We start from the raw sequence: 104,010 nt of genomic DNA on the forward strand, positions 1-104,010 counted from the left end.
GTGTGGATCCTGATCGAGCGCTCCAGCGACGCCAAGCCGACCCTGGCGCTGAAGGCGGCCGACCTGGTGCGCTGGCTGCTCGAGCACGACGAGACCGACAAGCTGATCGACAAGGAGGGGCGCTTCGACCTGCTGGAGATTCCCGGCCAGCGCCTCGACCTGGCGCCGATACACCTGCAGGCGACGCTCTCCGAGGCCTTCTCGCGGCTCAACACCAAGCACGCCGACGCGCTCTACGTCGAGCACGGTCATCGGCCGAAGCAGAAGCGGATTTCCGGTATCATCACCCGCGACGCCATCGAGCGTTACTATCGCTACAGCGATGCATCCCCCGGCTAGGAGTCGACATGTACCTCTGGATCAAGGCCCTGCACCTGGTGGCCGTGGTGACCTGGTTCGCCGCCCTGTTCTATCTGCCGCGCCTCTACGTCTATCACGCCATGGCCCGGGACCGCGGCGAGTCGCAGGCCATCGAGTACTTCAAGACCATGGAGCGCAAGCTGTATCGCGGCATCATGACGCCCTCGATGATCGCCGTGCTGGTGTTCGGCGGGTGGCTGTTGGCGCTGAATCCCGGCTGGCTGTCCCAGGGCTGGATGCACGCCAAGCTGACCCTGGTGGCGGCGCTGGTGGCCTATCACCATGTGTGCCTGATCTATCTCAAGCAGTTCGCCGACGACCGCTGCACCCGCAGCCACCGCTACTTCCGCATCTTCAACGAGCTGCCGGTGATCGCCCTGCTGCTGATCGTGCTGCTCGCCGTGTTGAAGCCGTTCTGATGGCGCCGAATCCCGAGACCCACCCTCACCTGCCCGCGGTGCTGGTGCTGGCCGGCCACGATCCCACCGGCGGCGCCGGGCTGGTGGCCGATAGCGAGGCGGTGGCCGCCTGCGGTGGCTGGGCGCTGACCGTGCCCACGGCGCTGACGGTGCAGAACTGTCGGGACGTGAGCGCCGTGCAACCGGTGGATGCGGCGCTGATCCGCGAGGCCGCCGCGGCGCTGGAGGACATCGAGATCGCCGCCATCAAGGTCGGCCTGCTGGCCTCAGAGGCGGCGCTCGACGCGGTGGTGGACATCATCCGGCGCCGGCCGGGCGTGCCGGTGGTGGTCGATCCGGTGCTCAGGGCCGGCGGCGGACATGAGTTGTCCACACCCGCCCTGGTCGAGGCCTTTCGCCGGCGGCTGCTGCCCCTTGTGGATATCCTGACGCCCAATCGCCGCGAGCTGGCCCGGCTGGCCGGCCCCGACTGCCGCGACGACACCGAGCGCGTCGTCGCGCTGATGCACCTGGGCTGCCAGGCGGTGCTGGTCACCGGCACCGACGATCCCGAGGCGCGTGCACCGGCGGATCGGGTGGTGCACACGCTGCACATGCCGGACGGCGATCGCCAGTGGCGCTGGCCGCGGCTGGCCGGCACCTTCCACGGCTCCGGCTGCACCCTGGCGTCGGCGCTGGCCTCCCGGCTGGCTCAGGGCGAAACGCTGGTGGCGGCCTGCGAGCAGGCCCAGGACTACACCTGGCAGGCGCTGGCCCATGGCTGGCGGCCGGGGGATGAGAACGTTGCCGATGACGCCGCCGGCCAGTGGCTGCCAAGGCGGCTGTGGCGGCTGCCGGGCGCCTGTGCCGAGCGAGGCATCTAGGCGTCGGGCTGGTCATCCACGGCCGCAGCATCGAGAATGAGGCCATGACGGCGACATCTTCGCGGGGATTGGGCGACGTTCACCGGGGAATCACCGCTCACTCAGAGATTGTCCATAGATTTATCCACAGGCCGAAGGCCGTGACCGCGCGGCTTCGGCGTGATACGACGATAAACTTTCAACAGTAAACGAGGTTGACATGACCACATCCGCCCAGCTCTTTGAACGGGCCTGCCGCCACATCCCCGGAGGCGTGAATTCACCGGTGCGTGCCTTCAAGGGCCTGGAGCGTTCGCCGGTGTTCATGGAGCGGGCGCAGGGCGCCTATCTGTTCGACGTCGAAGGCAAGCGCTATGTGGACTATGTCGGCTCCTGGGGGCCGATGATCACCGGCCACGCCGACCCGGACGTGCTCGGCGCGGTGCGCGAGCGCCTCGACAACGGCCTCTCCTTCGGCACGCCCACGGCCATCGAGACCACCATGGCCGACCTGATCTGCGAGATGATCCCCAGCATCGAGATGGTGCGCATGGTCAACTCCGGCACCGAGGCCACCATGTCGGCGATCCGCCTGGCGCGCGGCTATACCGGGCGCGACAAGATCGTGAAGTTCGAGGGCAACTATCACGGCCACTCGGACTCGCTGCTGGTCAAGGCCGGCTCCGGCGCCCTGACCCACGGCGAGCCCAGTTCGCCGGGCGTGCCGGCCTCGCTGGCCGAGCATACCGTGACCCTGCCCTACAACGATCCTGACGCGGTCGAGCAGTGCTTCGAGGAGATCGGCGACCAGGTGGCCTGCATCATCGTCGAGCCGGTGGCCGGCAACATGAACTGCATCCCGCCACAGCCCGGCTTCCTCGAGACCCTGCGTCGGGTCTGCGATCGTCACGAGAGCGTGCTGATCTTCGACGAGGTGATGACCGGCTTCCGCGTGGCCATGGGTGGCGCCCAGGCGCATTACGGCATCCAGCCCGACCTGACCTGCCTGGGCAAGATCGTCGGCGGCGGCATGCCGGTGGGCGCCTTCGGCGGTCGCCGCGGCATCATGGAGAACATCTCGCCGCTGGGTCCCGTCTATCAGGCCGGCACCCTGGCCGGCAATCCGCTGGCCATGGCGGCGGGCATCGCCCTGCTGACCAAGGTGCGCGAGCCGGGCTTCCACGATGCCCTCGCCCAGCGCGTCGAGACCCTGTGCCACGGGCTGCAGGAGCGCGCCGATGCCGCCGGCATCGACATGATCACCCAGCGCGCCGGCGGCATGTTCGGCATTTTCTTCACCGGCCAGAGCCGGGTCGACAACTTCGCCCAGGCCACCGCCTGCGATGGCGACGCCTTCCGCCGCTTCTTCGCCGCCATGCTCGAGCAGGGCGTCTACATGGCCCCTTCCGCCTTCGAGGCCGGCTTCATGTCCAGCGCCCACGCGCCCGAGGACATCCAGTCGACCCTGGATGCGGCCGAAGCGGCCTTCGCCGCCATGCACCAGGCCTGACGGCACCCGAAACGACCGCGTGAACGGAGAAGAACGATGAACCAGCGACACGCCCCCGAAAGCCCGGCCCGTGATTTCACCCTCGAGACGCTGGTCGAGAGCCTGAGTGCCTGGCATGCCGATCACGCCGTCGAAGATGACGCCGAAGGCCTGCAGGTGGCCGTGCGCCGTCGAGTGGCCGTCGAGACGCAGGCCCTGGCATCGCTGATGATGGCCGATGAGGACCGGCAACGGCTGAGCGCCCTGAGTCGCTGGCTCGAGGAGAACCTTGCCCGCCTGGCATCGGTGCTGGAGGAGCGGGAAACGCAGCGGCTGCCGCGCAGCTGGGCCTGCGACCATCGTGGCGGGCGTCTGCTCGATGACGGGCGGGTGGTGATGGTCAACGCCATCGACCGCGACCTGCTGGGGCACGGCGCCGAGATCGTTCAGGATCCGGTGGCGGACCTCGCCTCCCTGCTGGTGGGCCTCGAGGTGCGCGACGAGGCCCGCCTGGCCAACCAGGCGCTGGATGCCTATCTGCGACATAGCGGAGACTACCGTGCGGCCCGCCTGCTGTCGCTGTTCCGGGTGCTGGAGTGCCTGGCCGGTGCTCGCCGGGCCCTGCGTCGCCTCGAGGCGGCCGAGGGCGACGATGAACGTCCGGCGCTGCGAGCGGAAACCATGGGCGCCTGCCGGCGCTATCTGGAGCTGGCGGAGCGTCACGCCGAGTTCCGCTTTCCGCCGCTGGTGATCGGCGTGGGCGTCTCGGGCAGCGGCAAGAGCCGCTTCACCCGCAGTCTGGTGGCCCGGTTGGGCGCCGTGCGCGTCAGCTCCTACGCCGAGCGTCGCCGCCTGCATGGACTTTCTCCACAGGGTGAGCCGGGCGAGGAGGCTGTGGATATCTTCAGTGTCGATGCCACCGAACGCACCTATCAGCGGCTGGCCCGGTGTGCCGGCAGCCTGCTCGATGCCGGCCTGCCGGCCTGCATCGACGCGACCTGCCTGGCGCAGGCGCAGCGTGACTGGCTGCGACATCAGGCCGAGAGCCGCGGGCTGCCGGTGCTGCTGGTCAGCTTCGAGGCGGACCAGGCGACCCTGACGCGGCGGATCACCAAGCGAGCCGGACGGTATGGCGCGACTGCCGAGGACGGCCTGACGGTGCTGTCGCATCAGCAGGAGCGCTTCGAGTCCTTCTCCGACGAGGAGCGCTACCACCTCGTGCGTCTGGATACCACCGCGGACAACGCCGGCGAGACCCTGGCCGGCATGATCCAGGAGCATATGCACTGGAGCTGAGAGACGTGCCGAGGCCGGCCCACGTGCCGGCCTGATCCCCCTGCCCTTCCCGACCGAGTGTCACGCCAGCTTGTCAGGCTGTGACAAGTCCGTAGATGTCCATCCCTTCTTCAAGTCGATGAAACCGAAGTGCTTTTCTTGAGACGTGACAACAGTGTCAAGACTGCAACAGCTTTGTTCTTCTATTGTTTCACCATGTTAACCTTCTGTTTTAAAAGTTTTTAATCCCGCCTTCCCGTGGAGATTCCACGGTATCTGTTTCATCCGCCTGACACTCCTTTCACGATATCGGCCGCTGCGCCTCTCCGACCGCCTGCTTTCCCGCGCTGCGCTCGAAAGCTTTGCTCAAGGCGTCAACCGCTTACCGAAAACTGGCACGGTGCGTGCTCTGTATTGGTCGCCTGCGAGCGGGATCATCAATGATGTGTGATCGACTTCCGCCCGGGCGGGCAGAGAGCACCGATGCCGGCCGCGATCCATTGGATCGCCCGGTCTGATGCAAGGGATTCAGTCGAATCGAACGGGAGTGTGATCATGAAAGCTTATGCAATCGCGGGTACGTCCCTGCTGGCGCTGGTCATGGCGATTTCCACCGCCCAGGCCGATGACGCCGTGGCCGTAGGTGGTGCCAGCGGCAGCGCCAATGGCGGCAGCGGGTTTGGCATGGGGTTTGGCGCCGGCGGCAGCTCCGGCGGCGGTGACAGCAGCAGCTTCCTGACCGAAGACAACGAAAGCAATGACGGTGGTGACAGCTACGCCGGCAGCGGTGCCGGCACCGGGCTCGGCACCGGCGGCAATGGTGGCTCGACCGGCCGGGGCGGCGATGCCTGGGCGATGAGCAACTCCTACAACACCACCAACATCACCACGGACATCTCCAACGTCCATGTGATGTCGCATCAGAGCATGAGCTCCAGTGTGTCGGGCGCAGGGATTCATGTCACCGGCGGCCATGGCGCCGTTGGGGCTGGCGGCGCCGCCGGTGGTGGCGCTCTGGCGATCAGTGCCGGCATGGGCATCGGTGGCGATGGCGGTAGCGGTCACGGCGATGGCGGCGGCGATGCCGATGCGATGGGCTTCGGTGCAGGCCATGGCGGCGAGGGGGTCGGCTTCGGTGCCGGCCATGGTGCCGGGTATGGCCTGGGCGGTGGCGCCAATGCCGGCAGCAGCTCGGGGAGCGGCGCCTCGGCCAGCAATGAGGATGCTGAGGGTGGCCTGTTCGGCGGTGGCAGCCAGGATGCCGGCGCCGGGTCGAGCGCCGGATCCAGCGCGACGGCCGGCACCGGCGGTGCCGGAACGGGCTCTGGCAGTGGCACCGGCGCAGGTTCTGGCACCGGTGGCAATGGCAGCGGTAGCGGCTGGGCCAGCGCGGTGGCCGGTAACGGCGGCAGCGGTTACGGCGGCGGCGGCGGCGGCGGCCAAGGCGTTGGCGGCGATGCCTATGCCGCCGCGGGCGCCGGTGGTGCGGGAGGCAACGGCGGCAACGGTGGTGCGGCAGTGCTTCGCACCGGTGCGGCCAGCATCTCCGTGGCGGCCGGTGGCGTTTATGGTGGCGTGTCCAACATGAACAACTCCAGCGGCTTCTACAACTCGCAGCTGTCCGGCACCAGCATCGCGGCGCATAGCGGCGTGAGCATCGGCAACTGAGGGATCGGGCCTCGCCGAGGCCCGCTGAGCAAACCAGGAAACCAGGAACTGGCGGGGCGAGGCTCCGCCGGTTCCTTCACTGCCAGGCTGGCTACTGGAGGCAATGGCGATGAAAAGGTCGGTACGGATGATGGGCGCTGCCGCGGGGGGCGCAATGCTCTTCGCACTGGCCACCGCCCAGGCAGCAGAGATGTCGACGCAGGATGACGCGGGATTCGGAGCGCGGGAAAGCATGTCGGCGGAAACCCTGGCGCAGACGCGCGGCCGGGATGGCGTCAATGTCCACCTGGAGCAGGTTCAGGTGCAGAGCGTTCAGGACATGAAGGCGGTCTCCTCCGGTTCGAGCTTTCAAGTCATCAATGGTGACATGGCGACCGGCAATATCACCTTCGAGAGCGGTTCCATGGGGCACTACAGCGGCACCGGAATCTTCAACAGCGTGACGGGCAACGCCAACGCGATCAACAACGCCATCGGTATCAGCGTCTATATCGCCAACCCATGAGCGAGGCCGGATGCGATGACGGGCATCCGCCCTTTGCCGAGGTCGTGCCAATGCGTAAGCAGCTGCAAGGCGTCCTGCTCATCGCCGCGCTGATGTTCGCGGCGGGAAAGAGCACGATGCCGCCCGCCGAAGCGGGAACCGTGCGTATTTCCAATCCCTTCGGCCACTTCGAGGTCGAGGCCAAGAGCCTGGCAGAGATCAGCTGGGAGGGCGTGGTGCGACAGCAGTACGACTTCAGCTGCGGCTCGGCCGCCGTCGCGACCTTGATGACCTATCACTATGGTCGTCCGACCACCGAGGCGGACGTCTTCGAAACAATGATCCGGCACGGCGATCGCGAGCAGATCCAGACCTACGGCTTTTCCATGCTGGACATGAAGCGCTTCCTCGATGCCCGCGGCCTCGACGCCGATGGCTTCGAGATCACTCTGGACGACTTTATCCACATCGGGGTGCCGGCGATCACGCTGGTCAACACCGGGGGCTACAAGCATTTCGTGGTGGTCAAGGGCGTGGACAAGGAGAACGTTCTGGTGGGCGATCCCGCGGCGGGAACCGTGGTGGTGCCGAGAGAAATCTTCCAGACGATGTGGAGCAACAAGGTGCTCGGGGTGCGTAACGATGTGGAAGTGGCCCGAGCGAACTTCAATAGCGAGCGGGACTGGCGGGTGCGCCCTGCCTCACCCATTGAATCAGGGGTTCAGCGCACCAGTGTGGGGTCGTATCTGCTGACGTTGCCGGGTGCCAACGAGCTGGGCAGATGACGATGCTGCAGGAGTGACCGATCATGAATAGGCAGATGATTTTCGAGTCGGGATCGACCGGGCGTCACAAGAGGCATGCCTGGTGGGGAGCGCCCCTGCTGGTAGGAAGCCTGATCCTGGCGACCAACGCCGCGGCGGCCACGGCGACGTCCGGGATCCTGTCCGCAGGGACACACGATATCTATTATCGTGGCGAGATGCTGTCCGAGGGCGGCATGTCGGAGCTGCGAGGGGGATTTCGGATGGCCGGCATGGAGCTCAATTTCGGCGCCAAGCTGACCTCCGACATCAACGACCGCGTGCGTTACATCACCCAGGTGGCTTTCGATAATGCCGGCGCCAGGGTGCTGTCGCGAACGCTGGAACAATCGGCAACGACTGGCATCGATGTGACACCGGTGAGCCCTAATCCGGGAAGCGCTTCTGCTGCGGGGAATGCTGTCGAGAGTGCCGTGAAGGGCGGTATCAACGCTGCCGATATCGCTGGCGCACTCAATCTGGATGGGCTGTCTGACTTTTCCGGCGTCCTGGTGAGTGACCCTGCAGGCGGGGGCATGACGGCCGCCCTGCATAACATCACGCGCAATGCCATCATCAGCAGTCTGTCGACGACCGCCAGTGGCCAGAGCATCAGCAATAAAATCGATGTCAGCGTGAATGTCCTGAATTTCAGGGAAATACGCGCTTCCCGCCAGCGTGCCATGATTCTCAACTCCTTGCAGGGCATTCCTCGATGAAGAGTGCCTCGTGACATAGGAGAAAAGGCTGCCGTTCTGGCAGCCTTTTCTCTTCATCAGCTTTTCTGGTCCCCATCGAAGTGGGCGCATAGATTGGAAAATAGTGGCCTAGAAGGCATTCAGGCCGAAGGGAGCGCGCAGAGTGAGCGTGGTATCCGGCGCGTCCTCTGTGACACCGAACTCCAGACCGAGATTGAGCACCGAGTCATCGGACATCTGGTACGACCAGCCAAGCAGCATGGAGCCCACGTTCAGGCTACGGTTGCTGGTCGTCACGCTGTTTCCGGTATCGGGGTCAACGTAGGTGGTGTCCGTTTCCTGGATAAAGTCATTCTTGTAGCCCAGGGTGAACGATGATCTGGGGTTGATCGAGTAGGCCATGCCGAGGCTCATGCGTACGGCATCACCTGGATCAACCTCCTTGACATGAACGCCGCCAATCGTCTCATCGACGTCGTCCTTGAGGTTGAACAGATACCCAAGGTTGGCGAAATAGACTGCCGGAGCGGAGGGCATCAGCATCGTCAGGCTGGGTTCGATGGAATGAAATCCCGAACCGGTTGCCAGTTCGGTGGCGACGCCATTTTCATCGTAGTCAATATCGAACGGTCCATCACCGGTCGTGGACTTGTAGCGCAGGTTGCCGACGAAGAAAGGACCACCGTTTCTGCCGCTGTTGATTTGATAATGCGCGGCAATTTCGACATCGCCCAGTCCGCCATTGGACTGGCTGCGCTCGAGATCGAAATCAGCTTCTGCCACACCAACGTTGGCGGTGTCGTCACGATAAAGGTAGGGTACCCGAAGCTCCAGCTCGAGACGGTTGGTAACGCCGAGCCGACCTGTGACGGCCGCGGTGTAGGTATCTCGATCGATATCCTCGGCGGTCAGCTCGCCGATCTGCAGGGTGCTGAGGATCTCGACGCCACGAAAGGTGAGACGGTTTACGCTGGCATGGGAGTACTGAAACTCGGGCTCGATGACCAGGCGCCCCTTGGGAGTCAGTACGCCACCGATGTCCGGTATTGCCTGAATTTCTGGTGCTTGTTCGACTGGCGGCGGACGCTGTCCGACCGGCTGAATGGCCTCTTCACCGTCTGTCTGCGCCCAGCCTTGACCGACCATGGCAAGCGGCACAAGGCCACATGCCCAGGTCAACCTTCTATCCATCCGCTTCATGAGATTTTCCCCTTTTTCCCCTGAATCGATGCCTCGCTTAAGGACCTTGCTGTTCTCTCTATCGCCTCATTTTCCTCCAAAAATGGCTTCATGATCGATAGTGGTAAGTCGTTCAAGCGTTAGCTTTCCGCCTTGCCTTTGGATAGTCCGGTAAATGCCAGAATTTTCCCCTGACTTTCTATCTTAGGATTTTCCTTGTCGTCCTCTCCCTTGCTATCGCACTTTCGCTGTATCTGATGCTTTTCCATCAAGCGATATAGCGTAACCCTGGAAATACCAAGCTCGCGGGCGGCATTCTGTATATTGAAGGTGTTGCGCGTCAGAGATGCCATGACAACGCTGCGTTCGGCCTGATCTCTCGCTTCTTCCAGGCTCGAGGCATAGCGTGATGTCGAATGTCGTCTTTCAAGGCCAAGGTCGGCGGGGCGAATCAGAGGATGTTCGCTCATGACCATGGCTCGCCTCACTCGATTGATCAGCTCACGTATATTGCCCGGCCATTCGTAAAGCAGCATGACCGATAAGCTCTCCTTGCTGAAGCCGTTGACGATGAGTGGCTTCTCCCCGGAAAATTTCTTGAAGAAGTAGTGCGCCAGTGTCGTGATATCCTCTCCGCGATCTCTCAAGGAAGGCACCTGAATTTGAAGCACATTGAGGCGATGATAGAGGTCTTCCCTGAACCTCCCCTCTTCCACCGCTTTTTCCAAATCAATGTGAGTGGCCGCCAGCACTCTTAGATCAACCTGGATTTCCTTGAGCCCGCCCACCCTCTGGATCGTGCTGTTTTCGAGGAAACGCAACAGATTGACCTGCATATCGAGGGGAAGATCTCCTATCTCGTCCAGAAAAAGGGTGCCGCCATCGCTGTGCTCGATGATGCCGATTTTCCTCTGGGTGGCGCCGGTGAACGATCCTTTCTCGTGACCGAAGAGTTCCGACTGGATCAGGTTGGCAGGCAAGGCCCCGCAGTTGATGGCATTGAAAGGGGCATCGTTGCGTGAAGACTGCCCGTGAATAGCCTTGGCTGCCAGCTCCTTCCCGGTGCCGGATTCGCCTTGTATCAGTACCGGGGCATCGACGGCGGCAACCTTGTGGATGGCCTTGAAAAGAGCTTTCATCACACGGCTATTCCCTACCATCTCGCCTTCAATCCGGCTCGGATGAAGCACCGATTCCTGGAGAGACTGCTCCATGTGAATGATGGAAAGCAGGTTCTCCAGAGAGTAATGAAGCCTGTCGATATCGACGGGACGTAGATGAAATCCAAAAAAGAGGCGCGCGATACTCTGATGTCGTTTGATATCTTTCAATACCGTCTCATCGACTACGGCTATGAGCCTGACGTCTATTCCATTCGTGATGTTTTCGAATATTGAAGCATCTTCAAGATAGGGCATTGTCAGGAATATTACGCCGATATCATGATGCTTAGGTAATCGCTTTCCTTTAATATTTCTTATATTTGATATACTCGTGATGCCCCAGCCACGTTCTTTCAGTTCATCCATGATAGTGTTCTCCTCTTCTGTATCCTTGCCGATGAAGAGGAGGTTTTCTTCAGCTTTCATCGCGTGTCCTTGGCGTAGATCGTTCCATTCTTTTGAGACAACGATTGACATGGTAGACAGCCAGAAAGCTAGCAGTTGTTTAAAGAATGATATTCATGGTTTTTCTAGTAGTAATGCACTAGCAACTGCTGGGGGTGCGCTTTGGTATGGGAGGCGGTGCGCCGAGGTTCTGTCTGGCCCAGTTGACGGCCTGAAGACGATTATGGACATCGATTTTCTTGAAGATATTATATAAGTGCGACTTCACTGTATGTTCACTAACGAATAGTCGATCCGCGATTTCCATGTTTGAGGCTCCCGATCCCAGCAGGCCAATGATCTCGAGCTCCCTCTGCGTCAAGCCACAGGCGGGGCGATAAGCATTGATCTGATGGCGTCGGTAGAAACCCAGCATTCTTCCCATCAACGAACGCGACATCCATAGCTGCCCTTCCTTCAGTATGCTGAGCCCCTTGCAGATATTGGGCAGGCTGTCGTCCCGGTAGAAAATGCCCTGGAGATGCATGCACGACAATAGCTCAACGGCATGATCCTCATTGCGCAGGTTGAACGCCGCCAGGGATGCATCGGGATGTTCGGCCGCGTGGGACTGCCAGGCCTGCATGGTGGCATCATCCATATGATCAGCATCCAGAAGAATGAGCGTTTCAGCCGTCTCCCTGGGTTTCCACGCAGCGGAAGGTGACAGTATGGTGACCTGGCACTTGAGCTGCTGACGTAGATAGTCGGCAAATAGCTGGGATTGAGGATTACTCTCGGTGACCAGCTGTATTAGATACTGATCCTGTAACATGGAGAAACCTCGTCGAAGGTCAGGCAGATTCCAATGGAATCCGCCAGGGGCATCTGGTGTGTCACAGCCTTAGCCAGTGTTGGTCTTTTTGTAATATCGTGTAACTAACCTTTTGTTATAAAGAAAGGCTTTTTTAGCTTGATTGTTGAAGTCATGTTTTTACATCTTCCTTATCAATGAGTTGGTCTTTGTTTAGCCTGCTTCATGAACTTTCATTCAACTCCAAGATGAGAAAAAACAGACTCGGCATTAAGATTTCTCCTGTTTACTTGGTGGTATCTTCGTACATGCCTGATAAACATCATTCATATGATAACTGGGTGCTTTCCACGTCATCGGCTCGGGCTTAGAATGCCGCAGAATGAATCGTGAACAGCCGAGATGATGAGATGACGACAACGGTGGTGCTGGCTAGCGGCAATGCCGGCAAACTGCGCGAATTCGGTCAGCTGCTGGCCCCTCTGGGGATGGAGGTGCGGCCACAGGCCGATTTCGCCGTACAGGAGGTCGAGGAGACCGGACTGACTTTCGTCGAGAACGCCCTGCTCAAGGCGCGAGAGGCGAGCCGCGTCAGCGGTTTGCCCGCCCTGGCCGATGATTCGGGATTGGCCGTGGATGCCCTGCAGGGACGGCCCGGCATCTATTCCGCGCGCTTTTCAGGAGAGCCCAAGGACGACGCTCGCAACAACGCCTGCCTGCTCGAGTCCCTGGTCGACGTCCCGTCGCCACAGCGGACGGCCCGCTACTGGTGCGTGCTGGTACTGCTGCGCCACGCTGAGGATCCGGTGCCGTTGATCGTTCAGCAGAGCTGGGAAGGTGAGATCCTGACCGAGCCTAGGGGGGCCGGCGGTTTCGGCTACGACCCGCTGTTCTGGGTGCCGGAGTGCGGCAAGACGGCCGCCGCGCTCTCGGCAGACGAGAAGAACCGTCTGAGTCATCGCGGACGCGCCCTGCAGGCCCTGTTGGCTCAGCTCGACGGCGAGTCTCTCCGTCCATGAGTCTGCCGCTTCCCCCCCTGGCGCTCTACGTCCACGTGCCCTGGTGCGTGCGCAAGTGCCCCTACTGTGACTTCAACTCCCACGGCGTCGGGTCCGGGGCGAGTCTGCCCGAAGAGGCCTATCTGATGGCGCTGATCGCCGATCTGGACGCCGATCTTCCGCTCGCCGCGGGGCGGGGGCTGGTCAGCATCTTCATCGGCGGCGGCACGCCCAGCCTGATGTCGGCCGGCTTCTATCGCCGCCTGCTCGATGCCATCTCGGCCCGGATTCCGTTCGCCGATGACATCGAGATCACGCTGGAGGCCAATCCGGGCACGGTGGAAAGGGGGCGCTTCGCCGGCTACCGCGCCGCGGGCATCAATCGCCTGTCGGTCGGCGTGCAGAGCTTCCAGGATGCGCAGCTGTCCGCGCTGGGTCGCATTCACAGCGGTGACGAGGCCCGCCTGGCTGTCGCCGAGGCCCGCGAAGCGGGGTTCGACAATCTGAACCTGGACCTGATGCACGGCCTGCCGGGCCAGACGCCATCGTTGGCTCTCGACGATCTCGACCAGGCCCTGGCCCTCGCACCGGAGCATCTCTCCTGGTATCAGCTGACCCTCGAGCCCAACACCGAGTTTCACTCGCGACCGCCCGTGCTGCCCGAGGAAGAGGCCCTGTGGAACATCCAGGAGCTCGGCCACGAGCGGCTGGAAGCCGCCGGCTTCTCGCGCTACGAGATTTCCGCCTATGCCCGCCCCAGGCGAGCGGCGCGCCACAATCTCAACTACTGGCGGTTCGGCGACTATCTGGGCATCGGTGCCGGTGCCCACGGCAAGCTGAGCGCCCCGGACGATGACGGACTGCATATCGAGCGCCGCTGGAAGACCCGCCAGCCCGAGGCCTATCTGCGGCGGCATGATGATCCGCGCGGCTTCGTGGCCGGCCGCGAGCCGATCCCGCCCGCGGAACTGCCGCTCGAGTTCGCGATGAACGCGCTGCGTCTCGTCGAGGGCGTGCCGCTGTCCACCTGGTCGGCCCACACCGGTCGTCCGCTCGACCGTCTCGAGGCAAGTCTCGACGCGGCGAGGAAAAAAGGACTTCTGGTGGAAGATGGCGAAAGGCTTCAAGCCTCCCCCCAGGGTCTATTATTCTTGAACGAGCTGCTGGCCCTGATCGACGCCTGAGTGAAGACTCGGGTGCCTACCTTGGTAAAGAGAAGGGCCGGCCGGTATGCCATTCGTCAACATGGAGTCGACGACGCTATGACCAAGACCGTTCGCATGATCGCGCCGCTCGCGGCCGCCGCCCTGCTGGTGGGCTGCACCACCACCGATCCCTATTCCGGTGAGACCCAGCGCAGCCAGACCGGCACCGGTGCCGCCATCGGCGCGGTGGTCGGCGCCGCCGCCGGCGCCCTCAGCGGCGACGGCAGCACCAGTCGACGCGACCGCGCGCTGATCGGCGCCGCCGTGGGAGCCGCCGCCGGTGGCGGCATCGGCGCCTACATGGACAAGCAGGAAGAGGAGCTGCGCCAGAGCATGGAAGGCACCGGCATCGGTGTCGAACGTCAGGGCAACGACATCATCCTCAACATGCCTAGCAGCGTGACCTTCGGCTTCGATTCCAGCGATCTGACCATGCAGGCGCGCAACGCCCTGAACGATGTCTCCTCGGTACTGACCCAGTACCCCGAGACGCGCGTCAACATCGCCGGTCACACCGACAGCACCGGGGATGCGGCCTACAACCAGCGCCTTTCGGAGCAGCGCGCCCAGGCGGTCGGCAACTACCTCTCGCAGAGCGGCGTCGCCTCCAACCGTCTCTACATGAACGGCTACGGCGAGAACCAGCCGGTGGCCAGCAACGAGACCGAGGCCGGGCGTGCTCAGAACCGCCGGGTGGAGATCACCCTGACGCCGACCTCCCAAGGCTGATCGGACTCCCACTCCTGCTCGCCGGGCCCGCTCCTGCAAAGGGGCGGGCCCTTTTCTTTTCCATCACGCGATCACTGCCATGCTCTCCTATCAACATGCCTATCATGCGGGCAATTTCGCCGACGTTCACAAGCATCTGACGCTTTACGCCGTCATCGATCATTTGTTACGTAAAAAATCATCAATTACGTATATAGATACTCACGCCGGTCGAGGGCTCTATCCGCTGGCCGCGGCCGAGACGGCGCGGCTGCAGGAATACCAGGAAGGCGTGGCCAGGCTGTGGGCGGAAAGGGCGCGCCTGGCACAGGCCTCGCCGCTGCTGGGCGACTGGCTGACGGCGGTGGGGAAGGTCCAGCGCGGCGGCGGGCTCGATCACTATCCCGGCTCGCCCTGGTGGCTGTCGCAGCGGATGCGGGAGGGGGATAGACTGCGGTTGTTCGAGCTGCACCCGGGCGAACACGGCCACCTGGCCGATCAGACTTTTTCTGAATCGGTGAAGCGCATCCAGGGCGATGGCCTGGCCGGGCTGCTGAAGACGCTGCCGGCGAAGACGCCGCGGATCTGCGTGCTGATCGATCCCAGCTACGAGCGCAAGGCGGAATACGAGGAGGTGGCCGATACCGTGCTCGCCGCCATGCGCAAGGCGCGCCACGCCGTGGTCATGATATGGTATCCGATGCTGCCCGCCGGTCGTCATCAGGCGCTGCTGGACGGCCTGCGCGACGGCGGGCTGCGCAAGATCTGGCGCAGCGAACTGACGCTGGGCGACCCCGGTGAGGGCCATGGCATGTACGGCAGCGGCATGCTGGTCGTGAACCCGCCCTGGGGCCTCGATGAGCGCATCCATGAGGCCATGGCGGCGATGCGGCCGCTGTGGGGCTCCACCGCCCACCATCGCAGCGACTGGTGGGTCGGCGAGTAGAAAAAGCACCTCTGCGGCCGTGAGCCCCGGCGCCAGGCGCCGATGGCTGCCTCTATTTCCCGATGCAGAAGCTGCCGAAGATCTCGCCCGGCGGAGTGATGGATAGCCGGCGCGGGCGCCGACTGCTGCGTCCTATTTACCGATACAGAAGCTACCGAAGATCTCGCCCAGCAGATCGTCGGCGCTGAACTCGCCGGTGATCTCGCCCAGTGCCTGCTGGGCGTCGCGCAGGTCCTCGGCGAGCAGCTCGCCGGCGCCATGCCCGGCCAGCTGGGCCTCGCCGTTGCCAAGCGCCCGCTCGGCGCGATCCAGGGCGTCCAGGTGGCGCCGCCGGGCCGAGAAGCGGCCCTCGGTGGTGGCCGAGAAGCCCATCACCGCCTTGAGATGCTCCTTGAGGTTATCCACACCCTCGCCGGTCTTCGCCGACAGCCGCACGACCGGAGTGGCTGTGGACAAGTCGAGTCCCGGCGTTTCCTGGCTGGTGTCGACCTTGTTGCGCACCAGGGTCAGCCGCGACGGATCGGCCAGCCGCTCGACGAATTCCGGCCAGATCGCCATCGGATCGAGGGCATCGGTGGTGGCGGCATCGACCATCAGCAGCACTCGGTCGGCCTTCTCGATCTCGCTCCAGGCTCGGGCCACGCCGATCTGCTCCACCGCATCCGGGGTGTCGCGCAGGCCGGCGGTGTCGATCACGTGCAGCGGCATTCCGTCCAGGTGGATGTGCTCGCGCAGCACGTCCCGGGTGGTGCCCTCGATGTCGGTGACGATGGCGGTCTCCTGCTCGGTGAGGGCGTTGAGCAGGCTGGACTTGCCGGCGTTGGGGCGCCCGGCGATCACCACGCTCATGCCCTCGCGCATCAGCGCGCCCTGGGCCGCCGCCGCTCGCACCTCACCGAGTTCGCCGCGGACCTCGGCCAGCTTGGCGGCCACGTGGCCATCGGCCAGGAAGTCGATCTCTTCCTCGGGAAAGTCGATGGCCGCCTCGACGTACATGCGCAGTTCGATCAGGCGCTGCACCAGCGTCTCGACCCGCCGCGAGAACTCGCCCTGAAGAGAACGCAGGGCGTTCTCGGCCGCCCCCCGAGAGCTGGCCTCGATCAGATCGGCGATGGCCTCTGCCTGGGCCAGGTCGAGCTTGTCGTTGAGGAAGGCGCGCTCGGAGAACTCGCCGGGGCGCGCCAGGCGGGCGCCCAGCTGCACGCAGCGTTCCAGCAGCAGATCCATGATCACTGGCCCGCCGTGGCCCTGAAGCTCGAGCACGTCTTCGCCGGTGAAGGAGTTCGGACCCTCGAAGAACAGCGCGATACCTTCATCGATCATGCCCTGGTCGCCCCTGAACGGCTCATAGAGGGCGTAGCGCGGTGCGGGGCAGTGTCCCAGCAGGCTGCCGGCGATCGACCGGCAGGCGGGCCCTGAGACGCGAATGATGCCGACGCCGCCGCGCCCCGGCGGAGTGGCCAGGGCGGCGATGGTGTCCTGGGAATAGAGGCTTTCGGCCATCGTTGGCTCCTCGGTGAGACGTGGCTATTGTCCGGTGCCGACTGCCCAAACGCCAGACCCCCGCCGAAGCGGGGGTCTGGTGCGGGAGGGAAGACGCGGTAGCGGGGCGGCCGCTACTTCGTCTTCATGCCCTTGCCGACGTTGGGGTCGGCCTCGATCCGGCGTGTGATGAAGTATTGCTGGGTGATCGAGGTGATGTTGTTCACCACCCAATAGATCACCAGACCGGCCGGGAACCACAGGAAGAAGAAGGTGAAGACCACCGGCAGCAGCTTCATGATCTTCGCCTGGGTCGGGTCCGGCGGCGTCGGGTTGAGCAGCTGCTGCACGAACATCGACAGGCCCATCATGATCGGCAGCACGAAGTACGGATCTTTCACCGACAGATCCTGGATCCAGAACATGAAGGGCGCGTGGCGCAGCTCCACGGATTCCAGCAGCATCCAGTACAGGGCGATGAAGACCGGCATCTGCACCACGATCGGCAGACAGCCGCCCAGAGGATTGATCTTCTCCTTCTGGTAGAACTTCATCATCTCCTGGGACATCTTCTGGCGGTCGTCGCCGTATTGCTCCTTGAGCCGCTGCATCTCCGGGCCGAGCTTGCGCATGCGGGCCATGGACTTGTAGGCCTTGGCGGAGAGCGGCAGCAGGGCGGTCTTGACCAGCAGGGTCAGGATGACGATCGACCAGCCCCAGTTGCCGATGATGTTCTGGATGTGATCCAGCAGCCAGAACAACGGGTTGGCGATGAACCACAGCCAGCCGAAGTCGACGGTCAGCTCCAGGTGCGGGGCCACGGCCTCGAGGCGATCCTGCACCTTGGGCCCCATGTAGAGGGTCGCGCCCAGGCTGGCGTCGCTGCCCGGTGCCACGCTCTGGGTGGCGCCGGCGAAGGCGGCCACGTTGCGGCCCTGGGAGTCGGTGGTGGCGTAGTAGAGATTCTTCTGGTCCTGGGGCGGCGCCCAGGCGGACGTGAAGTAGTGCTGAATCATGGCGACCCAGCCGCCCTCGACGTCGCGGTTGTCGAAGTTGCCCTTCTTGATGTCCTCGAAGTCGACCTTCAGATAGTTGTCTTCCGGCGTGGAGTAGGCCGCGCCCAGGTAGGAGCGCATGCCCATTTTCGGGCCGGTCGACGGATCGGGGCTGTCATCGCGCACCAGCTGGCCGACGAAGCGGGCGGTCACCGGCGTCTGGCTCTGGTTGTCGAGCAGATAGTCGACCTTCACCGCATAGCTGTCGCGATCGAAGGTGAAGCGCTTGATGACGTCGACGCCGTTGACGCTGGCCGCGAGATCGACCTGTAGCTCGTTCTCGCCGTCGGCGAGGCGATACTCGGTCTTCTTCGGCGAGAAGGTCAGGCGGCCCTGATGGCCTTCCAGCTGCAGGCCGGAGCGGGCCACGTAGCTCATCGTCTGGTCGTTGGACAGCAGCACGAAGGGCTGGCCGGAGTCGAGCGCGTACTGGTGCTGGGGCAGGGCGGCGTAGACGATGTCGCCGCCCTGGGGATCGATGCGCACGTCAAGCACGTCGGTGGAGACGGCGACCAGATCACGGCTGTTGCCGCTGGGGGCCTGGCCGGGGATGTCGCCGGAGACGTCATTCGAGGACTGTCCCTGGGCGGGTACCGAAAGATCGTCTCCCTCGGCGGCCGAAGCGGCATTGGCTTCAGTGTTCTCGCTCGAGATGGTCGGGGCCTGGGGGGCGGTGGCCACCTGACCGTAATCCTGATTCCACTGCACGACGATCAGGTAGGCGAGGACCGCCAGGGGAATCAGCAGTAGTAGTCGTTTTACATCCATGAGGGGTCTGCTCGATGGGTGGTGAACAATCCGGTGGCGCGATGCCGCTCGCCGGCCCGACATACGCGAAAGCCTGCCGGGGGCAGGCTAGCGTTGGCTCGCCGAGCGTCCCTTGGGAACGCGACGACGTCAAGCGGGAAGGCGTCTGGCGTGATCATGCGCGTGAAGGCTCCAGGCGGTGCCAACAGCGACGGGCGGGGCGCGTCATCGGCGGTCTGCCGTTGGGGCGTCGCTCTTGGGCGCCTTGTTCGCTTCGCGTTCCAGTCGCTTCCACATGCCGTGCAGCTGGCGATGGACGGTGGCGTTGTCCAGCTCGTGAACCCCGCGCCTGGCGAGCAGCACGATATCCACAGGGGGAAGCCGATGTTGGCGAAGACGAATGGAGTCGCGCGCGAGGCGCTTGAGACGGTTGCGATCGACGGCCCGACGCACGTTCTTCTTGCTGAAGATCAGCCCGAGGCGGGGATGCCCCAGATCATTGGGGGAGGCCAGGGCCATCAATCCCTTGCCATGGACCTTGAAGGCAGCGCTGTCGAAGACGCGTCGGTAGTCCCCGGCAGTCAGCAGTCGCAGCTGCCGGGGAAAGCCCTGACTGGACACGCGAGGTCCGCGATCAGGCGCTCAGGCGCTTGCGGCCCTTGGCGCGACGACGCGCCAGGACGGCACGACCGTTCTTGGTGGCCATGCGAGCACGGAAGCCATGCGCGCGCTTGCGCTTGAGAACGCTGGGTTGAAAGGTGCGTTTCATAACTCGTTATTCCCACGTGGTTTTTGGAACAAATTGGCGATTAGAGGCGCCCGGGTTCCGGTGGGGAATCCGGGTAGATTCGGCTCAGGACCGGAAATTGTAGTGATCTCGGGGCCTGGGCGCAATTTTTCCTTGCGACTTTTCGTCGATGCGTTCTCTCACCGTCAGCCGTGAATCCACTACCATTACTAGTATTGGTTTTCTATTACACCCTGTGATTATTGGTGGGGAAAAGATTTGTGGATAACCAGCATCTTTTCTTCAGTATCAATAAGCTGTGGATATCATAATCGTGTGGACAGGCCCTTGATCAAGGGCCGACAAGCGGTGGATGGAGGGTGGATGAATCGGCCATTCATCCACAGGGCTCGGATCGTGCCCAGATTGGCCGCAGGTTATGCCGTCTTCCCCGGGCACGTTGTCCACAGTGCTGTCCTCAGCGCCCATCCATGTGGATAACCCTTCGGCGGCACGATACAATGTCCGGTCGTTCTTCAACCGAATGGTGAGGTCGCGTGTCGCTCGCTCTCTGGCAACAGTGTCTGGATACCCTGCAGGACGAACTGAGTTCTCAGCAGTTCAATACCTGGATTCGTCCCCTGCAGGCGGAAGAAGGGGAGGCCAATCAGCTCCGGCTGCTGGCCCCCAATCGCTTCGTGCGCGACTGGGTCAGCGACAAGTTTGCCAAGCGGATCAGCGAGCTCATGCGCGAGCTGTCGCCGGCCAAGCCGCCCAAGGTCGTGTTGACCGTGGGCAGCCGGCGGGCCGTGTCACCGGCGCCGCAGACCCGAGAGCTGGGCGATCCGGTCTCGGCGGCGCCCCGTGCGCCGGCGGTGCAGACGCCGCCGCGCGGCGACGTGGCCGACGAGAGCGAGATCGACAAGCTGCGCGATGAAGGGGGCGAGGCGCCCCGCCGGCCGGGCAGCGAGCGCCAGGTGCAGGTGGAGGGCAGTCTCAAGCACAACAGCGGCCTCAATCCCTCCTTTACCTTCGAGACCTTCGTCGAGGGCAAGTCAAACCAGCTGGCCCGGGCGGCGTCCCGCCAGGTGTCGGAGAATCCCGGCGGCGCCTACAACCCGCTGTTCCTGTATGGCGGCGTCGGCCTCGGCAAGACCCACCTGATGCACGCCGTCGGCAACGCCCTGGCCGGGCGGCGCGAGAACGCTCGGGTCGTCTACCTGCACTCCGAGCGCTTCGTCGCCGACATGGTCAAGGCGCTGCAGCTCAATGCGATCAACGACTTCAAGCGCTTCTACCGCAGCGTCGATGCGCTGCTGATCGATGACATCCAGTTCTTCGCCGGCAAGGAGCGCTCCCAGGAAGAGTTCTTCCACACCTTCAACGCCCTGCTCGAGGGCGGCCAGCAGATGATCCTGACCTCGGATCGCTATCCGAAAGAGATCAGCGGGGTGGAGGAGCGCCTCAAGTCGCGCTTCGGCTGGGGGCTGACGGTGGCCATCGAGCCGCCGGAGCTCGAGACCCGGGTGGCGATCCTGATGAAGAAGGCCGACCAGTCCAAGGTCGACCTGCCTCACGACGCCGCCTTCTTCATCGCCCAGAAGATCCGCTCCAACGTTCGCGAGCTGGAGGGCGCGCTGAAGAAGGTCATTGCCGACTCCCACTTCATGGGCCGGCCGATCACCCAGGACTTTATCCGTGAATCGCTCAAGGACTTGCTGGCCCTCCAGGACAAGCAGGTCGGGGTCGACAACATCCAGCGCACGGTGGCCGAGTACTACAAGATCAAGCTCGCCGACCTGCTCTCCAAGCGGCGCTCGCGTTCGGTGGCGCGCCCCCGCCAGGTCGCCATGGCGCTGGCCAAGGAGCTGACCAACCACAGCCTGCCGGAGATCGGCGACGCCTTCGGCGGACGCGATCACACCACCGTGCTGCATGCCTGCCGCAAGGTGCAGGCACTGCAGGAAGAGAGCGCGGATATCCGCGAGGACTACAAGAATCTGCTGCGTCTGCTGACCAGCTGATTTCCCGAATGCGAAGGGCCGGTCGGGCCGCCGGCCTCAATTCCTCCAGGACAAGAGAAGTGGAGTCGACATGAAATTTTCCATCTCCCGCGAAGCGCTGCTGCGCCCGCTGGCACTGGTCGCCGGCGTGGTGGAGCGACGCCAGACCTTGCCGGTGCTGTCGAACGTGCTGATCCAGGTCGAGCAGGACCAGGTCTCGCTGACCGGCACCGACCTCGAGGTCGAGTTGATCGGACGCACCGTGGCCAGCCAGGTCGACCAGCCTGGCGGCATCACCGTGCCGGCGCGCAAGCTGATGGACATCTGCAAGTCGCTACCCGACCAGTCGGAGATTCAGCTGTCGCTGGAAGAGGGGCGGGCGGTGCTGCGCAGCGGTCGCTCGCGCTTCACGCTCTCGACCCTGCCGGTGGCCGAATTCCCGAGCATCGAGGACGGCCAGAGCAGCGTCGAGCTGAGCCTGCCCCGTGGCACGCTCAAGCACCTGATCGATTCCACCTCCTTCGCCATGGCGCAGCAGGACGTGCGCTACTACCTCAACGGCATGCTGCTGGAGTTCGCCAGCAACCTGGTGCGCGCGGTGTCCACCGACGGTCACCGCCTGGCGGTCTGCTCGCGCCCGGCCGAGATTCAGGTCGAGCCGTCGCAGAAGCTGATCGTGCCGCGCAAGGGCATCCTCGAGCTGGTGCGCCTGCTCGACGACAGCGACGAGCCGGTCAGCCTGACCCTCGGGGCGACCCATATCCGCGCCCACACCGGCGATTTCACCTTCACCTCCAAGCTGGTGGACGGCAAGTTCCCGGACTATGAGCGGGTCGTGCCGCGCAACGGCGACAAGGTGTTCATCGCCGATCGTGCCGAGCTGCGTCAGGTGCTGTCGCGCACCGCCATTCTCTCCAACGAGAAGTACCGCGGCGTGCGCCTCAATCTGGAGGAGGGCAACCTGCGGGTCATGGCCAACAACCCCGAGCAGGAAGAGGCCGAGGAAAACGTCGCCATCGAATACGCCGGGGCGGCCATGGAGATTGGCTTCAACGTCGGCTACCTGGTGGACGTGCTCAACGTGCTCGACCAGGACCGTGTGCAGATGACCCTGGCCGATCCCAACAGCAGCGCGCTGATGGAAGAGCCGGGCGGCGGCGACGCCCTCTACGTCGTCATGCCCATGCGTCTCTGACGCTCGCATGCCCCTCGATCGTCTCGCCTTTCAGGGCCTGCGCAATCTGCAGGCCCTCGAGTTCTCGCCCGGACCGGGCATCAATCTCTTCGTGGGTGCCAACGGCAGCGGCAAGACCAGCCTGCTGGAAGGCATTCACGTGCTCGGCATGGGGCGCTCCTTCCGCACCCGGCGCCTGCGCCATGCCATCGCCCACGATGTCGATCACCTGACCCTCCACGGCCGCCTGAAGGGCGACCCGCCGCTGCCGATCGGCGTGCGCCGCCGTCGCGAGGCCGAGGAGCTCGAGCTGCGCCTGGGCGGCGAGCGCCTGGAACGCCTCTCGGGGCTGGTCGAGGTGCTGCCGCTCCAGCTGATCAATCCGGACGCCTTCCGCCTGCTCGAGGGCTCGCCGGCCGGTCGCCGCGAGTTTCTCGACTGGGGTGTGTTTCACGTGAAACACGACTTTCTCGACGCCTGGCGCCGCTATCGTCGCGCCCTCAAGCATCGGAATGCCCTGCTCAGGCATGGTAGAATGCACGATGCTTCACTGGATGCCTGGGAGCAAGAGCTAGTGCTGTGGGGCGAGCGACTGGACGCCCTGCGCCAGGACTGGATGGCGGACTTTCAGCCGGTGTTCAGCGAGACCCTGGCCGGGTTGATCGAGCTGCCGGGCTTGACCCTGCGCTATTCGCGGGGCTGGGACCGCAAGCGCTCCCTGGCCGAGGTGCTCCAGCAGGGCAGGGAAACCGATCGGCAGATGGGCTTCACGCAGCAGGGCCCCCAGCGGGCCGACCTCGGCATTCGCCTCGATCGGCGGCCGGCGGTGGAAGTGCTGTCGCGGGGGCAGCAGAAGCTGGTGGTCAGCGCACTGAAGCTGGCCCAAGGGCGGCTGCTGGAACAGGCCACGGGCCAGTCCTGCGTCTACCTGATCGATGATCTTCCCGCCGAGCTGGACGATGCGCACCGCCGGGTCTTCTGTACCTGGTTGGAGAAAATGCGCTGCCAGGCATTCATCACCAGTGTCGACCCGGAGGCTCTGAGCGGCTCGTGGAGCTCGCAGACGCCGGTAGCGATGTTTCACGTGAAACGCACCGAATCGGGGCAGGGGCAGCTGCTGCCAACGGATAGACAGACTTCATGACGGAGTAGTCAATGAGCGAACAGGCTTACGACTCATCGAGCATCAAGGTCCTCAAGGGCCTGGATGCGGTACGCAAGCGGCCCGGCATGTACATCGGCGACACCGACGATGGCACAGGCCTGCACCATATGGTGTTCGAGCTGGTGGACAACTCCATCGATGAGGCCCTGGCCGGCTATTGCAGCGAGATTCGGGTGATCATCCATCCGGACGAGTCGATCACCGTCAGCGACAACGGTCGCGGCATCCCGACCGACCTCCACGAGGAGGAGGGCGTGTCGGCGGCCGAGGTGATCATGACCGTGCTGCACGCGGGCGGCAAGTTCGACGACAACTCCTACAAGGTCTCCGGCGGCCTGCACGGCGTCGGGGTTTCGGTGGTCAACGCGCTCTCGGAGGAGCTCAAGCTGACCATCTGGCGCAACGAGCAGGTGCACGAGCAGGTCTATCGTCACGGTGTGCCCGTGGCGCCGCTGTCCGTCGTCGGCAAGACCGAGCAGAGCGGCAGTCGGGTGCACTTCAAGCCGTCTCCCGAGACCTTCCACAACATCGAGTTCCACTACGATGTGCTGGCCAAGCGCCTGCGCGAGCTCTCCTTCCTCAACTCCGGCGTGGCGATCCGTCTGACCGACGAGCGCACCGGCAAGGAGGAGCTGTTTCACTACGAGGGCGGCCTCAAGGCCTTCGTCGACCATCTGAACACCAACAAGACGGTGCTCAACCCGGTGTTCCACTTCAACGTCGAGCGCGAAGACGGCGTCGGCGTCGAGGTGGCCATGCAGTGGAACGATACCTTCGCCGAGAACATCTTCTGCTACACCAACAACATCCCCCAGCGGGATGGCGGCACCCACCTGGCCGGTTTCCGCGCCTCGCTGACGCGGACGCTAAACCACTACATCGAGGCCGAGGGACTGCTCAAGAAGTCCAAGGTCAGCACCTCCGGGGACGATGCCCGCGAGGGCCTGACCGCGATCATCTCGGTCAAGGTGCCGGACCCGAAGTTCTCCTCCCAGACCAAGGACAAGCTGGTTTCCTCCGAGGTGAAGACCGCCGTGGAGCAGGAGATGGGCCGGCAGTTCGCCGAGTTCCTGGTCGAGAAGCCCAACGAGGCCAAGTCCATCGTCAACAAGATGCTGGACGCGGCCCGCGCCCGCGAGGCGGCGCGCAAGGCCCGCGACATGACCCGTCGCAAGGGCGCGCTGGACATTGCCGGCCTGCCCGGCAAGCTGGCCGACTGCCAGGAGAAGGACCCGGGCCTCTCAGAGCTGTTCCTGGTTGAGGGTGACTCGGCCGGCGGCAGCGCCAAGCAGGGCCGCGACCGTCGTACCCAGGCGATCCTGCCGCTCAAGGGCAAGATCCTCAACGTCGAGAAGGCGCGCTTCGACAAGATGCTGTCCTCGGCCGAGGTCGGCACCCTGATCACCGCGCTGGGCTGTGGCATCGGGCGCGAAGAGTTCAATCCCGACAAGCTGCGCTACCACTCCATCATCATCATGACCGATGCGGACGTGGACGGCTCGCACATCCGGACCCTGCTGCTGACCTTCTTCTTCCGTCAGATGTCGCAGCTGATCGAGCGCGGTCACGTGTTCATCGCCCAGCCGCCGCTCTACAAGATCAAGCGCGGCAAGCAGGAGAGCTACCTCAAGGACGAACAGGCGCTCACCGATTACCTGACCACCACCGCCCTGGACGGCGCACGCCTGCACGTGAGTGCCGATGCCCCGGGCATCGGCGGCGAGCACCTGCAGTCGCTGGTGGATCAGTATCGCGACGTGATGCGCCGCATCGAGCGCCTGTCGCGGGTCTATCCGGACGTGGTGCTGCGCAAGATCGTGCATGCCGCTCGCGTCGAGGGTGAGGAGAGCCTGCGTGACCGTGACGCCATGCAGGGTTGGATCGACTATCTGCAGCGCGAGATGGACGCCCTGGTCGACTACGAGGGTGGCCCGCGCTACAGCTTCCGCCTGGAGGAAGACAGCGAGCGCGGCTTCTACCTGCCGGCGGTGACGCTGCTCGCCCACGGCGTCACCTCCGACTTTGTGTGGGGCGTCGACTTCTTTACCAGCTCCGATTACCGCGCCATCGCCGGGCTCGGCGAGACGCTGGACGGCCTGGTCGAGGAGGGCGCCTTCGTGGCACGCGGCGAGCGCCAGCAGCCCATCGCCAGCTTCTACGACGCCCTCGAGTGGCTGATGAACGAGGCCCAGCGCGGCCTGTCCATCCAGCGCTACAAGGGCCTGGGCGAGATGAACCCCGACCAGCTGTGGGAAACCACCATGGACCCGGACACTCGCCGCCTGCTGCGTGTCTCCATCGAGGACGCCGTGGCCGCCGACATGATGTTCAACACCCTGATGGGCGACGAGGTGGAGCCGCGCCGCGACTTCATCGAACGCAATGCCCTGGTGGCTAATCTGGATGTCTAACGCCTGGCGATGTTCCACGTGAAACATTGCTAGCGCCGAGCTACAAGAAAACCCCGAAGGTTAAGCCTTCGGGGTTTTCTTTTTGCTCTGGGCGATTCCGGGCTGTCGACTTGCAGCTTACGGTTGTCGTCCGAGCAGCCAGTCGACGAATCCTGCCAGGTCGTCGAACACCCGTGTCCGGCCGTCGTTGGCCCGCTCGGGATGCTTGGCCAGGGTCCGTTCGCCCTTGCCGGTGCGCACCAGCACCGGGCGGCAGCCGACCGCTTCGCCGGCCTCCAGATCGCGCAGGCTGTCGCCGACCATCCAGCTGCCCGCCAGGTCGTCGATACCCAGCGCCGTGCCCACTTGCGTCAGCAGCCCCGGCAGCGGCTTGCGGCAGTCGCAGCCGTCGCCCGGGCTGTGGGGGCAGTGCACGATATGAGCGATCTCACCGCCGGCCTCGGCGACGAGGGCGTTCAGGCGCTCGTGCATTACGGCCAGCGTCGCCTCGTCATAGTAGCCCCGGGCGATGCCGGACTGGTTGGTGGCGATCGCCACCGTCCAGCCGGACTGCGAGAGGCGGGCGATGGCCTCGATGGCCTGGGGGTAGGGCAGGAACTCCTCGAGCGACTTTACGTAGTCGTCGGAATCCTGATTGATCACGCCATCCCGGTCGAGGATGACTAACTGGGCGGCAGGCTTCTCGGCTCGCGGCATGACGGCTCCGGGCAGGTTGGATCGGAAGCGGAAGTGTTTCACGTGGAACATTTTCTGCCAACCGTCAGGATATTGGTGGGCGAGGGGCGAGGGGCGAGGGGCGAGGGGCGAGGGGCGAGGGGCGAGGGGCGAGGAGAATGCTGTCTTACCCCTTACCCCTTACCCCTTACCCGATGTTCCACGTGAAACATCGGCGAAACAAAAAGGGCCGGCGAGGCGACTCGCCGGCCCTTCCGCGTCGCTCGCTCAGCTTAGTGCTGAAGCTCGGCGATGTCCGCGACTTCGAGGAACAGTGCCTGCAGGCTGGCCAGCAGGGCAAGGCGGTTGCGCTTCACCGCCTCGTCGTCGGCCATCACCATGACGTCATCGAAGAAGCGATCGACCGGCTTGCGCAGGGTCGCCAGCACGTCCAGGGCATCGCTGTAGCGCGCCTCGGCGAACAGCGGCGCGACCTTCTCATGGCAGTCGTTCAGCGCCTCGGCCAGGGCCTTCTCGGCGTCTTCCTGCAACAGCCCGGCGTCGATCTCGACGGAGACGTCGCCGCCCTGCTTGGCGAGGATGTTGGAGACGCGCTTGTTGGCGGCGGCCAGGGCGCCGGCTTCCTCGCGGCGGGCGAAGGCGCTCACCGCCTGCAGGCGGCGGGCGAAGTCCAGCGGCTTGGTGACCGGGCGTGCGCGCACGGCCAGGTAGACCTCGGCGCCGATGCCTTCGTCCTGGGCCCAGGCGCGGAAGCGGTCGAGCATGTAGGCCAGCACCTCGTCGACCAGGCCGTCGGCGTAGGGCAGTTCCTGATGCTGGGCGGCGGCCAGCTCGAGCAGCTCGCGCAGGTCCAGGTCCAGCTCGCCCTGGATCAGGATGTTGAGCACCCCGATGGACGCGCGACGCAGGGCGAACGGGTCCTTGGTGCCGCTGGGACGCTGACCGATGCCGAAGATGCCGGTCAGGGTGTCGAGCCGGTCGGCCAGGGCCAGGGCCTGGCCGGCGCGGGTCTGCGGGATGGCGTCGCCGGCGAAGCGCGGCAGGTACTGCTCCTCGATCGCCTGAGCGACCTCGGCGTCCTCGCCGTCATGGGTGGCGTAGTAGCGGCCCATGATGCCCTGCAGCTCGGGGAACTCCAGCACCATCTCGGTGACCAGGTCGCACTTGGCCAGCTCGGCGGCGCGACGGGCCTGGTGCACGTCGCCGTCGAGCTGGCCGGCGATGAAGGCGGCCACGGCGGCGTTGCGATGGGACTTGTCGCCCAGCGAGCCGAGCTTCTGCTGGAAGACCACGCTGGAAAGGCCGTCGAGGCGAGCGGCCAGCGGCTGCTGGCGGTCGGTCTCGTAGAAGAAGGCGGCATCGGCCAGGCGCGGGTGGATCACCTTCTCGTTGCCGCGGATCACCTGCTCCGGCTCGGCGCTGTCGATGTTGGAGATGGTGATGAAGCCGGGCTTGAGCCTGCCCTCGGCGTCCAGCAGGTGGAAGTACTTCTGGTTGGCCTTCATCGAGGAGATCAGGCACTCGGCCGGCACCTCGAGGAAGCGCTCGTCGAAGCCGCCGGCCAGGGCGACCGGCCATTCCACCAGACCGCTGACCTCGATCAGCAGCTCTTCGTCGATCACCGCCTGGGCCTCCTGCACCTCGGCCTCGGCCAGCACCTGCTCGCGGATGCGCTCGCGGCGCTTGTCGCGGTCGGCCAGCACCCAGGCCTGTTCCAGCGCCTCGAGGTAGTCGTCGGCGTGGGCGAGTTCGATCGGCTCGGGGGCATGGAAGCGATGGCCGCGGGTGGTGCGGCCGGAGGTCAGGCCCAGGGCGCCGGCCTCGACGACCTCGCGGCCGTAGAGCATCACCAGCCAGTGGGCGGGGCGCGAGAACTCCACGCGGGAGGCGCCCCAGCGCATGTTCTTCGGCACCGGCAGGCCGGCGATGGCCTTCTCGACGATGGCCGGCAGCAGGGCGGTGGTGGCCTCGCCTTGCTGCTGCTCGCGATAGCCGAGCCAGGTGCCCTTGTCGGTCTCGAGATGGATCAGTTGATCGACCTCGACGCCGCAGGAGCGGGCGAAGCCCTGGGCGGCCTTGGTCGGTTCGCCGTCCTTGAAGGCGGCGGCCAGCGCCGGGCCGCGGCGCTCGACCTCACGATCCGGCTGCTTGTCGGCAAGCGCCTCGACGCGCACGGCCAGACGGCGCGGGGAACCGTAGGCGGTCACCTCGCCGTGGGCGATATCGGCGTCGGCCAGGCCGCGGCTCACGCCCTCGGCCAGGGCATCGGAGAGTTTGTCGATCGCGCCCGGCGGCAGTTCCTCGACGCCCAGTTCGACCAGAAAGCTATCGGCTGCCATCTCAAGCGTCTCCTTCGGCAAGCAGTTCGCGGCGCAGGGCTTCGGGGGCCAGCGGAAAGCCGGCGGCCTTGCGCGATTCGTAGTAGGCGTGGGCCACGTCACGGGCCATGGTGCGCACGCGCAGGATGTAGCGCTGGCGTTCGGTCACCGAGATGGCGTGACGGGCGTCGAGCAGGTTGAAGGTGTGCGAGGCCTTGAGCACCTGCTCGTAGGCGGGCAGCGGCAGGCCGGCCTCGATCAGCTTGGTGCATTCGCCTTCCTGATGGTCGAAGGCGGCGAACAGCGCCGGCACGTCGGCGTGCTCGAAGTTGTAGGTCGACTGCTCGCGCTCGTTCTGCAGGAAGACGTCGCCGTAGGTGACCTTGGTGCCGTCGGGAGCGACGGTCCACACCAGGTCGTAGACGCTGTCGACGTCCTGGACGTACATGGCGATGCGCTCGATGCCGTAGGTCAGCTCGCCGGTGACCGGGTAGCACTCCAGGCCGCCGGCCTGCTGGAAGTAGGTGAACTGGGTCACCTCCATGCCGTTGAGCCACACTTCCCAGCCCAGGCCCCAGGCGCCGAGGGTCGGAGATTCCCAGTTGTCTTCGACGAAACGGATGTCGTGAACCAGCGGGTCGAGGCCGAGACGCTTGAGCGAGCCCAGGTAGAGCTCCTGGAGATTGGCCGGGGACGGCTTCATCACCACCTGGAACTGGTAGTAGTGCTGCAGGCGGTTGGGGTTTTCCCCATAGCGGCCGTCGGTGGGGCGGCGGGAAGGCTGCACGTAGGCGGCATTCCAGGTCTCGGGACCGATAGAGCGCAGGAAGGTCGCCGGGTGGAAGGTCCCGGCGCCGACTTCCATGTCCAGGGGCTGGAGGACCACGCAGCCCTGTTCGGCCCAGTACTGCTGCAGGGCCAGGATCAGGCCCTGGAAGGTTGTCACGTCTGGCGTCGACTGTGTCATTGCGGAAGCACCGTTGGCCATGAATTCACGAGCGGTCAAGTATACAATCACGGGCAGATCGGTTATAGGCGCAGCCCGGAATACCTGGGGCCATCGTCGTCGGGCGAGGGCTCGGGGCTGATCCGTCGACGGAGCTGCGAGAGGGCGCTGTGACCCCTCCCTGGGCGCTACCGACGCCATCCATGGCGTAGGACCCTCTCTTCGCTCCGTCCCCGGCGCCCCTCATCATCGGCCCAACCGCGGTGGCTCCAACCGCATAGAGAGGAATCCCCATGATCGTAGTGACAGGCGGAGCCGGCTTCATCGGCTCGAATCTGGTCAAGGCACTCAACGAGCGCGGCCGCGACGACGTGCTGGTGGTCGACGACCTGAGCGACGGCACCAAGTTCGTCAATCTGGCCGACTGCACCCTCGGCGACTACCTGGACAAGGACGACTTCCTGGCCCGGGTGAAGGCCGCCCTCAACGGCGAGACCTCGCATCTGCCGCCCATCGAGGCGATCTTCCACGAGGGCGCCTGCTCCGACACCACGGAGTGGGATGGTCGCTTCATGCTCGAGAACAACTTCGAGTACTCCAAGGAGCTGCTGCACTTCTGCCAGCTCAAGGGCATTCCCTTCATCTACGCCTCCTCGGCCGCCACCTACGGCGGCAGCGAGGTGTTCCGCGAGGAGCCCGAGCACGAGAAGCCGCTCAACGTTTACGGCTACTCCAAGCTGCTGTTCGACCAGTACGTGCGCGCCCGCCACGACGAGTTCGAGAGCCAGGTGGTCGGCTTCCGCTACTTCAACGTCTACGGCCCCCGCGAGCAGCACAAGGGCAAGATGGCCAGCGTCGCCTACCACCACCACACCCAGATCAGCGGCGGCCAGGACCTCAAGCTGTTCGGTGCCTGGGACGGCTATGAGGCCGGCATGCAGAGCCGCGACTTCATCTACGTCGGCGACGTGGTCGACGTGAACCTGTGGTTCCTTGACCACCCCGAGGCCTCTGGCATCTTCAACCTCGGCACCGGCCGCGCCGAGCCGTTCAAGGCCATCGGCGAGGCGGTGGTCGACTACTACGGCAAGGGCAAGATCGAGTACATCGACTTCCCCGACGAGCTCAAGGGTCGCTACCAGAGCTACACCCGCGCCGACATCGCACGGCTGCGCGAGGCCGGCTACGACGGCGAGTTCCGCACCGTCGCCGAGGGCGTGAAGGCCTATCTGGAGTGGCTGAATGCCTGACCCGGGCGAGCGCATCCTGGTCGTCGGCCCGTCCTGGGTCGGCGACATGGTCATGGCCCAGAGCCTGTTCAAGACGCTCAAGGCCCGCGACCCGGCGGCGACCATCGGCGTGGTGGCGCCGGCCTGGTCGCGGCCGATCCTCGAGCGCATGGAGGAGGTCGACGAGGTGGCCGCGCTGGAAGTCGGCCACGGCGAGTTCGGCTGGGCCGCACGGCGCAAGCTGGCGGCATCGCTGCGCGGGCGCTTCGATCGTGCCATCGTGCTGCCGCGCTCCTGGAAGTCGGCGCTGGTGCCCTTCCTGGCGCGCATCCCGCGGCGCGTCGGCTTCCATGGCGAGCAGCGCTATGCGCTGCTCAACGAGCGTCGCCGCCTCGACAAGACGGTGCTGGACCAGACCGTTAAGCGCTTCGTGTCGCTGGGCCTGCCGGCCGACGAGGCGGCGCGGGGCGACTTCCCGATCCCGCGCCCGGCGCTGCGGCGCGACGACGCCAATCTGGCATCGCTGCACGCCACGCTCGGTATCGGGACCCGCCCGGCCATCGCCATGATGCCCGGCGCCGAGTACGGCCCCGCCAAGCAGTGGCCGCTGGCCCATTTCCGCAGCCTGGCCGAGGCGCTGATCGCCGAGGGCTTCGAGGTGCGGGTGATGGGCGGGCCCAAGGACGAACCCGCCGGCGAGACCATCGCCGGCGGTCTCGAGCATGTGCACAACCTGTGCGGCAAGACCCGGCTGGCCGACGCGGTGGACCTGCTCGCCGACTGCCGCCAGGCGGTGACCAACGACTCGGGGCTGATGCACGTGGCCGCCGCCGCGGGCACCCGCATCCAGGCGATCTACGGTTCCTCGTCGCCGGCTTATACGCCGCCGCTCACCGAGAACGCCGCGATTCACTACCTGGCGCTGGACTGCTCGCCCTGCTTCGAACGGACCTGCCCGCTGGGACACACCAACTGCCTCAAGCAGCAGCCGCCGGAGAGGATCCTGTCGGCCATCCTGGCCGGCTAGGCAATGCTGAAAAGTGTCTGCGCTCGGCTATACGGCGTTAAAACTCAACTCGTGCGCGAGCCCGGTCAAAGTCCTCATTTACAGCTCGTAAACTCCGGCTTTTGACTCGTGACATCCTGTCACTCGCTCTTCGAGCAGCAGAGCTGCCCAAATCGGCAATCCCTGCCGATTTGTCGTTGATTTTTGCCTTGTCTAACTTTCGCTCGCCGACTTTTCAGTCAATGCCCGCGGCTCTTCGCCCGAATGCTCCGCCCGGACCGACGCCGGCTCCGGGCGGGGCAGATCCAGCCCCTTCCACAGTCGGCGCTGCAGGGCGGTCTCCTCCTGCATCCGGGCGTTGATCGCCTCCAGGCCGTGGCGCTCGACCAGCGTCGGTGCCCGCGAAAGCAGCGAGACGCCGAGCCCCGCGCGGTGGTTCTCGACGCGAAAGCCCATGGCCTCGAGCACGGTGGGCAGCACGTCGAGGGTCGAGCCCTCGCGGTCGAGGCGGCGCGGTATCAGGTCGTTGCGCAGCAGCATCAGGGTGTTGGCCCGGGGGCCGGCGATCAGCTCGTCCCAGGCCGAGACGCGCATGGTCAGGTGATCGCTGGCGAGCACCACCAGGGTGTTGTCCAGCAGCCCCTCGGCCTCCAGGCGCGTCACCAGCCGCTTGGCCAGCCAGGCCGAGCATTCCACCGCGTAGAGGATGTCCTCGCCGTCGTGCTCGCCCTGGCGCGCCTCGCAGGCCCGGGCCGGGAAACCGGCGGGCGGATGGGTGCCGAGGCTCAGCGCGATCACGCCCCAGGGGGCGCCCTCGGCCTCGCGGTGGCGGATCTCCTCCCGGGTGAAGTCGAAGAGGCTGTCGTCGTACAGCCCCCAGCTGTTGAGGTAGTCCGGATCCTCGAGCCGCGGGGCCAGGGTCTCGCGGCCGCGCACCCGCGTGACGCCGTGGCCGGTGTAGAAGCGCCCCTTGCCGGCGAAGCGGGTGCTGGCGCCGCCGAGGTAGCTGAGGGCATAGCCCTGTTCCTGCAGCAGGTCGCCCAGGCAGTCGACGCCCGGCACGACCCGCTCCAGCGGCTCGAACTGGCTGTCGTGGAGCAGGCCGGCGGGCATCAGTGGCGTGCCGCACTGGCTGGCGATCATGCCGGCCATGGTCCAGCCGGTGTTGTCGAGCTGGCGGATTCCCTCGAGGACCACACCGCGTTCGCCGAGCTCGGCGAGCGGCGCATAGGCGTCGCCGAAGCGCTCGCGGTCGGCGTAGGTGCGTTCCAGGCTCTCCAGGTAGAGCACCAGCAGATTAGGCGGGTCCGCCGGCGCCTCCTGGATCACCGGCGGCACGTAGCGGCGATCGAGCCAGGCGCCGTCCTCGGTGATGAAGGCCATGCCGCGCTGGCCGAGTCCCAGCAGCATCGGGTTGCCGAGCAGCAGCACCGCGGCCAGCAGGCGTTCATGGCGGGCCCAGCGATCGTCGCGTCGTACCAGCCAGGTGAAGGCTGCCAGCACCGCCAGCATGGCCAGGGTATAGAGTGCGGCGGCGACCAGCCGCTCGCCGCCGCCGTGATCGCTGATGCCGGCCTGCAGATGGAAGAACACCGCGCCGATGTCGACGTCGCCGAAGCTGTCGGCCAGATAGACGTAGATACCCCACAGGATCAGCGGCAGCAGCAACCAGGGCCAGCGGCGTTGCGGCGGGGAGTCGGCTTCGGCGCCCCAGCGCCGGGCGTGGGCCAGCCACAGCCAGCCGGCGGCGATCGGCCACAGCGCAAGCGCCGGCAGCCGGGTCACGGTGACGGCGGCGAAGCCCAGGGCCAGGCCGAGAGTCAGCAGGGCCCAGCCGCGCGGATGCCTGAATCGAATGGGCAGGGCGCGCTCAGCGTTCGTCCTGATCCGCACGTTCGTTCTCGTAGAGCTCGTTGAGCTTGGCGTACTTCATGTAGGCGTGGAACGCGGTGGTCATGGCCACGGTGAAGCCGTCTGCGCCCTGGAAGAGCCCGCCCTTGAGGATCAGCTTGCGGAAGGTGGCGGTGGCCGCATGCAGCGCCGGCCGCACCGCCGAGGGCCGCTTGCCGCGCTCCTTCATCGCCCAGGCGTCGCGGCTGGAGAGCGCATCGATGCGGCTGATCCAGTGCGACAGATCGCGGTAGGTGAAGTGGCGAATGTGGGCGTCCAGGTCGACCACCGAGGGTGCCTGCACCGAGGAGTGCGCCTTCTTGGGCAGATAGCCCGAGGTGGTGCGGTTGTAGAGCCGGGTGACCGGGTCGGGGTAGAAGCCCGCGGCGCGGATCCAGTGACGGCCGGCGAAGTTGCGCCGCTTGAAGCGATAGGCCTGGTTCGGGTCGTCCAGCGCCAGGCCCTGGATGGCCGCGATGGCGTCGTCGTCGAGGCGCTCGTCGGCGTCCAGCGCCAGGATCCAGTCGTGGGCGGCCTGGGGTACGGCGAAGGCCTTCTGCGGGCCGTCGCCGAGATAGGGCTGATGAATCACCCGGGCGCCGGCGGCCTCGGCGAGCGCCACGGTGTCGTCCTGGCTGCCGGAGTCGACGACGATCACCTCGTCGCAGACCCGTTGCAGGGAGACGACGCAGTCGGTGACGTTGTCGGCCTCGTTGAGCGTGATGATGATGCCGGAGATGGGCGTCATGGGCGGGCCTCGCGGATCGAAGGAGAGGTCAGGTGCGCGGCGATGGCCTCGGCAGCGGCGGCGAGATCGATGGATGCCATGTCCGACTCATGGGCGCCCTCGGGCGGGCAGAAGGCCAGGCGCCGGTCCTCGTTGTTGCAGGTCTGCCAGCGCAGCGGCGTGGCCGAGCGTCGCGAAGGATAGAAGCCGGCGGTGGGCCGGTCCAGGCAGGCGGCGACATGCAGCGGCCCGGTGGAGCCGGCGATGAACAGGTCGGTGGCCGCCAGGCTTCGGGCGAAGGCCTCGAGCCCCGGGCTCGGCGGCAGGCGGCGGGCTTCCAGGCCCGACGCGACCAGCGTCTCGCACAGGGCGTCGGCGTTGTCGGTCTCGCCCGGTCCGGCGGTGATCACCCAGGCCGGCGCCGTGTCCGCCTCGCGCAGCCGGGCGTCGACGTCGGCGGCCAGCCGCGCATAAGCCTCGGGCGTGAGGTTGACCGCCGAGCCGCCGCTGCCGGGGTGCAGGAACAGCCACGGGCGGTCGTCGTCGAGTCCGGTGGCCTCGGCCACGAGCGCTCGCTGGCGGGCGCGCTCGTCGTCCTCCAGCGGCCAGTAGGGCGGCGTCGGGCGCGTCGAGGCCTCGATACCCAGCGCCTCGAGCAGCGCCTCGGCCAGCTCCAGGTTGTAGACGTACTCGGGTTTCGCCGAGCGCGACCTGCGCTGGGTGACGCGGTGGTTGTAGAATAGCTGCGCCCACTTGGTGGCCGGCGCCAGGCGCAGCGGAATGCCGGCGCGCCAGCCCAGCCAGCCGACGCGCGGCGTGGAGAACAGCGTCAGCAGCGCATCGAAGTGCCCGGCCTTCAGCTTGGCCAGCAGCGCGCGGCGGCCCTCGCGGCCGGCGTCGTCGCCCGGGTCGAGGATCACCTCGTCGATCCACGGGCAGGCGCGGGCCAGCGGGGCGGTGTAGCCTGGCACCAGCACGCTGACGTGGGGGCGCGGCGAGGCGGCCTTGAGGGCGGCCAGGGCCGGCCAGGCCAGCATGAAGTCGCCGAGCTTGTCGTTGCGAACCACCAGCAGGCGCGGCGGCCGTTGATCGGAGAAACTCGTCATGGGGCTCCCGAGCCCCGACACCGAATGGAGGATGCCTTGAGACCCAAGGTCATGCAGCTCTGCCTCTCGAACGGCTGGGGCGGACTGGAAATGTATCCTGCGCGGATTATACCCGAGCTGGCCCGCCAGGGGTGGGAGGCCCACGGCCTGGCACTGGATGGCTCCCGGGTGGCGGCGAGCCTCGAGGCCGCGGGCGTCACGCCGCTGACGGTGGCCTCCCGCGGCCAGGCGCTGTGGCGGGTCGGGCGGATTCTTGCCTACCTCAAGGCCCACGGCATCGAGGTCATCCACTGCCACAAGTCCAGCGACCTGCGTCTGGGCGCGCTGCTGGCCACCCTGCGCCCGGGGCTCAGGCTGTTCTTCACCGATCATATGGGCGTCACCCGGCCCAAGCGTGATCCCTACCACCGCTGGGCCTACGGCCGGGTCACCCGGCTGTTCTCGATCAGCGAGGCGACCCGCGCCCGCAATCTCCAGGCCTTCCCGCTGCCGGCCGAGCGCATCAGCCGGCTCTATCTGGGCATCGAGCCGGCACCTTACGTGGCCGACCTGGCCGATGACGAGCGCGACAGGCTGCGCACCGAGCTGGGCGTGCCCGAGGGCGCGTTGGCGATCGGCCTGCCGGGGCGCATCACCCCGGGCAAGGGGCAGCGGGTATGGATCGAGGCGTTGGCGGCGCTTGCGGAATGCCGGCCCGACATGGCCTGGCACGGCGTGGTGATCGGCGGGCTGACGGCCAACGAAGGCAGCAACGCGGCCTTCGTCGAGGCGCTGCGCGAGCGCGTCGAGGCGCTGGGGCTCGGCGCGCGTGTCACCTTCGCCGGCTTCCGCGCCGACCTGCCGCGCTGCCTGCAGGCGCTGGACGTGGTCTGCACGCCATCGCGCAACGAGGCCTTCGGGCTGACGGTGATCGAGGCCATGGCCGCCGGCCGGCCGGTGGTGGGCGCGTCGAGCGGGGCGATTCCCGAACTGGTGAGCCCCGACACCGGACGGCTGGCCGATCCCGAAGCGCCGGAAGAATGGGCCGCGGCGCTGGCCGAGCTGGTCGACGACGGCGCGCTGCGCGAGCGGCTCGGCGCGGCGGGCCGGGCGCGGGTGCTGGAGGACTTCACCCTGGCGCGCCACGTCGAGGCGCTGGTGGCAGAGTACGCCGCATAGCCGATCGGCGTCGGTGAGCGTCGGGGCCGAGGCGGAGCGAGGATTTTTTGCCAAGGAAGGCAAAAGTAGCTTACAGGGAAGTATTTACAGCGCCCTCGCGATGGTCCGGCACCCCGGGCTTGGGTGCCGGTAAAGCTCATCGCTGATCTTGAACAGAGCCATAGCCGCGACGGATGGCGTCCATGGCGGGCGTGGCGTCGAACTTGGTCAGCGAGCGGGCCAGCCGCTCGAGGTTGGCCTCCTGCCACTGGCCGGGCGGGCGCAGCCGGCAGCGGTCGAAGTCGATCAGCCACACGCTGTCGTCGTCATCGACCAGCAGATTGCGGGCGTTGAGGTCCACGTGGTCGAGGCCGGCGTCGTGGAAGCGGCGCACCGTGGCGCCGACCCGCGCCAGCAGTGCGTCGTCGGCGTCAGGGAGCCGCTCGGCCAGGGCGCGGGCGCCGTTCAGGCGCACGGTGATCAGGGCGGCCTCGTAGCTGGGGCCGTGGCGGGTCGTCATCGCCGCCACCGGGCGGGGCACCGGCAGGCCGAGCGAGAACAGGTGGGCGGTCAGGCGCAGCTCGCGGAAGGAACGGCTGCGTTCGGCGCCGGTCCACAGGTAGCGCGATTCGCTGACCCGGGCCACCAGGCCGCCGCGGCGATAGGGGCGCAGCACCCACTCGGCGTCGCCGGCGTCGAGGAACAGGCTGGCGCCGCGGCCGGGCGCCTCGCCGGTGACGCGGCCCTGTCGGCGCCAGTGGTCGGGATCGAAGGTCGACGGGCCGATTTGTGGCGCCCCATCGGCGTCACATAAACTGTCCGCATCATATAAAATGTAAACCTTTCCCGTTTGAAGCGTTGCCAATCGCATGAAGCATCCTCTGCCCGCCAGCCCCGCCCATATCGGCGTGCTGCGCCTCTCCGCCCTGGGCGATGTCTGTAACCTGGTTCCGACGATCCGCGCGCTGCAGCGTCAGTGGCCCGATGCGCGTATCACCTGGATCATCGGCAAGGGCGAGCACAGTCTACTGGCCGGCATGTCGGGGGTCGAGTTCGTCGTCTACGACAAGACCACGGGCCTCGCGGGGATGCGCGAGCTGTGGCGGCAGCTTTCGGACACCCGCTTCGACGTGCTGCTGCACATGCAGCAGGCGCTGCGTGCCAGCGTGCTCTCGCTGGGTCTCAAGGCCGACCTGCGCGTCGGCTACGACAAGGCCCGCGCCAAGGATGCCCAGCACTGGTTCACCCATCGCCAGCTGGCGCCGCATCCCCGTGCCCACGTGCTCGAGTCGTTCCTCGACTTCGCCCGGCTGCTGGGCGTCGAGGACCTCTCGCTGGAGTGGGACATGCCGATCCCCGACGCCGCCCGCGACGAGGCCGCAAGGCTGACCGGCGACGCGCCCTATATCCTGATGAGCCCCTGTGCCAATCCGCGGCTGCGCAACTTCCGCAACTGGTCGGCGGAGGGCTATGCCAGCGTGGTCGAGCATGCCTGGGTCCAGCACGGACTGAAGACGGTGCTGACCGGCGGCGGCAGCACCCAGGAGCGCGAGATGGGCAGCCGCATCCAGTCGCTGTCCCAGCCCGGCGCGGTCATCGACGCCATCGGCGGCTCCTCGCTGAAGGGCCTGCTGGCGCTGATCGACGGCGCTCGGGCGGTGGTAGCGCCGGACTCCGGCCCGGTGCACATGGCCAACGCGCTGAATACCCCGGTGGTCGGCCTGTTCGCCACCACCAACCCGGACCGGGCCGCGCCCTACTGCTGGCGCGAGCACGTGGTGAACCGCTACTCGGACGCGGTGCGCCAGTTCCTGCACAAGGACCCCGAGACGCTGCCCTGGGGGCAGCGGGTCCGCCATCCCGACGCCATGTCGCTGATCCAGGCCGACGACGTCATTCACCATCTCGAGGCGGTGCTGGCCATCGCCGCGTCCCGTCAGGAAAGGGAGTCTTCCGATGAAGCTTGATCTGACCGCCCTGGAGCACTCGCGTCTGCTGGTGGTGGGCGACGTGATGCTCGACCGCTATTTCCACGGTGGCACCTCGCGCATCTCGCCCGAGGCCCCGGTGCCGGTGGTGCGGGTCGAGGAGGCCGAGGACCGCCCCGGCGGCGCCGCCAACGTGGCGCTCAACATCGCCTCGCTGGGCGCCCGGGCGGCGCTGGCCGGGCTGGTCGGCGACGACGATAATGCCGACCTGCTGAGCCGCCGGCTCGAGGACGCCGGTGTGAGCACTCATTTCGCGCGCAGCGCCGATATTCCGACCATCACCAAGCTGCGGGTGATGAGCCGCAACCAGCAGCTGATCCGCCTCGACTTCGAGCAGAGCCTCGGCGACGTGGACACCGGCCCGCTGGCGGAGAAGGTCGAGACGGCCCTGGACGACGCCGACCTGGTGATCCTCTCCGACTACGGCAAGGGCACTCTGGCCGACGTCCAGGGGCTGATCGGCCGCGTCCGTGCCGCCGGCAAGCGGGTGCTGGTCGACCCCAAGGGCAGCGACTTCCGCAAGTACCGAGGCGCCAGCGTGATCACCCCCAACCTGGCCGAGTTCGAGGCCGTCGCCGGCCCCTGCCCGGACGACGCCACTCTGTTCGAGCGCGGCGAGGCGCTGCGCGCCGAGCTGGAGCTCGAGGCGCTGTTGATCACCCGCAGCGAGAAGGGCATGACGCTGATCCGCGAGGGCCACGAGCCGCTGCACCTGCCGACCCGTGCTCGGGAGGTGTTCGACGTCACCGGCGCCGGCGACACCGTGATCGGCGTGCTGGGCCTGGCGCTGGCCGCCGGCCATGGCTTCCCCGAGGCCATGACCCTGGCCAATCTGGCCGCCGGCCTGGTGGTCGCCAAGCCCGGCACCGCCACGCTGTCCGTCGCCGAGCTCTACACCGCCCTGCACGGCGACAAGCTGGCCGAGTTCGGGGTGATCGGCGAGGCGCCGCTGATCGAGGCGGTGCGCGCCGCTCAGGCCCGTGGCGAGCGGGTGGTGATGACCAACGGCTGCTTCGACATCCTCCACGCCGGCCATGTGGCCTACCTGGAACACGCCCGCCGGCTCGGCGACCGCCTGATCGTGGCGGTCAACGACGACGCCTCCATCGCCCGGCTCAAGGGCCCCAAGCGGCCGATCAATCCGCTGGCCCGCCGCATGCAGGTGCTGGCCGGGCTGGGCGCGGTGGACTGGGTGGTGCCCTTCGCCGAGGACACCCCGCAGCGGCTGATCGAGGCGGTGCTGCCCGACGTGCTGGTCAAGGGCGGCGACTACCGGCCCGAGGACATCGCCGGCGGCGAGGCCGTGCGCGAGGCCGGCGGCGAGGTGCGCGTGCTGGGCTTCGAGGACGGCGTCTCCACCACGGCCATGATCTCCACCATTCTCGACCGCGAGGCCTGATGGCCGGCCATCCCTGGGTGCGGCGCGGCTACTCCGCCGCGCTGCTGACGCTCTCGCCGCTGGTCTGGCGGCGGGTGTGGAAGGAGAGCCTGCCCGGGCGCTCCCGTACCGAGCGGCTGGGGCGCATCGCCGCCTCGCCCGAGGGCGCGCACAGCCTGTGGCTGCACTGCGCCTCGGTGGGCGAGGTGCAGGCCGCCCGCCCGCTGATCGAGGCCCTGGCGCGTCGTCACCCCGACAGCCGCCTGGTGATCACCACCATGACCGCCACCGGCGCCGAGCGCGCCCATGCCGTTGCCGAACGCCTGCAGGGCGAGGGCGATGTGGCCGAAGTGAGTCATCACTTCGTGCCGCTGGACTTCCCCGGCGCCGCGCGGCGTTTCCTCGAGCGCCTGCGCCCCGATCTCGCCATCTTCTTCGAGACCGAACTGTGGCCCAACCTGCTGGCCGGCTGCGAGCGGCGGGGCATTCCGGTGGCGGTGGTCAACGGCCGGCTCTCGCCGCGGGCCTTCCAGGGCTACCGTCGACTCGGGCGGCTGATGGCCGAGGCGCTGTCCCACGTCAGCTGGCTGGGGGCCAAGTCCGAGGCCGATGCCGAGCGCTTCCGGGCGCTGGGCATGGCGGCGGAGAAGACGGAGGTGACCGGTTCGCTGAAGTTCGATCTGGCCCGTGATGACAAGGCCTTCGAGGTGAGTGAGCGCTTGCGCGCCGGGGTCGGCAAGCGCCCGGTCTGGGTGGCGGGGTCGACCCACGAGGGCGAGGACGAGGCGCTGCTCGAGGCCCATGCGCGGCTGCGCGAGCGCTATCCCGAGGCGCTGCTGATCCTGGTGCCGCGCCATCCCCGGCGCTTCGAGGCGGCGGCCGAACTGTGCCGGGCCGAGGGCATGATGGTGGCCCGGCGCTCGCGGGACGAGGCGGTGAGCGGCGAGACTGCGGTCTACCTGGGCGACACCATGGGCGAGCTGTCGGCGCTCTACGGCGCCGGCGACGCGGCCTTCGTCGGCGGCAGCCTGGTGCCGATCGGCGGCCACAACCTGCTGGAGCCGGCCGCCATGGGCGTACCGGTGCTGACCGGCCCCGAGCTCGCCAACTTCAGCGACGTGGCCGAGGCGCTGCGCGAGCGGGACGCGCTGGTGGAGGTCGGCGACGCCGCCACGCTCGCCGAGGCGCTCGTGCGCCTGCTCGGCGACGCGGCGGAGCGTGAACGCCTCGCCGCGGCCGGGCGGGCGGTGGTCGAGGCCAACCGCGGCGCCCTGAAGCGCACGCTGGAAGGCCTCGAACGCCTTCTTCAGACGAAGTAAGCGCTCACTCCTTTCACGCTTCCGGCGTCAGGCGCTGGACGCCCTGGTCGGTGCCCAGCAGCAGCACGTCGGCGCCGCGGGCGGCGAACAGGCCGTTGGTGACCACGCCGACGATGGCGTTGAGCTTCGCTTCCATGGCCACCGGGTCGTCGATCATGAACTCATAGCAGTCGAGGATCTGGTTGCCGTTGTCGGTGACCACGCCCTGGCGGTAGACCGGGTCGGCGCCCAGCTTGACCAGCTCCCGGGCCACGTAGGAGCGCGCCATGGGAATCACCTCCACCGGCAGCGGGAAGTCGCCCAGCCGCTCCACCTTCTTGGAGCCGTCGGCGATGCACACGAAGCGCTGTGCACAGGCGGCAACGATCTTCTCCCGCGTCAGGGCCGCTCCGCCGCCCTTTATCATCTGCAAGTGAGCGTTCACTTCGTCCGCGCCGTCGACATAGACGGGGACGGTGCCCACCTCGTTGAGCTCGAAGACATCGATGCCGTGGCTGCGCAGGCGCTCGGCGCTGGCCTCGGAACTGGCAACGGCGCCGCGGAAGTCGTCGCGTACGGCGGCCAGCTTGTCGATGAACCGATTGGCGGTGGAGCCGGTGCCGACGCCGATCACCACGTCACGCCCGAGATGGGGGCGGATCTCGTCGAGGGCGGCGGCCGCCACGGCGTCCTTGAGTTCGTCCTGGGTCATGGGGGGACTCGTCTGGCTGGAGGGTGGAAATGCCGCGCCATTATAGGCCATGGCGCCTCGCCGTGCTGGACGCCGTGCCGGCGCGAATGCTACCAATAGAGGTTCCCCTCGCGCCGCGTCATGCGGCCCCTCGCGCTACTTATCGGAATGTCAGGATGCTCGAAGATACCGTCAAGAAGATTCTCCAGGCCCGGGTCTATGAAGCCGCCCGGGAAACGCCGATCTCATCGGCCCCCTTCCTGTCCCGCCGATTCGACAACCAGATTCTGATCAAGCGCGAGGATCTTCAGCCGGTCTACTCCTTCAAGATTCGCGGCGCCTACAACAAGATGGCGCAGCTCAGCGACGAGCAGAAGGCCAAGGGCGTGATCGCCGCCTCGGCGGGCAATCACGCCCAGGGGCTGGCCATGGCCGCGAAGCAGATGGGGGTGAAGGCGGTGATCGTGATGCCGCGCATCACCCCGGAGATCAAGGTCGCCGCGGTGCGCGCGCGGGGTGCCAGGGTGGTGCTCAAGGGCGACGCCTTCGCCGAGGCCGCGGCCCACGCCCAGGAGCTGATCGCCGAGCACGGCTATACCTATATCCCGCCGTTCGACGACATCGACGTGATCGCCGGCCAGGGCACCGTGGCGGTGGAGATCCTGCGCCAGAACCCCGGTCGCCTCGACGCCATCTTCGTGCCGGTGGGCGGCGGCGGGCTGATCGCCGGTGTGGCCGCCTACGTGAAGTACCTGCGCCCGGAGATCAAGGTGATCGGCGTCGAGTCCGAGGACAGCGCCAGCCTCAAGGCGGCCCTGGACAGCGGTGAGCGCGTGGTGCTGGACCAGGTCGGCGTGTTCGCCGAGGGCGTGGCCGTGGCCCAGGTCGGCGAGGCGCCCTTCGCGGTGATGCGCGACCTGGTGGACGATGTCATCACCGTCAACACCGACGAGATGTGCGCCGCGGTGAAGGACATCTTCGAGGACACCCGCGCGGTCTCCGAGACCTCCGGCGCCCTGTCGCTGGCCGGCCTCAAGAAGTACATCCAGCAGACCGGCGCCAGCGGCGAGACCCTGGTGTGCATCAACTCCGGCGCCAACACCAACTTCGATCGCCTGCAGCACATCGCCGAGCGCACCGAGCTGGGCGAGCAGCGCGAGGCGATCCTGGCGGTGACCATTCCCGAGCGGCCGGGCAGCTTCAAGAAGTTCTGCCGCACCATCGGCAAGCGCATGGTCACCGAGTTCAGCTATCGCTACGCCGATCCCGAGCAGGCGCACATCTTCGTCGGCGTGCAGGTCAAGCCGGGCGGCGAGGACCGCCAGGCGGTGATCGACCGGCTGCGCGAGGCCGACTATCCGGTGGAGGACCTCACCGACAACGAGCTGGCCAAGCTGCACCTGCGCCATCTGGGCGGCGGTCGTCCCCAGGAGCGCTTCGACGAGGAGGTCTATCGCTTCGAGTTCCCGGAGCGCCCCGGAGCGCTGATGAACTTCCTCACCCACCTGCCCCATGACTGGAACATCTCACTGTTCCACTACCGCAATCACGGCGCCGCCTACGGTCGGGTGCTGGTCGGCATGCAGCTGCCGGAAGGCGATCGCGGCCACGTCGAGGAGCACTTCGACGAGATCGGCTATCGCTACTGGAAGGAGTCGGACAACCCCGCCTATCGCCTGTTCATGGCGTGACGTTCTCCGGTCGGCGTGAGTAAGCGGTCGCTTGCGCGCTAGGCTCTGCCATATCGACATTGTTTTCCTTCATTCTCCGGGTATGACGGTTGTCATGCCCGGGGGCTTCCGCTAGGCTGTGGCCTCGCTCGAGGCGCCCACTTCCTCATCGATGCGAAAGCCGTGAACAAACGGCGTTCGAGGAGGTAAATGCGCCTTTTGCAGCGATCTCGACGTCGTATAGTCAATAGCCGTCAACGTCAGCCGATGTCCCGGGAGATCCCCCGGACGCGGCGCCGCCACATCCAAGGGAGTCGACGATGAAGCGCAAGCCCGACCTGGTCATGATCCTGGTACTGATCTTCGGGATCGGTGTCGTGGCCACCGGCTACGCCCAGGCGCTGGTCGGCCAGTAGGCGCCGAGCGGAGCGATTCCCGAAAAAAAGCGGTCGATGCCACCAGGCATCGACCGCTTTTTCGTGGGCCGCGTTCCGGCCGGGCGTCAGGGGCGCACCACGCGCCGGTCGCTGACGATGGCATCGAGCGGTACGTCCCAGGGCGCCACCGGCAGGCGCTCGACGCGCTGGCAGTCGTGGGCCAGGCCGATCAGCCGCGGACGCGGCCCGCGGCCGCGGGTGAAGGCCAGGGTGCGGTCGTAGAAGCCGCCGCCCATGCCGATGCGCTGTCCGTCGTCGTCGAAGCCGACCAGCGGCATCAGGATCAGGTCCAGTGCCCAGGCCGGGGTGCGGCGGGCGCGATGGGCGCCGTGCCGGGTGCAGGGCTCGGGGATGCCGAAGCGGTTGGTCACCATCGGCGTACCGGTGTGGTAGTGCACGAACCACAGGGCGTTGTGGGAAAGCGGGCGCAGCACGGGCAGATGGACGCGGGCGCCGCGGCCGTTCAGCCAGGGCATCAGTCGGGTCGGGTCGATTTCGCCGTCATTGGGCAGGTAGAGGGCCACGCGTCGGGCGCGCTGCACTTCGGGAAGGCGCCGTAGCTGGTGGCATAGCCGCCGGGCGGCCTGGTCCTGCTCTTGCGCGCTCAGCCGGCGTCGGCGACGGCGAAGCTCGCGACGCAGGGCGCGTCGTTCGTCGTCACGCACGGGGCAGGCGGCGGTGTCGTGAAGATCGGTCATGCAGAAAGGAGTTCCCCAGAGTGCCGCTGTCATTCTGGCCCTTGAACCCTGTGGTTCAAGGTGGGTGGCCGCAGCCGGACCGTCAGGCTTTCCGTCGCACGGACATGCACACGGGTCCGGACTAGCTGTTGGCCCCCTGGGTACTGCGCATAGGCTCGAGGGACTTAACGACTGGCGAACACCCCAGGGAACGCTTCTATCCTAGCAGAGCCAGGCCTGCGTCCAAAGGGAAGAATCCTCAGCGCGAGGGCGCGTCGGCCAGCGCCTTCTCCAGGCGCGCGCTGAGCTCGCCGAGGCTCTTCTCGCCGGCGCGGCGCTCCTCGAGGGTCTCGAGCAGCTCGTGGGTGATGTTCAGGGCCGCCATGATGGCGACTTTCTCCCGGTCGACCACCTTGCCCTGGGCGTGGATGCCCTGCATGGCGCGGTCCAGGTAGCGGGCGGCGCGCTCCAGCTTGTCCTGCTCGTCCGGCGGACAGGCGATGACGTACTGGCGCTCCAGCAGGGTGATCTCGGTGGTGGGCCGCGAGGCGTCGGTCATGGGGGGCTCCGGCGGGCCCGGAGCGCGCGGGGTGCGGCGCCATGGGGGCCCGATGCGTTAACATCGTGGGGTATACGTACGTCAAGTCACTATAAGAGAGCCGTTTGCGGCCGGTCAACGCGCCGCGCGGCCCTCGCACCGGATGGTCCCATGTCTCTGATCAACGAACGTCAGGATTTCTCCGACATCGCCGACACCTTCCTGCTGCACGGCAGCATGCAGTCGCCGGCCTTTCTCGACGGGCGCCTGTGCGCCTCGCTGGCGCTGCACGATCTCAGCGCCGAGGGATGGCTGGAGATCGTGTGCCAGAACCTGGGCGTCGAGCAGCCCCGCGACGAGCCGTCCGCCGAGCGCCTGCTGGGCTGGCGCCGCCAGACCGTGGAAGCGCTGTCGGCCAGCGAGATGAACTACGAGCCGCTGCTGCCCGACGACCTGTTCTCCCTGGCCGAGCGGGCCGAAGGCCTCAAGGACTGGACCCTGGGCTTCCTCGAGGTGATCGAGGACGCCGGCGACGCGCCGCGCAAGCAGTGGTCCGAGCCGCTGCGCGAGGCGGTCGACGATCTCAAGGGCCTGACCAACATCGAGACCGACCTCGATGACGACCCGGAGAACGAGAACGACCTCTTCGCCCTCACCGAGCACGCCCGCATGGCCGCCATGATGCTCTACACCGAGCAGCACCCCGGCCAGCCGCAGGTCGAGAAGGTCGACGACCCCGAGTCCTACACCAAGCACTGAGCCGGTCCGGGCCGCCGGCCCGGCACCGTGTGATGTCCGGCCCCGCCGCGTGGCGGGGCTCCCGCCTGCCCGAGGAGCTGCCATGCCGCCCGAGATCCTGCCCCGCCCTGCCGCCATCGGCGCGGCCGAATTCCGCGAGCGCCGCCGCCGCCTGATGGCCTCGCTGCCCGACGATGCCGCCGTGCTGCTGCCCGGCGCCGCGCTGGTGACCCGCTCCGGTGACAGCGAATACGCCTTCCGTCAGGACAGCGACTTCCATTACCTGACCGGTTTCCCCGAGCCCGATGCCCTGCTCCTGCTGCTGCCCGGGCGGGAAGATGGCGAGAGCGTGCTGTTCTGCCAGGATCGCGACCCCGAGATGGAGGCCTGGACCGGGCGCCGGCTGGGCGCGGAAGGCGCCGAGCGCGTGCATGGCCTCGACCAGGCCTTCGGCAATGCCGAGCGCGATGAAGCTCTCGCTGCGCTGCTCGACGGCCGCACCGCCCTCTACCTGCCGCTGGACGACAGCGAGGCGCTGCACCTGGCCGAGTCGATCCGCGCCGAGCTGCAGGCCGGCGCCCGTCGTGGGGCGCGGCCGCCGCTGGCCTTCGCCGACGTGTCCGCGCGCCTCCACGAGCAGCGCCTGGTCAAGAGTCCGGCGGAGCTGGCGCTGATGCGCCATGCCGGCGCGGTCAGCGCGAAGGCCCACTGCCGGGCGATGAGCGCCTGTGTCCCCGGCCTCACCGAGTACCAGCTGCAGGCCGAGCTCGAGCATGAGTTCCTGTGGCAGGGCGGCAGCGGCCCGGCCTACGCCAGCATCGTCGCTGGCGGTGCCAATGCCCGTGTGCTGCACTACATCGAGAACGCCGATGCGCTGCATGACGGCGATCTGGTGCTGATCGACGCCGGCGCCGAGTTCGACCTCTATGCCGGGGACATCACCCGTACCTTCCCGGTCGGCGGCCGCTTTGGCGAGGCGCAGCGCGCCCTCTACGAGGTGGTGCTCGGCGCCCAGCAGCGCGCCATCGAGGCGGTGCGCCCCGGCACCACCCTGACCGCGATCCACCGCGGCGTGGTGCGTGACCTCACCCAGGGGCTGATCGAGCTCGGCCTGCTCGACGGCGAGCTGGAGGCTTGCCTGGAGCACGAGGCCTGGCGGCGCTTCTATCTCCACGCCACCTCCCACTGGCTGGGCCTCGATGTCCACGATGTCGGCCAGTATCGCCAGGACGGCGAGCCGCGCCCGCTGGTGCCGGGCATGGTGCTGACCATCGAGCCGGGGCTCTACGTGCCCGAGGATGACGACATTCCCGTCGCCTATCGTGGCATCGGTATCCGCATCGAGGACGATGTGGCGGTGACCGAGGCCGGGCACGAGGTGCTGACCGCCGGCGTGCCCAAGCGGGTGGCCGATATTGAGGCGCTGATGGTCAAGAAATGATCGTTAGCGGACTTCATAGCATCCGTTTTACGTAACTTACATTATGAAATCTCGGTCGCGAACGGTGCCTCGGCCCCACACGCACAGCGCCGATAACGAGGGCCGTCAGGATGAGAGTCGTGAGTATGCGAGCCGTGATGACAGCCGTGAGGAACGCCATGAGGAAAGAGAGGAGCCGGCCATGAGCGATCTGGGCGGGGGCGAGGCCCCGCGGCAGGTGGATATCGCCATCGTTGGCGGCGGCCTGGTGGGGGCCAGCCTGGGCTGTGCCCTGGCGCCGCTGATCGAGCGGCTGGGGCTGACGGTGGCGGTGATCGAGGCCGCGCCCGTGACGGCGAATCTCGACGCGCCCTGGCAGCCGAGCTTCGATGCCCGGGCCAGCGCCATCGCCCAGGGCTCGGTGGCGCACTTCCGCACCCTGGGGCTGTGGGACGGCCTGGCCGAGCAGGCCTCGCCGATCCGCCGCATCCACGTCAGCGAGCAGGGCCGTCTGGGGGCGACCCGGCTGAACGCCGAGGAGCTCGGCAGCGAGGCCCTGGGGCAGGTGATTCCCAACGCCTGGCTGGGGCGCGTGCTGCATCGCCGCCTGGCCCAGCTGCCGCTGGACTGGCACTGCCCGGCCAGGGTCGAGGCGATCCGGCCCGTGGCCGGCGGCCACCGGCTGACGCTCTCCGACGGCGCCTGCCTGGAGGCGGGGCTGACGGTGCTGGCCGACGGCGGGCGCTCGGGCCTCAAGGAGCGCCTCGGCATCGAGAGCCGAGAGCGGCCCTACGATCAGGTCGCGCTGATCGCCGGCATCGAGGTCGACCGGCCCCACGATGGCTGGGCCTACGAGCGCTTCACTGGCGACGGCCCGATCGCCCTGCTGCCGCTCAAGGGCCAGGCCATGGAACTGGTCTGGACCCATGAGGCGGGCCAGGAGACCGATCGCCTGGCCCTCTCCGACGGCGACTTCCTGGCTCAGCTGCAGCGCGCCTTCGGCGACCGCGCCGGGCGCTTCCGCCGGGTCGGCAAGCGCCACGCCTATCCGCTGTCGCTGGTCACGGCCCGGGAGACCACCCGGCCCGGACTGGCGGTGATGGGCAACGCGGCCCACTCGCTGCATCCGGTGGCCGGCCAGGGTTTCAACCTGGCGCTGCGCGGGGTGATGGACCTGGTGGCCGCCATCGAGGCCGGCGCCGCGCGCGGCGATGCCGCCGGCAGCGCCGCCACCCTGGGCGACTTCGAGGCCCGCCGCGGCGGTGACCGCCACGACGTGATCCGCTTCAGCGACGGCCTGATCCGGCTGTTCGGGCTCGACAGCACACTGCTATCCCATGCCCGGGCCGCCGGCCTGGTGGGGCTCAACCTGATGGGCCCGCTGCGCCGCACCCTGGCCCGCCGGGCCATGGGGGTGGAACGATGACGGCGGCGCCCGTGAAGAAGGACGACTGCGTGAATGACGAGGCGAGCGGCATGCGCCGCGACGCGACGCCGGCCGGCGAGACGATCATCGTCGGCGGCGGCATGGTCGGCGCGACCCTGGCCTGCCTGCTGGGCGAAGCCGGGATAGCGGTGACGCTGGTGGATGCGCGCCCGGCGCCGCTGGACGCCGAGGCCGTGGGCCGCGGCCGGCCGGAGCGGCGGGTCAGCGCCCTGACGCCGGTCTCCCAGCGCCTGCTCGAGGGTCTGGGCGCCTGGGCGTGGATGCAGGGCCGGCGCGTGACGCCCTATCGCGGCATGCGCGTGTGGGACGCCGAGGGCACCGGCGAGGTGGCGTTCACCGCCGAGGAGGCCGGCCTGCCGGTGCTCGGCCATATCGTCGAGAACGACGTGGTGGTGGCGGCGCTGGAATCGCGGCTGGCGGGTCTGCCGACGGTGACCCGGCGCTTCGGGGCCAGGGTCACGGGCCTCGAGGACGGGCCGGCCGGCCGCACGCTGGTGCTGGACGGCGGCGAGCGCCTGAACGCCCCGCTGGTGGTGGCCGCCGACGGCGCCCGCTCGCCGCTGCGCGAGCTGGCCGGCATCGGTGTGACGGCGCGAGAGACCGGCCACTCGGCGTTGGTGACCACGGTGCGCACCGCCGAGCCCCACGGCGGCGTGGCGCGCCAGGCCTTCCTGGGCGATGGCCCGCTGGCCTTCCTGCCGCTGACGGTGGAGGGCGACGACCACTACTGCTCGATCGTCTGGTCGACCACGCCGGAGCACGCCGAGCGGCTCTGTGGCCTCTCTTCCGAGGCGCTCGGCCGAGCGCTGACCACGGCCTTCGACGGCCGGCTGGGCGAGGTGGAGGCGGTCGATGGTGCCCTGGCGGTGCCGCTGACCCAGCGCCACGCCGAACGCTATGTGCTGCCGGGACTGGCGCTGGTGGGCGATGCCGCCCACAGCATCCATCCGCTGGCCGGGCAAGGCGTGAACCTGGGGCTGATGGACGCTGCGGTGCTGGCAGAGGAGCTGCTGACGGCGCGTCGGCGCGGCGTGGGGCTGGGCAGCGAGGCCTGGCTGTCGCGCTATGCGCGGCGCCGCCGCGGCGACAATGCCGCCATGCTGAAGCTGATGGACGGCTTTCGGCTGCTGTTCGGGGCCCGCCATCCGGCGCTGACCCTGGTCCGTAACCTGGGCATGTCCGGCGTCGATCGCCTGTCGCCGCTCAAGCGGCTGCTGATGCAGCAGGCGGCCGGGCGACGGGGGCGGTTGCCGGCTTCGTGCCGTTGAGGACTCTTGATGAGTCGCTGAGGGCGCTTGTCCAGGCCGAGGGCTCTCGTCTGTCGCGGAGAGCCCTCGCCGCCTGCCGGGCGCGGCGTCAGCCGTCGCGGCCTTGGCCGGCGGCGGCGCCGCGCTCGCCCAGCACGTTGAGCGCCTTGAGCAGGTTGAGCGCCTCGCCGAGCTGGTAGTCGTCGCGCAGTCGCTCGCTCATCTCGCCACTCGTCTGGGCTTTGCCGTTGCCGGCCAGGTGGCCTTCCAGGTCGGCCTCGCGCACGCGCAGGCCGGTGTTCTCGGCGACCTCGAGGCGGCCGCGCACCACCTGCACGTCGGGTTCGATGCCCAGCGCCTGGATGGAGCGCCCGCTGGGCGTGAAGTAGCGGGCGGTGGTCAGCTTCAGCGCCTCGTCGTCGCCCAGCGGCATGATCTGCTGCACCGAGCCCTTGCCGAAGCTCTCGGTACCCATCAGCACGCCGCGGCGCTGGTCCTGCAGGGCGCCGGCGACGATCTCCGCCGCCGAGGCGCTGCCGCCGTTGATCAGCACCACCAGCGGCACGTCCGGCGCGGCGGTGTCGCGGTGAGCGGAGAAGCGCATGGCGCTGTCCGGCAGACGGCCCTCGGTGTAGACGACCAGGCCGTGGTCGAGGAAGGCGTCGGCCACGTCGACCGCCGCCTGCAGCACGCCGCCGGGGTTGTTGCGCAGGTCGAGCACCAGGCCCTGCAGCGGACCGTCCTCGCGCAGCGCGTCCAGGGCGTCGACGACCTGCTCGCCGGTGCGGGTCTGGAACTGGCTGATGCGCACGTAGCCGTAGCCCGGTGCCAGCATCTCCTGCTTGACGCTCTCGGTGCGGATCACCTCGCGCTCGACGCTGACCTCGCGCGGTGCGCTCTCGCCCTCGCGCATGATGGTCAGGCGGATCTCGGTGCCGGGGTCGCCGCGCATCAGGTCGACGGCCTCCTGCAGCGACATGCCCTCGGTGGGGGTGTCGTCGATGCGCAGGATGGCGTCCTGGGCCTGGAGGCCGGCGCGGGAGGCCGGGGTGTCGTCGATGGGCGTGATCACGGTGAGCTGGCCGTCGCGCTTGCCGACCTCGATGCCCACGCCGCCGAACTCGCCCTGGGTGGACTCGCGCAGGCTACGGTAGTCCTCGGCGTTCAGATAGGTGGAGTGCGGATCGAGTTCGTTGAGCATGCCGCGCATGGCGTTGTGTAGCAGGGTGGCGTCGTCGACTTCCTCGACGTAGGCCCGCTTGATGCGCTCGAACACCTCGGCGAAGGCCTGGATCTCGGCCACCGGCAGGTCGTCGTCCGCCGGCGAGGGGGCGGGAGCGGCCAGCGCAGGCAGCGGCAGAATCATCAGGGCGACCGGCAGCAGGGCCGCTTTCAGTTGCCGCAGCGGGGCGTTCGTCGAAGGCATGCGCGTTCTCGTGGCTGGTCGGAGATGTGGCTTCAGCATAGCGTGGCGCCGGACGCGATTGGAATAGCGTGGCGGCGGACGCTAATGAATAGCGGGTCTAGCGCCGGGCGATCCAGCGGCTGGGGTCGATGGGCTCGCCGTGGCGGCGCACCTCGAAGTAGAGCCCGGGGGACGATTGGCCGCCGGTGGCGCCCACCGTGCCGACGGTCTCGCCCTCGCTCACCGCTTCGCCGACGCCGACCGTGAAGCGCTGCAGGTGGGCGTGCAGGGTCATCACGCCGTCGCCGTGGTCGAGGATCAGCAGGTTGCCGAAGCCGCGCATCCAGTCGGCGAACACCACTCGGCCGGCGTGCACCGCCTCGACCGGCGTGCCCTCGGCGGCGCGGATCACCAGGCCGTTGCGGTGCACGCCGTCACCGCGGCCGAAGCGCGAGGTCACGCTGCCCTGAACCGGCCAGGGCAGATCGCCCTGGGTGGCGGCGATGTCGGTCGAGGGCGGCGGCTGCTGCAGGCGCGCCAGGCGTTCCTGCACCTGGTTCAGCACCCGCTCGGCGTGGGCGCGGTCTTGGGCCAGTTCGGACAGCCGCGCCTGTTCGCTGGCGAAGCGATCATTGAGCTTCGCCACCAGCTGTTCGCGCTCGTCGACCTGGCGGGCCAGCTCGGCGCCGCGCGCCTCGAGCTCGTCGGCGAGCCGGTCCAGCTGCGCGCTTCTTTCATCGAGCGCCCGGCGGTTGTCGGCCAGCGCCGCGTCCAGCCGCTCGAGCTGGTCGAGGCGCTGCTGGCGGGCGTCGGTCAGGCGGTTGAGATAGGTCTGCAGCCGGTCCAGCCGGGCCGGGTCGTCCTGATTGAGCAGCAGCTTGAGCTGCGGCGTCAGGCCCAGCCGGTAGAGGGCGTCGAGCTGCTCGCCGATGGCATCCAGCTGCTGCTGACGTTCGGCCTTGAGCGCGTCGCGCCGGGTCTCGAGCGCGTGGACCTGGTCGCGCAGGTCGCGCTTCTCGGCCTGGAGCTCGTCCAGGCGGCGGTGGGTCTCGGCCAGCGAGGTCTCGACCTCGCGCAGCGCCTCGTTGGCGTCGTCCCGGGCATCGCGGGTGGCAGAGAGGTCCTGTGTCGCCGCCTGGATGTGCTCGCCGATGGCGTCCAGGCGCTGCTGGGCCTGGCGCTCATCGACCCGGGCCGCCTGGGCGGTGTTCAGGGCGATGACAAGAGCGAGGCCCGGCAGCCATGGCCACCGGGCCGGGGTGCGCCGTCGGCTCACGCCTCGATCAGCACGCGGCCGGTCATTTCCTCGGGCACCGGCTGATCCATCAGCGTCAGCAGGGTCGGGGCGAGGTCGCACAGGCGGCCGTCCTGGGCCAGCTGCAGCGGACGCGGGCCGACGTAGATCAGCGGCACGTCGAAGGTGGTATGGGCGGTTTGGGCGGCGCCGGTCTCGGGGTGGACCATCTGCTCGGCGTTGCCGTGGTCGGCGGTGATCAGGCAGGCACCGCCGACCTTCTCGAGCGCCTCGACCACGCGGCCGACGCAGGCGTCGACGGCCTCGACGGCCTTGACCGCGGCGTCGAAGTCGCCGGTGTGGCCGACCATGTCGCCGTTGGCGTAGTTGCACACGATCAGGTCGTGGGCGCCGGACTCGATGGCCTCGACCAGGCGGTCGGTGACCTCCACGGCGCTCATCTCGGGCTTCTCGTCGTAGGTCTTCACGTCCTGGGGCGAGGGCACCAGCACGCGGGTCTCGCCCTCGTACTCGGCCTCGCGGCCGCCGGAAAAGAAGAAGGTGACGTGGGCGTACTTTTCGGTCTCGGCGATGCGCAGCTGGGTCAGGCCGCGCTTCTCCATCACCTCGCCCAGGGTGTTGTGCAGCTCTTCCGGCGGGAAGGCGGCCGGGGCCGGGATGTCGGCGGCGTACTGGGTCATGGTGACCAGGCTGCCGCCGGCCAGCCGCGGGCGGGCCCGGCGCTCGAAGCCGGCGAAGTCGTCCTCGACGAAGGCGCGGGTCAGCTCGCGGGCGCGGTCGGCGCGGAAGTTCATGAAGATGGCGGCGTCGCCGTCCTCCATGCGCACCGGGACGTCGCCGCTGAGGATGGCGGTGGCGGTGACGAATTCGTCGGTCTCGCCACGGTCGTAGGCCGCGTCCAGGCCGGCCTCGGCGCTCTGGGCAACGTGCTCGGCGGTGCCCTCGGTGGCCAGGCGATAGGCCTGCTCGACGCGATCCCAGCGGTTGTCGCGGTCCATGGCGAAGTAGCGGCCGATCAGCGAGGCCACGTAGCCGTTCTCGGCGCCGACCAGCTCGGCTAGCCGGGCGTTGGTGCGCTCGATGGAGGCGCGGGCGCTCTTCGGCGCGGTGTCGCGGCCGTCGAGGAAGGCGTGCACGTAGATGCGCCTGGCGCCGCGCTGGGCGGCCAGCTCGGCCATGGCCAGGATATGATCCTCGTGGCTGTGCACGCCGCCCGGCGACAGCAGGCCCAGCAGGTGCACGGCGCGGCCGGCCTCGGCGGCGGCGTCCAGCGGGGCGGTGAGGATGGCGTTGTCGGCCAGCGCGCCGTCCTCGACGGCCTTGGTGATGCGGGTGAAGTCCTGGTAGACGATGCGCCCGGCGCCGAGGTTCATGTGACCGACTTCCGAGTTGCCCATCTGGCCGTCCGGCAGCCCCACGTAGCGGCCGTCGGTATGCACCAGGGCGTGGGCACGCGTCTCCCACAGCCCGTCCATCACCGGCGTGTTGGCGGCCAGGATGGCGTTGTCGGTGGGATCCGGGTTGTAGCCGTAGCCGTCGAGAATGATCAGGGCCACCGGGCGGGGAGTCGGGGTCGATGAGTCGGTCATGCGTCGAAGCCTCTTGGTTGGGTCGTTGCCGCCTCGGCGCTACGGCCTTGGGCGGGGTCGCGACTTGCCTCTGCTTGCGGCATCATATCGCACGGCCCCGTCGGGCGTCATATCGCGCGCCCTCGGCGGTCCCACGGCATCATGTATACTGGGCGCCGCCGGCCCGGCCGGTTTCGTTCACCGCGTACCCGAAAAAGAGTCTTTCCGAATCATGATCGATCAGCTGTTCGAATTCGTGCAGAACCACCCGCTACTGGTCGCCGCCTTCGCGCTGGTGCTGGTCGCCTGGATCGCCTACGAGATCCGCAGCGGCGGGGCCAACGGTGTGACCACCAGCGAGGCCACTCAGCTGGTCAATCGCGAGGACGCCGTGGTGCTCGATATCCGCGACAAGAACGACTTCAAGGCGGGCCATATCGCCGGCGCGCGCAACATTCCGCAGAGCAGCCTCGACGGCCGCCTCAGCGAGCTCGAGAAGTTCAAGAGCAAGCCGATCATCGTGGCCTGCAAGCACGGCCAGACCGCCGGCGTGGCAATGGCCAAGCTGACCAAGGCCGGCTTCGAGCGCGTCTACAAGCTCAAGGGCGGCATGGCGCAGTGGCAGACCGATGGCCTGCCGCTGGTCAAGAAGTGATCACGCCCTCTTAATACTCCAACGACCAAAGGATTGCTTTCCATGGCGGAAGACAACAACCCGAACAGCGGCGCCAACGGCCAGGACAAGCCCCAGGTGCAGTTCGCCCTGCAGCGCATCTACGTCAAGGACATCTCCTTCGAGGCGCCGAACTCCCCGGCGGTGTTCCAGCAGCCGTTCAAGCCCAAGGTCGGCCTGGACCTGAACACCACGTACCAGAAGGTCGGCGAGGACCTCTATGAAGTGGTGATCAAGGTCACCGCCCAGGTGACTCACAGCGAGGAAGGCACCACCTCCTTCCTGGCCGAGCTCGAGCAGGCGGGCCTGTTCCGCATCGGCGGCATCGAGGGTTCCCAGCTCGACCACACCCTGGGCGCCTTCTGCCCGAACATGCTTTTCCCCTACGCGCGTGAGTGCATCGACAACCTGGTCAACCGTGGCGGCTTCCCGCCGCTGATGCTCTCGCCGGTCAACTTCGAGGCGATCTACGCCCAGAAGAAGCAGCGCGAGGCCCAGCAGCAGCAACAGGGCGAGCAGGCCGCGCAGTAAGCGCCTGCCCACAGCGATGCGCGCCGGGGCAAGGTGGCGCGAGGGGTTTTGACCATGGATGGTCAAAGTAGCGCCCAGGGATGGGTTCACAGCGCCCTCGCAACGCCTTGACCCGGAAAAGCGCATCGCATCGTACGAACCACCGCAGAGCCTCCCCTCCATGGCGATCAAGCCCCGTATCCATGTCGCCGCCGCGCTGACCGCCGGCGCCGACGTCGTCCTGCCGGAAGGCCCGGCGCGCCACGTGGCCCGGGTGCTGCGCCTGGGCGAGGGTGCGCCGCTGGTGCTGTTCGACGGCCACGGCAGCGAGGCCGAGGCGGTGCTGGTCGAGGCCGGCCGCAAGCGCGTGGTGGCCCGCATCGGGGCCGTTCATGAGGGTCGCGGCGAGTCGCCGCTGGCGGTGCACCTGGGTCAGGCGATCTCCAAGGGCGATCGTATGGACTACGCGATCCAGAAGGCCGTGGAGCTGGGCGTGGCCGAGATCACCCCGCTCTACACCGAGCACGGCGACGTGCGTCTCAAGGGCGAGCGCGAGGCCAGGAAGCTGGCCCACTGGCAGGCCGTGGCCGCCAGCGCCTGCGAGCAGTGCGGCCGCGCCACCGTGCCGCCGGTGCATCCGCCGGTCGGACTCGCCGACTGGCTGGCCGGCCGCGACGAGGCGCTGCGGCTGGTGCTGCATCCCGGCACCCCGGGCGCGCTGGAGCGCGAGGACGCCATCGCCCGCGCGGCGCTGCTGATCGGCCCCGAGGGCGGCCTCTCGGACGCCGAGATCGATGTCGCCACCGACGCCGACTTTGCCGCCCTGACCCTGGGGCCGCGCATCCTGCGCACCGAGACCGCCCCGGTGGTCGCCCTGACGCTGCTGCAGGATCGCTTCGGCGACCTCTGAGCCCCGTTCGCCCTGGCCCCTCGCGCCCGGCGCCTTTTCCCGCCGTCGGGCCACGCCCATAATGACGGCACACTCGCAGTGGAATCCCGATCATGTCCGACTCCCGCCGATCCGCCCCACGCGCGGCCCATTCCCGTCGTGAGCCCATGCGCCGCACCCGCGAGCCGCGAGCCAGCGTCGGCGAGGTCGCCTACCTGCCGGTGGTGAAGGTCAACGAGACCGGCGCCTTCCTCGACTGGGGCCACTCGCGGGACCTGCTGCTGCCCTTCGGCGAGCAGCGTTTCCGCCCCACGGTGGGGCGCCGGGTGCTGGTGATGATCCGCGAGGACGACCGCGAACGGCCCTTCGCCACCCAGCGTCTCGACCGCTACCTGTCCGATCACGCCGAGGGCCTGGCCGCCGGCAGCGCCGTGGCGCTGGTGATCGCCGATCAGACCGATCTCGGCTACAAGGCGGTGGTCGACGGCCGCTTCTGGGGCCTGCTCTACCACGACGACGTGACCCGGCCGCTGCGACGCGGCCAGCGCCTGGAGGGCCACGTGAAACGGGTCCGCGAGGACGGTCGCCTGGACCTGTCGCTGCTGCCGCCGGGCCCGGCGCGGCTCGACGTGGTCGGCGAGGCGGTGCTCAAGGCGCTGCGCGAAAGTGGCGGCTACCTGCCGCTCTCCGACGCCAGCCCGGCCGGCGAGATCAAGGCCCGGCTCGGGGTCAGCAAGAACGCCTTCAAGCAGGCCATCGGCCGGCTCTACAAGCAGCGTCGCATCACCATCGAGAGCGGCGGTATCCGCTTCGCGCCCGGCGGGGAGCAGGATTCTCACGGCGCCTCCTAGCGCAGCGCGCCGGGGGCAGGCCGTAAAGGAGGTCCTACGCCAAGGATGGCGTCGGTAGCGCCCAGGGATGGGTTTACAGCGCCTCCTTGGAGGCCTGACGACGGATCAGCGCTGCGCGCCACTGCTGCCCCCGATCGCCTTGGAGTCCATGGCGGCCCTGCGGCATACTGCCAGCCATCATTCCCCGCCGGGACCGCCCGGCGCAGACGAGTAGACCGATGAGCCAACGCCCCCTCAAGGTCGGCGTGGTGATGGATCCCATCGCCGACCTCAGCTTCAAGAAGGACACCAGCCTGGCCATGCTGTGGGCCGCCCAGGACCGCGGCTGGTCGCTGCACTACATGGAGCAGGAAGACCTGTTCCTGCGCGACGGTCGGGCTCACGCCCGGATGTGCGAGCTCGAGGTGTTCCGCGACGCCGAGCGCTGGTACACGCTGGGCGGGGCCGAGGCGCGCCCGCTGGCCGAGCTCGACGTGGTGCTGATGCGCAAGGATCCGCCGGTGGACGGCCACTTTCTTAACGCCGTGCACCTGCTGGGCTTCGCCGAGCGCGAGGGCGTGCTGGTGATGAACCCCACCCGAGCGCTGCTGGAGTGCAACGAGAAGCTGTTTGCCCAGCAGTTCCCGCAGTGCTGCGCGCCGACCCTGGTGTCCTGCCGCGAGACCGAGCTGCGCGCCTTCCACGCCGAGCACGGCGACGTCATCCTCAAGCCCCTCGATGGCATGGGGGGCAGCGGCATCTTCCACGTCCAGCCGGACGGCCGTAACCTGGGCGCGATCATCGAGACCCTCACCGAGCGCGGTAGTCGCCAGATCATGGCCCAGCGCTACCTGCCGGAGATCAAGGACGGCGACACCCGCATCCTGCTGGTCGACGGCGAGCCGGTCGAGTTCGGGCTGGCGCGGATTCCCAGCGCCGGCGAGACCCGCGGCAATCTGGCCGCCGGTGGCCAGGGCGTCAGCCGCGAGCTGACCGATCGCGACCGCTGGCTGATCGCTCAGGTGCAGCCGATGATCCGCGAGAAGGGCCTGATGTTCGTCGGCCTCGACGTGATCGGCGACTACATCACCGAGATCAATGTCACCAGCCCGACCTGCGTGCGCGAGATCGACGACCAGCGCGGCACCGACATTGCCGGCCAGCTGATGGACGCCGTCGCCGACCGCCTCGCCGCGCGCCGGGGCTGACCCGGGAGACGCCGCCGTGGCCGCCCCCGTCAACGATCCCATCCGCTATGCGCCGGTGACGCGCCCCTACCGCCACTGGCTGGCCTGGGGCGTGTCGCTGCTGCTGCACCTGGTGATCATCGGCGTGGTGGCCAGCCGCCAGTTTGCCCCGGCGCCGCCGGAGCGCACCAGCCTCGACGTGGTGCTGGTGACACGGCCCGCCGAGGCCCCGGTGGCGGCCGAGGCGCTGGCCGAGTCGGCCCAGCGCGCCGCCGGCGAGGCGGTCGAATCGCCGCCGGCGGAGTCTCACGCCGCACCGCGGGCCGAGTCGTCGACGCCGCCGGCGGAGGTCGACCAGGCGGTGGACCCGGCCACGCCGGCCGAGCCCGAGGCCCAGGCATCTCCCGAACCCGAGGCGCCCCCGGTGCCGGAGGCGCCGGCCATCGCCGAGCGACCGCAGCAGACGGCCAGCCCCGAGCCGCGCGAGAGTGCGCCCCGCTCGGCCGAGGCCACCGCCCCCGCGGCCGCCAGCGTGCCCTCGACCTCGGGCCGCGATCTGCTCGCCCAGGCCACCGCCAGCATCCGCGAGCAGGGGCTGTCCGCCGACTATGCCGGCGACGCCGCGGGGGCGGCGCGGCCGGCGGCCCAGCGGGCCGCCGAGGCCCGCTACATCGACGACTGGACGCACCGGGTCGAGGACTACGGCAACCGCGTCCATCCTGCGCCGCCGGAGCTGGACGGTCAGCTGCGCATCCGCGTGGTGATCGGCCGCGACGGTCAGGTCAGGCGGGCGGAAGTGATACAATCCTCGGGACATTCCGAACTCGATCAGGCGGCCCTGGACACCGTCCACGGCGCCGCGCCGTATCGCCCCTTCGATGCGGGCATGGGCGAGCTGGACAGCCTGTCCATCACCCGCATCTGGCGGTTCGGCGAAGGCAACGATTACGGCGTGCGCTAGGCACCGAACGACGGCGCGCGCAGACACATGGCAGCGCGCCCGATGCGCGCCGCCTTCCGCTGGGGAGCTCCATGCAAAGCTTGAAAAACCACTTCCTGATGGCGATGCCGCACCTGGAAGATCCCAATTTCGCCGGCACCCTCAGCTACCTTTGCGACCACGACGACAAGGGCACCATGGGCGTGATCGTCAATCATCCCATGGAGGAGCTGACCCTCGAGGCGCTGTTCGAGCAGCTCGAACTCGAATGCAGCGCCAGCCCGCACCTCAGTGCCCCCGTCTACTACGGCGGCCCAGTGCACAAGGACCGCGGCTTCATCCTCCACGAGGGTGACAGCCAGCAGTGGGACTCCAGCCTGCAGGTGACCGACGATATCGCCCTGACCACCTCCATGGACGTACTCGAGGCGCTGGCCGCCGGCCGCGGCCCGGAGAAGTTCCTGGTCTGTCTGGGCTGCGCCGGCTGGGAGTCCGGCCAGCTCGAGCAGGAGCTGATGGACAACACCTGGCTGACCGTCGAGGGGCGCGCCGACGTGCTCTTCGAGGTGCCGCCGGAGCAGCGCCTGGGCGCCAGTGCCAACCTGCTGGGCGTCGATCTGAACCTGATGACCCGCGAAGCGGGCCACAGCTGACATGTACGGAACGGCCTGCGCTCGCCCAGGCGGTGTTGCCCGGAGACTCGCCATGCTCATTGAACCCCGCGTCAACTCCGCTGGCTCGTCTCCGGGCGCCTTGCCTGGCCGTCGCTCGGCGCGTTCGCCGGTCGGGTGCCGCCTCGAGGAGACTTGCCGATGAGCGCCAGCGGCCAGCGCCTGATCCTGGGCTTCGATTTCGGCACCCGGCGCATCGGCGTGGCGGTGGGCAACGAGCTCACCGCCAGCGCCCGGGCCCTGGAGCCGCTGCCGGCGCGCGACGGCATCCCCGACTGGGATCGGATCGCGCGGCTGGTGGACGAGTGGCGGCCCGACCTGTTCGTGGTCGGCCTGCCGCTCAATATGGACGGCAGCGAGAGCGTGATGAGCACCCGCGCGCGCAAGTTCGGCAAGCGGCTGTACGGCCGCTACGGCGTGCCCTGCGAGATGGCCGACGAGCGCGGCTCGACCCGCGAGGCCAAGAGCATCGCCCGAGAGGCCGGGCATCGCGGCAACTACCGCGAGGACAGCGTCGACGGCCTGGCCGCGGTGCTGATTCTCGAAGGCTGGCTGGCCGACCGCGAAGGCCTGCCCCGCTAGGCCGCTCCCTCCTGCTGGCCTGAAGCGTCCAGCCCGCGGCGCGGCACGCCGAGGGCTTCCCGCACGTCGATGCCGGCGAACGTCTCGATGAAGAAGGCCAGCGTCGCCGGGCGGCGGAAGCACGCTTCGAAGCGCTCCATCGCCTCGCCCCGGCCGCGCTCCACCCGCGCCAGGTAGCGCCCGCCCTCGCGGCTGACGCGCACCACGGCCGGGCGGATGGCGTCTCGCCCTTGCATCGTCAGCTCCCGCTCGTGTTCCAGGCGCCCGCTCAGGGCCTCCCCGCCCTCGAGCTCGGCGGGTGTGGCCCACAGGTCCTGGTCGTGATCGCCGTAGCGGAACAGCAGCAGCGCCGGCGGCGCGGCGAAGATGCTGTAGGCCAGCAGCCAGGTGAGCTCGGTGCCGGAGGGCGAGCCCGCGACCAGTCGCCAGACGCTGACGGCGATGCCCAGTACCAGCACCCCGACGAAGGGTCGCCAGCTGCGGAAGCTCATGACCCGGCGGCCGCGCAGATAGCCCCAGAGTCCGGCCACGGTCACCGCGCCGATAGCCAGGTAAAGCAGCGCCAGCGTCGTGCCGCCGCCCATCACCACGGCGATCACGCCCACCGCCAGCAGCGCGGTATAGAAGATCGCCAGCAGCGCATAGGCCCGTTGCAGGTTCATCGGCACGCCCTCCCGTCGCTCGGTGGTGTTCCTGCCAGCTTAGGAGAATCCTGCCGATCGGGCCGCCCCGGCGCTATCTATTGGCCGTCAGGCATCGTCCACGCCGAGAGTCTTCGGCACGAACCAGCGCACGTCGCGCAGGTCCTTCTCGATCTGGTCCTCGACCTGCAGCAGGGTGGCGAAGATCGCCATGCGCACCGGGATGCCGTTGTCGGTCTGACGGAAGATCGCCAGGCGCGGGTCGCCGTTGAGGTCGACGTCCAGGTCGTTGGCGTCCGGGCGGCTGTCGCGCGGCAGCGGGTGCATGACGATGGCGTGGTCGTTGACGCGCCGGTCCATGAACGCCTTGTCCACCGTGTACTCCCGCGACAGGCTGAAGCCCTCGCTCATCTCGGCGGTGAAGCGCTCCTTCTGGATGCGCGTGGTGTAGACCACGTCGACGTCGGAGAAATCGCTGGCCAGGCTCTCGCGGGTCTCGATCCGATGGCCGCGGGAGGCGACCAGCTCGATCAGGTGCTGCGGCATCTCCAGACCCGGGGGCGAAACCAGCGTCAGGCGCATCGGCTCGTAGAGCGACAGCAGCTTGATCAGCGAGTGTACGGTGCGGCCGAACTTCAGGTCGCCGGTGAGCAGGATGTGAGCGCCGGCGAGGGCCTTGCCGCGCCGCGCGAACTCCTTGTCGATGGTGTAGAGATCGAGCAGCGCCTGGCTGGGGTGCTCGCCGGGGCCGTCGCCGCCGTTGATCACCGGCACGTTGGTGGCCTGGGCGAACTCGGCCACCGCGCCCTGTTCCGGGTGGCGCATCACGATGGCGTCGCAGTAGCCGCTCATCACCCGGCTGGTGTCATACAGCGACTCGCCCTTGGCCATGGACGAGAAGGTGAAGCCGGTGGTGTCGCAGACGCTGCCGCCGAGCCGGCAGAAGGCGGTGTGGAAGCTGACGCGGGTGCGGGTGCTGGCCTCGAAGAACAGGTTGCCGAGCACCGCGCCCTCCAGCACCCGGGTGACCTTGCGGCGTTGGGCGATCGGCTCCATGCGCGCCGCTACGCGCATCAGGTGATCGACAGCGTCTCGGGACAGGGAATCGACGGAGAGCAGGTGAGAACTCATGCGCGGGCCTCGGCTGGCGGTGGGGGTCGCGCGCTAGTGTACTCCGCGTGGCGCCTGGCTTCAGCCTTCCCGCGCCAGGATATCCTCGTCCGGCGCGGGCATCTGGGCGCACTCGTCGAAGACGCGCAGGGTACAGGTGCGGCATACCTCCGGATCCAGCGTGGGGACGATGCTGGCCAGCGCCGTCTCGGTGGACTCGAAGAAGCGCTCCTCGCCCAGCCGCGCCAGGTCGCCGCGGCGGCGCAGCTCGTCGATCACCGTGCCCTTGAGCGAGCTGATCATCAGGTCGCCGCCCTGGTCGCGCAGGCGCTCGGCCTCCTGCAGCAGTAGCTCGACGCCGGCGGTGTCGATGAAGTTGATGCCCTTGCCGACGATCAGCACCCGGGTACCCGGCGCGGCGCTGAACACCCGCAGCCGGCGCTGCACGTGGTCGATGGCGCCGAAGAACAGCGAGCCGTCGATGCGCAGCATCTTCAGCTGCGGGCACTGGGTCAGCTCGTAGCGATGGACGTTGCGCACGTGGCGGCGCGGATGGTCCTGGCGCGGTGCCACCTCCATCACGGTGGGGCGCGAGGTACGCTTCAGGTAGAGCACCAGCGACAGCAGCACGCCGATGTAGATGGCGAACTCCAGCGCCACCAGCAGGGTGGCGGCGACCGTGGCCGCCAGCACCATGGCCTCGTGGCGGCTGGCGCGCACCAGCTGCACGATGTGGTGGACGTCGATCAGGTTCCAGGCGATCAGCAGGATGCCGCCGGCCATGGCCGGCAGCGGCAGGTAGGCGGTGATGCCCGGGGCGAACAGCAGGATCAGCACCAGCAGCACGGCGGCGAACACCGAGGCCAGGGGAGTGCGCGCGCCGGCGTCGTAGTTGGCGCCGGAGCGGGTGAAGGACCCCGAGCTGGCGTAGCAGCTGAAGACACTGCCGACGATGTTGGACAGCCCCTGGCCGATGAATTCCTGGTTGCCGTCGATCACCTGGCGCGAGCGCAGGGCGATGGCGCGGGCGATCGATACCGCCTCGATCAGCCCCAGCAGGGCGATGGCGAAGGCGCCGGAGGTCAGGGTGCGCAGGCTGTCCGGCGACAGCTCGGGCAGCGTCAGCGGCGGCAGGGTGCCGGGCAGGGCGCCGACCAGCGCGACGCCGTGACTCGCGCCATCCATCAGCCAGCAGGCCAGGCTGCCGGCGGCCAGGCCCAGTAGCAGGTGCGGCGAGCGGCGATTGAGGCGCCGCGCCACCAGCGAGGTGATCAGCGAGATCAGGGCGATGGCCAGGGCGTAGAGATTGGTGTCCGGCAGCGCGCGGATCAGCCCGGCCAGCTCGACCAGGAAGCCCTGGCCGTCCACGTCGACGCCGAGCACGTGCTGCATCTGGCTGGTGGCGATCAGGATCGCCGCGCCGGTGGTGAAGCCGATCACCACCGTATGCGAGATGAAGCTGACCAGGCTGCCGAGGCGCAGTAGCCCCATGGCCAGCTGGATCACCCCGACCAGCAGGGTGACCGTGATCGCCGCGCCCAGATACTCCGCGGGCGACAGCGCGCCCAGGCCACCGACCACGCTGGCCAGCACGATGGAGAGCGCGGCGGTGGGCCCGGAGATCATGTGCCAGGAGCTGCCGAACAGCGCGGCCACGGTGGCGGCGACGATGGCCGTATAGAGGCCGACTTCCGGCGGCAGGCCGGCGATGAAGGCGTAGGCGACCCCCTGGGGCAGCACCAGGATGGCGCCGGTGAGGCCGGCCATCAGATCGGCGGAGAGCATCTTGCGATCGAGGTCCCGGCCCCAGCTCAGGAACGGCAGGTAACGCGAGAGTCGGGACGCCATGGAGGAACCTCGAGTGTCGAATGGAGGGGAGGCGCTAGCCTAGAAAAAAGTCGTTATCCTGAAAAACAAAATTTTTTGGCCTTCATGAACAGTAAAACCGAAGGTGATCGCCCTGGATACTCAACTGCTGCAAACCTTCCTCGAGGTGAGCCGCCTGCGCAACTTCGGCCGCGCCGCCGAGAGCCTCAGCGTCTCGCCTTCCACGGTCAGCGCCCGCATCCGCCAGCTCGAGGCGCACATGGGGCTGGCGCTGTTCAGCCGCGGCCATCATCGCATCGGCCTGACGCCGGCCGGGGAGCGCATGGAGCGCCACGCGCGCTTCCTGCTCGACGCCTGGGAGCGGGCCTATGAGGACACCGCGCTCAGCGAGCGCCATCAGCGGCGGCTGGTGGTGGCCGGCGTCGCCAGCCTGTGGGACATCTTCCTCCAAGCGTGGCTCACCGACATCTATCGCGCCTACCCGACGCTCGGCCTCCGCGCCGAGGAGAGCACCCCGCTGCGGGTGGTGGAGAAGCTCGAGCAGAACATGATCGACGTCGGCTTCCTCTACGATACCCCGCGCCTCCGCGAGGTGGGCGTCGAGGAGGTGGCCACCATCCCGCTGGTGATGGTGTCGAGCCGCCCCGGCCAGCGCGCCGAGCAGGCGGTGGGCGACGGCTACATCCGGGTCGAGTGGGGCACCGCCTTCGCCAGCGTCCATGAGGGCCATTTCCCCCAGCGTCTGCTGGCGCGGGGCCGGGTCAACAGCGGGCGCATCGCCCTGAACCTGCTGCTGACATGCGGTGGCGCCGCCTACCTGCCGCGGGACATCGTAGCGCCCCACTGCCGGGAGGAGCGGCTGTTCCCGGTCGAGGACGCGCCGCCGATCGAGCTCAAGGCCTACGTGGCCTATCGCCTCCACGGCGAGCATCGCGAGCTGATTCGGGAACTGCTTGGCAAGCTCAAGTGAGTGAGCGTTCATGTCGAAAAGAAGGGCGCCGCTGGCGCCCTTCTTCATGGGAGATGCAGGAAGGTGCGGCTGGCGTCCCAGCGGCCGGCGCTCAGCGCGCGTCCGGCTGTTCGCCGGGGGCGGCAAGCCGGAAGGCCTCGAGGGAGCGGGCATTGTCGGCGATGCGCCGGATGCGGGGGTAGGCCGAGAGGTCACACTCGAAGCGTTCGGCGTTGAACACCTGGGGCACCAGGCAGGCGTCGGCCAGGGTCGGGGCGTCGCCGTGGCAGAAGGCGCCGCTGCCGGCCTCGCGGCTGAGCATGGCCTCCAGCGCGGTGAAGCCCTCATGGACCCAGTGGCGATACCAGGCCAGCTTGGCGGCCTCGTCGACGCCGAGCTCGCCGGTCAGGTACTTGAGCACCCGCAGGTTGTTGAGCGGGTGCATCTCGCAGCCCACCAGCTGGGCCAGGGCGCGTACACGGGCGCGCTCGGCGGGTGTCTCGGGCAGCAGCGCCGGCTCGGGGTGGACCTCCTCCAGGTACTCGCAGATGGCCAGCGACTGGGTCAGCCGCCGGCCGTCGTCGGTGACCAGCGTCGGTACCAGGCCCTGGGGATTGTCGGCCAGATAGGCCTCATGGCGCTGCTCGCCGGCCACCAGGTCGACCGGGGCCTGGTCGTAGGCCAGGCCCTTGAGGTTGAGCACGATGCGCACCCGGTAGGCGGCGGACGAGCGGAAATAGCCCTGTAGCGTGGTCATGGCCGGCCTCCTCACTTCGCCTCGTGCTTCACGACCTTCTGGTCGATGGCGCCGAAGATGCTCTTGCCCTCGCGATCGAACATCTCGATGCGCACCCGGTCGCCGAAGCGCATGAAGGGCGTGCGGCTCTCGCCGTGGAGGATCTTCTCGACCATGCGCACCTCGGCCAGGCAGCTGTAGCCCACACCGCCGTCGGCGACCGGCTTGCCGGGGCCGCCGTCGGCATCGGGATTGGAGACGGTGCCCGAGCCGACCACCGCGCCGGCGCCCAGGTAGCGGGTGCGGGCGGCGTGGGCGACCAGCTCGGGGAAGCCGAAGATCATGTCCGGGCCGGCCTCGGGCTCGCCGAACTTCTCGCCGTTGAGGTGCACGGTCAGCGGCAGGTGGACACGGCCGTCCTGCCAAGCGTCGCCCAGCTCGTCCGGGGTCACGCAGATCGGCGAGAAGCTGGAGGCCGGCTTGGCCTGGAAGAAGCCGAAGCCCTTGGCCAGCTCGCCCGGGATCAGGCCACGCAGGCTGACGTCGTTGACCAGCATGATCAGCTTGATGTGGCCGGCGGCCTGCTCCGGCGTCACCGCCATCGGCACATCGTCGGTGATCACGGCGAGCTCGCCCTCGAAGTCGATGCCGTGGTCCTCGCTGACGGCCTCGATGTCCTCGGTGGGCGCCAGGAAGCTGTCGCCGCCGCCCTGGTACATCAGCGGGTCGGTCCAGAAGGTCTCGGGCATCTCGGCGTCGCGGGCGCGGCGCACCAGCTGCACGTGGTTGAGGTAGGCGGAGCCGTCGGCCCAGTGGTAGGTGCGCGGCAGCGGCGAGTGCAGGGCGGCGACGTCGAGGTCGAAGGCGCCCTCGGCGCGGCCGGCGTTGAGCGCCGCGTAGCGCTCCTCGAGGCGCGGGGCGAGATCGTCCCAGCGCTCGATTGCCTGCTGCAGGGTGGCGGCGATGTCGGTGGCGCGCACGGCGCGAGTCAGATCACGGGAGACGACGATCAGTTCGCCGTCGCGGCCGACGTTCAGGGTGGCGAGTTTCATGGTGGCGTTCCTGTTATTGAGGTCGTGTTGAATGCGTTGTCAGGGGAGTGGCGACGGTGGAACTCAGCGCTTGTTCGGATCGAAGTGCGAGGCCAGCCCCTGCCATACGTCGACGTAGTCGCGCTGGCGGAAGTCCGCCGCCAGCGCCGTCTCGGTAGGCTGGAAGACGTAGCGGCTCTCGAACATGAAGGCCAGGGTGTCGCCCTGGTACCGGGGCTCGAGCTCGGCTTGGGTGGCCTTGTCGAAGGTCTCGGCGTCGGGGCCGTGGGGCGACATGGCGTTGTGCAGGCTGGCGCCGCCGGGCAGGAAGCCCTCCGCCTTGGCGTCGTATTCGCCGTGGATCAGGCCCATGAACTCGCTCATCAGGTTGCGATGGAAGTAGGGCGGGCGGAAGGTGTTCTCGGCCACCATCCAGCGCGGCGGGAAGATCACGAAGTCGATGTTGGCGGTGCCGGCGGTGTCCGACGGCGAGGTCAGCACGGTGAAGATCGACGGGTCGGGATGGTCGAAGCTCACCGTGTTGACGGTGTTGAAGTTGGCCAGGTCGTACTTGTAGGGCGCGTAGTTGCCGTGCCAGGCCACCACGTCCAGCGGTGAGTGGTCTAGCCGGGTGCGCCAGAAGCGTCCGGAGAACTTGGCCACCAGCTCGATGTCGCCCTCGACCTCTTCAAAGGCGGCCACCGGGGCCAGGAAGTCGCGCGGGTTAGCCAGGCCATTGGCGCCGATCGGCCCCAGGCCCGGCAGCTCGAAGGGGCTGCCGTAGTTCTCACAGACGTAGCCACGGGCTTGGTCGCAGCCGCTGGCCAGACGTACCTGGAACTTGACCCCGCGCGGGATCACCGCGATCTCGCCGCCGCCGATCTCGAGCTCGCCGAACTCGGTGCGCAGCCGCAGGGCGCCGAGCTGGGGCACGATCAGCAGCTCGCCGTCGGCGTCGTAGAAGAAGCGCTCGGTCATGTCGCGGTTGCAGGCGTAGAGATGCACGCCGCAGCCGGTCTGGGCGGCGGCATCGCCGTTGACGGCGACGGTCAGCAGGCCGTCGAGGAAGTCGGTGGGCGCCTCGGGCATCGGCAGCGGGTCCCAGCGCATCTGGTTGGGGTCGGCGGCGGGGCGCGCCGGCGGCGCGGTGGCCACGCGTCCGGCGTCGAGCGGCTCGTAGGCGCTCTGGGCCACCGAGGGGCGGATGCGGTACAGCCAGCTGCGCAGGTTGTGCGAGCGCGGCGCGGTGAAGGCCGAGCCGGAGAGCTGCTCGGCGTAGAGGCCGTAGGGGCAGCGCTGGGGCGAGTTCTGGCCCTCGGGCAGCGCGCCCGGCAGCGCCTCGCTGGCGAAGTGGTTGCCAAAGCCCGGCTGATGGTCGAGCGGTGTTGTCATTGTGTTGCCCTCGCGGGAATATGGTTTCAGATGAAACTATACGGACAGGCTAGTCCCCATTGGTTTCATATGCAACCATCTCCCGACCTTGGTAGCACGCCCGACACCGCCCCGACGAGATGCCCATGACCCACGACGATGCCCCCGCCGAACGCTTCGACCTCGACCAGTTCCTGCCCTATCGCCTCAACAGCCTGGCCGACCGCATCAGCCAGGCGCTGGCGCGCCTCTATGAGACCCGCCACGACCTGACGGTGGCCCAGTGGCGGGTGCTGGCCTGGCTGCATCACAAGGAGGAGCTGACCGCCAAGGAGATTCGCGAGGCCACGCGCATGGACAAGGCGCGGGTCTCGCGGGCGGTGCAGGGGCTGGAGGCGCGGGCGCTGATCCGCCGTCGACCCGCGCCGGAGGATCAGCGCCGCCACGAGCTGCGGCTCACCGCGGCGGGCGAGGCGCTGCTGAAGGAGCTGATTCCCGAGGCGCGGGACTGGGAGGCGGCGCTGGTGGCGCCGCTGTCGATCGAGGAGTATCGCCAGCTGTTCGAGCTGATGGCTCGGCTCGAGACTCAGCTAGCGAAATTGGAATCCTAGGAAAAGGCGTCCGGCGCTGGCGCCGGGCGCCGATCAGGCGGGCAGTTCGTCGGCGGCGGGAATGCGGCCGCCTAGCCGGGCGGTGATTTCCTCGGCGGCCTCGCGGATCTGTGCGCCGAGCTCGGGCAGGCGCTCCTCGGGAATCCGCGCCTTGGGGCCGGAGACCGAGATGGCGGCCAGCGGGGTGCCCTGCTCGTCGTGGATGCAGGCGGCCACGCACTGCAGGCCGATGGCGTGTTCCTCGCGGTCGCAGGCGTAGCCCTGGCGGCGAATCTCGGCCAGGCTCTCGCGTAGCGTCACCGGGTCGTGGAGGGTGTTGACCGTCACCCGCGCCAGGCCGCGCTCGTCCAGCACCCGCTCCAGCTCGTCGTCGGGCAGCCAGGCCATCAGCGCCTTGCCGACGCCTGAGGCGTGCAGCGGCGCCCGGGAGCCCAGGCGGGTGATCATGCGCATCATCTGCGGCGATTCGGTCTGGGCCAGGAACACCGCGGTGCTGCCGTCGCGCACGCCGAGGTTGGCGGTCTCGCCGGTCTGGGCGGTCAGGCGGCGCAGGAAGGGCCGACTGGTGGCGACGAAGTCGCGGGCCTCGAGGAAGCTGTTGCCGATGCGGAAGGTCTTGACGTCGATCTTCCACAGCCCGAGCTCGTTGTCCTGGGTGATGAAGCCCTGGCTCTGCAGGGCCTGGAGCAGCCGGTGGGTGGTGGAGGGCGCGAGCTCGGCCTGCTCGGCGATCTCGGACAGCGCCAGGCCGCCGGGATTGCCCGCCAGGCGCTCCAGCAGGTTGAGTCCGCGCACCAGGGACTGGCTGTGGCCGCCGCTGCCCTTGCCGCTTGCCGGGCGTCCCGCCGTTCTGCGCTTGCCTTCACTCACTGCCTGATCTCCTGCTGCGACTGCTCGAGTAGTCGTTCAGCATACCGCGTCGGGCGAGAGCTGTCTTGCCAGCGGAAATGGTTTCCACCTTGCCGGCTTGAAGGGGCGGACGAGACGGCCGCCTCGGGCGAGGCGGCCGGGAGGGGAGCCGTTGGGCTGGCCGGAGCGGGATGGTCAGGCTCGTCGCGTGTCAGACGTCGTTGCGGAACACGCGGTCGCGGCCGGGCAGCACCAGGTTGAGCACGATGGCGCACAGCGCGCCGGGGATCAGTCCCGACTCGATGATCGCCTGGACGTTGTCGGAGAGCCCGGCGTAGAGGCCTTCCTGGGCCGGCAGGCCGATGGCCGCCGACAGCGAGACGCCGATGATCACCATGTTGCGGCGATTGAAGGGGATGTGGGACAGCATCTTGATGCCGGCGCTGGCGATCATGCCGAACATGATCAGCACCGCGCCGCCCAGCACCGCGTTGGGGATGCTCGAAATCAGCCCGCCCAGCTTGGGCAGCAGCCCCGCCAGCACCAGGAACACGCCGCCGATGGCCACCACGAAGCGGCTGACCACCCCGGTCAGCGCCACCATGCCGACGTTCTGGCTGAAGCTGATCTGCGGGAAGGCATTGAAGATGGCGGCGAACACGCTGGCCAGGCCGTCGGCCATCACCCCGCCGGAGAGCTCCTTGTGGGTCGGCTCGCGATCCATGCCGCCGGCGGTGGTGCCGACGATGTCACCGATCGATTCGGCGCAGGTCACGATGGCCAGCAACACCACCGGCACTATGGCGGCCAGGTGGAACTCCAGGCCGATGGTCAGCGGCATGGGCAGCGAGACCCAGTCGGCGGTGGCGATCTGGCCGAAGTCCACCAGGCCGAAGCCCATGGCCGTGACGTAGCCCACGATCAGGCCGACCAGCGGGGCGGTCTCGGACCAGATGCCGCGGCCGTACTGATGCAGACCCAGGGTCACCACCAGCACCAGCGCCGCCAGCAGCAGGTTGTGCAGGGCCCCGAAGTCCTCGGCGCCGAAGCCACCGCCGGCATAGGCGAAGCCCACCGGCATCAGCAGGGTACCGAGCATGACCACGAAGCTGCCGGTGACCACCGGTGGGAACAGGAAGCGGAACCAGGGCAGAAACAGCCCCACCAGGGCCATGGCGATGCCGCCGCACAGGGCGGCCCCCAGCGCCGCTGGCAGGCCCATGCCCACGGCGATCGGAATCAGCACCGGCACGAAGCCGAAGCTGGTGCCCATGACGATCGGCAGCCGGGCGCCGATCGGCCCCAGCCCCAGCGACTGCACCAGGGTGGCGATGCCGGCCACGAACATCGCCGCCTGGATCATGAAGGCGGTCTGGTCCTCGGGCAGGTCGGCGGCGCCGGCGATGATGATCGGTACGGTGACGTTGCCGACGAACATCGCCAGCACGTGTTGCAGTCCCAGCGGGATGGCCCGCCCGAGGGGCGGCATGGCGTTGACGTCATGAGTGCTGCGCACCTTGGGCGCTACTGCCTCGGTGGCGGTCTCGGGGGTCGACATGGTGGCTTTCTCCTGTTTGTCGTTGTTGGAAAACCGGGATGAAACCTTGGGTGTGTCCTGTCTATCGTCGTTCGCTAGGCCCTCAGCGCCCGGGCCGCGCGGTCGTGGCGGGCCAGCAGCTCGTCGAGGTCGACGCCCAGCGGCCGGCCCTCGTCCACCCGCCACTGCCCGGCGACCATCACCCGGTCGGCGAGGTGGGCGCCGCACAGCAGCAGCGCGGCGACGGGATTTTCGGCGCCGGAGAAGCGGGCCTCGTCGAGGCGGAACAGCGCCAGGTCGGCCTGCTGACCGGGCGCCAGGCCGCCGATGTCGTTGCGGCCCAGGCAGCCGGACGAGCCGCGGGTCGCCCAGCGGATCACGTCGTCGTGGCTGACTTCGCTCGGCGCGTAGCGCAGCCGGCCGAGCAGCAGCGCCTGGCGCATCTCCTCGGCGAGGTTGGAATGGTCGTTGGAGGCCGAGCCGTCCACTGCCAGGCCCACCGGGCAGCCGGCGGCCTCCAGCTCCAGGGTGCGGCACAGCCCCGAGCCCAGCACCATGTTCGACGACGGGCAGTGGGCGATGCCGGTGCCGGCGGCGCCGAGCCGGGCGATCTCGCCGTCGTCGAAGTGGATGCCGTGGGCCAGCCAGGTGCGCGACGAGAGCCAGCCGGTGGCCTCCAGATAGTCCAGCGGGCGCATCCCGAACAGCCGCTCGCAGTAGGCGGTCTCGTCCTCGGTCTCGGCCAGGTGGGTGTGCAGGCGCACGTCCTTCGCCTCGGCCAGCCGCGCGCTCTCCTGCATCAGCTCGCGGCTCACCGAGAACGGCGAGCAGGGCGCCAGGGCGATGGTGGTCATGGCGCCGTCGCCGCGCTGGTGATGGGCGTCGATCAGCCGCGCGCTCTCATCGAGGATGGTGCGCTCGTCCTGCACCACCGACTGCGGCGGCAGGCCGCCGTCGTCGCGGCCCACGCTCATCGAGCCGCGGGTCAGGGCGGCGCGCACGCCGAGCCGGTGGGCGGTCGCCACCTGGACGTCGATGGCGTTCGTCAGCGCGCCGGAGAACACGTAGTGATGGTCGGCCACGGTGGTGCAGCCGCTCATCAGCAGCTCGACCATGGCCAGCTCGCTGGCGACTTCCAGCTGGTCCTCGGTGAGGTGGGCCCAGACGTCGTAGAGCGTCGTCAGCCAGGGGAAAAGCTCCTTGTTCAGCGCCGGCGAATAGGCGCGGGTCAGGGTCTGGTAGAAGTGATGGTGGGTGTTCACCAGGCCGGGCAGCAGCACGTGCTGCGAGGCGTCGAAGCTGGCATCGATCGGCGTGGCGGGCGTGGCGCCCGCCGGCACGGCCTCGATGATGCGATCGTCGCGGATCACCACCCCGCCGGCGGCGGCGGGATCGCTGCAGGCGCGGGGGTGGCGGATCCACAGGGTCCGGGCATTGGCGGTCATGTTGTCCTCCCGAGGGTGCGGTGGACAACAAAGGGTTACCCAAGCGTCGCCAGACGCTGCCTGGCGCTGCGGTCTTGGTTCAGGTGCCTTTGTTGTTGTGTACGTTTCTTGTGTCGCAGACCGGAACAGTATTGTGTACAAACGCGGGTGCTGTCGAGCTCAATATCACGACGAAAGTCTAAGAAAGTCTAACGGGGCCGAGTGTTGTCGGCCGCTCAAAAAAACCGCCGCGTCGAGAACGCGGCGGTGGCGGGACAGAACGTATGACGCTCGGGCGCCGTGTCGGCTCAGTTCGCGTCGTCGGCGACCGACGGGGTCGAAGCCTTCATCTGCCTCGGATCGCGGCCCAGCGGATGCGGCTCGCCGCGCTCCTTCGCCAGGCGGATCTGCTTCTGGCGCTCGCGGGCGGCGGCGCGGGTCTTCTCCGGCAGCGAGTCGAAGCAGTGCGGGCAGCTGACGCCGGGCTCGTAGGTCTCGGCCCGCTGGTCTTCGGCGGAGATCGGCATGCGGCAGGCGTGGCACTGGTCGTACTCGCCCTCGCTGAGGTCGTGGCGCACGGTCACGCGGTTGTCGAACACGAAGCAGTCGCCGCGCCACATCGAATCTTCCTCGGGCACCTTCTCCAGATAGTTGAGAATGCCGCCCTTGAGGTGGAAGACCTCCTCGAAGCCCTCGTTGAGCATGAAGCTGGAGGCCTTCTCGCAGCGGATGCCACCGGTGCAGAACATCGCCACCTTCTTGTGACGGCTCGGGTCGTAGTGTTGCTTCACGTACTCCGGGAACTCGCGGAACGACTTGGTCTGCGGGTCGACGGCGCCCTCGAAGGAGCCGATGGCGACCTCGTAGTCGTTGCGGGTGTCGATCACCAGCACCTCGGGATCGTTGATCACCGCGTTCCACTCCTCTGGATCGACGTAGGTGCCGACGGTCTCGTTGGGGTCGACGCCGTCCACGCCCATGGTCACGATCTCGCGCTTGAGCTTGACCTTGGTGCGGTAGAACGGATGCTCGTCGCAGTAGGATTCCTTGTGATCGACGTCGGCCAGGCGCGGGTCGCGGGCCAGCCAGGCCAGCAGGGCGTCGATGCCCTCGCGGGTGCCGGACACGGTGCCGTTGATGCCTTCATGGGCCAGCAGCAGGGTGCCCTTCACGTCGTGCTCGAGCATGGCCTGGCGCAGGGGCTCGCGCAGGTCTTCGAAGTCGTCGAGGGTGACGAACTTGTACAGGGCGGCAACGACGATGCCCCCCGTGGTCTGAGGTGCGGTCATGGTGATCTCCTGGTTGTCGTCCTCGCAAAGGACGGACCGGGTTGGGGTGGCGGCATTCTACTCCGCCGCCGGTGCGTGCGCATCCCGGGCCCGGACGCGACGACCCCGGCGCGGGGCCGGGGTCGTCAGCGGGGCGGGACGGGCTTTCGGCGCGATCAGCCCTCGAAGCTGGTCTCGGAGTAGAGCACCCGTACGCGCTTGGTGTGGGCGACCTGGCTCAGCGCCTCCAGGGCCTTCTGACCGTAGTCCTTGTTGACGTCGATGACCACGTAGCCGATGCGCTCGTTGGTCTGCAGGAACTGGCCGAGGATGTTGATATCGTTCTCGGACAGCACCTTGTTGATCTCGGACATCACGCCCGGCACGTTGTCGTGGATGTGCAGCAGGCGATGCTTGCCCGGATGCGACGGCAGCGCCACCTCGGGGAAGTTGACCGAGGTGATGGTGGTGCCGTTGTCGGAATAGGTCACCAGCTTCTCGGCGACCTCGATGCCGATGTTCTCCTGGGCTTCCAGGGTGGAGCCGCCGATGTGCGGGGTGAGGATGACGTTGGCCATGCCGCGCAGCGGGCTGACGAACTCCTCGCTGTTGCCCTTGGGCTCGACCGGGAAGACGTCCACGGCGGCGCCGTTCAGGCGGCCGGCCTCGAGCGCCTCGGCCAGGGCCTCGATCACCACCACGCTGCCGCGGGAGGCGTTGATCAGGATGCTGCCCGGCTTCATCAGCGCGATCTGCTCCTCGCCGATCATCCAGCGGGTGGAGGGCAGGTCCGGCACGTGCAGGCTGACGATGTCGGCGCGGGCCAGCAGTTCCTCGAGGCTGCCCACCTGGCGGGCGTTGCCCATGCCGAGCTTGGTCACCACGTCGTAGTAGATGACGTCGAAGCCGAGCGACTCGGAGAGCACCGAGAGCTGGGCGCCGATGCTGCCGTAGCCGACGATGCCCAGCGTCTTGCCGCGGGCCTCGTGGGCGTTCTTGGCCGACTTCAGCCAGCCGCCCTGGTGGGCGCGGGTGCTCTTCTCGGGGATGCCGCGCAGCAGCATGATCGATTCGGCCAGCACCAGCTCGGCCACCGAGCGGGTGTTGGAGTAGGGCGCGTTGAATACCGGGATGCCGCGCACCAGGGCCGCGTCGAGGTCGACCTGGTTGGTGCCGATGCAGAAGCAGCCCACGGCCACCAGCTTCTCGGCGGCGTTGAACACGCGCTCGTTGAGCTGGGTGCGCGAGCGGAGGCCGATGAAGTGGACGTCGCGGATCTTCTCGATCAGCGTCTCCTCGTCCAGCGAGGTCGGCAGGTGCTCGATGTTGGTGTACCCGGCATTGAGGAAGTGGTCCACCGCGCTCTGGTGGATGCCCTCGAGCAGCAGAATCTTGATCTTGCTCTTGTCCAGGGACGTCTTGGCCATGGTCGAATCAACCCTTCTACGGTGCGCGCCGCATGCCGTTCAGGCGAGGGACGACGCCCTCGAAAAGGGCGGAGGCCTGAACCGGTGCCGGCTCGAAAATGAGGTGGCTCATGCTACCACAGCGCGGAAATCCCAGGATGAAAATGCTGCGTCGCCGACTTGAGCCGCATGCATGATGAGCCCCGCGGTGCGCGGCCCGAGCGCGCCGTTGGCCGGGGCAGACGACCCCCGGGGGGGAGCGTGTATACTGTCGCCCTCATGGGGGGAGCGACCAACGAGGAACGCCATGGCGGAAACGCATAGCCAATCTGAGGGTGAGGCCGCACCGACGGACTTCGCCGCGACCGTCGAGCGCCTGGAGGCGCTGGTGGAGTGGCTGGAATCCGGCGAGCTGACGCTCGAGGGCTCGCTCGAGGCCTTCGAGCAGGGCGTGCGCCTGACCCGCGAGGCCCAGCGCCGCCTCGACGAGGCCGAACTCAAGGTGCGCACCCTGACCGAAGGCGAGGGCGGCGGCATCGATCTGCAGCCCTTCGCCCCGCCAGCGGAGGACGATGGTGAACGCTGACAGCCTGGTGGCGCGACTGGCCGCCGATCGCGCGCGGGCCGATGCCCGCCTGGAGACGCTCTTCTCGCGCTCGACGGTCGCCGACGCGCGCCTCGAGGCGGCGATGCGCCACGGCGTGCTGGTCGGCGGCAAGCGGCTGCGGCCGGTGCTGGTGTATGCCGCCGGCCGCGCCCTGGGCGCGGCCGATGCCGAGCTGGACGCCCCGGCCGCGGCGCTGGAGCTGATCCACGCCTACTCGCTGGTCCACGACGACCTGCCGGCGATGGACGACGACGACCTGCGCCGCGGCCAGCCCACGGTGCATCGCGCCTATGACGAGGCCACGGCGATCCTCGCCGGCGACGCCCTGCAGGCGCTGGCCTTCGAGGTGCTGGCCGAGACCGCTCACCCGCGGCTGCCGGCGATGATCGCCACCCTGGCCCACGCCGCCGGCCGCGACGGCATGGTCGCCGGCCAGGCGCTGGACCTCGCCGCGGTGGGCGGCCACCCTGACGTCAGCGCGCTGGCCACCATGCATCGCCACAAGACCGGCGCGCTGATCCGCGCCGCGGTGCGCCTGGGTGGCCTGGTCGCGGTGGCCGAGAGCGACCCGCGGCTGGCCGCCCTGGAATGCTACGCCGAAGCCATCGGCCTGGCCTTCCAGGTGCACGACGACGTGCTCGACGTCACCGGCGACACCGCCACGCTGGGCAAGGCCTCCGGCGCCGACGCCGCCCGCGACAAGCCGACCTATCCGAGCTTGCTGGGCCTGGAGGGTGCGCGGGCCCGGGCCGTCGAGCTGGTCGAGGAGGGCGTGGCGGCGCTGGCGCCGCTGGGCGAGGCCGCCGCGCCCCTGGCCGAACTGGCCCGATACATGATCGAGCGTGACCACTGAGGCGGCCCCCGGCCGCCCTGACAGATAGAGTCTTCATGAAGCTGTTCGATGACATTCCGCGCGAGCGTCCGGCCACGCCGCTGCTCGACACCCTGGAAACGCCGGCCGCCCTGCGTGCCATGGACGATGCCCAGCTCGCCCAGGTGGCCGACGAACTGCGCGCCTACCTGCTCTACAGCGTGGGCGTCTCCGGCGGGCACTTCGGCGCCGGTCTTGGTGTCGTGGAGCTCACCGTGGCGCTGCATCACGCCCTGGAAACGCCCCACGATCGCCTGGTGTGGGACGTCGGCCACCAGGCCTATCCGCACAAGATCCTCACCGGGCGCCGCGAGGCCATGACCGGCATCCGCCAGTACGGCGGCCTGGCCGCCTTCCCGCGGCGCGCCGAGTCCGAGTACGACACCTTCGGCGTCGGCCACTCCAGCACCTCTATCTCCGCGGCGCTGGGCATGGCGCTGGCCGCCCGCACCCGCGGCGAGCACCGCCGCGCCTGCGCGGTGATCGGCGACGGCGCCCTGACCGCGGGCATGGCCTTCGAGGCCCTGGCCCACGCCGGTCACGTCGACGCCAACCTGCTGGTGGTGCTCAACGACAACGAGATGTCGATCTCCGAGAACGTCGGCGGCCTGGCCAGCTATCTGGCGCGCATCCTCGCCAGCAAGCCCTACACCAGCATGCGCGAGGGCGGCAAGAAGGTGCTCTCGCACCTGCCCGGCGCCCTGGAGCTGGCGCGGCGCACCGAGGAGCACATGAAGGGCATGGTCAGCCCGGCCACGCTGTTCGAGGAGATGGGCTTCAACTACATCGGCCCCATCGACGGCCACGACCTGCCGGCGCTGGTCCACACCCTGCGCAACATGCGTGACATGGACGGCCCGCAGTTCCTGCACGTGAAGACCCGCAAGGGGCGCGGCTTCCTGCCCGCCGAGGCCGACCCCATCGGCTACCACGCGATCACCAAGCTGGAGAAGGGCGAGCCGCAGAAGAAGGACACCCCGCCGCCGCTCGAGCCGACCCCCGCGCCCTCACCCAAGCCGAAGCCTAGAAAGTACTGCAACGTCTTCGGCGACTGGCTGTGCGACATGGCGGCGGCGGACGAGCGGCTGATCGGCATCACCCCGGCGATGCGCGAGGGATCGGACCTGATCCGCTTCTCCCAGGAATACCCGCAGCGCTACTTCGACGTGGCGATCGCCGAGCAGCACGCGGTGACGCTGGCCGCCGGCATGGCCTGCGAGGCCATGAAGCCGGTGGTGGCGATCTACTCCACCTTCCTGCAGCGCGGCTACGACCAGCTGATCCACGACGTGGCGGTGCAGGAGCTGGACGTGACCTTCGCCATCGACCGCGCCGGCCTGGTCGGCGAGGACGGCCCGACCCACCACGGCGCCATGGACCTGTCCTTCCTGCGCTGCGTGCCGGGCCTGGTGGTGCTGGCGCCGGCCGACGAGGCCGAGTGCCGGGCCATGCTCAGCGCCGCCTATCATCATGCCGGCCCCGCCGCGGTCCGCTATCCGCGCGGCACCGGCCCAGGCAGCGAGATTCCCGCGCACCTGGAGCCGCTGGCCATCGGCCAGGCCCAGACCCGGCGGCGCGCCGGCGGCGAGGAGCCTAAGGTCGCCCTGCTGGCCTTCGGCAGCCTCAACGGCCCGGCCGCCGAGGTGGCCGAGCGGCTCGACGCCACCCACCTGAACATGCGCTCGGTGAAGCCGCTGGACCGCGACGCGGTGCTGGCCGCCGCCGCCGAGCACGACCTGCTGGTGACCCTGGAAGAAAACGTGGTCGCCGGCGGCGCCGGCAGCGGCGTCAACGAGGCGCTGATGGCGGCGGGCCACCGCGGCGCGGTGCTCAACCTGGGCCTGCCCGACGCCTTCGTCGAACACGGCAAGCCCGCCGAGCTGCTGGCCGAGTGCGGCCTCGACGCCGACGGCATCGAGGCGGCGATCCGCCGCCGGCTGGCGGGCGAGGCCACCGAATCGGGAGAGACTCCATGAGAATGATGGTATTCATTGGCGCCCTGCTGGGCTTCCTGGTCGGCGGCCCCATCGGGCTGCTGGTCGGCGGCGGCCTGGGCTACTGGCTGGCGCGCCGCCTGCGCAAGAGCATGCTCGGCAAGCTGGCCGGGGTGCAGGCGCAGTTCCTCGAATCGACCTTCGCGGTCATGGGCTGCCTGTGCAAGGCCGACGGGCGGGTCTCCGAGGACGAGCTCGAGGCCTCGCGCACGCTATGGGATCGCCTGCGGCTCAACGAGCAGCAGCGCGCCAAGGCCCGGGCCGACTTCACCCGCGGCAAGAGCGCCGATTTCGACCTCGACGCCGAGCTGGCCAAGGTGCGCCAGATCGTCGGCGCCCAGCCGGCGCTGCGCCAGGTGTTCCTGCAGGTGCAGCTGGCGGCGATCGCCGCCGACGGCCAGCTGCACCCCGCCGAGCACGAGATGCTGATGCGGGTGATGCGCGGCCTTGGCTGCTCCGAGGCCGAGATCGCCCGCATCGAGGCGATGCTGCGCGGCGGCGGTGGCGCCGGCGCGGCGGCCGAGTCCGGCCCGTCCCTCGAAGAGGCCTACGGCGTGCTGGGGGTGTCGTCCGATGCCAGCGACGCCGAGATCAAGAAGGCCTATCGCCGGCTGATGAGCGAGAACCACCCCGACAAGCTCGCCGCCAAGGGCATGCCGGAGAGCATGCGCGAGGTGGCCAAGGAGCGTACCAGCGAGATCGGCAACGCCTACGAGCGCATCCGCAAGGCCCGCGCCGCCGCCTGATTGCGCCTGGTAGCATGCGCCAACGCAAAGAAGCCCTCGACCTCGGTCGGGGGCTTCTTGCGTTCGGGGCCGGCGCCGCTTCAGCTGCCGCGGTAGGTGGAGTAGCCGTAGGGGCTCAGCAGCAGCGGGATGTGGTAGTGCTGGGAGGCGTCGGTCACCTCGAAGGGCACCGGGATCTCGGGGAAGAAGGTCTTGGCGTCGTGGTCGGCGAACCAGTCGCCGGTCTCGAAGGTCACGCGATAGACGCCCGGCGTGAAGGGCCGGTCGTCGGGATAGAGCGCCGAGATGCGGCCCGACTCGGCGGTGGTGCCGGTGGCCAGGGTCTCCCAGCCGCTCTCGGTGCGCTTCTCGAGCTGGACCTCGACGCCCGACGACGGCTGGCCGGACTGGATATCGAGCACGTGCACGCTCAGCGGGTTGTCGGCGGCCAGAGCCGGGACGGCGGCACACAGGCCGAGGGTGGCGATCAGCGTTCGGGAAAGACGCATGGGAGAATCTCCTGTGGGGATGGAGACGCCAGCCTGACAGCGCCTCGCCGTCGCTTCCCTGACGCCTAGATGACGACTTTGTAATGGGCAGCCCGCGCGCGTCGGGCTAGCCTGTGGCGATATTTCACGAGGGCCCGACGCATGCGCATCCTGCTGGTGGAGGACGAGAGCAAGACCGCCGACTATCTGGCTCGGGGGCTGGGCGAGGCCGGCTATCGGATCGAGGTGGCCCGGGACGGGCTGGACGGCCGGCACCTGATCGAGGAGGCCGACTTCGACCTGATCATCCTCGACGTCATGCTGCCGGGCCTGGACGGCTGGGAGCTGCTGCGCCTGATCCGGCGCCGCAGCCAAGTGCCGGTGCTGTTCCTGACCGCACGGGACGCCGTGGAGTATCGGGTCAAGGGGCTGGAGCTGGGCGCCGACGACTACCTGGTCAAGCCGTTCTCCTTCGTCGAGCTGCTGGCCCGGGTGCGGACCCTGCTGCGCCGTGGCCCGCCCCGCGAGCGGGAGCGCTTCCGGGTGGCCGACCTGCACATGGACGTGCTGAAGCGGCGGGTGACGCGGGGCGAGACGCGGCTGTCGCTAACTAACCAGGAGTTCGCGCTGCTGCAGCTGCTGCTCGAGCGCGAGGGCGAGGTGCTGTCGCGGACCCTGATCGCCGCCGAGGTGTGGGGAATGAACTTCGACAGCGACACCAACGTGGTCGAGGTGGCCGTGCGGCGGCTGCGGGCCAAGGTGGACGATCCCTTTCCGCGCCGGCTGATCCACACCGAGCGCGGCATGGGCTACGTGCTGGAGGAGCGTCCCTGATGCGCGTGCCGGCCTCCCTGTCGCTGCGGCTGTCGCTGCTCTTCGCCCTGGTGATCCTGGTGCTGCTCGGCGGCCTCGGCGCCTATCTCTACCATGCCCTGGGAGAGCAGCTCACCTGGCGCGACGACCGGATGCTGCAGGGCCGCCTCGAGCGCATGGGGGCGCTGCTGGACGACGGCGAGAGCATCGCGGCGCTGCGCCGTCGGCCGCTGCTCTACGCCAACATGCTGGGCAACCGCGAGAGCCTGCTGTGGATACTCGACGCCCGCGGCGCGCCGCTGATCGAGGTCAATCCGCCGGGCCTGCCGGTGCCCGTGCTGCCGCCGGCACCGGAGGGGCGGCTCGGCGAGCATCCCGCCGTCGCATCGACGCGGCTGGCCTGGCGCAGCGTCGAGCATGACGGGCGGCGTTTGACCCTGGTGGCCGGCAAGACCCTCGACGAGCGCGAACGCATGCTGGCCGCCTATCGGCTGCGGCTGTGGCTGGCCATGGGGGCCGGCGCGGTGCTGGCCCTGGCACTGGGCTGGGGCGTCGCCCGGCGCGGGCTGCGCCCGGTCAGGCGGCTGGCCCGCCGGGCGCGCACCATCGACGTGGCGCATCTGCATCGGCGGCTGGAGGCCAGCGACGAGACGGCGGAGCTGCGCGAGCTGAGCCGCGCACTCAACCAGATGCTGGCGCGCCTGGAGGAGGGCTTCGCCCAGCTGTCGCGCTTTTCGGAGGATCTGGCCCACGAGATGCGCACGCCGCTGGGCAACCTGCTGGGGGCGACCCAGCAGGCCCTGCAGCGGGAGCGCGTGCCGGAGGAGTACCGCCAGCTGCTGGGCTCCCACGTCGAGGAATACGAGCGGCTGTCGCGCATGATCGAGACCATGCTGTTCCTGGCGCGCACCGAGCAGCCGGCGCGGACGCTGCCGCGCGAGACGATCGACCTGCGGTCGTTCGTCGAGCCGCTGTGCGACTACTTCGAGGGCATGGCCGAGGACGATGGGCGAGCGCTGATCAACGACACGGCGGGGCGGGTGACGGCCAATCCCGACCTGCTGCGGCGGGCGCTCGCCAACCTCATCGACAACGCGCTGCGTCATGGCGACGGCGGCACCGAGATCCGCCTGGTATCGCCGTCGGAGGCGGGATGGCGGCGCATCGGCGTGATCAGCCACGGGGCGCCGATTCCCGGCGCGGAGCGGGAGCGGCTCTTCGAGCGCTTCTATCGCGGCGATCCGTCGCGTTCTCGGCCGGCGGGCACCGGCGGCCTGGGGCTGGCCATCGTGCGTTCCGTGGCGCAGCTGCACGGCGGGACGGCGTGGTGCGAAAGCGACGCGGCCGCTACCGTCTTCTGGCTGCGTCTGCCGGCGGACGGCGGTGGTGGCCGCGCTGCTGCCTGATCCGTGCCTGGCGGCATGCGCCAACGTAAAGAAGCCCCCGACCTCGGTCGGGGGCTTCCTGCATGGGGACGCCGGGATGCGGTCGCGATAAGGCGAGCGGCGGGCTGCCGGGGCGGGGTTCCTTCCTCAGCCCTGAGTGGCCTGGCGGGCCAGTTCGTCGGCATAGTCGCTGGCGGCGATGCGGGTCTGCTGCTGGGCGTTCAGCCGCAGGCGTGCCTGGGCCATGGCCTCGCTGGCGCCCCAGGTGGCGACGACGTCTTCCTGGCTGGCGTCCTGCGCTGCGGCGCTCTGCGCGGTCGCGGTGGACAACGGCTCCTGGTTGAGCAGCAGGGCGCGCTCGGCGGCGTTGTCGGCCTGGGCGGCGAGGGGCAGGGCGGCGAGCAGCAGGCTGGCGGCGATCATCTTGGTCTTCATGAGGTGTCTCCTCTCGGTCATTCGGTGCGTGGCGAAGGCGTCTGATGTGTCCTGCGCCTTTCGATGTGGAGAATAATAGTAGCACGCTAAATGTAAACAAAGTCACAGTTAGTTATAGCGCCGATAAAGTCGGCCTATCTCAATGTCGGCGAGAGAAAATGTCAGCGAGAGAACGCGGGCGAATCGGGGGAAAGGGGCCGGCAGGAAGACGCTCAGCCTGAGTAGGGCAGCACGTCGGTGATCACGGCGGCGTAGTGGCAGGCGCTGCCACCCATCACGCACAGGTGCCAGGCCGCATGGTTGAAGGGAATTGCCTGGACCATGAAGAACACCAGGCCCAGCGAGTAGGTCAGGCCGCCGGCGACCAGCAGCGTGAGACCGGTAGGCGTGAAGACGCTCGAGAATTCGCCGGCCGCGAGCACGATCAGCCAGCCCATCAGCAGATAGTTGCCCAGGTGCAGGCCGCCCAGTGCGAAGGGGCGGGCCAGCTTCAGCGCGATGCCGGCCACGGCCAGGGTCCAGATCACCGCCAGCAGCGGTTCGCCCAGGGAGTCGCGCAGGTTGACCATCAGGAAGGGCGTATAGGTGCCGGCGATCAGGGCGTAGATCGCGCAGTGATCGAGCATCCGGAAGGCGCGCTTGAGGCCGGGATGGCGCGTGCCGTGGTAGAGGGTGGAGGCGGTGTAGAGCAGCACCAGGGTGGTGCCGTAGAGCGAGACGGCGGTGAGCTTGCCGGGGCCGTCGCGGCTGCCCAGCGCGATCAGCGCCACCAGCCCGACCACGCTCAGCAGCGCCCCCACGCCGTGGCTGACGCTGTGCAGCAGCTCCTCGAGGAGCGAATAGCCGGGATCGTCGCGGGGCGAGGGTCTGGGCATGAAGGGTTCCTCCGTTTGTCCTTCGACGGCGGCGTCGAAGCGGAGGTTCCCGTCAGGGCCGGGCGGTGAGGATCAGGATTTGCGTTCTATATCCACGTCGCCGGCCTGGGTGAAGTCGCCCAGTGCCATCATGTGGCCGAGCTTGCCGGCCTTGGTGGAGAGGTAATGCTCGTTGTGCGGGTTGAGGCCGGTGGTCAGGCCCACCCGCTCGCTGACCTCGACGCCGACCTGGGTCAGGGCGTCGACCTTGCGCGGATTGTTGGTCATCAGCTTGAGCGCGCCGATGCCCAGATGGTCGAGCATCGGCAGGCAGAGGTCGTAGCGGCGCAGGTCGGCGGCGAAGCCGAGCTGCTCGTTGGCCTCCACGGTATCGGCGCCCTGGTCCTGCAGGTGATAGGCACGGATCTTGTTGAGCAGGCCGATGCCGCGGCCCTCCTGGCGCAGGTAGAGCAGCACGCCGCGGCCCTCGGCGGCGATGCGCTTGAGCGCTTCCTGCAGCTGGTAGCCGCAGTCGCAGCGCATCGAGAACAGGGCGTCGCCGGTCAGGCATTCGGAGTGCACGCGGCCCAGCACCGGCGCGCCGTCGTCGACCTGGCCCAGGGTCAGGGCGATGTGATCCTTGCCGGTAGCCTCGTCCTCGAAGCCGTGCATGGTGAAGGTGGCCCAGGGAGTGGGCAGCCGGGAGGCGGCGATGTAGCGAATCGTCACGATGTACCTCGATGCATGACCATGGCGTGGCCGATGGATATGGCCGCATTCTATCAGGACGATGCGGGCCTCACGAGCAGCCCGTGCGGTGCCGATGGGTTACAATGTGGCCCACATTTCCCGTGGACGAGCGCCCGCATGGAACTCAAGAACGATCGCCTTCTGCGCGCCCTGGCGCGGCAGCCCGTGGACCGCACCCCGGTGTGGATGATGCGCCAGGCCGGGCGCTACCTGCCGGAATACCGCGAGGTGCGCGCCCAGGCCGGCAGCTTCATGGACCTGTGTCGCGACCGCGATCGCGCCTGCGAGGTCACCCTGCAGCCGCTGGAGCGCTACCCGCTGGATGCCGCCATCCTGTTCTCGGACATCCTCACCATCCCCGACGCCATGGGCCTGGGGCTGTACTTCGAGACCGGCGAGGGGCCCAAGTTCCGCAAGCCGGTGCGCACCGCCGAGGCGGTCGATGCCCTCAGCGTGCCCGACGCCGAGCGCGACCTCGACTACGTGATGAACGCCGTCTCGACCATTCGCCGCGAGCTTAACGGCCGGGTGCCGCTGATCGGCTTCTCCGGCAGCCCCTGGACGCTGGCCACCTACATGGTCGAGGGCGCCTCGAGCAAGGACTTCCGCCACGTCAAGGCGATGCTCTACGATACGCCGGACACCATGCACCGGCTGCTCGACACCCTGGCCCATGCGGTCACCGACTATCTCAACGCCCAGATCCGCGCCGGTGCTCAGGTGGTGCAGATCTTCGACACCTGGGGCGGGGCGCTCTCGACGCCGGCCTACCTGGAGTTCTCGCTGCGCTACATGGAGCAGATCGTCGCCGGGCTGATCCGCGAGCACGAGGGCCGCCGGGTGCCGGTGATCCTGTTCACCAAGAACGGCGGCCAGTGGCTCGAGGAGATGTCGGCCTCCGGCGCCGATGCCCTGGGACTGGACTGGAGCACCGAGCTCTCCGACGCCCGGGCGCGGGTCGGCCATCGCGTCGCGCTGCAGGGCAATCTGGACCCGAACGTGCTGTTCTCGCGGCCGTCGGCGATCCGCGCCGAGGTGGCGCGCATCCTCGACAGCTACGGCGAGGGCGCCGGCCACGTGTTCAACCTCGGTCACGGCATCAGCCAGTTCACCGACCCGGACCACGTCACCGCTTTCCTCGAGGCGCTGCACGAGCTGAGCCCGGCCTATCATCGGCGCATCGCCCATGACTGAGCCGGCTCGGCTCACTGACCTGCTGCGGCGCTGGCACGATCGGCGCCGCCTGTGGGCCGCGCTGGCCCTGGCCGCGGCGCTGACGGTGGCCTGGGGCAGCCTGATGCCGGGCGACGAGCTACCCGAGTCGCTGCCCTGGGACAAGCTCAACCACTTCCTCGGCTACGCCGCCATCGCCGGGCTGAGCGGGCTGGCCGGGCTGCGTCTGCCGCTGGCCTTCGTCGCGGCCGCGCTGTTTGGCGTGGCGATCGAGTTCGCCCAGATCGCGGTGCCCGGCCGCTTCGGCGGCGATCCCGCCGACATCCTGGCCAACGCTCTGGGCGCGGGCTGTGCGGTGCTGGCGCTCCACGGGCTGCGGCGGGGCTTTCTTCGCTAGCCGTCCTGGGCTATCTTGCGCCCGCCGCCGCGCCGGCGGCCCGATTTTCCCAGGCGTCACCACTATCCCCCTTCCCTTATTTCACTGTCACCCTGAGGGTCCCCGATGATCACCTCTCTCGATTCTGGCTGGTTCACCGAAGTCTTCGACAGCCACGGCAGCGCCTTCTCGCTCAAGGTGTCCGAGAAGCTGCACGAGGTGCAGAGCCCCTATCAGCACCTCGAGGTCTACGCCACCGAGACCTTCGGCAACCTGCTGGTGCTCGACGGCTGCGTGATGCTGACCGACCGTGACAACTTCCTCTATCACGAGATGATCGCCCACCCGGCGCTGTTCACCCACGCCGATCCCAAGCGGGTGGTGATCATCGGCGGCGGCGACTGCGGCACCCTGCGCGAGGTGCTGCGCCATCCCGGCGTCGAGAAGGTCACCCAGATCGATATCGACGAGGAAGTGACCAAGGCCTCCGAGCGCTTCTTCCCGGCGCTCGTCGAGTCCAACGACGACCCGCGCGCCGAGCTGCGCTTCGACGACGGAGTGAAGTGGATCGAGGAAGCGGACGACGACAGCATCGACGTGCTGATCATCGACTCCACCGACCCGGTGGGCCCGGCCGAGGGTCTGTTCAAGACCGACTTCCTGCGCCGCTGCCACCGCGTGCTGCGCCCCGGCGGCGTGCTGGTGCAGCAGAGCGAGTCGCCGCTCTATCACAGCGGCTCGATCATCCGCGAGCTGCGCCATGACATGCGCGAGGCCGGCTTCGACAGCGTGGCCACGCTGCCCTTCCCGCAGCCGGTCTATCCCTCCGGCTGGTGGAGCGTGACCCTGGCCGGCAAGGCGACCGACGTGGCCACCTTCCGCGAGGTGGAGGCCGCGGCCAGCGAGATGCCGCTCGACTACTACACCGTCGAGGCCCATCGCGGCGCCCTGGCACTGCCGCCCTTCATGCGGCGGCTGTTGAACGACTGACGCTGGCGTGCAGCGCTCATAGCAAAGAACCCCGGCCAAGGCCGGGGTTCGTCGTTTCAGGCGGGGTGCCCGCTGCGCGGCAGGCAGTATCTACAGCCGCGGCTCGTTGGCCGGAGCCGGCTCCGCGTGGCCGCCGGCCAGGTCGAGACTCGGCTCGTCGTGACGGCGCTGAGGCGGCGCCTGGCGGGCCACCCGGGCCGGGCTCAGCACCGCGTCCTCGGCGTCGACCTCGCGGGCGCCGGGGACCCTGGCGTGCTCCTGGTCGTGGACCGCGGGGCGACGCTCGATCGAGCGGGTGACCACCGAACCGGCGGGGAAGCCGGCGCGCTGGGCGGCCAGGTGATGGGGCAGCAGCCACAGCTCGGCCAGCAGGCGCAGGGCGACCATGGCCAGCAGCGTCGCGCCGCCGCCCAGGGCCAGCGTCGGCCAGGCCGAGCGCCAGTCGGTCTCGGCCAGCCAGGGCGTGTGCGGGGCCAGCCACAGGCCGCCGGCCGCCAGCAGGCCGAGCTGCAGCACGGCGTGGCAGAACAGCAGGGTGCGACGCGGCAGGGGATGCCGCGGGAACAGGAAATGGCGCATATCGAGTCCTCCGGGATGCCGGGCAGTCTTGCCGGCGCTCCGTGCCGGCGAGGGCGGCATCCTACCCCAGCCGGCGGCCGCGCGGCAGTGTCCGCGGATGCCGACGCCCAGGAGCCTGTCGAGCTCCTGGTGTCGCCGTTTGACGCTGAACGGCGTCTTGCCAATGCTGTGAGGGACGGGCGGAAAGCCGCTTTCCGCTCTCTCACGCCGAGATTCACGCTGAGACAAGGAGCGACGATGACGACCTATATCGTGGTGGCCGATGCCGCCAGGGCGCGGGTGTTCACCCGCGATGCCCTAAAGCTCGAAGAGAAGGACAGCCTGGTGCACGCCGAGGGGCGCCTGCACGAGGGCGATCTGGTGACCGACCGCGAAGGCGACGTGCACGAATCGTCCGCCACCGCCGCCCGCTCCGCCGGCGGCGAGAGCACCGCCACCGACCATCACGAGACCCTGTTCGCCCGCGAGGTGGCCGATCGACTCTACCGGGCGCGAGTCGAGAACACGCTGGAGAAGCTGATCCTGGTGGCGCCGCCGCGCTTCCTCGGGCTGCTGCGCGACAAGCTCGACGGTCCCACCGCCAAGATGGTCATTCATTCCCTGGCCAAGGACCTGACCAAGGCCAGCCTCGAGGACATTCGCGAGGCGGTGAGCGACCTGCGCTGAGCGCGCGGCGACATCGACGGTGATTTTCCGCCCGGGGGCGTCAAGTCCCCGGGCGGTTTGCCGATAGGGCGGGGAACGGTGCGCCACGCGCCGCTATCGCACTTCCTTGTCCCGAATCGCGAGAACTCCCCATGATACTCCCTGTTCCGTCGAGCGGGGCGGCCCGACCGCCCCGCCGAACCCTGCCGGCTGCCCGGCTCGCCGATGTCTCCCAGCCCGTTCGCCTGGAGGCCGGCCATGCGTTTTAAGTCCCTGCGTACCCACGTCGCCCTGCTGGTGGGGCTGTGCATCCTGCTGGTGGCGGCAGTGCTGGTCGGCTATGCCACCGTGTCCGCCTCGCGCTCCGAGGCGCTGGTGGCCGAGCAGACCGGCGAGCTGCTCCAGGACAACGCCGAGCAGCGCCTCGAGGCGCTGGCCGATGCCCGCATCCAGGAGATCCAGCGCCACTTCGAAGGCGCCCTGGCGGTGGCCCAGGGCCTGGCCACGACCAACGCCCTTATGGGCCAGCAGGACGACCAGGGCCGGCCGCGGCTGACCCTGGGGCGCCGCGAGCTCTCCAACCTGACCCGCGAGGCCGTGGTCGAGCACCCGGACCTGCTGGACGCCTTCATCGGCTGGGAGCCGGACGCCTTCGGGCCCGACGCCTACTTCGCCGATATCGCCGACGGCGGCTATGGCGACGACGGCCGCTTCATGCCCTGGTGGTATCGCACCGCCGACGGCGACATCGAGGTGCTGGCGCTGGGCGACGGCATGGAGAGCGAGGCGCTCGACGAGCTGGGCATCCGCGAGGGCGAGTACTACCTGTGCCCCAAGGAGACCGGCCGCACCTGCATCATCGACCCGCACTATTACGACTACGACGGCGAGCGCAAGCTGGTCACCTCCTTCAACGTGCCGATCCGGGTCGACGGCGAGTTCCGCGGCGTGGCCGGCGTGGACTTCGACGTAGCCTTCCTGCAGGGCATGCTCGCCGAGGCCAATCAGGGCCTCTACGACGGCGTGGGCCAGATGGCGCTGGTCGCCTCCCGCGGCGTGCTGGCCGCGGCCACCGAGGACAATGCCGCGCTGGGCCAGCCGGCGGCCGAGACCCTGGACGCGACGATGGCGGAGCCGCTGGCGACCGCCCGCGACGGCGAGACGATCTATCGCTTCGACGAGGACGCCGGGCGCTTCGAGATCTACCGGCCCTTCACCATCGGCGACACCGTCGAGCCCTGGGTGCTGGCGATCCGCCTGCCCGAGAGCGCCGTGCTGGCCGGGCTGCACCGCCTCGAAGGGCAGCTTGCCGACCAGCGCCAGGCCGACTTCTGGGGCATGACCCTGGTCGGCCTGATCGTGGCCGGGCTGGGCCTGCTGGCGAGCTGGCTGCTGGGCAGCAGCATCGCCCGCCCGCTCCGCCACCTGGCCGATCGCATGCGCGATATCGCCTCCGGCGACGGCGACCTGACCCGCCGCCTGCCGATCCGCGGCCGCGACGAGAAGGCCGAGCTGGCGCGCCAGTTCAACGCCTTCGCCGACAAGGTCAACGACGTGCTGCTCGACGTGCGCGACAGCAGCGAATCCGTCAACGTGGCGGCCACCGAGATCGCCCAGGGCGGCCAGGACCTGTCGCGGCGCACCGAGAACGCCGCTTCCAGCCTGCAGCAGACCTCGGCCTCGATGGAGGAGATCACCGGCACCGTCGAGCAGACCGCCGAGTCGGCGCAGCAGGCCAGCGGCCTGGCCAGCTCGGCCAGTGAGGTCGCCCGCCGCGGCGGCGAGGCCATGGGCCAGGTGCGCGAGACCATGCAGGGCATCACCGAGTCGTCGCGCCAGATCGCCGAGATCGTGGCGATGATGGACAGCATCGCCTTCCAGACCAATCTGCTGGCGCTCAACGCCTCGGTGGAGGCGGCCCGGGCCGGCGAGCAGGGCCGCGGCTTCGCCGTGGTAGCCGGCGAGGTGCGCCAGCTGGCCAGCCGCAGTGCCGAATCCGCCAAGCAGATCCGCGCGCTGATCGATACCTCGGCGACCCGTACCGAAGAGGGCGAGCGCCAGGTGCAAGCCGCCGGCGAGACCATGGAGGAACTGGTGCAGAGCGTGACTCGGGTGGCCGACGTGCTGGGCGAGATCACCAGCGCCACCGGCGAGCAGAGCGACGGCATCGGCCAGGTCAACGTGGCGGTCTCGGAGCTGGACAACATGACCCAGCAGAACGCCGCCCTGGTCGAGGAATCGACCACCGCCGCCGAGCACCTCAAGGCCCAGGCCGAGCATCTGGCCGATCTGGTCGGCGGCTTCACCCTGGCCCAGCGCTCCACCGGCGGCGCCCCGGCCCTCAGCGGTGGCCAGCCGCGGCCCGCGGCGCTGCCGCATACGTACAGGGAGGAGGAGCCGGCCTGAGATGTCGGGGCTTAGCGGCTTACTCCGGCACGACCTGAAGTGAGGAAAACAGCCCGGCCATGTGCCGGGCTATTCTTTTCTAATAGACTGTTTTTCAAGCGTTTGATCATTTCTACCATGATCATGACGATGGAAGGATCAACGCCTCATCGTGCGACGCCGGGGGAGCGCATCAACAGCGCCTTCCCGCCGATCGACGTGTTCGAGGATACCCTCGACCCCGAGGACCTGGAGCTCGCCTTCGCCATCGAAGGCATGACCAACGACAGGCTGCTCGAGGAGGCCGGTGAGCCGGTGAGCTGGCGCGCGTGCCACCCGAGGATCGTGTCTCGGGGCCGGGTTCGACGCCCATCATGGCCGCCTTTACCCATATCGGCAGGCGGTCCCGCTTCAGCGACGGCACCTTCGGGATCTACTACTGCGCCAGCCGGCTGGACACCGCCATCGCCGAGACGCGCTTCCATCTCGCCGAGTTTCTGGCTGCCACCCGAGAAGGCACCGTCGAGATCACCATGCGCACCTATATCAACGCCATCACCCGGGAGCTGGAGGACATTCGGCAGGGGCATGACGCGCTGCATGATCCCGATACCGCTCGTTACGGCGACGCGCAGGCCTTCGCTACTCAGAAGCGCGAGTCCGGTGCTTTCGGGCTGCTCTATCGAAGCGTTCGCGATCCCGGTCACGAGTGCGCCGCCATCTTCCGGCCGCCCGCGCTCAGCATCCCGGTGCAGGGGCCGCACCTGCGCTATCTATGGGACGGCCGGCAACAGGCGATCACCCATGTGCTGGAGATATCCGAGCATCGGTGAGGTCAGATGAATATGGCTGGATGTTGCAGATGGGGAAGTGCCCGCCTAACGGTAGTTGAGTCGCAAAGGTGATCTCACTATTTGACATAGGGCTTGTTTTTGCTTTTGGAAGTTGTCAAGGATTACTTGATAACTAAAATCGCATATAAATCTATATTTTCGGTGTATTGCGATTTTCAGGCTGGCATTTTGAGGGTGCGCGGTCGAATAGATCGCCAAGCTTGGTCTCAGTTTATGCCCTGATCATTGGATATTCTTGGCAGCGCCAGCATCGCCATGGTATGGGCCTTCTGGTCGCTGACCGCGCGAGTATAAAGGTCATGAAGCTGCGCGTAGTCGCCCGCCATGGCCTCATCCATGCCGCTGGCTTCGAAGCGGTCCATCAGTGTGCGCGTGTCACGAATCACCTCGTCTAGCTCGTCGATCACCCGCTGGTGCTCGTCCTCGGTCATGTGGCGAGTTCCTGGGTGCGGTGGTAGAGGGTGCGGGCGTTCTCGACGGCGACGGCCTCGTGGGCGTCCAGCGGCAATGAGGCGCTGTTGCCCGTTCGCTCGCCCAGGCGTACAGCTTCCAGCTGCCGGGAGTAGCGCGTCATCAGGTGCTTGAGGTTCATGCGGATCATCGCGATCTCCAGCTCGAACTCGATCTTCAGCTCTTTCAGCCTGAGCGTCTCGCCCTGATTGGTGCAGCGCTCGATGCGTTCTTGCAGCGTGCTATCCACAAGCCGCTCGGTGGCCTGAAGCTTGAGGGTAAGATCGTAGACCACATCGTGGGCAGAGAGGAGGTCAATGGAGGCAGGCATTCATCGTCTCCTTGATACTCAGGAAGTGTGTATCCGCCTCCATTTCCATCGTCTCCGCTCCATGCTGTCATTTCGTATCATTAGAAGCTTGCTGATAATCGGAGCCACCTTGGGTATCTGGTTCGATTTCTATATCTTCCATGGTGATATCGTTGATATCTGCCTCATCATGGATATCTAGATCTTCGGCAGTACCCTTTTCAATGAAGGTCTTGCGCGCAATATTGCCGACGACATTGGTCGAGTAAGAGTCAAATGTGGCACCGACGACTCCTCCGGCGAGCGGTACCATCTTGCCAAGATTGATAACTCCTTTGCTGCCGAATTTAGTTACCAAGCGAAAGCCAACTTTTTGGTTGATTTTGGTAAGTACGGTTCCTGGAACTTTTTTTATCATGCTTGTTGTCAAGCGCGTTCCAAGATTGATGCCGGCTTCCTTGATAATGTCATTGGCGGCACTGCCAGTCAGGCATACATAGACCAGTGAGCGAACGCGATCATCGCGGACGTCATATCCCGCCATGACAGCAATGGCTGCTACCATCCTGACTTGAATATAAAGAAGAGATGCCACACTTGCCGGAACGGTGACTGGCAATGTGATGGCACCTCCTAGCCCACTGATAAATCCAGTGGTGCCTGTTTTGGTGTTTTGCCACCGAATCATAGAGTTGGCGCAGGCAACCAGATCGTTGCTTTTCTTGTAGTTGTGGGCAAGCTCCTGCGCGCTATCAAAGCCAGGGATTCCTTCGATGGCCTTGTCGTAAGTCCATTCCAGTGCTTTTAGCATCTTGGTTTGTGTCAGTTTTTCGGCCATATCAGCTCTTCTTTGAAAGATTTGGTTTTTTCTCGAGATGTGTGCTCTTTTGTATTTCAAGAGATGTCTATGTCAAGCGTATTAGAAAGGTGTTGGTAGAAGTCTTCTCGCTGTCTGGGGTTTTCTAGATCTTGGCAGGCGGAGCATAGTGCTTTTAAGGCCTGTTTTTCTGTGATTTTTCTGTCTGCGATGTGCTCTTTTAGCTTGTTGTTGTAGATATATTTTAACTCATTGTAGCCGTTTGCTTGTCCGCAAGCTACTTTGGGCGAGTCACCTTCTCCTTTCGGATGTTCGTCATCGTAATCGAATTGATCGTTGATATCCCTGATTGACGTTATGCCGTCACAAGTTTCTGTTTGGGATGCTTCGTAAAGTTCTTTAAGCCTCATGATATCTCCTATGGTTTTATAATGGATGTTATATTTAGTTAGGCGGTTGGTATGAGAAAGGGCCGGCATGGGCCGGCCCTTTTTTCTACCGTCGTACCACTAGGATTAACCCAGCAGCGACAGGGCGCTCTGCGGCAGCTGGTTGGCCTGTGCCAGCACTGAAGTGCCGGCCTGCTGCAGGATCTGGTTCTTGGTCATGTTGGCCACTTCGGTGGCGTAGTCGGCATCCTCGATGCGCGAGCGAGCGGCCGAGAGATTGGTTTCGGTGGTGCTCAGGTTGGTGATGGCAGAATCGAAGCGGTTCTGCACGGCACCCAGCTCGGAGCGGAGGCTATCGACGGTATTCAGTGCAGAGTCGACGGCTTCCAGAGGGTTGGCAGTGCTTGCTTCCGCGATGGGGGTAAGATCTTCCAGCGCATCGGGGTTGGCTTGAAGGTCGAGACCATCAACATCCGCGGGGGAGTATGCATTGCCATTCAGCTCGATATATGCGGTGGTGCCGTCCGTACCGCCTGCCTGAGCGCGGACGGTCTGGGTGTTGCCATCGCTATCGGTGTACTGCGCATCCTGGATGGTGACCTGGCCCGTGCTGGTATCTACGCTTTCAACAGCCAGCATGGTGCCATCAGACTGTTCCACCACATAGTTGCCTGTGCTGTTTCCGTTGGAGTCGAGGATCTCGCGAAGGTCGCCCGATACGGTATCACCCGCACTGTCATTCTGCAGAGAAACAGTGTTTGTTGCCGTGGTATCTAGAGTGAAGGTGCCATCGTTATTGACGTCTGCTTGGTTAAGGGAGTAATAGGTGCCGGCATCGGACTTGACGTAATAGTTGCCAGAGCCGTCCTCGACCATGCTGTCGACGCTCTCACCGCTTGGCAGCGTGATCGTTGAGCCAGTATCTGTCGGGGTGATGGAAAATGTTGCATCTACGTTGTTTGCAGGACTGCCAACTGTGCCGCCTGTGGGTGCGCTTCCTACTTTAGAAGCTCCAGATAAATCAATAGTACCATTTGATTGAATATCTGAGGCTGTTATTGCGTAATATTCATCGCCGCCGGAACCATCATCATAGTTTGCGTAATAGTTGCCACTTCCATCTTCCACAAAACCCTTGATTGTACCGCCAGGTGCATCAGCAGTAGAGTCAGTTACATTGGTGTTTTCCAATGTAATGGTACGGTTGAAACCTGTGGCTGCAGTCTCGCCCGTAATGCTATCGGTGCTTTGAACAGAGAGCTCGCTTACCGAGTCACTCAGGTTGAGCATTGGATCGGTGCTTACGGTCTCGGTAACCTTGAAAGAGTCGAGGCCGAGAGTAGAGGCATTGATCGTCTGCAGGTTGACAGAGATGGACTCGCCGTCGTTGGCACCTACTTGAATGCTCAGGGCATCATCGGTGTTAAGCACCTTGACACCGTTGAAATCGGTTTCCTCGGAAATGCGATTGATTTCCTTGAGACGCTGACCGATTTCATCCTGGATGCTCTGAAGGTCGGCATCGGAGTTCGTGTCGTTCTGAGCCTGCACGGTCAGCTCGCGGACACGCTGCAAGTTATCGTTGACCTGGTTCAGGGCGCCCTCGGCGGTCTGGGCGACGGAGATGCCGTCGTTGGCGTTGCGCTGCGCCTGGGAAAGGCCGGTGATCTGGGCGCTCATGCGGTTGGCGATGGCCTGGCCGGCGGCGTCGTCCTTGGCGCTGTTGATGCGCAGGCCCGAGGAGAGACGCTCCATGGAAGTGGTCAGGGCGCTCTTGGATTCGTTGAGGTTCTGCTGACCGATCAGCGAGGTGATATTGCTGTTGATCATCATCGGCATGGTGATTTCCTTCCAAACTGTTGAGGGCTCCATTGGCGGACCCGTCACGATGGCGCTCCGGGCCTGCCGCAACGGCGCCGTTGGCCGTTATTCCCTTTATCGGTGGCCTGGAAGGGAGCTTTAGGGTAGGGAGAGAAAATTTTTACTGGCCGGCTCGGGGGGCAGCCAAGCTATTCGGGATGCGGTAGGCCAGGAAGGCGGTGATAGACTCGCTTTTCTTGCTCCTTACACCTCACCCCCCGCCCCTTACCCGTCAAGCCCATGCCCACCATCGACATCACCCTCGACCTTTCCTACGCCGCCTGCCTGGCCCACTACGAGGGCCGAGCGGGCGTCGTGCATACCCGTAGCCTGGACGGGCTCAGCGTAGCCTTTCCCACCGAGGCGCTGCGACGGGTGGTGGCGCGGGATGGGGTACACGGTGTCTTCCGGCTTTTTGTGTCGGAGGAGGGGCGCTTCGAGGGTATCCGGCGCCTGTCGGGCGCTCCCGGCCAGCGCTGACGGGTCGGCCTATCCGCTGACCGTGGCCATGGCCTCGCCCCAGGTCGCGGCGAACGCGTCGGCGGGCAGTGGCCGGCCGAAGTAGTAGCCCTGGGCCTGGTCGCAGCCCAGCCGAGCCAGTTCCAGGGCCTGTTCCCGGGTCTCCACGCCTTCGGCGACGGTCCGCATGCCCAGGCTGCGGGCCATGGCGATGATGGTCTCCACGATGGCGCGATCCTGGGGGCCGTCGAGCATCTTGCGCACGAAGGAGAGGTCGATCTTGAGGGTGTCGGCGGCGAAGCGGTGCAGGTAGGCCAGCGACGAGTAGCCGGTGCCGAAGTCGTCGATCGAGAGGGTGTAGCCGGCCCGGCGCAGGGAGTGGGTGATGTCGATGGCCTGCTCGGCGTCGCGCATCACGTCGGTTTCCGTCAGCTCCAGGTCGATGCTGGAAGACGGCGTGTGGCGGGTCAGCTCGGCGATGTGCCGGGCCAGGTTCGGGTCGGCGAACTGCTGGGCCGAGACGTTGATCGACAGTCGCCCGGGCAGGCTCACGCCCTCGCGCCGCCAGGCGGCCAGCTGGCGGGCGGCCTCGGCGAGCACCCAGTCGCCCAGCGGGCGGATCAGCCCGCGCGCCTCGGCCAGGGCAATGAACTCTCCGGGGCTGACCCAGCCCCATTCCTCGTCGTGCCAGCGGCACAGCGCCTCGGCGCCCACCAGCCTGCCGCTGGCCAGGTCGATCTTCGGCTGGTAGTGAAGCGTGAGGCGGCCGTCGCCGATGGCGAGCTGAAGCCGCTCGGTCATCAGCTGGCGGCGCTGCAGGTCGCGGGTCATGGCGGCGTCGAAGGGGCAGGTGCCGTCGGCCTGCTGCTTGGCGTGATAGAGGGCGATGCTGGCGAACTTGAACAGCTCCTCTGACGTCACGGCATCGGCGGGATAGCGCGCAGTACCGATGCTGACCGCCAGGGCGAAGCGGCGATGGCCGAGCGTGATCGGCTGGCCCGCGGTGCGGCGCATGCGTTCCAGGCATTCCTCGAGACGCGCCGCCGAGGCCCGGGGCACCAGCAGGGCGAACTCGTCGTTGGAGAGCCGCGCCAGGCGCTCGTGCGGTCCCAGGGCATGCTGCAAGCGCTCGGCGAGGGCGGCGAGCAGCCGGTCGCCGACCTGGTGACCGTGGATGTCGTTGATTTCCTTGAAGCGGCGGATGTCGAGCAGCAGCAGTGCCAGCGGCGTCTGCTCGCGCTCGGCGGCCCGGCGCTGGTGGCTCAGGTCCTCCATGAAGCGGATACGGTTGGGCAGGCCGGTGGTGCCGTCGGTGTAGGCCAGCTGGCGCATGCGCCGGTGGTCGCTGCGGCGCTCCAGCTCGGCGGCGGCGCCGGTGGAGAGGATGCGCAGCACCGAGGTGGCGAAGGCGTCGGCCTCCAGCGGCTGGCGATACAGCAGCACGATGACCCCGATCGGCTCGCCCCGGGCGTTGTCCAGCCGGCGGCCGATCCAGGCGCGGGTGGCGGCCGGGAAGCCGGGCAGGCTCGGGGCCGCGCCGTCGTGGACCATGATCTCCTGCTCGTCGAGCAGCCGCGCGCAGGGCGTGCCGGCCAGCGGCAGGTCGGCGCGACTCAGGCGCCGGCCATCGGCCTGGGCGCTGACCAGGCTCAGGCGTGCTTCGGCGGGGCGCGCCGAGGCCGCCGGCGCGTCGCCGGGGGCTTCCAGCAGCGCGACGAAGCCGGCGTCGGCCTCGAGCAGTCGGGTCAGGGTGTCCACCAGCTGATGGAAGTAGTCGTCGCCGATGCGGCTGGTGACGGTGGAGGCGACCTGCATCACCGCCTGCTGGACGCGCTGGGCCTCCTGCTGCTCGGTGACGTCGGTGATGAAGCCTTCGAGGCACTCGACCCGGCCCTCGGCATCGAGCACCGCCTGGCCCTGTTCCCACATCCAGCGCAGGCGGCCGTCGGCGGTCTGCAGGCGATAGACCATCTGGAAGGGCTCGCCGCGGGCGATGGCCTGCTGCACGGCGTCGTCGACGAGCTGCTGGTCGTCGGGATGAATGAGCTCGGCATAGCTGACGCGCCGGTTGTGGGTCAGGGCCTCGGCCGGATAGCCGGTCAGCGCCTCGGCGCCCCGGCTGACCAGCAGCATGGTCCAGGCCGCGTCGTTGAGGCAGCGGTAGGCCATGCCGGGCAGGTGGTTGAGCAGGGTATCCAGCCGGCGTTCGCTCTCCCGGGCATGGCGCTCGCTGGCCTGCAGGGCGCGTTCGGCCTCGCGTCGGCTCAGCTCTGCGCCGGCCTGGGTCGCGGCGATATGTAACAGCTCGCGCTCCTGGTCGCTGGGCGCCATGGGGCGATTGGCGAGCACCGCCAGCAGGCCCATGAAGGTGCCGTCCGGGGCGCTCAGGGCCAGCCCGAGATAGCTCTCGGCGCCGAGTTCCTGGAGAAGGGTGTCGTCGGGAAAGCGCGCCTGGACGTCGCGGGCATACAGGCAGGGGGCGCGCTCCATCACCGTCTCGCAGGGCGTGCCGGCCAACGCATAGTGCAGGTTCGCCCGATGGCGTCCCTCGGACCAGACGGCCAGGGTGGCAGCCTCGCCCTCGCTGACCCGGGCGAGCAGCACATGATCGGCCGACAGCAGCCTGGCCAGCCGTTCCACCAGGGTGTCGAAGAAGTCGGGGGCGCCGCTGTGGCCGAGCCCCTCGGCGAGTCGCTGGAAGGCCTCCTCGGCGCTGATCCGGGCGGGCATCGCGGTTCTCCCTGCTGATGGCGCTGTTGTTATGGATATGGAGCCGTTGCCTCTCTGCACTTGTCGACAGATTGCGTGTGCTCGGCAGGCAAGGCAAGGCCGGGTATGAAGATAGTGCTCGTGTGCTCAAGTCGTCTGCCGGTCGGCCGATATGTCTCGATGGGCTACAGGAACGATTCGCGCGAGGCACAGGGATGGCAGAGGACGGTTACACCCGCATCGACAACCCCATGGAGATCGAGACGCTGCTCGAGGTGCTGAGCGAGCCGGGCGGGGCCTCGCTGCAGCTCGGCGAACAGGGAGAACCCTTGCCGGTGTTGCTCGCCGAGCTGGCACAGGGCGAGGCCCTGGAGCTGGATATCAGCGCGGTCGGCGAGATCGCCGGCGAGCTGCGCGAGGGCCGGGCCTTCCGCCTGCTCGGCCAGGCCCAGGGCAAGCTGGTGCGCACCCCCGAGATGGTCGCGGAGGCCTGCCGCCGGGACGACGGCCGTTTGCTGTGCCGCTGTGCCTGGCCCCAGCGCCTGGAGGTACTGCAGCGCCGCGATACCTTCCGCGCCCGGCTGCGGCTGGGCATGGAGGTCGGTGCCATCCTGCGCGATGACGAGGGCAACCGCGCCGAGGGCGATCTCAAGGATCTGTCGCTGGAGGGTTGCCAGCTGGCGCTGCCGCTGTCGGCCACCGCCCTGATGGCCGAGGCGCCGCTGCCGCTGGATATCGAACTGTGCTTTCCCGACGGCACCCACTTCCAGGCCCGGGGCCGGGCGCGACATCGTCGGGCGGACACCGAGCGCCAGACGCTGACCGCCGGCTTCCAGTTCGAGGGCCATGGCCCCGACCAGGAGCGCCGGCTGTGGCACTTCGTGCGCGAGATCGAGCGGGAGGCGGCGCGTCACGTCGAGGGCGGCGAGGCCGCGAGGCCGCCTTCGCCGCTGTTCCAGGGGGCGGCCAGCGTCGACCCGAAGGCGGGGCGCCGCGGCGACCAGGCCTATGCCACGCCGATGACCCGGCGCCTGGCCCATATCGCCGGCTATCTGGACGCCCAGCTGCTGGAGCTGCGCGACGGCGGCGAGATCGACGGCGTGGCGCTGTCGCGCCACGCCGACCGCCTGCTGCGACTGCACGAGGAGGATCGCGAGGGGTTGCTGTTCGCCTGCGATGCGCTGCATGGCGAGTCCTGGCTGGTGGGCCACGGGCTGGGCGTGGCGGTGCGGCTGCTCGACCTGGTCGGCCGCGATTCGGTGCCCCAGGAGCTGCGCAAGGCGCTGGTGGCGTCGGCCATGGTGCATGACCTCGGCAAGGCGCTGCTGGCGGATGACGCCTGGTGGCATGTCATGCCCGGCGATGCCGGAACGCCCGAACTGCATGAGCATGTCGCCCTGCTGGAGGCGCGCATGAGCGGCTGTCAGTGGCTGTCCTCCGCGGTCTTCGCCTCGGTGGTGCGACGCATCAACGAGCGCCTGGACGGCAGCGGCTATCCGGTCGGCCTTTCCGGCGAGGTGCTGGGCGAGCTGGAGCGCGCCGCGGCGGTGGTCGATGCCGTGGATGCCCTGCGCCGCCCCCTCGGCGATCGCCCCGCCTGGCGGGCCGGCGCCGTCTATCGCTATCTGATCGATCGCGAACACGCCTTCGACCCGCGCTGGGTCAAGCGCTACATCGCCCGCTTCGGCCTCTATCCGGTCGGCAGCCTGGTGCGTTTCGGTGGCGGCCGGCTGGCCTGGATCCAGGGCCTCGATGACGACGGCCGCCCGACGCGGGTGCAGCTCGCCGAGGCGAGCGAAGCGTTCGGCGAGGCGCTGAAGGGCAAGGTGCTGAAGGGAGAGGTGCTGACCGGCGAGGTCATCCGCCGCCTCGGCGAGCCGCGCGAGGAAGTTCCGGTGGCTAAAGTCTTCGCCGACGCCGCCGATACCCCGAAATAGACCGTCCGTCGGGGGCTGCTCGCGACCATGATCGCCGCGCGCCCCTGTCAGACTCATCGCCTATCAGGAAGGAAGCGTCATGGCCTCGATTTCATCTTTGGGTATCGGCTCGGGACTGGACCTCAACGGTCTGCTCGATCAGCTGGAGAGCGCCGAGCGCGAGCAGCTGGCGCCGCTGGAAACGCAGAAGGCCAGCTACAAGGCGGAGATCTCCGCCTACGGCAAGCTGGAGAGCGCGCTGTCCTCGTTCCAGGATGCGGCGGCCAAGCTCAACGACGACTCGCTCTATCGCAGCCTGTCCAGCGCGGTGACCGGCGATAGCGCCACGGCCACCGCCACCAGCGAGGCTCAGGCGGGCACCTACGACGTCAGCGTCACCAATCTGGCGCGCTCCCAGAGCATCGCCACCGCGGGCTTCGCCGAGGACGAGACCTTCGGCGGCGAGATGACGCTCGGCGTCGGCGGCGAGGCGCCGCTGTCCTTCACCATCGAGGCGGGCAGCTCGCTGGAAGACGTGCGCGACACTATCAACGGCCAGGACGCCGGCGTCACGGCGAGCATCGTCAACGACGGCTCCGGCACGCCCTATCGCTTGGTGCTGTCCAGCGACGAGACGGGCACCGAGGCGGCGATCGAATCCATGAGTCTGACCGACTCGGGCGTGGCGGATGATCGTTTCGCCTTTGATATCAACAATCTGGCCCCTGCTGAAGGCGAGACGGGTTATGACCCGGCCTATGCCGGCGTTCGTCAGACCGTGGCCGCCGAGAATGCCGAGCTGACGGTCAACGGCATCGGCATCACCAGCCAGTCGAACACCGTGGAAGGCGCCATCCAGGGCGTGACCCTGGAGCTCGCCGAAGAAGGCGATTCCACCGTCAAGGTGGAGCTCAACAACCGCGCGCTGCGCGAGGCGGTGACCGACTTCGTCGATGCCTACAACGAGTACCGCTCCACCGCCGATGACCTCACCAGCTTCGACCAGGAGAGCGGCGCGGCCGGCGAGCTGCTGGGCGACAGCACCATGCGCAGCGTCGAGTCGCGCATGCGCAGCGCCCTGAGCGGCGGCACGCCGGGCGGCGGCATGCTCAGCGATATCGGCATCAGCCTGGAGCTCGATGGCACCCTGAGCCTCGACGACGAGGCGCTGGACGACGTGATCCTGAACGATCGCCAGGCGCTGTCCGGCTTCTTCGCCGGCACCGGCGACAGCGATGGCATGTCCGATGTGCTGGACGGCACTCTCGGCGGCCTGCTCGACGACGGCGGCACCCTGGACAACGCCACCTCGGGGCTGGAGTCGAACATCGAGCGGCTGGACGAGCGCTACGCCAGCATGGAGGACGGCATCGCCAACACCGTCTCGCGCTATCGCAGCCAGTTCAGCCAGCTGGACAGCATGATCGCCAACATGAACCAGACCAGCACCTACCTGACCCAGCAGTTCGATTCGCTGAACGCACAGCTGGGTCAGTAAACCGGATGCCACCACACGAGGGGGAACGAGGATGAGTGCCATGCGAGGAGCCGCCGCCTACGGACGCGGGGCCAGCGCCTATTCCAGGGTTGGAGTGGAGAGCGGCGTGATGTCCGCCAGCCCCCACCAGCTGATCGTGATGCTGTTCGATGGCGCCGTGGCGTCCATCCGGGCGGCGCGCATCCATATCGAGGCCGGCAACACCGCCGAGAAGGGCAAGTCGATCTCCAAGGCGCTGGATATCGTCAACAACGGCCTGGCGGCGGCACTGGACGCCGAGCAGGGCGGAGAGTTGGCCGGCAACCTGGCCTCGCTCTATGACTACATCGCACGGCTGCTGCTGGCGGCCAATCTGCACAGCGAGGTGGCCAAGCTCGATGAGGCCGAGCGCCTGCTGAACGACATCGCCTCGGCCTGGCGCGAGATTGCTCCCCAGGCCCAGGCCGCCGGAGGCTGACATGACCCACGCTCGCGAGGTGCCTTCCGAGGCGGTGATCGACGGCTATCAGGACCTGCTGGCGCGCAGCGAGCGGATGCTGGCGCTGGCCCGGGAGGCCGACTGGCCGGCGCTGGTGGAGCACGAGGCCGGCTACGTCCAGCAGGTGGGGCGCATCGCCGAGCTGGATGCGCAGCATGCGCTGACCGAGGACGAGCGGCGGCGCAAGGCCGAGCTGCTGGAGCCGATCCTCGAGAACGATATGGAGGTGCGCCGCCTGCTGGTCCAGCGGCGCGACGAGCTGGGCGAGCTGATCGGCACGGCTCAGCGCCGCCGAGATCTGCAGCAGGCCTATGGCGACGGCGGCAAGAGCGGTCGGCGGGTGCTGTCGGCGGCTTCGCGCTTCGGCCAGGGTAGGCCGTGAGCGGCATCACGCCGCTGATCGATACCCTGCTGCACCAGGTGCTGGGCAGGCGGGTCGACACGCCTTCGCCCCAGCCGCTCAACCAGCCGGTCAGGCCGACCTCGCCCGGCGAGGCGCTGCGCGCCGTGCATAGCGACTCGCGGCTCGAGACGCGCGCCCCTGGCCCCGCCGTGGGCCATGTGGCCAAGGGGCAGGGGCGCGCAGCGCCCCAACCCTCGTCGCCCGCCGCCGGCCCGCCCGGCTCGGCCCAGACCCACCTCAGCGCCACGGCGCGCACCATTGCCGACCTGCTGGGTCGCTTTCCCGCACCGCCGTCGGCGGTGTCGCCGGCCGCGCCGCTGCTGGCCGCGGGTCAGGCGGCCACGCCCGAACAGCTCGCCCAGCGGCTCGCCGGCAGCATCCGCGACAGCGGACTGTTCTACGAATCCCATCTGGCGCGCTGGTTCCAGGGCGATCTGCCCCGCCAGCAGCTCAATCGCGAGCCGCAGATGCTGCAGCTGTTGCAGCAGCTTCGGTTTGCTCCGGTGGCTTCCTCGCCGGGCGTGACTCCCGCCGCGGCACTGGCCACGGCCGCTGCCGCCACGGCGGTTTCCGCTTCTGCTTCCGGTTTGCCGGCCCCCGTCCGCGCCGAGGCGCTGGCCGCACGCCTTCAGGCGCTGCAGCCGCCTGTGCCCTTCCTGGCCCGCGCCGCTGCGCCGCGGGGCGAGGGGGGCTCGCTCGGGCCGCTGCCCGGCGCCGGCGCGCCTACCCTGACGCCGCCGGCGGCTACGGCGCCCCCCGCCGGCC

The 104,010-nt window shown here is 67.9% G+C and carries 96 protein-coding genes, 1 other RNA gene and 3 pseudogenes (1 of these 100 only partly in view); 56 read left to right on the forward strand and 44 right to left on the reverse strand.

Annotated elements, in window-relative coordinates; all coding sequences use genetic code 11:
- From MYL53_RS13510 to MYL53_RS13555, 9 genes are all read left to right on the forward strand, one after another.
- On the forward strand, window positions 1-339 hold the final stretch of the coding sequence (locus MYL53_RS13510; RefSeq protein ID WP_247854470.1) for a chloride channel protein. It extends 1,437 nt beyond the left edge of the window; the window shows 339 of its 1,776 coding nt (coding positions 1,438-1,776); its start codon lies off the left edge, out of view; it ends in the stop codon at window positions 337-339.
- An 8-nt stretch (window positions 340-347) separates the two neighbouring features.
- A complete protein-coding gene (hemJ, locus tag MYL53_RS13515; protein ID WP_247854471.1) occupies window positions 348-779 on the forward strand; it encodes a protoporphyrinogen oxidase HemJ in 432 nt (143 codons plus the stop codon).
- Window positions 779-1,642, forward strand: coding sequence for a bifunctional hydroxymethylpyrimidine kinase/phosphomethylpyrimidine kinase (gene thiD / locus MYL53_RS13520; protein WP_247854472.1), 864 nt, complete (start codon window positions 779-781; stop codon window positions 1,640-1,642). Before hemJ ends, thiD begins: the two co-directional genes overlap by 1 nt.
- Before the next feature lie 199 nt (window positions 1,643-1,841).
- Window positions 1,842-3,131, forward strand: coding sequence for a glutamate-1-semialdehyde 2,1-aminomutase (gene hemL, locus MYL53_RS13525; protein WP_247854473.1), 1,290 nt, complete (start codon window positions 1,842-1,844; stop codon window positions 3,129-3,131).
- Between the two features lie 36 nt (window positions 3,132-3,167).
- Window positions 3,168-4,406, forward strand: coding sequence for a P-loop nucleotide/nucleoside kinase family protein (locus MYL53_RS13530; RefSeq protein WP_247854474.1), 1,239 nt, complete (start codon window positions 3,168-3,170; stop codon window positions 4,404-4,406).
- Window positions 4,407-4,940: 534 nt separating this feature from the next.
- The gene (locus tag MYL53_RS17280; protein ID WP_282103566.1) at window positions 4,941-6,053 is read left to right on the forward strand and encodes a hypothetical protein; all 1,113 of its coding nucleotides are present in this window, start codon (window positions 4,941-4,943) and stop codon (window positions 6,051-6,053) included.
- 154 nt (window positions 6,054-6,207) lie between these two features.
- The gene (locus MYL53_RS13545; protein WP_247854476.1) at window positions 6,208-6,558 is read left to right on the forward strand and encodes a hypothetical protein; all 351 of its coding nucleotides are present in this window, start codon (window positions 6,208-6,210) and stop codon (window positions 6,556-6,558) included.
- Window positions 6,555-7,322: a C39 family peptidase gene (locus tag MYL53_RS13550; RefSeq protein ID WP_247854477.1), complete on the forward strand. Its 768-nt coding sequence runs from the start codon at window positions 6,555-6,557 to the stop codon at window positions 7,320-7,322. Before MYL53_RS13545 ends, MYL53_RS13550 begins: the two co-directional genes overlap by 4 nt.
- A gap of 23 nt (window positions 7,323-7,345) precedes the next feature.
- Entirely contained in the window at window positions 7,346-8,059 is a 714-nt protein-coding gene (locus tag MYL53_RS13555; protein ID WP_247854478.1) for a hypothetical protein, read from the forward strand.
- A 108-nt stretch (window positions 8,060-8,167) separates the two neighbouring features.
- On the opposite strand, the gene MYL53_RS13560 is transcribed toward MYL53_RS13555, so the two are convergent.
- The 3 genes from MYL53_RS13560 to MYL53_RS13570 form a co-directional block, all read right to left on the reverse strand.
- On the reverse strand, window positions 8,168-9,238 hold the full coding sequence (locus MYL53_RS13560; RefSeq protein ID WP_247854479.1) for a transporter: 1,071 nt from the start codon (window positions 9,236-9,238) through the stop codon (window positions 8,168-8,170).
- 119 nt (window positions 9,239-9,357) lie between these two features.
- A complete protein-coding gene (locus MYL53_RS13565) occupies window positions 9,358-10,806 on the reverse strand; it encodes a sigma-54 interaction domain-containing protein (RefSeq protein WP_247854480.1) in 1,449 nt (482 codons plus the stop codon).
- A 118-nt stretch (window positions 10,807-10,924) separates the two neighbouring features.
- Complete coding sequence (locus MYL53_RS13570) at window positions 10,925-11,599, reverse strand: LuxR C-terminal-related transcriptional regulator (RefSeq protein WP_247854481.1); 675 nt, start codon at window positions 11,597-11,599, stop codon at window positions 10,925-10,927.
- A gap of 389 nt (window positions 11,600-11,988) precedes the next feature.
- Between MYL53_RS13570 and rdgB the strand changes: the two genes are divergently transcribed.
- The 4 genes from rdgB (at window position 11,989) to MYL53_RS13590 (ending at window position 15,435) form a co-directional block, all read left to right on the forward strand.
- Window positions 11,989-12,597 carry an RdgB/HAM1 family non-canonical purine NTP pyrophosphatase gene (gene rdgB / locus MYL53_RS13575; RefSeq protein ID WP_247854482.1) on the forward strand — a complete coding sequence of 203 codons (609 nt, stop codon included), beginning with the start codon at window positions 11,989-11,991 and terminating at the stop codon, window positions 12,595-12,597.
- On the forward strand, window positions 12,594-13,760 hold the full coding sequence (gene hemW, locus MYL53_RS13580) for a radical SAM family heme chaperone HemW (RefSeq protein ID WP_247854483.1): 1,167 nt from the start codon (window positions 12,594-12,596) through the stop codon (window positions 13,758-13,760). Before rdgB ends, hemW begins: the two co-directional genes overlap by 4 nt.
- Window positions 13,761-13,838: 78 nt before the next feature.
- On the forward strand, window positions 13,839-14,510 hold the full coding sequence (locus MYL53_RS13585) for a YiaD family glycine zipper/OmpA-like lipoprotein (protein WP_247854484.1): 672 nt from the start codon (window positions 13,839-13,841) through the stop codon (window positions 14,508-14,510).
- A 79-nt stretch (window positions 14,511-14,589) separates the two neighbouring features.
- A complete protein-coding gene (locus tag MYL53_RS13590) occupies window positions 14,590-15,435 on the forward strand; it encodes a 23S rRNA (adenine(2030)-N(6))-methyltransferase RlmJ (RefSeq protein ID WP_247854485.1) in 846 nt (281 codons plus the stop codon).
- 132 nt (window positions 15,436-15,567) lie between these two features.
- On the opposite strand, the gene mnmE is transcribed toward MYL53_RS13590, so the two are convergent.
- The 4 genes from mnmE to rpmH form a co-directional block, all read right to left on the reverse strand.
- Window positions 15,568-16,938 carry a tRNA uridine-5-carboxymethylaminomethyl(34) synthesis GTPase MnmE gene (mnmE, locus tag MYL53_RS13595; protein ID WP_247854486.1) on the reverse strand — a complete coding sequence of 457 codons (1,371 nt, stop codon included), beginning with the start codon at window positions 16,936-16,938 and terminating at the stop codon, window positions 15,568-15,570.
- A 113-nt stretch (window positions 16,939-17,051) separates the two neighbouring features.
- The gene (gene yidC / locus MYL53_RS13600) at window positions 17,052-18,740 is read right to left on the reverse strand and encodes a membrane protein insertase YidC (protein ID WP_247854487.1); all 1,689 of its coding nucleotides are present in this window, start codon (window positions 18,738-18,740) and stop codon (window positions 17,052-17,054) included.
- 204 nt (window positions 18,741-18,944) lie between these two features.
- The gene (gene rnpA, locus MYL53_RS13605; RefSeq protein ID WP_247854488.1) at window positions 18,945-19,340 is read right to left on the reverse strand and encodes a ribonuclease P protein component; all 396 of its coding nucleotides are present in this window, start codon (window positions 19,338-19,340) and stop codon (window positions 18,945-18,947) included.
- Window positions 19,341-19,353: 13 nt separating this feature from the next.
- Complete coding sequence (rpmH, locus tag MYL53_RS13610; protein WP_008959105.1) at window positions 19,354-19,488, reverse strand: 50S ribosomal protein L34; 135 nt, start codon at window positions 19,486-19,488, stop codon at window positions 19,354-19,356.
- Window positions 19,489-20,003: 515 nt separating this feature from the next.
- On the opposite strand from rpmH, the gene dnaA reads away from it, so the two are divergent.
- The 4 genes from dnaA to gyrB all read left to right on the forward strand — a co-directional run bounded on the left by dnaA (window position 20,004) and on the right by gyrB (window position 26,199).
- Window positions 20,004-21,470 (forward strand): chromosomal replication initiator protein DnaA, encoded by a 1,467-nt coding sequence (dnaA, locus tag MYL53_RS13615; RefSeq protein WP_247854489.1) that lies wholly within the window; start codon window positions 20,004-20,006, stop codon window positions 21,468-21,470.
- 70 nt (window positions 21,471-21,540) lie between these two features.
- Window positions 21,541-22,644, forward strand: a complete 1,104-nt coding sequence (gene dnaN, locus MYL53_RS13620) for a DNA polymerase III subunit beta (protein WP_247854490.1) — start codon at window positions 21,541-21,543, stop codon at window positions 22,642-22,644.
- Window positions 22,645-22,651: 7 nt separating this feature from the next.
- Window positions 22,652-23,767 carry a DNA replication/repair protein RecF gene (gene recF, locus MYL53_RS13625; RefSeq protein WP_247854491.1) on the forward strand — a complete coding sequence of 372 codons (1,116 nt, stop codon included), beginning with the start codon at window positions 22,652-22,654 and terminating at the stop codon, window positions 23,765-23,767.
- 11 nt (window positions 23,768-23,778) lie between these two features.
- Entirely contained in the window at window positions 23,779-26,199 is a 2,421-nt protein-coding gene (gene gyrB, locus MYL53_RS13630; RefSeq protein WP_247854492.1) for a DNA topoisomerase (ATP-hydrolyzing) subunit B, read from the forward strand.
- Window positions 26,200-26,316: 117 nt separating this feature from the next.
- Here the strand turns inward: gyrB and gmhB are convergent, their stop codons facing one another.
- From gmhB to glyQ, 3 genes are all read right to left on the reverse strand, one after another.
- On the reverse strand, window positions 26,317-26,895 hold the full coding sequence (gmhB, locus tag MYL53_RS13635) for a D-glycero-beta-D-manno-heptose 1,7-bisphosphate 7-phosphatase (RefSeq protein WP_247854493.1): 579 nt from the start codon (window positions 26,893-26,895) through the stop codon (window positions 26,317-26,319).
- Between the two features lie 251 nt (window positions 26,896-27,146).
- Window positions 27,147-29,213 carry a glycine--tRNA ligase subunit beta gene (gene glyS, locus MYL53_RS13640; protein WP_247854494.1) on the reverse strand — a complete coding sequence of 689 codons (2,067 nt, stop codon included), beginning with the start codon at window positions 29,211-29,213 and terminating at the stop codon, window positions 27,147-27,149.
- A 1-nt stretch (window position 29,214) separates the two neighbouring features.
- Entirely contained in the window at window positions 29,215-30,159 is a 945-nt protein-coding gene (glyQ, locus tag MYL53_RS13645) for a glycine--tRNA ligase subunit alpha (protein ID WP_247854495.1), read from the reverse strand.
- A 272-nt stretch (window positions 30,160-30,431) separates the two neighbouring features.
- Here glyQ and rfaD point away from each other — a divergent pair, with 272 nt between their 5' ends.
- Complete coding sequence (gene rfaD / locus MYL53_RS13650) at window positions 30,432-31,388, forward strand: ADP-glyceromanno-heptose 6-epimerase (protein ID WP_247854496.1); 957 nt, start codon at window positions 30,432-30,434, stop codon at window positions 31,386-31,388.
- The gene (gene waaF, locus MYL53_RS13655; RefSeq protein ID WP_247854497.1) at window positions 31,381-32,394 is read left to right on the forward strand and encodes a lipopolysaccharide heptosyltransferase II; all 1,014 of its coding nucleotides are present in this window, start codon (window positions 31,381-31,383) and stop codon (window positions 32,392-32,394) included. The genes rfaD and waaF overlap by 8 nt, the downstream gene beginning before the upstream one ends.
- Window positions 32,395-32,586: 192 nt before the next feature.
- Here waaF and MYL53_RS13660 read toward each other — a convergent pair whose 3' ends face one another.
- From MYL53_RS13660 to MYL53_RS13670, 3 genes are read right to left on the reverse strand one after another with little or no spacing between them, the layout of a single operon-like run.
- Window positions 32,587-34,260, reverse strand: coding sequence for a sulfatase-like hydrolase/transferase (locus tag MYL53_RS13660; protein ID WP_247854565.1), 1,674 nt, complete (start codon window positions 34,258-34,260; stop codon window positions 32,587-32,589).
- Window positions 34,244-35,011 carry a glycosyltransferase family 2 protein gene (locus tag MYL53_RS13665; protein WP_247854498.1) on the reverse strand — a complete coding sequence of 256 codons (768 nt, stop codon included), beginning with the start codon at window positions 35,009-35,011 and terminating at the stop codon, window positions 34,244-34,246. Before MYL53_RS13665 ends, MYL53_RS13660 begins: the two co-directional genes overlap by 17 nt.
- Window positions 35,008-36,096 carry a glycosyltransferase family 9 protein gene (locus MYL53_RS13670; protein ID WP_247854499.1) on the reverse strand — a complete coding sequence of 363 codons (1,089 nt, stop codon included), beginning with the start codon at window positions 36,094-36,096 and terminating at the stop codon, window positions 35,008-35,010. Before MYL53_RS13670 ends, MYL53_RS13665 begins: the two co-directional genes overlap by 4 nt.
- Window positions 36,097-36,132: 36 nt before the next feature.
- Between MYL53_RS13670 and MYL53_RS13675 the strand changes: the two genes are divergently transcribed.
- Window positions 36,133-37,254, forward strand: a complete 1,122-nt coding sequence (locus MYL53_RS13675; RefSeq protein WP_247854500.1) for a glycosyltransferase family 4 protein — start codon at window positions 36,133-36,135, stop codon at window positions 37,252-37,254.
- Window positions 37,255-37,390: 136 nt separating this feature from the next.
- On the opposite strand, the gene MYL53_RS13680 is transcribed toward MYL53_RS13675, so the two are convergent.
- A complete protein-coding gene (locus MYL53_RS13680; protein ID WP_247854501.1) occupies window positions 37,391-38,104 on the reverse strand; it encodes a 3-deoxy-D-manno-octulosonic acid kinase in 714 nt (237 codons plus the stop codon).
- Between MYL53_RS13680 and MYL53_RS13685 the strand changes: the two genes are divergently transcribed.
- Genes MYL53_RS13685 through waaA form a run of 3 tightly spaced genes read left to right on the forward strand, consistent with a single transcriptional unit; the run spans window position 38,103 to window position 41,918 of the window.
- Window positions 38,103-39,200: a glycosyltransferase family 9 protein gene (locus MYL53_RS13685; protein ID WP_247854502.1), complete on the forward strand. Its 1,098-nt coding sequence runs from the start codon at window positions 38,103-38,105 to the stop codon at window positions 39,198-39,200. The two genes, MYL53_RS13680 and MYL53_RS13685, sit on opposite strands and share 2 nt — an antisense overlap.
- Window positions 39,190-40,620 (forward strand): bifunctional D-glycero-beta-D-manno-heptose-7-phosphate kinase/D-glycero-beta-D-manno-heptose 1-phosphate adenylyltransferase HldE, encoded by a 1,431-nt coding sequence (gene hldE / locus MYL53_RS13690; protein WP_247854503.1) that lies wholly within the window; start codon window positions 39,190-39,192, stop codon window positions 40,618-40,620. Before MYL53_RS13685 ends, hldE begins: the two co-directional genes overlap by 11 nt.
- Window positions 40,620-41,918, forward strand: a complete 1,299-nt coding sequence (gene waaA, locus MYL53_RS13695) for a lipid IV(A) 3-deoxy-D-manno-octulosonic acid transferase (protein WP_247854504.1) — start codon at window positions 40,620-40,622, stop codon at window positions 41,916-41,918. The genes hldE and waaA overlap by 1 nt, the downstream gene beginning before the upstream one ends.
- Before the next feature lie 13 nt (window positions 41,919-41,931).
- On the opposite strand, the gene rpiA is transcribed toward waaA, so the two are convergent.
- The gene (gene rpiA / locus MYL53_RS13700) at window positions 41,932-42,609 is read right to left on the reverse strand and encodes a ribose-5-phosphate isomerase RpiA (RefSeq protein WP_247854505.1); all 678 of its coding nucleotides are present in this window, start codon (window positions 42,607-42,609) and stop codon (window positions 41,932-41,934) included.
- Window positions 42,610-42,695: 86 nt separating this feature from the next.
- On the opposite strand from rpiA, the gene ilvA reads away from it, so the two are divergent.
- Window positions 42,696-44,279: a threonine ammonia-lyase, biosynthetic gene (gene ilvA / locus MYL53_RS13705; RefSeq protein ID WP_282103581.1), complete on the forward strand. Its 1,584-nt coding sequence runs from the start codon at window positions 42,696-42,698 to the stop codon at window positions 44,277-44,279.
- 481 nt (window positions 44,280-44,760) lie between these two features.
- Here the strand turns inward: ilvA and MYL53_RS13710 are convergent, their stop codons facing one another.
- From MYL53_RS13710 to MYL53_RS13720, 3 genes are all read right to left on the reverse strand, one after another.
- Window positions 44,761-45,393, reverse strand: a complete 633-nt coding sequence (locus MYL53_RS13710; protein WP_247854507.1) for a 5-formyltetrahydrofolate cyclo-ligase — start codon at window positions 45,391-45,393, stop codon at window positions 44,761-44,763.
- A gap of 8 nt (window positions 45,394-45,401) precedes the next feature.
- Window positions 45,402-45,586: non-coding RNA, 6S RNA (ssrS, locus tag MYL53_RS13715), on the reverse strand.
- 45 nt (window positions 45,587-45,631) lie between these two features.
- A complete protein-coding gene (locus MYL53_RS13720) occupies window positions 45,632-45,931 on the reverse strand; it encodes a cell division protein ZapA (RefSeq protein ID WP_016854149.1) in 300 nt (99 codons plus the stop codon).
- A 150-nt stretch (window positions 45,932-46,081) separates the two neighbouring features.
- Here MYL53_RS13720 and MYL53_RS13725 point away from each other — a divergent pair, with 150 nt between their 5' ends.
- The 4 genes from MYL53_RS13725 to MYL53_RS13740 all read left to right on the forward strand — a co-directional run bounded on the left by MYL53_RS13725 (window position 46,082) and on the right by MYL53_RS13740 (window position 50,783).
- Window positions 46,082-46,669, forward strand: a complete 588-nt coding sequence (locus tag MYL53_RS13725) for a UPF0149 family protein (protein WP_247854508.1) — start codon at window positions 46,082-46,084, stop codon at window positions 46,667-46,669.
- Between the two features lie 82 nt (window positions 46,670-46,751).
- The gene (pepP, locus tag MYL53_RS13730) at window positions 46,752-48,089 is read left to right on the forward strand and encodes a Xaa-Pro aminopeptidase (RefSeq protein WP_247854509.1); all 1,338 of its coding nucleotides are present in this window, start codon (window positions 46,752-46,754) and stop codon (window positions 48,087-48,089) included.
- A gap of 181 nt (window positions 48,090-48,270) precedes the next feature.
- A complete protein-coding gene (gene ubiH, locus MYL53_RS13735; protein ID WP_247854510.1) occupies window positions 48,271-49,494 on the forward strand; it encodes a 2-octaprenyl-6-methoxyphenyl hydroxylase in 1,224 nt (407 codons plus the stop codon).
- 50 nt (window positions 49,495-49,544) lie between these two features.
- A complete protein-coding gene (locus MYL53_RS13740) occupies window positions 49,545-50,783 on the forward strand; it encodes a UbiH/UbiF/VisC/COQ6 family ubiquinone biosynthesis hydroxylase (protein WP_247854566.1) in 1,239 nt (412 codons plus the stop codon).
- An 88-nt stretch (window positions 50,784-50,871) separates the two neighbouring features.
- Here MYL53_RS13740 and MYL53_RS13745 read toward each other — a convergent pair whose 3' ends face one another.
- The 3 genes from MYL53_RS13745 to gpmI all read right to left on the reverse strand — a co-directional run bounded on the left by MYL53_RS13745 (window position 50,872) and on the right by gpmI (window position 55,011).
- Window positions 50,872-52,188 (reverse strand): S41 family peptidase, encoded by a 1,317-nt coding sequence (locus tag MYL53_RS13745; RefSeq protein WP_282103567.1) that lies wholly within the window; start codon window positions 52,186-52,188, stop codon window positions 50,872-50,874.
- A gap of 97 nt (window positions 52,189-52,285) precedes the next feature.
- Complete coding sequence (locus tag MYL53_RS13750) at window positions 52,286-53,443, reverse strand: murein hydrolase activator EnvC family protein (protein ID WP_247854511.1); 1,158 nt, start codon at window positions 53,441-53,443, stop codon at window positions 52,286-52,288.
- The gene (gene gpmI, locus MYL53_RS13755; protein WP_247854512.1) at window positions 53,440-55,011 is read right to left on the reverse strand and encodes a 2,3-bisphosphoglycerate-independent phosphoglycerate mutase; all 1,572 of its coding nucleotides are present in this window, start codon (window positions 55,009-55,011) and stop codon (window positions 53,440-53,442) included. Before gpmI ends, MYL53_RS13750 begins: the two co-directional genes overlap by 4 nt.
- 211 nt (window positions 55,012-55,222) lie before the next feature.
- Here gpmI and MYL53_RS13760 point away from each other — a divergent pair, with 211 nt between their 5' ends.
- From MYL53_RS13760 to ruvX, 8 genes are all read left to right on the forward strand, one after another.
- Entirely contained in the window at window positions 55,223-55,645 is a 423-nt protein-coding gene (locus MYL53_RS13760; protein ID WP_247854513.1) for a rhodanese-like domain-containing protein, read from the forward strand.
- A 42-nt stretch (window positions 55,646-55,687) separates the two neighbouring features.
- Entirely contained in the window at window positions 55,688-56,194 is a 507-nt protein-coding gene (gene secB / locus MYL53_RS13765; protein ID WP_247854514.1) for a protein-export chaperone SecB, read from the forward strand.
- Window positions 56,195-56,354: 160 nt separating this feature from the next.
- Window positions 56,355-57,083 carry a 16S rRNA (uracil(1498)-N(3))-methyltransferase gene (locus MYL53_RS13770; RefSeq protein WP_247854515.1) on the forward strand — a complete coding sequence of 243 codons (729 nt, stop codon included), beginning with the start codon at window positions 56,355-56,357 and terminating at the stop codon, window positions 57,081-57,083.
- 146 nt (window positions 57,084-57,229) lie between these two features.
- Complete coding sequence (locus MYL53_RS13775; protein WP_247854516.1) at window positions 57,230-57,913, forward strand: CvfB family protein; 684 nt, start codon at window positions 57,230-57,232, stop codon at window positions 57,911-57,913.
- A 218-nt stretch (window positions 57,914-58,131) separates the two neighbouring features.
- Window positions 58,132-59,100 carry a glutathione synthase gene (gene gshB / locus MYL53_RS13780; protein WP_247854517.1) on the forward strand — a complete coding sequence of 323 codons (969 nt, stop codon included), beginning with the start codon at window positions 58,132-58,134 and terminating at the stop codon, window positions 59,098-59,100.
- A 16-nt stretch (window positions 59,101-59,116) separates the two neighbouring features.
- Window positions 59,117-60,040: an energy transducer TonB gene (locus tag MYL53_RS17340; RefSeq protein ID WP_345740379.1), complete on the forward strand. Its 924-nt coding sequence runs from the start codon at window positions 59,117-59,119 to the stop codon at window positions 60,038-60,040.
- Between the two features lie 71 nt (window positions 60,041-60,111).
- Entirely contained in the window at window positions 60,112-60,672 is a 561-nt protein-coding gene (locus MYL53_RS13790) for a YqgE/AlgH family protein (RefSeq protein WP_247854518.1), read from the forward strand.
- Between the two features lie 159 nt (window positions 60,673-60,831).
- Window positions 60,832-61,272 carry a Holliday junction resolvase RuvX gene (gene ruvX, locus MYL53_RS13795; protein ID WP_247854519.1) on the forward strand — a complete coding sequence of 147 codons (441 nt, stop codon included), beginning with the start codon at window positions 60,832-60,834 and terminating at the stop codon, window positions 61,270-61,272.
- Here ruvX and MYL53_RS13800 read toward each other — a convergent pair.
- The 3 genes from MYL53_RS13800 to MYL53_RS13810 all read right to left on the reverse strand — a co-directional run bounded on the left by MYL53_RS13800 (window position 61,269) and on the right by MYL53_RS13810 (window position 64,871).
- Window positions 61,269-61,934 (reverse strand): hypothetical protein, encoded by a 666-nt coding sequence (locus tag MYL53_RS13800; RefSeq protein ID WP_247854520.1) that lies wholly within the window; start codon window positions 61,932-61,934, stop codon window positions 61,269-61,271. The genes ruvX and MYL53_RS13800 overlap by 4 nt on opposite strands.
- An 87-nt stretch (window positions 61,935-62,021) precedes the next feature.
- Window positions 62,022-63,044 (reverse strand): aspartate carbamoyltransferase, encoded by a 1,023-nt coding sequence (gene pyrB, locus MYL53_RS13805; protein ID WP_247854521.1) that lies wholly within the window; start codon window positions 63,042-63,044, stop codon window positions 62,022-62,024.
- A gap of 60 nt (window positions 63,045-63,104) precedes the next feature.
- A complete protein-coding gene (locus MYL53_RS13810) occupies window positions 63,105-64,871 on the reverse strand; it encodes a SulP family inorganic anion transporter (RefSeq protein ID WP_247854522.1) in 1,767 nt (588 codons plus the stop codon).
- 103 nt (window positions 64,872-64,974) lie between these two features.
- Between MYL53_RS13810 and MYL53_RS13815 the strand changes: the two genes are divergently transcribed.
- Window positions 64,975-65,820, forward strand: coding sequence for a LysR family transcriptional regulator (locus MYL53_RS13815; RefSeq protein WP_247854523.1), 846 nt, complete (start codon window positions 64,975-64,977; stop codon window positions 65,818-65,820).
- 91 nt (window positions 65,821-65,911) lie between these two features.
- Here the strand turns inward: MYL53_RS13815 and maiA are convergent, their stop codons facing one another.
- From maiA to hmgA, 3 genes are all read right to left on the reverse strand, one after another.
- A complete protein-coding gene (gene maiA / locus MYL53_RS13820; RefSeq protein ID WP_247854524.1) occupies window positions 65,912-66,556 on the reverse strand; it encodes a maleylacetoacetate isomerase in 645 nt (214 codons plus the stop codon).
- A gap of 11 nt (window positions 66,557-66,567) precedes the next feature.
- Window positions 66,568-67,587, reverse strand: a complete 1,020-nt coding sequence (locus tag MYL53_RS13825; RefSeq protein WP_247854525.1) for a fumarylacetoacetate hydrolase family protein — start codon at window positions 67,585-67,587, stop codon at window positions 66,568-66,570.
- 63 nt (window positions 67,588-67,650) lie between these two features.
- Window positions 67,651-68,958: a homogentisate 1,2-dioxygenase gene (gene hmgA, locus MYL53_RS13830; protein ID WP_247854526.1), complete on the reverse strand. Its 1,308-nt coding sequence runs from the start codon at window positions 68,956-68,958 to the stop codon at window positions 67,651-67,653.
- 125 nt (window positions 68,959-69,083) lie between these two features.
- Between hmgA and MYL53_RS13835 the strand changes: the two genes are divergently transcribed.
- Window positions 69,084-69,548, forward strand: a complete 465-nt coding sequence (locus tag MYL53_RS13835; RefSeq protein ID WP_247854527.1) for a MarR family winged helix-turn-helix transcriptional regulator — start codon at window positions 69,084-69,086, stop codon at window positions 69,546-69,548.
- A gap of 33 nt (window positions 69,549-69,581) precedes the next feature.
- On the opposite strand, the gene MYL53_RS13840 is transcribed toward MYL53_RS13835, so the two are convergent.
- From MYL53_RS13840 to serA, 5 genes are all read right to left on the reverse strand, one after another.
- Window positions 69,582-70,418, reverse strand: coding sequence for an IclR family transcriptional regulator (locus tag MYL53_RS13840; RefSeq protein ID WP_247854528.1), 837 nt, complete (start codon window positions 70,416-70,418; stop codon window positions 69,582-69,584).
- 190 nt (window positions 70,419-70,608) lie between these two features.
- Entirely contained in the window at window positions 70,609-71,955 is a 1,347-nt protein-coding gene (locus MYL53_RS13845; RefSeq protein ID WP_247854529.1) for a uracil-xanthine permease family protein, read from the reverse strand.
- A 74-nt stretch (window positions 71,956-72,029) separates the two neighbouring features.
- The gene (locus tag MYL53_RS13850) at window positions 72,030-73,379 is read right to left on the reverse strand and encodes an 8-oxoguanine deaminase (RefSeq protein ID WP_247854530.1); all 1,350 of its coding nucleotides are present in this window, start codon (window positions 73,377-73,379) and stop codon (window positions 72,030-72,032) included.
- A 287-nt stretch (window positions 73,380-73,666) separates the two neighbouring features.
- Entirely contained in the window at window positions 73,667-74,647 is a 981-nt protein-coding gene (gene trhO, locus MYL53_RS13855; protein ID WP_247854531.1) for an oxygen-dependent tRNA uridine(34) hydroxylase TrhO, read from the reverse strand.
- Between the two features lie 155 nt (window positions 74,648-74,802).
- Window positions 74,803-76,053: a phosphoglycerate dehydrogenase gene (gene serA, locus MYL53_RS13860; RefSeq protein WP_247854532.1), complete on the reverse strand. Its 1,251-nt coding sequence runs from the start codon at window positions 76,051-76,053 to the stop codon at window positions 74,803-74,805.
- A gap of 286 nt (window positions 76,054-76,339) precedes the next feature.
- On the opposite strand from serA, the gene xseB reads away from it, so the two are divergent.
- Genes xseB through djlA form a run of 4 tightly spaced genes read left to right on the forward strand, consistent with a single transcriptional unit; the run spans window position 76,340 to window position 80,250 of the window.
- On the forward strand, window positions 76,340-76,618 hold the full coding sequence (gene xseB / locus MYL53_RS13865; RefSeq protein ID WP_247854533.1) for an exodeoxyribonuclease VII small subunit: 279 nt from the start codon (window positions 76,340-76,342) through the stop codon (window positions 76,616-76,618).
- Window positions 76,605-77,492: a (2E,6E)-farnesyl diphosphate synthase gene (ispA, locus tag MYL53_RS13870; protein ID WP_247854534.1), complete on the forward strand. Its 888-nt coding sequence runs from the start codon at window positions 76,605-76,607 to the stop codon at window positions 77,490-77,492. The genes xseB and ispA overlap by 14 nt, the downstream gene beginning before the upstream one ends.
- Window positions 77,493-77,527: 35 nt before the next feature.
- A complete protein-coding gene (gene dxs / locus MYL53_RS13875) occupies window positions 77,528-79,486 on the forward strand; it encodes a 1-deoxy-D-xylulose-5-phosphate synthase (protein WP_247854535.1) in 1,959 nt (652 codons plus the stop codon).
- Window positions 79,483-80,250: a co-chaperone DjlA gene (gene djlA, locus MYL53_RS13880; protein WP_247854536.1), complete on the forward strand. Its 768-nt coding sequence runs from the start codon at window positions 79,483-79,485 to the stop codon at window positions 80,248-80,250. Before dxs ends, djlA begins: the two co-directional genes overlap by 4 nt.
- Window positions 80,251-80,330: 80 nt before the next feature.
- Here the strand turns inward: djlA and uraH are convergent, their stop codons facing one another.
- On the reverse strand, window positions 80,331-80,738 hold the full coding sequence (gene uraH, locus MYL53_RS13885) for a hydroxyisourate hydrolase (RefSeq protein WP_247854537.1): 408 nt from the start codon (window positions 80,736-80,738) through the stop codon (window positions 80,331-80,333).
- Window positions 80,739-80,879: 141 nt separating this feature from the next.
- Between uraH and MYL53_RS13890 the strand changes: the two genes are divergently transcribed.
- Window positions 80,880-81,551 carry a heavy metal response regulator transcription factor gene (locus MYL53_RS13890; protein WP_247854538.1) on the forward strand — a complete coding sequence of 224 codons (672 nt, stop codon included), beginning with the start codon at window positions 80,880-80,882 and terminating at the stop codon, window positions 81,549-81,551.
- Window positions 81,551-82,936 (forward strand): heavy metal sensor histidine kinase, encoded by a 1,386-nt coding sequence (locus tag MYL53_RS13895; RefSeq protein WP_247854539.1) that lies wholly within the window; start codon window positions 81,551-81,553, stop codon window positions 82,934-82,936. Before MYL53_RS13890 ends, MYL53_RS13895 begins: the two co-directional genes overlap by 1 nt.
- Window positions 82,937-83,062: 126 nt before the next feature.
- Here the strand turns inward: MYL53_RS13895 and MYL53_RS13900 are convergent, their stop codons facing one another.
- From MYL53_RS13900 to ribA, 3 genes are all read right to left on the reverse strand, one after another.
- Window positions 83,063-83,350, reverse strand: coding sequence for a hypothetical protein (locus MYL53_RS13900; protein ID WP_247854540.1), 288 nt, complete (start codon window positions 83,348-83,350; stop codon window positions 83,063-83,065).
- A gap of 212 nt (window positions 83,351-83,562) precedes the next feature.
- Window positions 83,563-84,225, reverse strand: coding sequence for a PAQR family membrane homeostasis protein TrhA (trhA, locus tag MYL53_RS13905; RefSeq protein WP_247854541.1), 663 nt, complete (start codon window positions 84,223-84,225; stop codon window positions 83,563-83,565).
- Window positions 84,226-84,297: 72 nt separating this feature from the next.
- Window positions 84,298-84,933: a GTP cyclohydrolase II gene (ribA, locus tag MYL53_RS13910; protein ID WP_247854542.1), complete on the reverse strand. Its 636-nt coding sequence runs from the start codon at window positions 84,931-84,933 to the stop codon at window positions 84,298-84,300.
- A gap of 138 nt (window positions 84,934-85,071) precedes the next feature.
- On the opposite strand from ribA, the gene hemE reads away from it, so the two are divergent.
- From hemE to speE, 3 genes are all read left to right on the forward strand, one after another.
- A complete protein-coding gene (gene hemE / locus MYL53_RS13915; protein WP_247854543.1) occupies window positions 85,072-86,148 on the forward strand; it encodes a uroporphyrinogen decarboxylase in 1,077 nt (358 codons plus the stop codon).
- Window positions 86,141-86,524, forward strand: coding sequence for a VanZ family protein (locus tag MYL53_RS13920; RefSeq protein ID WP_247854544.1), 384 nt, complete (start codon window positions 86,141-86,143; stop codon window positions 86,522-86,524). The genes hemE and MYL53_RS13920 overlap by 8 nt, the downstream gene beginning before the upstream one ends.
- Window positions 86,525-86,629: 105 nt before the next feature.
- A complete protein-coding gene (gene speE, locus MYL53_RS13925; protein ID WP_247854545.1) occupies window positions 86,630-87,493 on the forward strand; it encodes a polyamine aminopropyltransferase in 864 nt (287 codons plus the stop codon).
- 90 nt (window positions 87,494-87,583) lie between these two features.
- Here the strand turns inward: speE and MYL53_RS13930 are convergent, their stop codons facing one another.
- Window positions 87,584-88,072 (reverse strand): hypothetical protein, encoded by a 489-nt coding sequence (locus MYL53_RS13930; protein ID WP_247854546.1) that lies wholly within the window; start codon window positions 88,070-88,072, stop codon window positions 87,584-87,586.
- Window positions 88,073-88,309: 237 nt separating this feature from the next.
- On the opposite strand from MYL53_RS13930, the gene MYL53_RS13935 reads away from it, so the two are divergent.
- The 3 genes from MYL53_RS13935 (at window position 88,310) to MYL53_RS13945 (ending at window position 91,935) form a co-directional block, all read left to right on the forward strand.
- Entirely contained in the window at window positions 88,310-88,738 is a 429-nt protein-coding gene (locus tag MYL53_RS13935) for a host attachment protein (protein ID WP_247854547.1), read from the forward strand.
- A gap of 237 nt (window positions 88,739-88,975) precedes the next feature.
- Entirely contained in the window at window positions 88,976-91,123 is a 2,148-nt protein-coding gene (locus MYL53_RS13940; protein WP_247854548.1) for a methyl-accepting chemotaxis protein, read from the forward strand.
- A 353-nt stretch (window positions 91,124-91,476) separates the two neighbouring features.
- Window positions 91,477-91,935: an RES family NAD+ phosphorylase gene (locus MYL53_RS13945; RefSeq protein WP_247854549.1), complete on the forward strand. Its 459-nt coding sequence runs from the start codon at window positions 91,477-91,479 to the stop codon at window positions 91,933-91,935.
- 227 nt (window positions 91,936-92,162) lie between these two features.
- On the opposite strand, the gene MYL53_RS13950 is transcribed toward MYL53_RS13945, so the two are convergent.
- The 6 genes and pseudogenes from MYL53_RS13950 to MYL53_RS13975 form a co-directional block, all read right to left on the reverse strand.
- A complete protein-coding gene (locus MYL53_RS13950; protein ID WP_247854550.1) occupies window positions 92,163-92,387 on the reverse strand; it encodes a hypothetical protein in 225 nt (74 codons plus the stop codon).
- Window positions 92,384-92,737: a hypothetical protein gene (locus MYL53_RS13955; protein ID WP_247854551.1), complete on the reverse strand. Its 354-nt coding sequence runs from the start codon at window positions 92,735-92,737 to the stop codon at window positions 92,384-92,386. The genes MYL53_RS13950 and MYL53_RS13955 overlap by 4 nt, the downstream gene beginning before the upstream one ends.
- Window positions 92,738-92,804: 67 nt before the next feature.
- The gene (locus MYL53_RS13960) at window positions 92,805-93,554 is read right to left on the reverse strand and encodes an EcsC family protein (RefSeq protein ID WP_247854552.1); all 750 of its coding nucleotides are present in this window, start codon (window positions 93,552-93,554) and stop codon (window positions 92,805-92,807) included.
- A 56-nt stretch (window positions 93,555-93,610) separates the two neighbouring features.
- Complete coding sequence (locus MYL53_RS13965; protein WP_247854553.1) at window positions 93,611-93,943, reverse strand: hypothetical protein; 333 nt, start codon at window positions 93,941-93,943, stop codon at window positions 93,611-93,613.
- A gap of 105 nt (window positions 93,944-94,048) precedes the next feature.
- Window positions 94,049-94,306, reverse strand: a pseudogene (locus MYL53_RS13970) (flagellin); the annotation flags it as partial.
- Window positions 94,307-95,404: 1,098 nt separating this feature from the next.
- Window positions 95,405-95,794, reverse strand: a pseudogene (locus tag MYL53_RS13975) (flagellin N-terminal helical domain-containing protein); the annotation flags it as partial.
- 228 nt (window positions 95,795-96,022) lie between these two features.
- On the opposite strand from MYL53_RS13975, the gene MYL53_RS13980 reads away from it, so the two are divergent.
- On the forward strand, window positions 96,023-96,262 hold the full coding sequence (locus tag MYL53_RS13980) for a DUF2835 family protein (RefSeq protein ID WP_247854554.1): 240 nt from the start codon (window positions 96,023-96,025) through the stop codon (window positions 96,260-96,262).
- A gap of 9 nt (window positions 96,263-96,271) precedes the next feature.
- Here MYL53_RS13980 and MYL53_RS13985 read toward each other — a convergent pair whose 3' ends face one another.
- Window positions 96,272-98,971, reverse strand: coding sequence for an EAL domain-containing protein (locus tag MYL53_RS13985; protein WP_247854555.1), 2,700 nt, complete (start codon window positions 98,969-98,971; stop codon window positions 96,272-96,274).
- Window positions 98,972-99,165: 194 nt separating this feature from the next.
- Between MYL53_RS13985 and MYL53_RS13990 the strand changes: the two genes are divergently transcribed.
- The 5 genes and pseudogenes from MYL53_RS13990 to MYL53_RS14010 form a co-directional block, all read left to right on the forward strand.
- Entirely contained in the window at window positions 99,166-100,887 is a 1,722-nt protein-coding gene (locus MYL53_RS13990) for a PilZ domain-containing protein (RefSeq protein ID WP_247854556.1), read from the forward strand.
- 79 nt (window positions 100,888-100,966) lie between these two features.
- Window positions 100,967-102,364: a flagellar filament capping protein FliD gene (fliD, locus tag MYL53_RS13995; RefSeq protein ID WP_247854557.1), complete on the forward strand. Its 1,398-nt coding sequence runs from the start codon at window positions 100,967-100,969 to the stop codon at window positions 102,362-102,364.
- A 31-nt stretch (window positions 102,365-102,395) separates the two neighbouring features.
- Window positions 102,396-102,821, forward strand: coding sequence for a flagellar export chaperone FliS (gene fliS, locus MYL53_RS14000; protein WP_247854558.1), 426 nt, complete (start codon window positions 102,396-102,398; stop codon window positions 102,819-102,821).
- Window position 102,822: 1 nt separating this feature from the next.
- Window positions 102,823-103,224: a flagellar protein FliT gene (fliT, locus tag MYL53_RS14005; RefSeq protein WP_247854559.1), complete on the forward strand. Its 402-nt coding sequence runs from the start codon at window positions 102,823-102,825 to the stop codon at window positions 103,222-103,224.
- A pseudogene (locus tag MYL53_RS14010) lies at window positions 103,221-104,010 on the forward strand (hypothetical protein); the annotation flags it as partial. The gene fliT and the pseudogene MYL53_RS14010, both read left to right, overlap by 4 nt.

Source organism: Halomonas getboli (assembly GCF_023094245.1).
Taxonomy (GTDB): domain Bacteria; phylum Pseudomonadota; class Gammaproteobacteria; order Pseudomonadales; family Halomonadaceae; genus Halomonas; species Halomonas getboli.

Excerpts from the sequence above, each read along its gene's own strand:
- gpmI (WP_247854512.1), bottom strand. The coding sequence starts at position 55,011 with ATGACCGACTCATCGACCCCGACTCCCCGCCCGGTGGCCCTGATCATT.
- rpiA (WP_247854505.1), bottom strand. The coding sequence starts at position 42,609 with ATGACCCAGGACGAACTCAAGGACGCCGTGGCGGCCGCCGCCCTCGAC.
- waaA (WP_247854504.1), top strand. The coding sequence starts at position 40,620 with ATGGCCGGCCATCCCTGGGTGCGGCGCGGCTACTCCGCCGCGCTGCTG.
- dnaN (WP_247854490.1), top strand. The coding sequence starts at position 21,541 with ATGAAATTTTCCATCTCCCGCGAAGCGCTGCTGCGCCCGCTGGCACTG.
- MYL53_RS13955 (WP_247854551.1), bottom strand. The coding sequence starts at position 92,737 with ATGCCTGCCTCCATTGACCTCCTCTCTGCCCACGATGTGGTCTACGAT.
- MYL53_RS13760 (WP_247854513.1), top strand. The coding sequence starts at position 55,223 with ATGATCGATCAGCTGTTCGAATTCGTGCAGAACCACCCGCTACTGGTC.
- MYL53_RS13570 (WP_247854481.1), bottom strand. The coding sequence starts at position 11,599 with ATGTTACAGGATCAGTATCTAATACAGCTGGTCACCGAGAGTAATCCT.
- MYL53_RS13740 (WP_247854566.1), top strand. The coding sequence starts at position 49,545 with ATGCGCCGCGACGCGACGCCGGCCGGCGAGACGATCATCGTCGGCGGC.
- MYL53_RS13550 (WP_247854477.1), top strand. The coding sequence starts at position 6,555 with ATGAGCGAGGCCGGATGCGATGACGGGCATCCGCCCTTTGCCGAGGTC.
- MYL53_RS13710 (WP_247854507.1), bottom strand. The coding sequence starts at position 45,393 with ATGACCGATCTTCACGACACCGCCGCCTGCCCCGTGCGTGACGACGAA.
- fliD (WP_247854557.1), top strand. The coding sequence starts at position 100,967 with ATGGCCTCGATTTCATCTTTGGGTATCGGCTCGGGACTGGACCTCAAC.
- MYL53_RS13665 (WP_247854498.1), bottom strand. The coding sequence starts at position 35,011 with ATGACGCCCATCTCCGGCATCATCATCACGCTCAACGAGGCCGACAAC.
- hemL (WP_247854473.1), top strand. The coding sequence starts at position 1,842 with ATGACCACATCCGCCCAGCTCTTTGAACGGGCCTGCCGCCACATCCCC.
- hemJ (WP_247854471.1), top strand. The coding sequence starts at position 348 with ATGTACCTCTGGATCAAGGCCCTGCACCTGGTGGCCGTGGTGACCTGG.
- thiD (WP_247854472.1), top strand. The coding sequence starts at position 779 with ATGGCGCCGAATCCCGAGACCCACCCTCACCTGCCCGCGGTGCTGGTG.
- rpmH (WP_008959105.1), bottom strand. The coding sequence starts at position 19,488 with ATGAAACGCACCTTTCAACCCAGCGTTCTCAAGCGCAAGCGCGCGCAT.
- uraH (WP_247854537.1), bottom strand. The coding sequence starts at position 80,738 with ATGCGTCTTTCCCGAACGCTGATCGCCACCCTCGGCCTGTGTGCCGCC.
- MYL53_RS13825 (WP_247854525.1), bottom strand. The coding sequence starts at position 67,587 with ATGAAACTCGCCACCCTGAACGTCGGCCGCGACGGCGAACTGATCGTC.
- gyrB (WP_247854492.1), top strand. The coding sequence starts at position 23,779 with ATGAGCGAACAGGCTTACGACTCATCGAGCATCAAGGTCCTCAAGGGC.
- recF (WP_247854491.1), top strand. The coding sequence starts at position 22,652 with ATGCCCCTCGATCGTCTCGCCTTTCAGGGCCTGCGCAATCTGCAGGCC.
- MYL53_RS13900 (WP_247854540.1), bottom strand. The coding sequence starts at position 83,350 with ATGAAGACCAAGATGATCGCCGCCAGCCTGCTGCTCGCCGCCCTGCCC.
- MYL53_RS13800 (WP_247854520.1), bottom strand. The coding sequence starts at position 61,934 with ATGAACCTGCAACGGGCCTATGCGCTGCTGGCGATCTTCTATACCGCG.
- MYL53_RS13545 (WP_247854476.1), top strand. The coding sequence starts at position 6,208 with ATGCTCTTCGCACTGGCCACCGCCCAGGCAGCAGAGATGTCGACGCAG.
- djlA (WP_247854536.1), top strand. The coding sequence starts at position 79,483 with ATGAGAATGATGGTATTCATTGGCGCCCTGCTGGGCTTCCTGGTCGGC.
- pepP (WP_247854509.1), top strand. The coding sequence starts at position 46,752 with ATGCCGCCCGAGATCCTGCCCCGCCCTGCCGCCATCGGCGCGGCCGAA.
- xseB (WP_247854533.1), top strand. The coding sequence starts at position 76,340 with ATGGCGGAAACGCATAGCCAATCTGAGGGTGAGGCCGCACCGACGGAC.
- maiA (WP_247854524.1), bottom strand. The coding sequence starts at position 66,556 with ATGACCACGCTACAGGGCTATTTCCGCTCGTCCGCCGCCTACCGGGTG.
- ubiH (WP_247854510.1), top strand. The coding sequence starts at position 48,271 with ATGAGCGATCTGGGCGGGGGCGAGGCCCCGCGGCAGGTGGATATCGCC.
- MYL53_RS13920 (WP_247854544.1), top strand. The coding sequence starts at position 86,141 with ATGACTGAGCCGGCTCGGCTCACTGACCTGCTGCGGCGCTGGCACGAT.
- MYL53_RS13790 (WP_247854518.1), top strand. The coding sequence starts at position 60,112 with ATGCAAAGCTTGAAAAACCACTTCCTGATGGCGATGCCGCACCTGGAA.
- MYL53_RS13895 (WP_247854539.1), top strand. The coding sequence starts at position 81,551 with ATGCGCGTGCCGGCCTCCCTGTCGCTGCGGCTGTCGCTGCTCTTCGCC.
- trhO (WP_247854531.1), bottom strand. The coding sequence starts at position 74,647 with ATGACCGCACCTCAGACCACGGGGGGCATCGTCGTTGCCGCCCTGTAC.
- mnmE (WP_247854486.1), bottom strand. The coding sequence starts at position 16,938 with ATGGCCGAAAGCCTCTATTCCCAGGACACCATCGCCGCCCTGGCCACT.
- MYL53_RS13835 (WP_247854527.1), top strand. The coding sequence starts at position 69,084 with ATGACCCACGACGATGCCCCCGCCGAACGCTTCGACCTCGACCAGTTC.
- MYL53_RS13585 (WP_247854484.1), top strand. The coding sequence starts at position 13,839 with ATGACCAAGACCGTTCGCATGATCGCGCCGCTCGCGGCCGCCGCCCTG.
- glyS (WP_247854494.1), bottom strand. The coding sequence starts at position 29,213 with ATGGCAGCCGATAGCTTTCTGGTCGAACTGGGCGTCGAGGAACTGCCG.
- MYL53_RS13950 (WP_247854550.1), bottom strand. The coding sequence starts at position 92,387 with ATGACCGAGGACGAGCACCAGCGGGTGATCGACGAGCTAGACGAGGTG.
- MYL53_RS13560 (WP_247854479.1), bottom strand. The coding sequence starts at position 9,238 with ATGAAGCGGATGGATAGAAGGTTGACCTGGGCATGTGGCCTTGTGCCG.
- MYL53_RS13530 (WP_247854474.1), top strand. The coding sequence starts at position 3,168 with ATGAACCAGCGACACGCCCCCGAAAGCCCGGCCCGTGATTTCACCCTC.
- serA (WP_247854532.1), bottom strand. The coding sequence starts at position 76,053 with ATGGCCAAGACGTCCCTGGACAAGAGCAAGATCAAGATTCTGCTGCTC.
- MYL53_RS13565 (WP_247854480.1), bottom strand. The coding sequence starts at position 10,806 with ATGAAAGCTGAAGAAAACCTCCTCTTCATCGGCAAGGATACAGAAGAG.
- MYL53_RS13930 (WP_247854546.1), bottom strand. The coding sequence starts at position 88,072 with ATGCGCCATTTCCTGTTCCCGCGGCATCCCCTGCCGCGTCGCACCCTG.
- MYL53_RS13745 (WP_282103567.1), bottom strand. The coding sequence starts at position 52,188 with ATGCCTTCGACGAACGCCCCGCTGCGGCAACTGAAAGCGGCCCTGCTG.
- MYL53_RS13940 (WP_247854548.1), top strand. The coding sequence starts at position 88,976 with ATGCGTTTTAAGTCCCTGCGTACCCACGTCGCCCTGCTGGTGGGGCTG.
- pyrB (WP_247854521.1), bottom strand. The coding sequence starts at position 63,044 with ATGAGTTCTCACCTGCTCTCCGTCGATTCCCTGTCCCGAGACGCTGTC.
- MYL53_RS13965 (WP_247854553.1), bottom strand. The coding sequence starts at position 93,943 with ATGAGGCTTAAAGAACTTTACGAAGCATCCCAAACAGAAACTTGTGAC.
- MYL53_RS13960 (WP_247854552.1), bottom strand. The coding sequence starts at position 93,554 with ATGGCCGAAAAACTGACACAAACCAAGATGCTAAAAGCACTGGAATGG.
- rfaD (WP_247854496.1), top strand. The coding sequence starts at position 30,432 with ATGATCGTAGTGACAGGCGGAGCCGGCTTCATCGGCTCGAATCTGGTC.
- ispA (WP_247854534.1), top strand. The coding sequence starts at position 76,605 with ATGGTGAACGCTGACAGCCTGGTGGCGCGACTGGCCGCCGATCGCGCG.
- secB (WP_247854514.1), top strand. The coding sequence starts at position 55,688 with ATGGCGGAAGACAACAACCCGAACAGCGGCGCCAACGGCCAGGACAAG.
- MYL53_RS13980 (WP_247854554.1), top strand. The coding sequence starts at position 96,023 with ATGCCCACCATCGACATCACCCTCGACCTTTCCTACGCCGCCTGCCTG.
- MYL53_RS17280 (WP_282103566.1), top strand. The coding sequence starts at position 4,941 with ATGAAAGCTTATGCAATCGCGGGTACGTCCCTGCTGGCGCTGGTCATG.
- MYL53_RS13775 (WP_247854516.1), top strand. The coding sequence starts at position 57,230 with ATGCGCCGCACCCGCGAGCCGCGAGCCAGCGTCGGCGAGGTCGCCTAC.
- MYL53_RS13890 (WP_247854538.1), top strand. The coding sequence starts at position 80,880 with ATGCGCATCCTGCTGGTGGAGGACGAGAGCAAGACCGCCGACTATCTG.
- MYL53_RS13990 (WP_247854556.1), top strand. The coding sequence starts at position 99,166 with ATGGCAGAGGACGGTTACACCCGCATCGACAACCCCATGGAGATCGAG.
- MYL53_RS13670 (WP_247854499.1), bottom strand. The coding sequence starts at position 36,096 with ATGACGAGTTTCTCCGATCAACGGCCGCCGCGCCTGCTGGTGGTTCGC.
- MYL53_RS13725 (WP_247854508.1), top strand. The coding sequence starts at position 46,082 with ATGTCTCTGATCAACGAACGTCAGGATTTCTCCGACATCGCCGACACC.
- MYL53_RS13770 (WP_247854515.1), top strand. The coding sequence starts at position 56,355 with ATGGCGATCAAGCCCCGTATCCATGTCGCCGCCGCGCTGACCGCCGGC.
- MYL53_RS13945 (WP_247854549.1), top strand. The coding sequence starts at position 91,477 with ATGGCCGCCTTTACCCATATCGGCAGGCGGTCCCGCTTCAGCGACGGC.
- hemE (WP_247854543.1), top strand. The coding sequence starts at position 85,072 with ATGGAACTCAAGAACGATCGCCTTCTGCGCGCCCTGGCGCGGCAGCCC.
- yidC (WP_247854487.1), bottom strand. The coding sequence starts at position 18,740 with ATGGATGTAAAACGACTACTACTGCTGATTCCCCTGGCGGTCCTCGCC.
- hemW (WP_247854483.1), top strand. The coding sequence starts at position 12,594 with ATGAGTCTGCCGCTTCCCCCCCTGGCGCTCTACGTCCACGTGCCCTGG.
- gshB (WP_247854517.1), top strand. The coding sequence starts at position 58,132 with ATGAGCCAACGCCCCCTCAAGGTCGGCGTGGTGATGGATCCCATCGCC.
- fliT (WP_247854559.1), top strand. The coding sequence starts at position 102,823 with ATGACCCACGCTCGCGAGGTGCCTTCCGAGGCGGTGATCGACGGCTAT.
- trhA (WP_247854541.1), bottom strand. The coding sequence starts at position 84,225 with ATGCCCAGACCCTCGCCCCGCGACGATCCCGGCTATTCGCTCCTCGAG.
- speE (WP_247854545.1), top strand. The coding sequence starts at position 86,630 with ATGATCACCTCTCTCGATTCTGGCTGGTTCACCGAAGTCTTCGACAGC.
- MYL53_RS13680 (WP_247854501.1), bottom strand. The coding sequence starts at position 38,104 with ATGCGATTGGCAACGCTTCAAACGGGAAAGGTTTACATTTTATATGAT.
- dxs (WP_247854535.1), top strand. The coding sequence starts at position 77,528 with ATGAAGCTGTTCGATGACATTCCGCGCGAGCGTCCGGCCACGCCGCTG.
- MYL53_RS13845 (WP_247854529.1), bottom strand. The coding sequence starts at position 71,955 with ATGTCGACCCCCGAGACCGCCACCGAGGCAGTAGCGCCCAAGGTGCGC.
- MYL53_RS13935 (WP_247854547.1), top strand. The coding sequence starts at position 88,310 with ATGACGACCTATATCGTGGTGGCCGATGCCGCCAGGGCGCGGGTGTTC.
- MYL53_RS13850 (WP_247854530.1), bottom strand. The coding sequence starts at position 73,379 with ATGACCGCCAATGCCCGGACCCTGTGGATCCGCCACCCCCGCGCCTGC.
- gmhB (WP_247854493.1), bottom strand. The coding sequence starts at position 26,895 with ATGCCGCGAGCCGAGAAGCCTGCCGCCCAGTTAGTCATCCTCGACCGG.
- waaF (WP_247854497.1), top strand. The coding sequence starts at position 31,381 with ATGCCTGACCCGGGCGAGCGCATCCTGGTCGTCGGCCCGTCCTGGGTC.
- fliS (WP_247854558.1), top strand. The coding sequence starts at position 102,396 with ATGAGTGCCATGCGAGGAGCCGCCGCCTACGGACGCGGGGCCAGCGCC.
- hldE (WP_247854503.1), top strand. The coding sequence starts at position 39,190 with ATGAAGCTTGATCTGACCGCCCTGGAGCACTCGCGTCTGCTGGTGGTG.
- MYL53_RS13685 (WP_247854502.1), top strand. The coding sequence starts at position 38,103 with ATGAAGCATCCTCTGCCCGCCAGCCCCGCCCATATCGGCGTGCTGCGC.
- ruvX (WP_247854519.1), top strand. The coding sequence starts at position 60,832 with ATGAGCGCCAGCGGCCAGCGCCTGATCCTGGGCTTCGATTTCGGCACC.
- hmgA (WP_247854526.1), bottom strand. The coding sequence starts at position 68,958 with ATGACAACACCGCTCGACCATCAGCCGGGCTTTGGCAACCACTTCGCC.
- MYL53_RS13720 (WP_016854149.1), bottom strand. The coding sequence starts at position 45,931 with ATGACCGACGCCTCGCGGCCCACCACCGAGATCACCCTGCTGGAGCGC.
- MYL53_RS13555 (WP_247854478.1), top strand. The coding sequence starts at position 7,346 with ATGAATAGGCAGATGATTTTCGAGTCGGGATCGACCGGGCGTCACAAG.
- MYL53_RS13810 (WP_247854522.1), bottom strand. The coding sequence starts at position 64,871 with ATGGCGTCCCGACTCTCGCGTTACCTGCCGTTCCTGAGCTGGGGCCGG.
- rdgB (WP_247854482.1), top strand. The coding sequence starts at position 11,989 with ATGACGACAACGGTGGTGCTGGCTAGCGGCAATGCCGGCAAACTGCGC.
- MYL53_RS13590 (WP_247854485.1), top strand. The coding sequence starts at position 14,590 with ATGCTCTCCTATCAACATGCCTATCATGCGGGCAATTTCGCCGACGTT.
- MYL53_RS13985 (WP_247854555.1), bottom strand. The coding sequence starts at position 98,971 with ATGCCCGCCCGGATCAGCGCCGAGGAGGCCTTCCAGCGACTCGCCGAG.
- glyQ (WP_247854495.1), bottom strand. The coding sequence starts at position 30,159 with ATGACACAGTCGACGCCAGACGTGACAACCTTCCAGGGCCTGATCCTG.
- ilvA (WP_282103581.1), top strand. The coding sequence starts at position 42,696 with ATGCTACCAATAGAGGTTCCCCTCGCGCCGCGTCATGCGGCCCCTCGC.